This window comes from Planosporangium mesophilum (genome assembly GCF_016863255.1).
GTDB classification, from domain to species: Bacteria; Actinomycetota; Actinomycetes; order Mycobacteriales; family Micromonosporaceae; genus Planosporangium; species Planosporangium mesophilum.
In genome coordinates this window covers 1-92,170 of the sequence record NZ_BOON01000014.1, presented here as the reverse complement: position 1 = coordinate 92,170, position 92,170 = coordinate 1, and the positions used below count along the sequence as shown (strand labels likewise).

Genomic DNA, 92,170 nt, shown 5'->3' with positions numbered 1-92,170 from the left:
CGGTCTTGCGAGCCGGAGCGGCCGTCTTCCGAGCGGCAGCAGTGGTCGCGGTCTTGCGAGCCGGAGCCTTCTTGGCTGCGGTCGTCCGGGCAGTGGTGGCCGCGGTAGCCCGAGCCGGAGCGGCCGTCTTACGAGCGGCAGCAGTGGTCGCGGTCTTGCGAGCCGGAGCCGTCGTGGGCGCCTTCTTGGCTGCGGTCGTCCGGGCAGTGGTGGCCGCGGTGGCCCGAGCCCTCGTCGCGGTCGTCTTGGCCGGGGCCGTCTTCGCCGTCGTCTTGCGCGGCCCGGTCACCCGCGCCGCCGCCGTCTTCGCCGGAGCCGTCTTCGCCGTCGACCGCGCGGCGGCGGTCGTCTTCTTGGGAGCGGCCGTCTTCTTCGCCGCAGCGGTCGCCCGTGTCCCGGCGGTACCACGCGTCGAAGCGGCGGTCGCCGTCTTGCGGGCGGTACCCGTGGCGCTTCTGCTCGTGGCGGCCTTCTTCGCCGGAGCCGTCCTTGCGGTCGACTTCGTGGCGGGAGCCGTTTTCCGTGCGGTACCCGTGCCGCGCACGGCCGAGGCCGTCGTGGTCCGACGGGCGCCGGTGGCCTGCGCGGCCACCGGCCGCTTCGCGGCCGCGGCCTTCGCGGTACCGGCCGACTTCGCCGGCGCGGCGGTCTTCTTCGCGGCCGCGGCCTTCGCGGTACCGGCCGACTTCGCCGGCGCTGCGGTCTTCTTCGCGGCCGCCCCGGTCGCCTTCGCGCCGGCTGCCTTGGTGGTCGTCGTCTTCTTCGCGCGGGCCTTCGCGGCGGTCGGCGCGGCGGCGCTCTTGGCCGCTCCCTCCTTGCCGGCCGCGGCCCTGGTACCCGTGCTCTTGGTCGTACTGGCACCAGCCGCGCGTTTGGCAGCCGGTCGAGTGGTGGCCTTGGTTGCTACGGCCATCGTCTTTTCCCCCTTGTCGGAGACTGCCGCCGGTCGGTCGGCGAGAGCGCTGCTTCCGCGCGTCTACGCCTCATCTCCGCTCCAGCGGGCGTCCTCCGCATCCCAAGTCTCGTTTCGTTCTCGTACTCGATCGAGCGCACGTTCGGCTTCTCCCGCCGATCCATACGGCCCGAGTCGGTCGACCGCGGCGCAGGCGTTCTCCTCGGTCTCGACGCGGTGATGCAAAAGGCACCAGTAGTACTGCTTCGCACCGCTGCTGCTCATGTCATCACTGTGCACCGCATATCGGCCTCTCGCTACCGATTCCTATAAATTTACCCAAGAGAATCCACAGTAGACCCATCCGGGTGACACCGGGGCACCATGGTGATGCCCGGAATCCGGCTGACGAAACGCCCGCCTCGGGCGGCCGGGCAGGCCTCGATTTTTGCGGTACATCCGCTGTGATGGAGCCGGATCCCAAGGGCAATTACGCTCCGCGCGGCCGTCAGATCGAGTGCCCGACCTGCGCCTGCGGTGCTTGAGAGAACATCGCCGACTGCATCGCCGATAGGGTCACGGGCACGATTGCGAATGCGTCGCGGATAGCCGCTGAGCTGCGCACCGATCCGCGTGATCGATTCGGCTGGTGCGAAGGCGTACGGGCCGGGCGCCGCCGGTCCGCCGACTGCGGGAAAACTCCCGGAACTCGGGGGAACTACGGCCTGCGCAGGTACTCGGCCACCCGCTGATGCTTGCGGTCCCGTGCCTTCGCGGCCTTCTCCGCCGGAGTCTCCTCCGCGATTTCGGTCTTCGCCGAACGAAGAACCTCTTCCTTGTTGTGGTAGTCAACCGGCGGCATGCCGCGCAATGCCTTGAGCACGCCTTCCGGGGCACCCAGCTTCGCGGCCTCACGGACGATGTCGTCCCTGGTTGCCGGGAAATCCACGGTATTGAGGTATGGCAGCACCTCGTCGGTGGTCACCATGACGATCGCGCCTCTCGTCTGGTCGGCAAATTGGACGCATACCCTCAAGCGTCGAAGCGAACCACTGACATCGAGTAGGCGAGCAGGGGCGCGACGGACGAGTCGACCTGTACGCCGGGTCCTGTGACCCGCTTCCGCGGGCCGGCGGCCATCCATCTCGGCCTGCCGTCGCCGGCAGGCTCTAGCGGCCTACCCGCAGGCATCGGGCGGGCAGCCCTCGAACGCCTGCGCAGGTCGCCGCGGTGCGGCGACCCTCTTGGCCTTGCTCCGGGTGGGGTTTACCGAGCCACCCCGGTCACCCGGGGTGCTGGTGGGCTCTTACTCCACCGTTTCACCCTTACCTCGTGGCCCGTGGGCCGCGAGGCGGTCTGTTTTCTGTGGCACTTTCCCGCGGGTCGCCCCGGGTTGCCGTTAACAACCACCCTGCCCTGTGGAGCCCGGACGTTCCTCGGCAACGAAGCTGAAAGCTGCGTTGACGCGGCCGCCCGGTCGACTCGTCCGTCGCACGTCAATGGTACTAACGCCGCCGACGCGTTGTCGCTTCCCATGATCCCTTCCCCCGTGGGCCGGTTCATACCGCCACAAAGTGTTCAGGATCATGAATTGGGGCTAGCCTGGCGGCACCATGACTGCCGCACACATCGCGCTCCTGCTGATCGCCGGCCTCGCCGCCGGCACGGTCAACGCCATTGCCGGCGGCGGATCGCTCGTCACGTTCCCCGCGCTGGTGGCGACGGGCCTCCCGACGGTGGCGGCCAACGTGACCAACTCGATCGCCGTCTTCCCCGGCTACATCAGCAGCGTCGTCGGCAGCCGCCACGACCTCGCGGACCTCGCCGCCGAGGACAAGCAGCACGGCGGCCGTCGGCTCCTCGCCCTCGCGCCCACCGCGATCGTGGGTACGGCCGCCGGGTGCGCGCTGCTGCTGGCCACGCCGGCTCGCGCGTTCGACAAGGTGGTGCCGTTCCTGGTCCTCGGCGCGGGCGTGATCCTGGCTTTCCAGAACAGGCTCCGGAAGGTCGTCGGCCACCCGCACGAGATGCCGCCCGGGCGACGGCTCCTGACGCTGCACGGCATGGTGCTGCTCGGCTCGGTGTACGGCGGCTACTTCGGCGCAGCCCTGGGCGTCATGTTCGTCGCGGCGCTGGGGCTGGTGCTCGCGACCAGCCTGGCCCGGGTCAGCGCCCTGAAGAACGCCCTCTCGGCCCTGGTCGGCTTCGTCACGCTCGTGGTGTTCGCGCTGTTCGGTCCGGTCGACTGGGCCGACGTCGCGATCCTCGCCCCGGCGACCGTGACCGGCGGGTACGTCGGCGCCCGCCTCGCCCGCCGGCTGCCGGCGCCGGTGCTGCGCGCGATGATCGTCGCGTTCGCCGGCGTGATCGGCACGTACCTGCTCCTCCGTGCGTACTAACGCGGGTCGGGGCGACGAAGCCGTGCCGGTGCGACACCGACCACAGGTGCCTAGCTTCCCGCGCTGAAGCGACGGGTGTGCCACTGCCCGTCGGCGTCCAGCCACGCCTGGCTGTCCGGCTCCATGGCCACGAACCGGGCGAGCCACGGCTGCGCCTGGTACAGCTTCCCGAAGTGCACCCAGCCGGCGGCTTCGTCGGCGTACCCGCGCTCGTCGAGGAAGTCCCATCCGCCGTCGGCGTCGTGGGTGACCGCCACTATCGGCAGCGTGCCGGCCACCACCTCCGCCGAGGCCATCACGGTGCTGTCCGGCTCCAGGTACTCAAACGGCCAGTCCGCCGACAACTCCCCCATCAGCCGCCAGGCACCTTCCGGGTGCTCCGCCAGCGGTACCCACGCCGACGGCTGGCGCTCCCGACAGGTCAGGGTCGCCGCCGGGTCCCACGGCCAGCGCCCGTCGCGGTCCGGCCACACCAGCTGCCGTACCGGCACCTCGAAGGTGCCGTAGTAGCCGCCGATCGTGGGGAACAGCGACCGGTACCACGACGGGTGGATCGAGCGGGTCTGCACCGGGAACCGGTCGAGAACACCGGTGAAGGGCTCGCCGTCGGCCACCGGCTCCCGGCAGCGCAGCAGGCGGACGCAGTTGTTGAGCCAGGTCTGCATGTCCTGCTCACGCAGCCCGAACATGCCCAGTTCCGGCAGCTCGTACGAGTGCCAGACGCCGATCGTGAAGGCGTACGGCGTCTCGCCGCTGACCGACACGACCGCCCAGCCCACCTCGGCGACCGTGTCGCGGATCCAGCGGTCCCACGAACCCCGGTCACGACCCGACGCGCAGCAGTCGAGGCCGGCGTGGCTGGGCATGGTCACACCTTTCGCGTCAGGTGATCCCGCGCAGATGGGCGGTCTCGTTCACGGATCGTACGGCGATCCCCCCGTCCGGCCAGTAGTCCACACTAGACAAACCGGCGGGCTCGAGGTAGCAGCGGTGCAGGAAAGCCGGGCCGGCGGCGAGCGCGTCCCGCAGGATCAGTTTGATCGGTGACACGTGGCTGACGACGGCGACACGCTCACCGGGGTATTCGGCGCGTAGCCGCTCCACCGCCCGGTTCACCCGCAGCGCGACCTCGTCGAAGGACTCACCGTCCGGCGGCGCGACCGCCGGGGACGCCAGCCACGCCCGCATCTGGTCCGGCCAGCCCTCCTGCACCTGCGCGAAGCTGAGCCCCTCCCAGGCGCCGAAGTCGCACTCGACCAGGTCGGGCTCGACGCGTACCGGTACGCCACCGGCCGCCTCGGCGATCAGCGCGGCGGTACGGGAGCACCGGCTCAGCGGCGAGGTGACGACGGCGGCCACCGGCCCCACCCGCTCGGCCGCCGCCCGCGCCTGCGCGAGACCACGCTGGGTCAGCGCCGCCTCGCCCCGACCGGAGTACAGCTTGCGCGCGGTGTACTCGGTCTCGCCGTGCCGGACCAGGACCAGTCGCGTGGCCGGGGCCGTCGGTGGCACCCAGGACGAGACCGGGGCCGTCACCTCGGTACGGGTGGACGCCGAGGCGGCGGCCGCGCGTGCCGCGGCGCGTCCGGGCGAGTCGGGCCCGGCGACCTTGCGCGGTGGCGTGGCCGGGGCGGGCTCCTCGGGCGCGGACTTGCCGTCCATCGCCCTGTTGGCGAGGGCGTCGGCCCGCTTGTTGCGCTCCCGCGGTATCCAGGTGAACTTCACGGACTTGAACCGGCGTACCAGATTGGCCGCCTGCGCGGCGAGCGGCCGCAGGCCCGGGTGCTTGATCTGCCAACGGCCCGACATCTGCTCCACGACGAGCTTGGAGTCCATCCGGGCCTCGACCTCGTCGGCGCCCAGCTCGGCGGCGGCGGTCAGACCGGCGATCAGGCCCTGGTACTCCGCGACGTTGTTGGTCGCGATGCCCAGGGCGCCCATCCGCTCCGCCAGAAGCTCGCCGGTCTCGGCGTCCAGTACGACCGCTCCGTACCCGGCCGTACCCGGGTTGCCCCGCGAGCCACCGTCGGCTTCGACGATCACCTTCACAGACCGGACTCCTCGGTACGAACCATGATCCGGCCGCACTCCTCGCAGCGGACCACCTCGTCGGCGGGCGCGGCCCTCAGCCGGGCCCGCTCGCTTCCGGACAGGTCGAGCCGGCACCCACCGCACCGGCCGCCGCGCAGCAGCGCGGCGCCCAGGCCGGTCTGTTCGCGGATCCGCTCGTACAGCTGGATCAGGTCGGACGGCAGGTCCCCCGCCAGCGGAGCCCGTCCCGAACGGCGGAACTCCTCCTCCCGGCCGATCTCCGACAGCGTCTCGTCACGGCGCCGCTGCACCTCGTCGCGCTGCTCGCGCAGCGCCGTCAGCCGCTGCGCGACCTCGTCGAGCACGCCCTGCGCCGACTCGCGCTGCTCCATCAGCTCCAGCTCGGCGTCCTCCAGCTCACCCTGCCGGCGGGCCAGGGTCTCCAGCTCGTGCTGGAGCGCCTGAAGTTCCCGGGCCGGGCCGGTACCGACGTCCAGCCGCGACTGGTCCTTGGCTGCGCGGACGCGCACCTGCTCGACGTCCTTCTCCATCCGCGCGATGTCGCGGTCGAGGTCGTCGACGCCCACCTGTACCCGTACCCGCTCGTCCTCCAGCGCGGACAGCTCACGGGCCATCCGGTCCAGCTCCGCGTGCTCCGGCAGGGTCTTGCGCTTGTGTGCCAGCTGCGCCAGCGACGTGTCGATGGCCTGCAGGTCGAGCAGGCGTCGCTGGGCTTGCGGATCGGCCTTCATCGGCTGTGCTCCTCGGTATCGTCGGCTCGCGGCGTCGGCTCGCGCTGCGCGGTGGTCGAGCGGGCGTGGATCGTCCAGGGGTCGGTGTCGAGGTCGGACACGAGCGTCTCCACACCCAGCGCGCCGCACAGGTGGGTGGCGAGGTCGTCGAGCCAGGGTCGCTCGGTGGCCCAGTGGGCCGCGTCCAGCAACGCCGGACCGCCCTCGGCCACGTACTCGCTGGCGGGGTGGTGGCGCAGGTCCGCGGTCAGGTACGCGTCGACACCGGCGGCCACGGCATCGCCGAGGAAGCCGTCTCCCGCACCGCCGCACACCGCCACGGTCGTAACCTTCCGCCCCGGCGTCCCCGCGGCTCGCACCCCCCACGCGGTCGGCGGCAGTGCCCGCGCGGCCAGCTCGGTCAGCTCGGCCAGCGTGACGGGGTGGGGCAGCCGGCCGACGCGGCCGGTGCCGCGACCGGAGCCGGCGGCGAGGCCGGTCGCGGGCCGCAGCGGCCGCAGGTCCACGAGGCCCAGGCGGGTGGCGAGCGCGTCGGAGACGCCGGGGTTGGCGACGTCGGCGTTGGTGTGCGCGGTGTACAGCGCGATCCCGGCCCGGATGAGCCGGTGGATCAGCCGACCCTTGTACGTGGTGGGCGCGATCGACGACACACCGCGCAGCAGCAGCGGATGGTGCGCCACGATCATCTGCGCGTCGACGGCGACGGCCTCCTCGACCGTCTCCGGTACGCAGTCCACGACGCACAGGATCCGCCGGACCGGTGCCTCCGGCTCACCGAGGACGAGGCCGACCCGGTCCCACTCCTCCGCCCAGGCCGGTGGGTAGTGCTCCTCGAGGACGGCCACGACATCGGTCACGGTGGGCGATTGGGCGACGGTCACGGCGGCGAGGCTACCCCAATCGACGGTGGCGGTCAGCGCAGCGCGACGAAGACCGGCGACGTGCGTCGCCGGCCCGGCGCGACAGAGCCGGAAGCGGTGCGGTCACGCCGGCAGCGCCTCGACGGCGAGGTGCCACGGGAACGTATTCCGGCGGGCCGTGCCGGTACCCGGCTGGTGCGGCGGGATGACGTCGTCACCGTACAGCAGGGTGACGCCCCACGAGCGCAGCTTGGCGACGCTCTCGCCGAACGCGGGGTGGGCTGCCATGGCCGCGTTCGTGTAGGGCACGGCGACGATCGGCAGCCCGCGCCCGATCGCCTCGACCATCAGCCCGAGGGCGAGGGTGTCGGCGATGCCGGCGGCGAGCTTGTTGATGGTGTTGACGGTGGCCGGCGCGGCGACGATGGCCGACGGGGGCGGCAGCACGTCCGGGTCGCCCGGGTTCTTGAAGTGCGCGCGCACCGGGTACCCGGTCTGCTCGGCCAGCCTGGGCACGTCGACGAATTTCAGCGCGTCCGGGGTACAGACGACGCAGACCTCCCAGCCCCGCCCCTGGACCAGCTCGACCAGCCGGCCGACGTCACCGGCCGGCGGGGATCCGCAGACGATGGCGTAGAGGAGACGGGGCCGTACGACATCGCTCACGCGAGCATCATGCCCGGAGACTGTGTCGGCTTCCATCAATGGCACGGACGTTACGCCGCGACGCCCATGTTCTCGGCCAGCTCGGCGATCGGCGTGGGCGGGGTTCCCCGGGTACGGCGCAGTACGTCGGTCAGGACCTCGCGGGCGACGGGGCGGCAGCGGATCTCCGACGGCGCCAGCCGGTCGCCCTCCAGCAGCATCTCGCTGGCGCCCTCGACGTCGCCGGCCTGGGCGTACCCGCGGGCGAGGTCGAGGAAGTGGTGGGCGCGCCGCTCGGGCAGCAGGGCGCCGAAGCCGTACGGGTCGATCTGGTGGTGCGTCTCCACCGCGAGTTTGCCCTCGCCCAGCTCGACGGCGGCGGCCGCCCGGTGCAGCTGCACATTGGTGGGGCCGAACGAGGTCCAGTAGTGGTTGTGGTCGCCACCGAGCGCGCGGGCCGCCTCGTCGGCACCGGCGAGCAGGTCCCGTACCGAGGCGGTGTCGCCGATCCGCGCCGCCGCGATGGCTCCCTGGAGCAGCAGCATCCCGTACACCGAGAGCCGTTCCGGGGTGGTGGGCTTGCCGTCGGTGCCGGGAGCCAGCCGGTTGGCGACGTTGACGTTGACCTCGAGCGCGGGGCGGGCCCGGCCGAGTGCCAGCAGGGAGAGCGCGACCCGGTACGTGGCGACGCCGGCGAGCAGCGGGTCGCCGGAGCGCTGCGCCGCGGCGATGGCGCGGTCGGCGGCGAGCCACGACAGCTCGTTCTCCCCCAGCTTCCGCAGCGTCGAGGAGGCGAGCTGGTAGACCTGCGCCAACAGGTGCGCGGCGGTAGGGGACCGTTCGGTACCGGCGTACGCGGTGTCCGCGGCCTGGGCGTCCCGGAGCAGCTTGGGCAGCACCCGCGTGAGCATGCCGCACTTGGCGTGCTGGTAGGTCAGCCAGGCGTGGTTGACGGCCTTGTGCAGCTGCTCCAGCAGCGGCGGCTCGGGCGGGGCGTGGAAGAACGCGCTGATCTGGTCGTACCGCTCCAGCGCTGCCCGGATCTCCTCGACCTCGACCTGGTCGGGGACGCCGGTGCCGTCCGCTCGCCGCTCCGGCTCCTTGCCCAGCAGGAACTGCACGTCGACCTGGAGGACGTCGGCGATCTCATAGACCACGGAGAACTTGTCGAGCCGGCGGACCCCCCGTTCCACCTTGTCGACCCAGCTCTTCGACTTCCCGAGCCGGTCAGCGAACACCTGCTGCGACATCTTGCGCCGGCCGCGCCAGTACGCGACGCGGCGCCCGATCGGCAGCTCGTCCATCATCGTCCGCTCCGTCCCCTGCCCGGCCACGCTGCCGGATCGCGGTCGGGTTCGCGCCACGCCCCCGTTGGTGGTCATTTCCGGCTGGCTCGACGGGTCCGGCTCCACCCGTTCGAGCGAGGTTGCGCACCGTCAACAACGGCGCCCGACCACGGACGCCTGCGCGTTCGATGTATACGTTGCAGCAAGATCGTCGCTTCAGCGGAAGAAACGATCTATATACGCCCCTGGTAACGCCCGTTTCACCGAACGTCACCGTCGCCCGCGCCCACTCTAAACCGGCGATCATGTCGGCGGACCGACGGTGTGAGACACCGCGCATTCGCGCGCGTTCGGGCGCCTCCGAACGGACTACGTCGGCTGCCGGCCCGACCGGCCACCTCGCTACGAACGGTGGATGGCCACCGTCGATCGCGCGGCCGGCTTCGGGGTCACGCCGGTCGCCCATCGCATGCGGGGCCGTCTCGTCCATCCGGAAGACAACCTAGCGTCGCCCACCTGCGCAGGTGAACCCCCAATTGAGGCGGGGGGTCTCATTCAGGGTGTACGAGGGGCCGCGCGCCCCGGCCGGGCGGCCACCTGCGGCGCCGGGGACGGCCCGGCCGGCTCGGGAGACTCCGCACCCGGCGGCTCCGCGCCTGCCGGAGGTGTACGCCGTGCCCGCCGCTCCCGCCACACGTCCCGTACGACGATCTGGATCATCGCGGCGACCGGGATCGCCAGCAGGGCGCCCAGGAGGCCGGCCAGCTCGGTGGCGATCAGGATGCTGACCACTACCGTCAGCGGGTCGAGCTGCACCGTGCGGGACAGGATCACCGGCTGCAGCAGGTGGTTCTCCAACTGCTGGTACACGATGAAGAACACGATGACGACGATGCCGGCCGTCAGCGATTGGAAGAACGCCGCGAGCGTCGCGACGACCGCGCCGAGCGTCGCGCCGACGAGGGGGATCAGATCGGCGATCGCCACGAAGAGCGCGATGAGCCCCGCGAACGGCACCCCCATCACCAGCAGCACCACGTAGGTCAACGCCCCACAGATCACGCTGATCAGCAGGTTCCCGGTGAGGTAGCCGGTGATCGTACGGGCGCACTCGCGGCCGACGCGCTGGATGCGCTCGGCGCGCGACGGTTCGAACAGCGAGAGGAACCCGTCGACCAGCCGCGGGGCCTGGAGCACCATCAGGTACGACAGCACGAAGATGGTGAGGATTCCGGCGACGGTGGTGGCCGCGCCGCGCAGGAAGGCCAGCGTGGGCGTGCCGAGCCCGCTGAGATAGTCACGGATCTGCTCGCTGTGCTGCTCGGCGTACTCGCGCAGATGGAACCGGTTGAGCAGCCCGCCCAGCGGGCCGCGGCCGGCACGGGTGTCGCGGATGATGGCCGGAAGCTGGTCGACGAAGTGGCTCGCCTCCCTGATCAGCGGCGCCACGAACAACGCCGCCAGCCCGGCCAGGACGAGGAACACCGCCAGGAAGACCAGCAGGGTGGACAGCCATCGCCGCATCCAGGTGACCCGGCGCTCGAACCGGGTCACCGCCGGGTGCAGTGCCGTGGCGAAGAACGCGGCGATGACGATCCAGGTCAGGACCCGGCGCGTCTCGTACACGAGAAACAGGCCGAGCAGGGTGATCAGCACCAGCCCGATGACGGTGAGGGTGATGCGGGCAGGGGTACGCGCGCTCTGCGTCGTCACCCGACGGATACTCCCCCGGGGTGACATTCACCAAACCTCATTGACGGACGCGTACCGCCGGCGCGAAGGCGCAGATGGCGGCGGCCAGCACGAAGAGTACGAGCAGCGCCCGCCCGATGCCCACGTGGTCGGCGAGGATGCCGATGACCGGCGGCCCGGTGAGGATCCCCGCGTACCCGACGGCGGAGACCGCGGCGATTGCGTCGGTCGGGCGCCCGGGCGACTCCCCGGCGGCGCTCATCGCGGCGGGGAAGATCAGGCAGACGCCGAGCGCCCAGAGCACGGTGCCGAGGTACGCCAGCGGCAGCCCCGGACCGAACACCGTCACGGCCACGCCGGCAGCGATCACCAGCCCGCCGGCGCGCACGGCGCCGTGGCGGCCCAGCCGTTCCATGATCGGGGTACCGACGAACCGCCCGGCGGCCATCGCGAACGCGAAGACCGCGTAGCCGACGGCGCCCAGAGCCTCGCCGCTGCGCCGCTCGTCGACGAGGTACAGCGCGAGCCAGTCCGCCGCCGCGCCCTCGACCGTCACGCCGCACAGGGTGATGAGGCCGATCGCGACGACCCGCCGGGTCAGGACCGTCGACCACGCTCCCCGCTTGCCGGATTCCGCCGGCGGCCCGGTCTCGCGGTCCGGGATGTAGAACCGGAGAGCGCCGGCCACCAGCACCACACCGACGCCCGCGGCCAGGGCGAAGTGCAGCGGTACGGGTACCGCCGCCCGCGCGGCCAGGCCGCCCGCCGCGGCGCCCGCGATGCCGCCGGCGCTCCAGGAGGCGTGGTAGCGCGGCATCCAGGCCCGGCCGGCCCGCTGCTCGACCGCGCTGCCCTGTACGTTCATCGACACGTCCCAGGCGCCGAAGAGCATGCCCCACACGAAAAGCGCGACGGCGAGCGTGGCCAGCGACGGCACCACCGACATGCCGAAGACGGCCACGCAGCAGGGCAGGGCGAAGGCGGCCACCGTGGCACGGCTGCCGAAGCGCCGGCACAGCCACCCGGTCGACGGCATGGAGACCAGCGAACCCACCCCGGGCGCGAGCAGGGCCAGGCCCAGCTCCGCGGGGCTGGCGTGCAGGCGGTCACGGGTCGCCGGCAGCCGGGACACCCAGGTCCCGAGGAGCGCGCCGCTCACGGCGAAGACCACCGCCGTACCCAGCGCCGCGCGGGCCAGCCGACGGTACGTCAGCTCGAGTTGGGCCACCGGCATCGAGGAATCCTACCGGTGACCGCCGCTTACCGGCTGCCGCCGCGCTGCCGGTCGGCTAGCAGGCGCTGACCGGGGGCGGACACCACAACGGCGCGAGTCATGCGCGCATGCATCGTGGTGTCATGCGCGCATGAATGGCAGTGCCTAGCCGGTTGACCAGCGGTTCCGTACCCGAGGTCTGACGGTCGAGCCGGACAAGCCATTCGGCCCCTGCGGCACCGGACCTTCGCCCTTCACCGCGCCAGCCGGGACCGGCGACGGTCGGGGTGAAGGTGGCAGGCGATGAGTGAGGAACGCCGGTCCGAACTGATCGTCGTCGGCCTCACCGGCGACGGCGACGACGACTGGACCGTACTCGCCGAGGGGTTGCGCGAGGCGTCCCGCCGGGCGCTCCCGCTCTGTGTCGTGCACGCGCTCGGGACGTCCGACTACACCCCCGGACCCGCGTTCGAGGCCGCCATCGGCCAGACGGCCGCCACCCAGGCGGCGCGCGAATCCGCGGTCAGACGGGACCTGCAACAGCACATCGACCGCCTGGTCGCCGACGTCGCGCCGGCTGTGGTCACCGATTGCAAGGTCGTGTACGGCGACCCCGCCACGGTCATCCTCGAAGCGGCGCGCGGCCCCGGCCTGATCGTCATCGGCGCCGGCCAACCCGGTAGGGGGTCACCGCTGCTGCTCGGCCGGGTCTGTCAGGACGTGACCGTACACGCGCGCTGTCCGGTACTGGTCGTGCCGCCGACCGAGCGGGCACCGATACCGGAAGCCGCTGCGGCCGCGGCGGAGCAGCCTGGCGTCTGCCGGTGAACCGGCCGTCGCCGCGCCTATCCAGCCCGGTTGTCACGCCGTTTGAACCGGCGCCACACCGCCCTGCCGGCGCCGACCCCCATGCCGACGAGGATGCCGGCCACCACGGAAAGCAGGAGGACCTGCCAGGTACCCATGCGGGCAGCATAGATCGTCGCATCGTGGAGCGCGGTGACGTCGGGCAGCACCTTGGCCAGCAGTGGCTCGCCGCGATGGACCACGTACCTGCCCCGGAAACCCACGCCGTGGCTACCCCAAGGACAACACCCTTCCGATCACGCCGGACCCGACGACGATGAGCCCACCGATGAGCATGAACACCGCGGGCACGATCCAGTGCCCGAGCCGCTCGACCACCTCGATGACCTTCTTGTGCGAGCCCAGCCACGAGCCGGCCAGGCACCACACCGCCACCAGCACCGCGAACACCGCGACCGTACCGCCGGTCGCGCCCGGCCCGGCGGTACGGAAGATCGGCGTGTAGACCGATACGTTGTCCGAACCGTTGGCGATCGTCACGCCCGCGATCGAGAGCAGGCCGGTGGCGACCGCCGGGTTCGACTGCTCGCCGTCGCCGTGCGCGCGGATCGCCTTGACCAGACCCCGTACGCCCAGGCCGAGTGGCATGAGACCGAGCAGACCGACCCACCGATCGGGAACGATCGTCAGACCCAGCGCGGTCAGGACGGAGACGGCGACCAGTACGCCGATACCCGCGTACTGTCCCGCCCAGATCTGCCATCCCTTGGGTCTGCCGCTCGCCCTCGACGACAGGAACAACACGGTCAGCACGATGAGGTCGTCGACGTTGGTCCCGGCGAACACGCCGACCGCCGTCCCGACCGTCCCGAGCAGGTGATCCACGGCGAGCAGGCTACCGGCGGGCAAAGGCCGGAGCGCGCCCCCTGTTGACCTTCATGATCGTGCGCTGCGACTGGAGGGACGCGCCGAGATCCGGCAGCACTTCACCTGGGCAGGGCAGGCCCCGTTCAACCGGGGGGGTTGCACAAAAGCGGGATGGCCCGGGCGGATACCCGGGCCATCATCGGTGGGCGCGGCTGGGTTCGAACCAGCGACCCCTCGCTTGTAAGGCGAGTGCTCTTCCACTGAGCTACGCACCCAAACGGCGGTTAGCTTACCTTGCCGCGCGAGAATACCTCCTGCGCGGCACACCACTCCACCATGATCACCGAGACTTTGCGGCGCCATGACGCCCACAACTCTCGGTGATCATGGGGGAAGCGGTGATCATGGGGAGAGCGGTGATCCTGGTGGAGGTGCCCAGGTCACGCCAGTTCGGCCAGCGCCTTCCGCCAGGCCTGCTGGTCACGGGGCTCTCCCGGCTCGTTCATCTCGGCGTGACGGACGATCCCGTCCCGGTCGATCACGAACGTACCGCGGTTGGCGAAGCCCTTGTCGCGGTTGAACACCCCGTACGCGTGGGCGACCTCGCCGTGCGGCCAGAAGTCCGACAGCAGCGGGAACTCGAAGCCCTCCCGCTCGGCCCAGACCTTGTGGGCGAAGACCGAGTCCACGCTGATCGCCAGCACCTGGACGCTGTCGCTCTGGAAATCACCGATGTTGTCGCGCACCTGACACAGCTCGCCCTGGCAGATACCAGTGAACGCGAGCGGGTAGAACACCAGGAGCACGTTCTTCTCACCCCGGAAATCCGCGAGCCGGACGTCCTGGTTGTTCTGGTCCTTGAGGACGAAGTCGGGCGCCTGCGCACCTACCTCGATCGGCATGCCTTCTCCTACGGTCGCAGGAACAGTCGACCAACGTGGTCGGACATCAAACAGTCGCACCGAGGATACGGGCACGCCAAGACCGGCCGCCGGCCGCGTACGGGCCGGCGGTCCTCCAGACGGGCGAACTCAGCGCTGCTTGACCCGGGCACCCCTCGGGACGACCAGACGGGCGGCCGTCCAGTCCTTGCCGGCGTTGACGGTGGACGTCTGCTGCAGGCCGGCGGTCGGCGCCGACTCGTTGATCTCGCTGGGCTCGACGTGCCCGTCGCGCCCAGCCTTGGGCGTGAGCAGCCACACCACGCCGTTGTCTGTCAGCGGTCCGAGCGCGTCGATCAGCGTCTCGACCAGGTCACCGTCACCGTCACGCCACCACAGCAGTACGGCGTCGACCACCTCGTCGGTGTCCTCGTCCACCAGTTCGCCACACCGGTCAATCAGCGCGTCGCGGAGATCTTCGTCGACGTCATCGTCGTACCCCATCTCCATAACGACCATGCCCGGCTCGATCCCGAACCGGTCCGCCAGGCTCTTCACGTCGGCCTGGCCCGCGGTCGCGTTCACTGTCTGGTGCCTCCCTGTCTTGTCACGTCTACGCAGCAGTATCCACTTCCCGGGCGCGGTCGTGGACGCTGTTAGCGCGTAGTCCACACAGTTGAGGCTCCCGGCGCAAGTGGCTCGCCGAACGAACTCGCCGAACGAGCAGGAAAATCAGCGCGCCAGCAACGACCTCGCCGCCTGGACGATCTGGTCCTCGGACACCAGGACGTGCGCCGCGGCCGGACCTAGCGGAATGAACGAGTCTACTGCGGCAACCCTCCGCGCGACCCCCACGTATCCCGTGTCGACCAGGACCGCGAGCACGCCCTCGCCGACGCCGCCGCTGCGCCGGGTCTCGTCCACGACGAGGACCCGCCCCGTGGACGAGGACTCCCGGATGATGTCCGCGACCGGCAGCGGCGACAGCCAACGCAGGTCGACCACCTTGCAGCCGATCCCCTCGGCGGCCAGCCGCGCGGCGGCCCGTAGCGACAGCCGGACGCCGTTGCCGAAGGTGATGATCGTCAGGTCCTGGGACAGATCGTGGTCGTACACCCGGGCCCGGCCGATCGGGACGTGGGAACCCGGCCAGCGCCCGGGCGGCAGGTACTCCCCCAGCCACTGGCCGTCGCCGTCGGCGTGCAGGTCACGGGTGTGGTAGAGCGCAATCGGCTCCACGAACGCGGAGACCGTACCGTCGACCACCGCGGCCGCCAGGCAGGTCCGCAGCATCGGACCGGCGTCCTCGGCCCGCGACGGTACGGCGACGACCAGGCCGGGGATGTCGCGCAGCACCGCGACCGAGTTGTCGTTGTGGAAGTGGCCGCCGAAGCCGGACTGGTAGGCCAGGCCGGCGACCCGTACCACCATCGGGTTGCGGTAGCTCCCCTTGGCGAAGAACTGCATGGTGGCGGCCTCGCCGCGCAACTGGTCCTCGGCGTTGTGCAGATACGCCAGGTACTGGATCTCGGGTACGGGCAGCATCCCGCCCAGCCCGGCGCCGAGCCCCAATCCGAGGATCGACGTCTCGTCCAGCAGCGTGTCGAAGACGCGGCCCGGACCGAACCGGTCGCGCAGCCCCTTCGTCACCCCGTACACGCCGCCCTTGGCCGCGACGTCCTCACCGAAGACGACCATCTGCGGGTACGCGAGGAGCGCGTCCGTCAGCGTCGCGTTGATCGTCTGGGCGAGGGTGAGCCCGCCGGCCTCCTCCGGGAGCCGGCCGCCGAAGGCGCCGATGCGGGCGGCGCTGCTGGGCACCCCGATGCCGCCGAGCGCCCGGGCGACGGCGGTGCCCGTTGCGGCGGGCTGGGGCTCTTCCTCGTCCGGCGGCAGGTCGGCGACCTCGACCGCCGGGGCGGCCAGCCGCGTCGCGGCGTCGGAGATGGCGCGGGCGACGCGTGCCGGCCGGCGCGGCGCAAGCACGCTGGTCACCTCCCCGGCCGTGGCGAGCTTGGGCTCGGCGAGGGTCTCCTCCGCGACCCGGCGCACCTCCCAGCCGACCTCGTCGTACCGGGTGAGCAGCTCGGCGGGGGTGGCGAGGCCGGCCTGGACCAGCAGCGAGGCGGTGGCCACCAGTGGATCGCGCTCCAGGTCGGCGGCGATCTCGGCGCGGCTGCGGTACCCCAGTTCGGCGTCGGCGCCGGCGTGGCCCATCAGCCGCACCATCGACAGGTGCAGGACGGCGGGGCGCCGCGTCCGGCGCACCCAGGCCGCCGCCTCCGCGCAGGTGTCGTACGCGGCGGCCGGGTCGCAGCCGTCGGCGGCGAAGTACCGCAGGCCCGGCCGGCCCCGTAACGACTGCTCGATCCAGCCCTCGGGCGACCGCACGCTGATGCCGATGCCGTTGTCCTCGCAGACGAACAGCAGCGGCAGCCGCAGCCCGATGTGTGCCGACCAGCCGGCGGTGTTGAGGCCGGCCAGGGCGCTGGCGTGGTTGACCGAGGCGTCGCCGAAGGAGCAGAGCACCAGCGCGTCGCCGGGCCAGCCCGTGGCCTGCGCGCCCAGCCGGGACACCCGCCGGCCGCGCTCGATCGCGTACGCGACGCCGACGGCCCGGGGCAGGTGGGAGCCGATGGTCGAGGTGGTCGGGATGACGTTCAGGTCGGCGTTGCCGAAGACCTTGTGGCGCCCACCGGCGATCGGCTCCTTCACGGAGGCGACGATGCCGCGCAGGACGTCGCGGATCGGATCACTGTCGGGCACCTGGGCGGCCCGGGCGCAGTAGAACCCGCCCGACCGGTAGTGCAGCAGCGCCGGGTCCGTCGGCCGCAGCGCGGCGGCCACCGCCGCGTTCCCCTCGTGGCCGGCCGAGCCGATGGTGTAGTACCCCTCGCCGAAGCTGCGCAGCCAGCGGGCGGCGAGGTCCAGGTGGCGGCTGGCGAGCTGCGCCTCGAACAGCTCGCGGGTCTGCGCGCCGGTCAGCGTCGTGCCCTGACGTACCGGATCGCCCGGGTCGCGCTTCTCCTCCGCCGGACTCATCCCGCCGAGGACCGCCCGGAAACGCTCGTCGAGATCCTGAGGCGTGGTCACGACGGACAGCATGTCCGAAACCTCGCCGCCCGTGCCAGTGCGGGCATCGATGTCCCGATCCACGGTCACCCCCCTTCCCCATCCACCTCGATCGTGGACCCGTCAGGCTTGATCGTGGAGCCCTCGGGCGGCCGGGAACCGCAAGCTCACCCTGTCGGGACGCTCATCCCGCCAGGAACGAGAAGCGCACCTGCCGCGTCGGGTTGTCGCCGTTCGGGTCGACCAGGCAGATGGACTGCCAGGTACCGAGAGCGATCTTGCCGCCGACGACCGGGAGCGTCGCGTACGGCGCGACGAACGCCGGCAGGACGTGGTCGCGACCGTGCCCGGGCGAGCCGTGGCGGTGCCGCCACCGGTCGTCGGCGGGCAGCGCGGCGTCGAGGGCGAGCAGGAGATCCTCGTCACTACCGGCACCGGTCTCGATGATCGCAATTCCGGCGGTGGCGTGCGGTACGAATACATGGAGCAATCCGTCACCGTGCCCCGAAACGAACTCGGCTGCCTCACCGGTGATGTCCCGAACTGTGGGCATGGAGCCCGTCCGAACCGTTATTACTGATGAGTACATTTGGCAATCGTCCTATTTTGTCTGCGGGCCCGCGTGACGGCACCCCGTAAACCATGCAGGATGGTCGGAGAGCCTTACCAGACACAAACCTAAGGAACGCCTGTGTCCACCGAACGCAAGCGCCCGGTTATCAGCGACGGCCTACCCAGCCAGTTGCCTGACATCGACCCGGACGAGACCAATGAATGGGTCGAGTCCCTGGACGGCGTCGTCGACGAGCGGGGAGCCAAGCGCGCGCGGTACGTCATGCTGCGACTGCTCGAGCGCGCCCGGGAGCGTCAGGTCGGGGTCCCTCCCCTGACCACGACCGATTACATAAACACGATCCCGCCGGAGCGCGAACCGTGGTTCCCCGGCGACGAGTTCGTGGAGCGGCGCATCCGGGCCTACATCCGGTGGAACGCCGCGATGCTGGTGCACCGCGCGCAGCGCCCGGAGATCGGTGTCGGCGGTCACATCTCGACGTTCGCGTCCGCCGCGAGCCTCTACGAGGTCGGATTCAACCACTTCTTCCGTGGCAAGGAGCACCCCGGCGGCGGCGACCAGATCTACTTCCAGGGCCACGCCTCCCCCGGCATCTACGCGAGGGCCTTCATGGAGGGGCGCCTGACCGACCACCAGCTCGACGGGTTCCGCCAGGAGCTGTCGCACGCGGGCGGCGGCCTGCCGTCGTACCCGCACCCGCGGCTGATGCCCGACTTCTGGGAGTTCCCGACGGTCTCCATGGGCCTGGGCCCCCTGAACGCGATCTACCAGGCCCGGTTCAACCGGTACCTGCACCACCGCGGCATCAAGGACACCAGCCAGCAGCACGTCTGGGCGTTCCTCGGCGACGGCGAGATGGACGAGGTCGACTCGCTCGGCGCGATCGGCGTGGCCGCCCGCGAGGAGCTCGACAACCTCACCTTCGTGATCAACTGCAACCTGCAGCGGCTGGACGGCCCGGTCCGGGGCAACGGCAAGGTCATGCAGGAGCTGGAGGCGTTCTTCCGGGGCGCCGGCTGGAACGTCATCAAGGTCGTCTGGGGCCGCGAGTGGGACCCGCTGCTCGCCGCGGACGCCGACGGCGCACTGGTCAACCTGATGAACGTCACCCCGGACGGTGACTACCAGACGTACAAGGCCGAGTCCGGCGCGTACGTCCGCGAGCACTTCTTCGGCCGCGACCCGCGGACCAGGAAGATGGTCGAGAACCTGTCCGACGACGAGATCTGGAACCTCAAGCGCGGCGGCCACGACTACCGCAAGCTGTACGCGGCGTACAAGTCCGCCATGGAGCACACCGGGCAGCCGACGGTCATCCTGGCCAAGACGATCAAGGGCTGGACGCTCGGTTCGCACTTCGAGGGCCGCAACGCCACCCACCAGATGAAGAAGCTGACCCTCGACGACATCAAGCTCTTCCGCGACCGGCTCTACCTGGAGATCCCGGACAAGCAGCTCGAGGAGAACCCGTACCTGCCGCCGTACTACAAGCCGGCGGAGGACTCCGACGAGATGGAGTACATGCGGGAGCGTCGCCGCCAGCTCGGCGGTGGGGTCCCGTCGCGGCGTACCACCACGATCCCGCTCGCGCTGCCGGGCAAGGACGCGTACGACTCGATCAAGAAGGGCTCGGGCAAGCAGAAGGTCGCCACCACGATGGCCTTCGTCAGGCTCCTGAAGGACCTGATGAAGGACAAGAACATCGGCAAGCGCTGGGTGCCGATCATCCCGGACGAGGCGCGGACCTTCGGCATGGACGCGATGTTCCCGACCGCGAAGATCTACTCGCCGTTCGGGCAGAACTACACGCCGGTCGACCGGGAGCTGTTCCTGTCCTACCGCGAGTCCGAGACCGGGCAGATCCTGCACGAGGGCATCAACGAGGCCGGCTCGGTGGCGTCGTTCACGGCCGCGGGTACGTCGTACGCGACGCACAACGAGACGATGATCCCGGTCTACGTCTTCTACTCGATGTTCGGCTTCCAGCGCACCGGCGACGGGCTGTGGGCGGCGGCCGACCAGATGGCCAGGGGCTTCCTGCTCGGCGCGACCGCCGGCCGGACCACGCTCAACGGCGAGGGCCTTCAGCACGAGGACGGGCACTCGCTGCTGCTCGCGGCGACCAACCCGGCCGTGGTGACCTACGACCCGGCGTTCGGGTTCGAGGTCGCGCACATCGTCGAGGACGCGCTGCGGCGGATGTACGGCGAGGACCCGGAGAACATCTTCTACTACCTCACCGTCTACAACGAGCCGATCTCCCAGCCGGCTGAGCCGGAGAACGTCGATGTCGAGGGCATGCTGCGCGGCCTGTACCGCTACAGCACCGCCGGAGCGACGGAAGGCCCGCGGGCGCAGATCCTGGCCTCCGGGGTCGCGATGCAGTGGGCGCTGAAGGCGCAGCAGCTGCTGGCGGAGGACTGGGGCGTGGCCGCCGACGTGTGGTCGGCGACCTCCTGGACCGAGCTGCGGCGCGACGCCGTGGCCGCCGAGGAGCACAACCTGCTGCACCCCGGCGATGACGAGCGGGTGCCGTACGTGGCCCAGCGGCTGTCCGAGTCCAGCGGCGGCCCGGTCGTCGCGGTCAGCGACTTCATGCGGGCCGTACCGGACCTGATCTCCCGCTGGGTGCCGGGCGACTACACCTCGCTGGGCACCGACGGGTTCGGCATGTCCGACACCCGGCACGCGCTGCGCCGTCACTTCCACGTCGACGCCGAGTCGATCGTGGTGGCGACGCTTCGCCAGCTCGCCCGCCGCGGCGAGGTCCGGGCGTCGGCTCCGGCCGAGGCGGCCAAGAAGTACGCGATCGACGACGTGAACGCCGCCCCGGTCGGCGAGACCGGCGGCGATTCCTGACCGATCTTGGGCACTTGGCGGGCCTACCCGCCCGCCAAGTGCCCAAGATCGCGGAACCGTCAACGAAGCGGGACGTCGAACCACGACGGGCCGGCCACCTTGATCGCCATGCCGGCCGGGTTGCCGTCGAAGTACAGCGGATCCTTCGTGTCCAGTACCAGGGCGAGCCGGTGGCCGGCCGGCACGTTGTACGCGGTGGCCTGCATCTGCAGGTCGAGGGTGGACGGGGCGCTCAGCCACGTGATCGGTTCGTGTGTGACGAGCCGGCCGACGCCCAGGGCGTCGACGTCGTACAGGTAGGCCACCAGCGTTCCCGTGGGCACCAGTGACGTGATCGTGAGGTGCAGCCGCGGGCGGCCCCGGATCGCGCCGCCGGCGGCGAACGGGTCGGACAGCCACACCCCGCCGTAGCGCCGGCTGACCGTGCCCAGAGCGACGGTCTGCTGCACCCCGGTCAGTGCGGTGAGGCCGTTGCTGAGCATCACCACCCCGGCGTCCGCGGTGGTGTCGTAGCCGGTCCAGATCTGCTGCGACCAGTCGCCCGGCGCGGCCGGCGCCAGCGGGCCGGTCGGGATCAGCCCGCTCGGCCCGCCCAGGTACCAGCGCCGGGCGGGAGCGCTCGCCCGCGCCCAGTCCGGGTACTGCTCGACGGCCGTACTGTTCAGGCGGCGCAGTACGACCGGCGGCTCGGTGTCGATGCCGTTGGGCCGGCCCGCCAGGTACCGGTCGAACCACCTGGCGGTGCTGTCCCACACGTGGTTGGGCAGTCCGAGCAGGCCCGTCGCCTCGGCCACGGCGTGGTCGCCGGGCGCCAGTTCCAGCCGCTTGGGCCCGCTCAGCCGGCCGAAGAAGTCGACGAGCTGGTTGGGCGGGAAGAGGCTGTCACCGTACGAGTTGGCCATCAGGATCGCCGGGCGGTTGCGGTTGATCGCGTCGACGTACGTGGCCGCCGACCGTACCTTGCCCCAGGCGATGAGCCGGTCGATCTTCTCGTTGGCGAAGTACGAGTCCATGATCTGGGTCAGCTCGGGGCTCGGCCGGCCGGTCAGCTGGGCGGCGGCCTTGAGCAGGTACACGGCCTGCGGGCGGCGGGTCTCGTTGCCGTACAGCGAGGCGACCAGGTCGGTCCAGCCGCTCAGCGAGACGACCGACTTGATCCGGGGCTCGAACGCGGCGGCGATCAGGCTGATGCCGGCCCCGTACGAGACGCCGGCCGAGCCGATGCGGGCCGGGTCGGCCGTCGTGTTGGCGATCAGCCAGTCGATCGCGGACCGCACGTCGGCGATGTCCTTGGGCCCGGCGGTCTCGATCTGCCCACCGGAGCCGTAGAAACCGCGGGCGGTGTACGAGAGGACGACGTACCCGCGGCGAGCGAACGCGGACGCCTGCGCCAGGTACTCGCCGTCGTTGAGACCCCAGCTGCTGATGAACACGATCGCCGGGTGGCGGCCCGGCGTCGCGGGCTCGACGACGTTGGCCTTGAGCACCACCCCGTCGGCCGCTGTGATGTCGACGTAGCGGAAGCCGGTGATCGGAGCGGGCGTGACGGCGCCGGCCGGCGCCGCGCCGGCGACCAGCGTGGCCGGGGCGGTGACGGTGCCGGCGAGGAGGACAGCGAGGGCGACGGAGCGCAGCGCCATGGAGGCCTCCGGGGAGCGATTAAGTTACCGGACGGTAACGCGGTTACCGCAGAGTAACTTGATCGTGAGCCAGCCCACAATAGCGAGAGCCGTGAATTGCTAAAACCGGTTGCGTGAGGAGAGGGCACATGGACCAGTTCCCCGCCGACTTCCGCTGGGGCGTGTCGACCTCGTCGTACCAGATCGAGGGTGCGGTGACCGAGGACGGTCGCGGTGCGTCCATCTGGGACACGTTCAGCCACCAGCCCGACCGCATCGGCGACGCCACCACCGGCGACGTGGCCTGCGACCACTACCACCGGTACGCCGAGGATGTGGCGCTGATGGCCGACCTCGGCGTCCGGGCGTACCGGTTCTCGATCGCCTGGCCGCGGGTGCAGCCCACCGGGTCCGGCCCGGCCAACCCCGCCGGCCTCGCCTTCTACGACCGGCTCGTCGACTCGCTGCTGGAACGGGGCATCGAGCCGGCCGCCACGCTGTTCCACTGGGACCTGCCGCAGGCGCTCCAGGACGCCGGCGGCTGGACCAACCGCGACACCGCCGCCCGGTTCGGCGAGTACGCCGACCTGGCCGCGCGGGCGCTGGGCGACCGGGTCAGGCTGTGGCTGACGCTCAACGAACCGATCATCCACTTCACCCTCGGGCACCTGCTCGGCCTGCACGCACCGGGCGTACAACTGCTCGACAACCCGTTCCCCGTGGTCCACCACCAGTTGCTCGGCCACGGGCTCGCGGCCGCGGCGATCCGCCAGCACGGTACCGGCGCGGTGTCGATCGCCAACAACTACAGCCCGGCCTGGCCGGTCGGCGCGGACGGCACCCGGGCAGGAGCCGACGACTCCGACCGGGCCGCGGCCGCCGTCTACGACGCATTCCACAACCGGCTGTTCACCGACCCGCTGCTGCACGGGCGGTACCCGGACGGGGTCGAGCGGCTGCCCGGCGCCGACCTCGACTCGATCGTTCTGGACGGCGACCTGGAGGTCATCTCCGCCCCGCTGGACGCCCTCGGCGTCAACTACTACAACCCGACCGGCGTCCGCGCGCCCGGCCACGACGGCCCGCTGCCGTTCGAGCTGACCCAGCTGTCCGGGTACCCGACGACCGCCTTCGGGTGGCCGGTGGTGCCGGAGGGGCTGACCGAGATCCTGGTGACCCTCAAGCAACGGTACGGCGACCGGCTGCCGCCGATCTGGATCACCGAGAACGGGTGCTGCTACGACGACGGGCCGGGCCCGGACGGGTCCATCGTGGACACCGACCGGATCACGTACCTGGACGGCCACGTACGCGCACTCCGCGCCGCCATGGACGCGGGCGTCCGGGTCGACGGGTACTGCCTGTGGTCGCTGATGGACAACTGGGAGTGGGCGGAGGGCTTCACCAAGCGGTTCGGGCTGGTCCACGTCGACTTCGACACGCAGGGGCGCACGCCGAAGGCCTCCTACGCCTGGTACCGCGACCTCATCGCGCGGTCGAGCTGACCCGCACTACAGCGCACTGCCCTTGGTCCAGTCGGCCCAGCTCAGGGTCCAGGCGCCGATGCCGTTGGTCGGGGCGAGCTTGATCGGGCTGTTCTTCACGTCGACCACGTCCCCCGGCACGAAGTTGTCATAGATCCACTGCGCGTTGGCCGGGCCGATGTTGATGCAGCCGTGTGACGTGTTCGTACGCCCGTGGGCCGGGACGTTCCAGTCGGCGAGGTGCAGGTACTCGCCGGAGGCGGAGATCTTCACGGTGAGCTTGATCTGCTCGTCGTAGAAGTTCGGGTCCTTGGGGTCCTTGACCCCGTAGCTCGCCGAGCTCATGCGGGTCACCGGCGCCTTCTCGAGCACCACGTGCGGCCCGCCGTTGGTCCAGTAGTTGATGGTCTCGCCGTTGGCGGTCTTGTTGTAGCCGCCCTTGCCCAGGCTGACCGGCATCTGGCGGACCATCTGGCCGTTGACGAACACCTTCATCTGCTTGCTGTCGTTGTCGGCGATCGCGATCCGCGAGTCGCCGATCTTGAAGGAGTCGTTCACGTCGGCCTGGCCGTAGAGGCCCTGGCCGAGATCCTTGCCGTAGAGGTTGGCCTTCACGGTGACCTCGGTGCCCGGCTTCCAGTACTCCTTGGGGCGCCACTCGACCCGCTGCGAGCCGAACCAGTGCCACGCGCCCTCGGTCTGCGGGCTGGTGTTGACCTCCAGCAACCGCTGTGCCGCGGCCTTGTCGGGGACCTTCTCGTCGAACCAGACCTGGATCGTCTGGCCGACCCCGTAGGTGGAGCGCTCCTTGAGCAGGTGCATGTCGCTGGCCCGCAGGTACGGCATCGTCTGGTTCTTGGGCTTGACCGTGTTGAACGTGCTGGTCTGCTCGATCGGCTGCCCGCCGCCGCCGGTGCCCTTCACGGCGACCGTGTACTGCTTGCCGTACCCGAAATGCTCCGTGCTGCGCCAGGACTTGCGGGCGGCGTCGAACTCACCGGCCACCGGCTTGCCGTCGGGGTTGGTGACCGTGACGGTCTCCAGCGTCCCGCTCTCCGCCGTCACCGTGACGGGGTCGAGCACGGAGACCTGGCTCGTGTTGGCCACTGGTACGATCTTGAACTCACCCGCGGCCTTCCCGGCGCCGCCCCCCTCGGCGGAGGAGCCGGCCGTACCGGCCCGTCGCCAGGTCGCACCGCCCTGCGAACACCCTGCGGCGGCCAGCGCCAGCACGACGGCGACCGCCCCCAACCGGATGGACGCCCGACGAGGCGACTTGTGCATGAGCTTCCTCCCCGAAACCACACGCTCGTCCGCCCCGCAAATCTACTGATGCGGGTCCACGACCGCGACCCGCTACAGTAACCCGCTTGGCGGCATCGGTGGGTACCGCCATAAGGTAGGAACCGTGACCGTACGCGTACGCTTTGCGCCATCTCCCACCGGTATGTTCCACGTCGGCGGTGCCCGCTCGGCACTCCAGAACTGGATCTATGCCAAGCAGCACGACGGGGTGTTCGTACTGCGTATCGAGGATACGGACGCCGCCCGTAACCGGCCGGAGTGGACCGACGGCATCCTCAACGCGCTCGACTGGATCGGCATCGAACGCGGCACGTACGAGGGGCCGTATTTCCAGTCGTCGTACGCCCGGGCGCATCGGGAAGCAGCCGAACGGCTACGCGAATCCGGCCGGGCGTACTACTGCGAATGCACCCGCGACGAGGTTCAGGCCCGCACCGGCAACCAGTACACCGGTTACGACGGATACTGCCGCGATCGGGGCCTTCCGCCGGGGCCGGGTCGGGCGCTGCGGTTCCGTACCCCGGACGAGGGCCAGACCGTCGTCATGGACCTGGTCCGTGGCTCGGTCGTCACGGAGAACGCCAACATCGAGGACTTCGTCATCGCCCGCGCGGACGGATCGCCGGTGTTCCTGCTCGCCAACGTCGTCGACGACGCGACGATGGGGATCACCCACGTCATGCGCGCCGAGGAGCACCTGCCCAACACGCCCAAGCAGCAGTTGCTGTGGGAGGCCCTGGGCCACCGGCCGCCGATCTGGGCGCACGTGCCGATCGTGGTCAACGAGAAGCGCCAGAAGCTGTCGAAGCGCCGCGACAAGGTGGCCCTCGAGTCCTACCGTGACGAGGGTTACCTCGCCGACGCGATGCGCAACTACCTGATGCTGCTGGGCTGGGCGCCGTCGGGTAACCGGGAGATCGTCCCGTGGTCGGTCATCGAGGAGGAGTTCCGCCTGGAGGACGTCAACCCGTCCCCGGCCTTCTTCGACGAGAAGAAGCTGCGCGCCTTCAACGGCGAGTACATCCGGGCGATGAGTGTGGAGGAGTTCACCGAGGCCTGCCAGCCGTGGCTGACCGGCACCCCGGCGGCCCCCGGCGGCGCACCGGTGCCCGCTCCCCCGTGGGACCCGGGCGACTTCGACCCGAAGGTGTTCGCCGCCGTCGCCCCGCTGGCGCAGACCCGGGTGGCGGTCCTGTCCGAGATCGTGCCCAACGTCGACTTCCTGTTCCTGCCCGAGCCCGCGATCGACGAGGCGGCCTGGGCGAAGGCGATGAAGGAGGGCTCCGCCGACCTGCTCGGCGCCGCGGTGGCCGCGTTCGAGAACGCGCCGTGGGACGCCGAGTCGCTCAAGACCGCGCTGGAGGCGGTGGGCGCCGAGCGGGGGCTCAAGCTGGGCAAGGCACAGGCGCCGGTACGCGTCGCCGTGACCGGCCGGTCGGTGGGGCTGCCGCTGTTCGAGTCACTGGAGGTCCTGGGCCGCGAGCGGACGCTGGCCCGGCTGCGGGCGGCACTGTCCAAGCTGGCCGCCTGAGGATTGTTCCTCAAGATCCGCGCAAGGTGGCACCCTTGCCGCCATCCCCCACGGGGAGGCCGCACAGGGTCCCGCCTTGCGAGATCTCAGTTCTTCTCGGGCTTCTTCGACACCGAATTCTTCGGCTCGGGCTTCTTGAAGTCCGACTTCTTCGGCTCGGGCTTCTTGAACTCCGACTTCGCGGGCTTGGGCGCCGGCTTCGGCTCGGCCTTGTGCGACTGCTTGGACCTTTCCGACGCGTTGTCGGACGAGTGCCACTCGCAGTCGTCCTTGCCCGAGTGGCAGTCGGGCTTGCCGGACTTCTCCGACTCCGATGGCTCCGGCTCCGGTGACTTCGACTCCCCGGCCTCCGGGCTGGTGCTAGGCGACGTCGACGGCAGGCTCGTTGGGCCGCTCGGTTCGACGGACGGCTTCGGCTCGGGGCTCTCCGACGGCTCCGGGCTCGCGGACTCCCCGGGCTCCGGTACGCCGGCGGCGCCGGCAATCTGGTAGGCCACCTGCTGGATCGGCTGCGGCAGCGCGCCGACCTCTGCGGCGACGGCGGTCGCGCCCACCGACGCACCGGCGATGCCGAGTGCGATCTTCGCGGCCAGCGACTTCGCGAGCAGTGACGAGAACAGCATGCAACCTCCCGGGTGCGGTGTCGTGCCGCCAGTGCAACCCGCGCCCGTTGCCGGCACGGTGCCGGCCGGGCGCGGACCGGTTGCGACCGCACCTATTCAGGCAGGCCGATCGAGGTGCGGGACCGCTGCGGGCTTCGTAAGGTACGCGCATGAGGGCCGCGGTGTACCTGCGGATCAGTGACGACCCCGAAGGCCGCGAACTCGGCGCCGGATTCCAGCGCGCGGCCTGCCTGACGCTGGCCGGGCGGCTCGGCGTCGACGTGGTCGAGGTCTACCAGGACGACACGCAGTGGTACGGGCGGGGCCGACCGGCGTACCACCGGATGATCGCCGACGCGGGCGCCCGGCGCTTCGGCACCGTCATCGCCTACAACTCCGCCCGGCTCGCGGAGCACCGGGGCGAGTACGAGGACCTGATCGAGGTGGCGCGCCGGCACGGCGTCAGGTTCGCGTACGTGGCGTCGACCGCCTCCGAGGCCACCGTCGTACCCGCCGTGTCTGCGCTGGTCCCGATCGTCGCGGCGGTCAACACGCTGCGCCGGCTCGCCCCCGACCTCAGAGGGCTGCTCGCCGACGCGGCTCCGGCCGCCGAACCCCTGGCCGAGGGCGTGGCCGGCTTCGTCCGCAACGCCACACCGGGCCTGCGCGACCTGGTCCGGCAGTCCGCCCCGTACGTGGGCCGGCTGAGCCGGTCGCTGCCGCCGCTGGGCCACGCGGTGGGCACACTGCTGAGCAGTGTCGCGCCGACGGCGCCGCGCGCCACGACCGTCGTCGCCGACGTGATCGATCTCGCGGCCGGTCAGGCCCTCTTCTGCGCGGCCATGGTCCGCCGGCTGTCCCGGTCGTACGTCACGGCGCGGGCCTCCGTCACCGGCGCCGGAGTGGCGTTGAACCGGTACCGACGGGGCTGACGACGGAATCGAACCGGGACGCGCCGATCTGCCGGACGTGCGCTTCGCTCTCGACGAGGGGCCCTGGCGTCCGATCCTGGTGCGGGAGGCGGGGCTGCACCCGCCTCCCGCACCCCGGGATCAGTGACCGAACGTGAACCAGTTGACGTTGACGAAGTCAGCCGGCTGGCCGCTGGTGAACGTCAGGTACACCGTGTGGGTACCGGTGACCGCGGAGGTGTTGGCCGGCACGGTGCGCCAACTCTGCCAGCCGCCGGTGTTCGCGACCGAGAAGCTGCCGATCGGGGCGTTCGACCGGCTGTCCAGGCGTACCTCGACCAGGCCGCTGACGCCGCCGGCCGCGCCGGACGCGACCCGCGCGCTGAACTGGTGTGCCGCGTTCGAGCCGAAGTTGACGTTGTTGAACTGCAGCCAGTCACCGTTGGCGATGAACGCGACGTCCTGGCCGCCGCCGCTGTCGGAGCAGGCCTCGGTCTGCGTGCCGCCCTGGGCGTTGAAACTCTCCGCCTGGATGGTCGAGTACGCGTCGGAGCCACCACCCGACGGCGGGGGCGGCGGGGGCGGGGTCGTGCCGCCGCCACCGCCGCCACTGGTGTACACGGCGACGTAGTCGACGAGCATCGGTACGCCCGACTGGGTGGCGGCCGTGGGCCCGCCGCCGAACGCGCCCGGGAACCCGCCGCCCATGGCCACGTTCAGGATGATGAAGAATCCGTGGTGCGTCGCGTTGTTCCAGGTGGTGGCGTCGACGCGGTTCGAGTCGACGGTGAAGAAGTTGTTGCCGTCGAGGTACCAGCGGATCTGCTCGGGCGACACACTGCGGTCGTACTCCATGGCGTACGTGTGGAAGCCGGTCTGACAGCCACCGCAGGCCCGCTCACCGCTGCCGATGCCGGTGGTCTCGTTGCACGGACCGCCCGAGGCGGTTCCACAGTGGAGAGTAGAGAACTCGGAGCTGCGCCCGTTGATGTCCTCCATGATGTCGATCTCGCCGATGCTCGGCCAGTTGGTGGCGCCCACCGGCCGTGCGGCGGCACCGAGCATCCAGAAGGCGGGCCAGTAGCCGGCCGCCGCCGCGCCACTGACGTTGGGCTGCTGCAGCGACGCCTCGACCCGCAGCTTGCCGCCGGCCGGCGCGGCGAAGTCGGTGCGCTGGGTCTCGATCCGACCCGACGTCCAGTTGCCGGCGCCGTCGCGGATCGGCTTGATGGCGAGATGACCGGCGCCGTCCTGGTACACGTTGGCGGTGCTGTCGGTCATGTTCTCGATCTCGCCGGTGCCCCAGTTACCCGCGCCGCCGGGGTAACCGTGGCCGAGGTCGTAGAGCCAGTTGGACCGGTTGACCCCGGTGTTGGCCGCACCGCTGAAGTCGTCGCTGAACGCGAGGCTCCAGCCGGGCGGGGCGGGTGGCGCCGCGGCGGCGCTGACCCTGGTGGTCAGCCAGCTCGCCACGACGACCAGGAGGGCCGCCGCGACGGTGAGGAGCCGGAAGGCGCGCCCGCGTGATCGGGGGAGCGCGTGCGTGGGTGGGCTCATGGGGACGCCTTTCGACAGGGCCGTTTTCGGCGGTCAAGCGCGCGAGAGAGCGCTCTCACGCTCGTTTTAGCAGCAGCGCCCAAATATGTCAACGGTCATCAATATATGCCGGTGGGGATGCACCGCCTCCCCGCCTCGTGCCGGCTCATGACAAGCTCAGGGCCATGACCAGGCAGGCAGGTACCCCGGCCGGGACCGACGGCACGAGCGGCGCCACGGGTGACGCCACGCCCCTGGCGGCCAGCATCCGCGCCATCGAGCGGGCCGCCGGCTCCCTCGCCACCGCGAGCGTCGCACGGATGGACGAGGTCCTGCCGTGGTTCCGGGAGCTCCCCGCCGACCAGCGCGCCTGGGTGATGCTGGTCGCGCAGGCCGGCGTCCGGTCGCTGGTGGAGTGGCTGCGCCGACGCGAGAGTGACGGCGGCGGCCCCCAGGAGGTCTCCGACGAGGTGTTCGACGCCGCGCCCCGGGCCCTCGCGCGCTCGATCAACCTTCAGCAGACGGTCCAGCTCATCAGGATCACCATCGAGGTCGCCGAGCAGCAGGTGCCCCACCTCGCCGCCGAGGGCGAGGAGCTGGCCATCCAGGAGGCGATCCTGCGCTTCAGCCGGGAGATCGCCTTCGCCGCCGCCCGGGTGTACGCCCGGGCCGCCGAGACCCGCGGCTCGTGGGACGCCCGGCTGCAGGCCCTGCTGGTCGACGCGCTGCTGCGCGGTGACTCCTCCGACGTACTGGCGAGCCGGGCCGCGGCCCTCGGGTGGGGCGACGCCCCGCCGGTCGCCGTCGCGGTCGGCCGCTCACCCGGCGGCGAAGTGGCGATGGTGCTGCACACCGTGTACCGGGTGGCGCGCCGCATCGGCGTGGAGATCCTCGGCGGGGTGCACGGCGACCGGCTCGTGGTCGTACTCGGCGGCGCGGCCGACCCCCTCGACGCCACCCACAAGCTGCTGGTCGGGTTCGGCGACGGCCCGGTGGTCGTCGGCCCGGCCGTGCCGAGCCTGGACGAGGCGACCGAGTCGGCCCGGGCCGCGCTCGCCGGGTTCCGCGCGGCTCCGGCCTGGCCCGCGGCGCCCCGGCCGGTGGCCGCCGCCGACCTCCTCCCGGAACGGGCCCTGGCCGGCGACGCGGAGGCGCGCCGGATCCTGCGCCAGGACGTGTACGGGGCGCTGCTGCGCGCCGGCGGCGAACTACTGGACACTCTGGACGCGTTCTTCGCCGCCGGCGGGGTACTGGAGAGCGCGGCACGCACCCTGTACGTACATCCGAATACCGTTCGGTACCGCCTGCGGCGCATCGGCGAGGTGACCGGTTTCACGCCGCTCACGACGCGCGACGCGTTCGCGCTCCGCATCGCACTGACGGTTGGCCGGCTTGATCCGTCGGCAACACCCCCGACCTCGGTTAACTCCACATGACACGGCAAAACAGCGGGTGTTGCCGAGGGGAACCGGACGACATCCTTTGGAGGAACCCTCCAAAAGAAGTCGTCGAGTTTCGTGCCTAGCGGTACCCGCGTGGTGGGCGCATATCCGGAACAGTCATAGAGGTGCTCGCCGTACTCGCCCCCGGACAGGGGTCACAGAAACCCGGCTTCCTCGCCCCCTGGCTCGACCTCCCCGGCGCCGAGGCGCGCCTGCGATGGTGGTCGGCCCTCGCCGGGCTCGACCTCGTACACCTGGGCACCGACGCCGACGCCGACGAGATCAAGGACACCGCTCGTACCCAGCCGCTGCTGGTCGCCGCCGCGCTGCTGGCCGCCGAGCACCTGCCGATGTACGACGTGGGCGTGGTCGCCGGGCACAGCATCGGCGAGGTCGGCGCCGCCGCCCTCGCCGCGGTGCTCACGCCCGAGGCCGCCATCACGTTCGCCGCGGTACGCGGCCGGGAGATGGCGGCGGCGTGTGCACTCGAGCCGACCGGCATGAGCGCCGTGCTCGGTGGCGACGCCGACGAGGTCATCGCCGCGATCGAGGCCGCCGGGCTCTACCCGGCCAACCGCAACGGCGCCGGCCAGATCGTCGCCGCCGGCGCGCTGTCCAGTCTGGAGAAGCTCGCCGCTGAGCCGCCCGCCCGGGTGCGCGTGATCCCGCTGTCGGTCGCCGGCGCCTTCCACACCCCGTACATGGCCCCCGCCGAGCAGGCCCTCGCCGCGATGTCCGGCGGCATCACCACCGGCACGCCCGGCCGCCTGCTGCTGTCCAACCGCGACGGTTCCGCCGTCGACCACGGACCGACGATGCTCCAGCGGCTGGTCCGCCAGGTCACCGCGCCGGTCCGCTGGGACCTCTGCATGCGGACGCTGGCCGAGATCGGCGTCACGGCGATCATCGAGCTGCCGCCGGCCGGTACCCTCGCGGGCCTCGCCAAGCGGGAGCTGAAGGGCATCGAGATCGTCACCGTGAACACGCCCGACGACCTCGCCGCGGCGCGGGACGCGATCGCCCGCCACGGCACCGCGCCGAGCTTCGAGCCGACGCCGCAGTTCCGGGTCGTGGTGGCGACCGCCGCCGGCACCTTCACCCCCGCCGAACAGCTGGTCGAGGGCATCGAGGTGCGCACGGGCCAGGTCATCGGCCATGTGGTCACGCGCCAGGGACCGGTGGAGGTGGCCGCGCACGCGGGCATCCTCGCCGAGTGGCTGGTCCACCCCGACGACCCGGTGGCGCCCGGCCATCCCGTCGCCCGTATCGAGCGCCTGCTATGACCGACCCGGGCACGCCGAGCGAGCGAGTTGATCAGAAAGGTACCGCAGTGACCCAAACCGTTGCCGGCTCCCGGATCCTGTCCATGGGCCACTACCAGCCCGCCCGCGTACTCACCAACGACGACCTGGCGCAGATGGTCGACACCAACGACCAGTGGATCAGGGACCGGGTCGGCATCGCCACCCGCCGCATCGCCGACAACGAGACCGTCGCCGACATGGCCGCCGCCGCGGCGGAGAAGGCGCTCGCGGGCTCCGGCCTCAACGCCGACGACATCGACCTGGTCGTCGTCGCCACCTGCAGCTCGGTCGACCGCTCCCCCAACGTGGCCTGCCGGGTGGCGGCGAAGCTGGGCATCGGCGCGCCGGCCGCGTACGACATCAACACCGCCTGCTCCGGTTTCTCGTACGCCCTGGCCACCGCCGACCACGCCATCCGCGCCGGTTCGGCCCGCAACGTCATCGTGATCGGCGCCGAGAAGCTGTCCGACTTCACCGACTGGACCGACCGCTCGACCTGCATCCTGTTCGGCGACGCGGCCGGCGCGGCCGTGGTCACCGCCGTGGCCGAGGGCGAGGAGCCCGGCATCGGCCCGGTGCTGTGGGGCTCGGTACCCGAGCGCAGCGACGCGGTGCGTATCGAGGGCTGGCGGCCCTACATCCAGCAGGAGGGCCAGCAGGTCTTCCGCTGGGCCACAACCGCGCTCGCCCCGCTGGCGCTGGACGCCGTCAAGCGGTCCGGGTACGAGCCGGGCGACATCAAGGCGCTCGTGTGCCACCAGGCCAACCTGCGCATCATCGAAGGCATCGCCAAGCGGCTGAACCTGCCCGACGCCGTCGTCGCCAAGGACATCGTCGAGTCGGGCAACACCTCCGCGGCCAGCATGCCGCTGGCGCTGTCGAAGTTGGTCGAGCGAGGCGAGGTGCCCTCGGGCGCCCCGGTCCTCCTCTTCGGCTTCGGCGGCGGTCTCACCTACGCCGGACAGGTCGTCCGCTGCCCCTAAGCCCCCGCAAGAGTTCCACATCAGGAAGGAAAACAACCCAATGACCCGTGACGAGATCGTTGCCGGACTTGCCGAGATCCTCGAAGAGGTCGCCGGGGTCAACCCCGACGACGTCACCGAGGAGAAGTCGTTCACCGAGGACCTCGACGTCGACTCGCTGTCGATGGTGGAGGTCGTGGTGGCGGCCGAGGAGAAGTTCGGCGTGAAGATCCCGGACGACGAGGTGCAGAACCTCAAGACGGTGGGCGACGCCGTGTCGTACATCTCCAAGGCACAGGCGTGACTGTTGACGTCGTAGTCACCGGACTCGGCGCGACGACCCCGCTCGGCGGGGACGTCGCGTCGACCTGGGACGCCATGCTCGCCGGCCGCTCCGGGATCAGCGCCCTGACCGAGGAGTGGGCGGCGCAACTTCCGGTGCGCATCGCCGGTCACCTCGCCGTCGAGCCGACCATCGACCGGGTGCAGGCCCGGCGGATGGACCGTTCGGAGCAGGTCGCCGTGGTCGCCGCCCGCCAGGCGTGGGCCGACGCGGGCCTCGCCGACGCGGGGCTGGACCCGGAGCGCCTCGGCGTGATCGTCGGTTCGGGCATCGGTGGCGCGACCACGCTGCTCAACCAGGACGACGTCCTCGAAGCGAGCGGCCCCCGCCGGGTGTCGCCGCACACCATCCCCATGCTCATGCCCAACGGGCCGGCGGCGTGGATCGGCCTGGAACTGAAGGCCAAGGCAGGGGTACACGCCCCGACGAGCGCCTGCGCGACCGGCGCCGAGTCGATCGCCTGGGCGCTCGACATGATCCGGTCCGGCCGGGCCGACGTGGTCGTCGCCGGCGGTACCGAGTCCGTCATCCACCCGCTGCCGATCGCCGCCTTCGCCTCGATGCGCGCCATGTCGACCCGTAACGACGAGCCCGAGAAGGCCTCCCGCCCGTTCGACAAGGGCCGCGACGGCTTCGTCCTCGGCGAGGGCGCCGGGGTGATCGTGCTCGAGCGTGCCGACTCGGCCCGGGCCCGCGGGGCCAAGGTGTACGCGCGGCTCGCGGGTGCCGGCATGACCTCCGACGGCTTCGACATCGTCCAGCCGGACCCGGAGGGCAACGGCGCGACCCGCGCCATCAGCCTGGCCCTCAAGGACTCCGGTATCGCCAGGTCCGACGTGGTACACGTCAACGCGCACGCCACCTCCACGCCGGTCGGCGACATGGCGGAGATCGTGTCGCTGCACAAGGCGCTGGGTGACCACCCGGTGGTGACGTCGACCAAGTCGATGACCGGGCACCTGCTCGGCGCCGCGGGCGCGATCGAGTCGATCGCCACGATCCTCGCCGTCCACCACGGCGTGGTACCGCCCACCATCAACCTGGACGACCCGGACGAGCGGGTCGACCTGGACGTGGCCGCCCACAAGGCGCGCCACATGGAGATCCCCGCTGCTCTGAACAACTCGTTCGGCTTTGGTGGCCACAACGCGGCGTTGGTCTTCGCCCGCGCCTGATCCTCGGAGGACGCATGACGTTGACATCGAGTTCCCCTGATACCCAGGCGATCGATCTCCGCGACCCGGAGCTACGTCTCCGGGCGCTGTTCGACCAGGGAACGCTGCGACTGCTCGCACCGCGCGACGACTCCGGCGTACTGGCTGCGCGCGGTGAGGTCGACGGCACCCCGGTGGTCGCGTACGCCACGGACGCGACCCGGATGGGCGGCGCCATGGGTACCGAGGGCTGCCGCCACATCGTCGACTCCATCGACACGGCGGTGCGCGAGCGGATGCCGGTGATCGGGCTGTGGCACTGCGGCGGCGCGCGACTGCAGGAGGGCGTGGTCGCCCTCGACGCGGTCGGCCAGGTCTTCGCCGCCATGGTGCGCGCCTCCGGACGGGTGCCGCAGATCTCGGTCGTCCTGGGCCCCGCCGCGGGTGGCGCCGCGTACGGGCCCGCGCTCACCGACATCGTGGTGATGTCCGACACCGGCCGGATCTTCGTCACCGGGCCGGAGGTGGTCCGCAGCGTCACCGGCGAACAGGTCGACATGGCGCGCCTGGGCGGCCCGGAGCCGCACGGGCGGCGCTCCGGCGTGGTGCACGTGACCACGAAGGACGACGAGTCCGCGCTGGCCACGGCCCGCGAACTGGCCTCGCTGCTGGGCCGCCAGGGCCGGGTGGAGCCGGCGGACGTGTCCGGCGAGGTCGACCTGGCCAGCCTGCTGCCCGAGCAGACCAACCGCGCCTACGACGTCAAGCCGCTGGTCAGCGCGGTGCTGGACAAGCCCGGCGTGGAGTTGCACGCCAAGTGGGCGCCCAACATCGTGACCACGCTGGGCCGCTTCGCCGGCCGTACCGTCGGGGTCATCGCCAACAACCCGCTGCGCCTCGGCGGCTGCCTGGACTCGACCAGCGCCGAGAAGGCGGCCCGCTTCGTGCGGATGTGCGACTCGCTGGGCGTACCGCTGATCGTGCTGGTCGACGTGCCCGGCTACCTGCCGGGCGTGGGCCAGGAGTGGGACGGCGTGGTACGTCGGGGCGCCAAGCTGCTGCACGCCTTCGCGGAGGCCGTCGTACCGCGCGTCACGCTGGTGACCCGCAAGGCGTACGGCGGCGCGTACATCGCCATGAACTCCCGCTCGCTGGGGGCCACCGCGGTGTTCGCCTGGCCCAACGCCGAGGTCGCCGTGATGGGCGCCTCGGCCGCCGTGAACATCCTGTACCGCAAGAAGCTCGCCGCGGCACCGGCCGAGGGCCGGGAGGCGCTGCGCGCCGAACTGATCGAGGAGCAGACCCGGGTCGCCGGCGGGGTCAACCGGGCGCTGGAGATCGGCGTCGTCGACGACGTGGTGAAGCCGACCGAGACCCGGCGGCGCATCGCGGAGGCGCTCGCGGCGGCACCCGCCGCGCGTGGCGCGCACGGCAACATCCCGCTGTAACGGGGGGTACCGCGCGGATCTTGGACACCTGTGCGAGCTATCGGTCGCACAGGTGTCCAAGATCGTTCAAGGGCTAGCGCACGCAGCCCGACCGCGGCAGGCCGGGGACGTCCAGCGGGGACCGGCCGGGCGCCGGTGCCGCGCCGGCGATGACCGCCGCGAGTGAGGTCATGGCCGCCTGGCTCGAGGAGTAGGTGGCCAGCAGGACCGGCGACTTCGAGCCTGCGAGGATGAGCGGCTCATCCATCGCGACCGTCACCGCGGCGCCGGAGCTCAGGTCGGTCTTCTCGTCGCCGTAGCCGACCAGCCGCACCTCGGGCCCGCTCTGGCCCACCGCGTACCCCTGCGCCCGCAGCGCCTCGCTCAGCCACCGGGTCTGCTGGTCACGCCCGCTGGACGCGGTCACCCGGACCGGCCCCCGCGGTACCAGGGGGCCCTGGCAACCGCCGCGCAGGAGGGTCACGGCCGCGGCCGTCACCTTGGCGGCAGCCGCCTGGCGCGGGGCGCCGGCGACGCTCGCCAGGTCGGGCTGCCGGTACCCGGCCAGGCGCAGTCGCAGCGTCAGTACCCTCGTCGCGGCCTCGACCAGGCGCTGCTTCGGCAACTGGCCGCTCCGCAACCCGTCGAGCAGGCCGCGCTGGGCGGCGGTCAGGTCCGGCGGCATGAGCAGCAGGTCGTTGCCGGCGACGAGGGCCCGTACGGCCGCCTCGCCCGGCGGGTACTTCTGCGCCGGCGCCATGTTCAGCGCGTCGCTGACCACCACGCCCCTGAAGCCGAGCTGACCGCGGAGCAGGTCGATCAGGACCTTTGAGGAGAACGACGCCGGTACGCCGGGGTCGATCGCGCGCACGTCCAGGTGCCCGGACATGACCAGGTCGACGCCGGCGCCGATGCCGGCCGAGAACGGCGGCAGGTCGCCGGCGGCCAGTTGGTCGCGGCTCTGGCCCAGGACCGGGAGCTGGGTGTGGCTGTCGCCGTTGGTGTGGCCGTGCCCGGGGAAGTGCTTGAGCGTGGCGGCGAGCCCCGCGTCCCGCAGGCCCTGCACCGCGGCGCGCACCTGGCCGGACACCGCGGCCGGGTCGGAGCCGTACGAGCGCGAGCCGATGACCCCACCGCCCTGCTCCACCACGTCGGCGATGGGCGCGAAGTCGACGTTGATCCCGACGGCACGCAGATCGGACCCGGCGGCGGCCCAGGCGGCCCTGGTCAGGGCCGGGTCACCGGCGGCCCCGAACGCCATCGCACTCGGCAGTTGGGTCACCCCGTCGCGCAGCCGGTTGACCACGCCGTACTCCTGGTCCGTGGCGACCAGTAGCGGCGCCCGGGACGGCAGCGTCGCCGCGACGCGCTGCAGCCCGTCGGTGAGGGTGCGCACCTGGGCCGGGGACGTGATGTTGCTGGTCTTGTTCGTGCTGGCGGTCGGGTCACCCGCCGCCCGGTTCATCAGGATGAGGCCGCCCAGCCGGTACTTCTCGACCATCTGCGCCGCGGTGTCCACCCCGGCGTACCCGCGGTTGGCGGTGGCCGCCTGCGAACTGGCCTTCGTCGCGTCCTCGCCGTAGGCGAAGGGCATCAGCACCTGCCCCACCAGGTCCTCGTCGCTGAACCCGGCGACGAGGGCGGATGCGCGGGCGGCCGGGTCGGTCGCCGATCCCGTCGCGCTCGGGCCGCGCCAGGTGGCCGGCCCGGCGCTCGCCCCGCTCGGCCCCGGGCCGCACCCGGCGAGCAGCGTCATGGCGGTGAGGGCAGCGATTCCGGCAAGCGCACGCACGCGCCCCACTCAACCAGAAGAGTGCCCGGTTCAGCCGACCCGGGTGAGAAGCGTCATCGGACTGCCTTCCCCGGCCTGCCGGTACGGCTCCAACTCGATGTCCCACGGATTGCCGAGCGCCTTGTCCAGCGCGTGGGTGAGCGCCTCGTACCCGACCGCGGAGGCCATGAGCGCCCGTAGCCGGTCCTCGGAGAGCTGGATGTCGCCGTTGGCGCTGGTGGTCGCGCGGAACAGGCCCCGGTCCGGTACGTGCATGTAACGCTCGCCGTCCACCCCCGGGCTCGGCTCCTCGGTGACCTCGAAACGGATCATGGGCCACTGTCGCAGCGCCGCGGCGAGCTCCCCACCGGTACCGGGCTGGCCGGTCCACCCGCACTCGGCCCGCCGAGCGCCGGGCTCGACGCGCTGAGCGGTCCATTCCAGGCGCACCGGCGCCGAAAGGACGCGAGCGATCGCCCACTCGACGTGTGGACACACGGCGAGCGGGGTCGAGTGGACGTATACAACGCCACGTGTTGGCACGATCAACCTCCCGGAGCCGAGGTGCGTCTTCCCCTACGACCTCGATCCCGAAAGGACCGTGTTCATGATGACGGTTGTAGCCAGGAGCGCGCCAGTGAACGTTAAGGCAGGCTCGTGACGAAATATCTAACGCCTGGCACCTGTTCAGGTAACTAGTGACCGGTCCGTAACGCAAGGCGAGACGGTCGGTAGGCACTGTCGAGGATGAGATCACCAGGTGTGGTCGTGTAAAGTTTCCTCGGCGCCCTGTGCCGCTTCTCTATTACCCGCTTGATTGTGCAAGGAGTCCCGCCGTGGCGAGCAACACCTCGAAGACCGCGCGCGCCTCTGTCCGCGCCGGCCAGGCCGGCGCGGCTGGTGGCGCCCTGAGCGTGCTGGGTGAGTTCAAGTACGTCATCCCGCTGAACAACGGTCGGAACGCCTACGTGCGTAACCTGACCAACGGCAAGACCCTCCACCTGCGCACCGACTCCGAGGCCTTCATCGAGGAGATCCGGGTGCTGGCCACGGCCGGGCACGCCGCCAAGATCCGCGCCGAGCTGGGCGCCCTGAACGAGGCCAACCCCGACCACGGTTGGGACGCCACCGAGAAGCGCCTGGTCGAGGCCGGCGTCTTCGGCGAGTGACCTCGTCATAACCAACGTTTGAGCGCCCCACGGATGTCCGTGGGGCGCTCTTCGTGTCTGAGAGTCCTACCGGCCGATCGTGTCTGAGGTGCCCTACCGGCCGAGGACCCTGACCTGCCCGGTCTCCACCTGGTAGCGGGCGCCGACGACCTCCAGCGCGCCGGCCGCGACGCGCTCGGCGACCAGCCGCAGTTCCGACACCTTCGCCACGGTACGGGCGACGTGCCGGTCGATCGCCTCCTCCACGCGCTCCGCCGGATCCGCGTCGCCGCTCCGGTCGACCGCCGGCGCGATCTCGTCCACCAGCCGGTCGGTCAGGCCACCCGGCCGCACGCCGCTGTCCAGAGCCCGGACGGTGGCGGTGACCGCGCCGCAGTACTGGTGGCCGAGGACCACGACGAGCGGCACGCCGAAGGCGGAGACGCAGAACTCGACCGAGCCGAGCCCCGCGTCGTCGAGCACGTGCCCACCGGTACGGACCACCACGATGTCGCCGAAGTCCTGGTCGAAGACGGCCTCCGGCGGCACCCGCGAGTCCAGGCAGCCGATCACCAGGGCCCACGGCCGGTGCTCGGCGGTACGCGCCCGGGGCGCGTTGACGTCGTGCCCGTACCGCGGCCGCCCGGCGGCGAACCGCTGGTTGCCGGCGAGCAGCCGGGCCAGCGGCGTGCTCGCCTCGAGCGAGGACCGCTCGCCGGCGTCCCGGCCGGCCCCGGTGGTCAACGGTTCGTCGAACGGCGGGAGCCCCATCATCTCTCAAGGATCACCCGCGAGGTCGGCTACGAACAGCCGAACCGGCAGAAGTGCGACAGTGATCACGTCCGAGGGACTCGGATATTTACCTTGTTACCTATGAGTACGTCACGGGTATCAGAAGGCATGCCCTCGGTATCCACCGTCAGCCTCCCCGACGGGGTACGCCTGCACGTCGAGGAACACGGCGACCCCTCGAGTCCGCTGACCGTCGTTCTGCTCCACGGCTGGACGCTCGACGCCCGGCTGTGGCGGCGCCAGGTCGCCGACCTGCCGGCCCTGATGGGTGCCCCGCTCCGCATCCTCGCCTTCGACCTGCGCGGACACGGTCACTCGACGGCCTGTCCGCGTACCACCACGACCCTGGCCCAGCTCGCCGACGATCTCCATGCGGTCCTGCGCGAACGGGTACCGGAGGGCAAGGTCGTCCTCGCCGGCCACTCGATGGGCGGCATGACGATCATGGAGTACGCGCACCGCCACGCGACCGAGTTCACCGAGCGGGTGGCCGGGGTGGCGCTCATGTGCACGACGGCCGAGGGCACCACGCACACCACGTACGGGCTGGCTCCCGGGGTCGCGCGGATCGTGCGCACGCTCGAACTCACCGGGGCGGCGCTGCTGGCCCGGTCCGGCCCGTGGCGGCTGCACCGCCCGATGATGCCCGTCCTCTCCCCCGGCATCCGGTTCTTCGGCTTCGGCCGTACCGCCGATCCGGCGGCGGTACGCCTGACGCTCGGCATGATCAGCAAGGCCCGGCTCGCCACGATCGGCGGCTTCCGGCCCTGGTTCGAGGAGCAGCACCGGGTCGACGCGCTGGTGCACATGGCGAAGCTGCCGTCGGCCGTCCTGGTCGGCGGCCAGGACCGGCTGACCCCCAGCAACTGCGCGGACACGATCGTCGGCGCACTGCCCGGGGCCGAGCACGTGATCTGCCCGGACGCCGGACACATGCTGCCGCTGGAGTGCCCCGACGAGGTCACCGGCGCGATCGCGCGGGTCTGCCAGCGGGCCAGCGGGGTGCCGACGATCCCGCCCCGTACCGGGCAGCGACTGCGGCGCCGGACCCGGGGCGAGGCGACGGCCGAAGCCGCCTGAGAGGGTTCCGCTTCTCGGGGTAAGGCCCCCACGTTTGCCCCCGCCTGCAGCGGTGGCGCCTCCTCCGTGGCCGTACCCGCGTAAACTCCCCATGGCAGCCGGTGCCGGCCATGGGAGGAACACCGTGCATTTCATCGAGGCATGGATGGGTAGCCTCCCGCCGTTCGCGATCTACGCGCTGGTGTGCCTGGTCATCGGCCTCGAGAGCATGGGCATCCCGCTGCCCGGCGAGATCACCCTGGTGGGCGCGTCGCTGTTGGCCTCCACCGGGCTGACCAGCCCGTGGCTCGTGGGGCTGGCCGCCTCGATCGGCGCCGTCGTCGGGGACTCGGTGGGGTACGCGGTGGGCCGGCGCGGCGGGCGCGCCGTCCTGGAGCGGTTCGGCCGTCGGTTCCCCAAGCACTTCGGTCCGGCGCACCTGGCCCACGCCGAGCGCCTTTTCCAGCGGTACGGCGTGTGGGCGGTGTTCTTCGGCCGGTTCGTGGCGCTGCTGCGCATCCTCGCGGGTCCGCTGGCGGGCGCGCTCCGGGTGCCGTACCCGAAGTTCCTGCTGGCCAACGCCGCCGGCGGCATCGTGTGGGCGTACGGCACCGCCTTCGCGATCTTCTACCTCGGCCGGGCCGCCGAGCACTGGCTCAAGCAGTTCTCCTGGGTGGCTCTGGTCGTCGCCGTGGTCGCCGGCCTGGCCACGACGATCTTCCTCAAGCACAGGGCCGCCCGACACCTGCACGAGGAGGCGAAGACCGCGCCGGCCGAAGAGAAGACGACGGCCGTCGGCTGACGGTAGGACGCCCGCGGTCGTCGTCACCGACCGCAGGCACGCGCGACACTGTCCCGACGACCGATCCTTCGCGTCGACACACTGCGTAAGCTCGCCATGGCCCGTTCCCGACCGCTGGAGTCACGCTTGTCCGCACCTGTACACGACTCCGACCCCATCCGTCAGGTCGAGATCGACAACGAGCAACGGTACGTGGACCGGGTGTACACCCGGCTGGGTGAACTGCGCCGCACCGTCGCCGAGGCGGAGAAGGCCGGCTACGGCATGTCCCGGGTGGGCACGCACGGCTCACTGGTCGAGCGCGACGCGATGGTGTTCCACGCCGCGCGCCGCCGGCACGCCCTGGACGCCGAGTACGAGGGCCTGGTCTTCGGCCGACTCGACCTGGCTCCGGAGGCCCGGCGCAGCGACGAGTACTCCAGCCCCGTGGAGCCGGCGGTACCGGGCGGCGAGGCCCGGTACATCGGGCGTCTCGGCCTGCGCGACGAGGAGCACGAGTCGCTCGTGGTCGACTGGCGGGCACCGGCCGCCGCGCCCTTCTACCGCGCCACCCCCACCGACCGGATGGGTGTGGTACGCCGCCGGACCCTGCGCAGCTCCGGGGAGACCGTCCTCGACGTCGAGGACGACCTGCTCGACCCGGCCGCGGCGCCACAGGACATGCCGGTCGTCGGCGACGGCGCGCTGCTCGCCACGCTCAGCCGGGCCACCGGCCACGGCATGCGCGACATCGTGGCGACGATCCAGCGCGAACAGGACGACGCGATCCGCTCCCCCGCCCTCGGCGTGACGCTCGTACGCGGCGGTCCCGGCACCGGGAAGACCGCCGTGGCCCTGCACCGGGCGGCGTACCTGCTCTACGCCGACCGCAACCGGTTCGAGAGCGGCGGCGTACTGGTCGTCGGCCCGTCGGAGGTGTTCGTCAACTACGTCAGCCGGGTGCTGCCCTCGCTCGGCGAGGAGACCGTGACCCTGCGCTCGCTGGCCCAGGTCGTGGAGGACGTCACCGCCACCCGGCACGACCCGAACGAGATCGCCGCCGTCAAAGGGTCGCTGCGGATGGCGCGGGTCCTGGCCCGCGCCGTCCGGGACGCGGTGCCCGGCACACCCGACCGGTTCCGGGTGCTCTACCGCGGCCAGCTCCTCCAACTCGACCGACGGGCGCTCGACGAGATCCGTCGAGACCTGCTGGCTCCGGGCCCCCGGCGCAACGCGGTCCGGGCGAAGGCCGCCGGGCACGTGCTGGACGCACTCTGGCGGCAGAGCCTGCAGCTGCTGCCGGCTCACCGGCAGCAGACCCGCGAGGAGTTCGCCTCGGAGATCGCCTCGAACCGCGAGTTCATCCAGTTCATGGGCGCTTGGTGGCCGCTGCTGACCCCGCAGACCGTCCTGGGCTGGCTGACCGACCCGAAGCGGCTGCGCCGGTCGTGCGACGGCATCCTGTCGCGGGTCGAGATCGACCGGCTGGCGGGGGCGTTCAATCCGGACGGGTACACGGTCGCCGACGTGGCCCTGCTCGACGAGCTGGACGACCTGCTCGGCAAGCCGCCGGTACGTAAGCGGGCCCGCCGCGACCCGTATCACGTCGCCGACGGGATCCGGGAGCTCACCACGTACGCGGACCGGATGGCCGCGGCCCGCGCGGCCGCCACCGAGCGCCCCGAGGACTACCGCGACTACGCGCACGTCGTGGTGGACGAGGCGCAGGACGTCTCGCCGATGCAGTGGCGGATGATCGGGCGGCGCGGTCCGCACGCGAGCTGGACGATCGTGGGCGACCCGGCGCAGGCCGCCTGGACCGACGCGGCCGAGGCCGCCCGGGCGATGGAGGCGGCGATCGGGACACGGCGCCGCAGCGAGTACACGCTCACCACCAACTACCGCAACGCCGCCGAGATCTTCGACCTGGCCGCCGCGGTGATCCGCCGCGCCGAGCCGCAGCTTGAGCTGCCCACCGCGGTGCGCTCGTCGGGCATGCTCCCGGTCCACCACACCGTGGCCCCGTCCGACCTGCGCGACCTGACGGTGCGGGCGGCGTCGCAGGTCCTGGCCGAGGTGGCCGGCACGGTGGGTGTGATCACGCCGATGGAAATGCGGGCCGAGGTGGCCGGCTGGTTCACCGGCGCGGGCGACGAGCGCCTGCAGGTGGTGGGCAGCCTGGAGGCGAAGGGCATGGAGTACGACGGCGTGATCGTCGTCGAGCCGTCGGCGATCCGGGACGAGGGGCGCTCCGGCGTGCGTACGCTCTACGTCGCCCTGTCGCGGGCCACCCAACGCCTGACCACCGTCGGCACGGACGCGTCCTGGCTCCCCCCGTCCCCCTCATGAGGGGAAGGGGGTGGGTGGCGGCACGTCGGTCAGGAGGCGTCTCGTCGTCTCCAGACCCCAGTCGTCGAGCGCGGCGATCCGGTCCGACGAGGCCCGCAGTCCGCCGTACCGGGCCACCACGCCGGCCCACTCCTCGCGCCGCTCGATCTCCGGCCGGGCCACCACGCAGTCCGGGTCGTTGACCCAGAACCGGCCGTGCTGCCAGGCCCGGGCCACCGTCGAGATCGTCGCGCCCACCTGGGAGGGCTGTGACGGGTCTCCGTCGGCCGGCTCGTACGCCGGGGCCACATCGGCCGAGACCCGCACCGCGTCGACCAGGCCGACGCTGGGCAGGATCGGCGCGCCGCAGCCCAGCAGGTACGACTCGTCCCCGATCGCCTCGCGGATCAGGTTGACCCCGGACCGGTACGCGTCCAGCGGGCGGGAGTCGTCGTGGCGCACGCCGTCCAGGGCGCCGGCGTAGATGAAATCAATCTTGAAATAGTCGATACCGTACGAGCGGAGCCGGCCGAACGCCTCGGTGAGGTAGCCGCGCACCCCCGGGTGGGTGGTGTCCAGTGCGTACAGCGGCGCGCCCCAGTTGAACCCGGCGTCGACCGGGTCGCCCTCGGCGTCGCGCAGCAGCCAGTCGGGGTGTTCCCGGGCCGTCTCGCTGCGCCGGCTGACCAGGAACGGAGCCACCCAGATGCCGGTACGCCTACCGGCGTCCCGAACACGGGCCACCAGGCCGGGCAGGGAGGCGAACCGGTCGGAGAGGGTCAGCCAGTCCCCGATCTCGGACTGCCAGCCGTCATCGACCTGTACCACGTCCACCGGCAGGTCGTGGCCGCCCAGGGCGGCCAGGTTCTCGTCGATGTCGGCCTCGGTGACCTCGGTGAAGTAGTGGTACCACGAGCACCAGACCGTCGGCGCCGGCCGCGGCGGCACCACCCCGACCGCGCTGGCGAACGCGTCGCCCCACGCGGCGAGCCCACCCTCCATCGATTCGTGGGTCAGGGTGACGACCGGTCCGTCGCTGCTGACCCGTACCCGTCCCTCCACGAAGGACGCCCGGATCGACGCCACCTCGGCCAGACCGTCGGTGGTGGCGTACAGCCGCACCGCGCCGCCGTCGCCGGGGTCGACCGCGAGCAGGCCCTCGCCCTGGAAGCCGCGCTCCGGACCCGGCTTGCCCGGCCGGTAGGCCATGACCTGGGTGGCCGGCCGCACCGGGCGCCACGACGTCGCGGTGACCGGGTACGTCGTGGTCGGGCTCCAACTCTGCCAGCCGTGCTCGTACACCCGCGCCCGGTCCGGGTCGACCGGCAGCTCCTCCAGGATGTGGAAGGTCACCCAGGATCACCCCTTGCTCGAGCCGAGCGTGAGCCCGGCGATGAACTGTCGCTGCAGCGCGAAGAACACGACCATGGTGGGCAGCGCGACGATGACGGCGCCCGCTGCGAGCAGGTTGTAGTCGGTGAAGAACTGGCCGCGCAGGTTGTTGAGCGCACTGGTGACCGGCATCTTGTCCCCCGTGGACATCAGTACCAGGGCCCAGAGGAAGTCGTTGTACATCCAGGTGAACTCGAGGGTGCCGAGCGCGGCCAGGGCCGGCCGGCACAGCGGCAGGATCACGCGCCAGTACTGGAGCCACACCCCGGCGCCGTCGACCCTGGCCGCCTCGGTGATCTCGTACGGGACGGTCCTCATGTAGTTGGCCAGCACGAACACGCAGAATCCGGTCTGGAACGCCACGTGGATGGCGATGACTCCCCAGTACGAGTCGTAGAGCGTCAGCGAGTCCGACATGGACGCCGGCAGCGGTACCCGCTTGAACAGCTCGTACAGCGGCACCACGATGATCTGCGGCGGCAGCAGGTTGCCCGCGGTGAACAGCACCAGCAGCGGTACGCCGAAGCGCAGCCGCACCCGGGTGATGGCGAACGCCACGAACGAGGCCAGGAACAGCGTCAGGACGACGCCCGGTACCGCGATCAGCAGGCTGTTGAGGAAGTACTTCGTGAGCTCCGCGTCGCGCCACGCCGAGGCGTAGTAGTGCAGTGTGAGCGTGCGCGGCAGGGAGAAGTATCCGTCCTCCGCCGTCTCGTGGTACGGCCGCAGCGACGCGTACACCGCCAGCGCCAGCGGCGCGAGCCAGCCCAGCGACACGAGCGCCAGGAAGGCGTGCAGCAGCAGACGGGCGGGGCGCGGTGCCTGCCGCCGGAACCCTTCCACGCTCGTGGCCACGGCCGTCACTGATCCTCCTGACGGAGGATGCGTGACAGGTACACGACGATGAAGCCGAGGCAGATCACGAAGAGGATCACCGCCAGCGCCGAGCCGAACCCGATCCGGCTCGCCTCGCCCACAATGTTGTCGAAGACCAGGACCGACAGCAGTTCCAGACCGTTGCGGCCGGAGTTGACGACGTACACGATGTCGAAGGCGCGCAGGGCCTCGATCACCGTGATGACGAGGACGATGATGTTGACCGGCCGCAGCGTCGGGAACGTGACCCGGAAGAAGGTCTGCACCTCGTTGGCGCCGTCGATCGCGGCCGACTCCTTCAGCGACTGGTCGACGGCCTTCAGGCCGGCCAGGTAGAGGATCATCACGTACCCGACATGCCGCCAGCTGGCGGCGACCATCATCACCCAAATGTTGAGGTGTGGGTCGCCCAGCCAGTCGACCGGGTGCGCGCCGCGGCCCAGCACGCTGTTGAGCGCGCCGTAGTCGCGGGAGAACACCAGCTGGGAGATGAAGCCGACGATCGCCAGCGACAGCACGACCGGCAGGAACAGCGCGCTCTGGTAGAAGCGGGTGAACCGGATCTGCTTGTCCAGCAGTACGGCCAGCAACAGCCCCAGCGGGGTGGCGACCAGCCCGAGGAACGCCAGCCACAGCAGGTTGTGGCGCGCCGCGGGCCAGAACAGCGGGTAGGTCTCGAAGATCGCGTGGTAGTTCCTCGTACCGATGGGCTTGATCGGGCTCAGCCCGTCCCAGGAGGTGAACGACAGCAGCACCGACGCGAGCGTCGGCCCCCAGATCAGCGCGACGTCGAGGAAGACCGCGACGCCGAGCAGCACGCTCAGCGTGATGACGTCGCGGGAGGTCAACCGCCGGATCCGGCGTCGCGGGCGCCGCCGCCCTGTCGGGGGTGGCGTCGCCCGTGGCCCGGACGGCCCGGCCTGTGTCGCGGGGAGCGTCACGACGGCCCTTTCGCTCGGACGGTCATTCCGGACGGTCACTCGGCAGCGAAGATGGTCTTCTTCTGCGCCTCGATGCTCCTGAGGATGTTGTCGACGTCATTGGGGTTGCCGAGGAACTGCTGGATCGCCGGGATCATCACGGTCTGCGCGAAGTCCGGCCGGGTGTCGCGGTCCATGAATTGCGAGATGTGCTTGGCGCCGCTGACCAGCTCGACCGCCTTCTTCTGCAGCGCGTTGTAGGAGGCGGTATCGGCCTTGGCGTGGCAGGCGACGTTGCTGGGGAAGACCTTCAGGAAGGCGTCCTCGGCCTGTGGGCCCGCCAGGAACTTCATCAGGTCCTTGGCCCCGGCCAGGTTCTTGGCCTTCTTGGAGACCATGAAACCGTCGATGGGCGCCTCGACCGCGTCCTGCCCGTTCGCCGGGTCGATCACCGGGTACGGGAAGTAGTCGAGGTCGTCGAGCTCCTCGGGCTTGAACTGCTGGCCGACGAACATCCCGAGCGTGTGCATGCCCGCCTGCTTGTTCACCAGCGTGTTGGCGGCCTCCTGCCAGGTGCGGCCGTTGGGCGCCTCCTGGGTGTAGGCGAGGATCGACTTCCACGTGTCGAAGACGCCCTTGACCTTCGGGCCGGTCCAGTCCTCCTTGCCCGCCATCAGGCTGATGTGGAAGTCGTACCCGTTGAGCCGCATGTCGATGTAGTCGAAGGTGCCCATCGCCGGCCAGCCGTCCTTGTCGCCGAGCGAGATCGGGATCAGGCCGTCGCTTTTCATCCTGGCGGCGAGGGCCCTGTATTCATCCCACGTCTTCGGGGCCTGGTAGCCGCGCTGCTGCCACACGCTTTTGCGGTAGAAGACCGCCCACGGGTAGTAGTAGAACGGCACGAAGTACTGCTTGTTGTCCTCGCCGGTGGACGCGGCCTTCAGCGCGGGCGTGAACCCGTCGAAGCCCTGCCAGATGTCGGAGATGTCGGCGGCGAGGCCCTTCTTGGCGAAGAACTGCATGCGGTTGCCGGCGAACCAGGAGAACACGTCGTCCGGGTTGCCCTGCAGGTACCGGCTGATGTTGGTCTGGAAGTCGTTGTGCGAGACCGTGTTGATCTTGACGGTCTTGCCGGACTTGGCTTCGTAGGCCTTGAGCGAGGCTTCCATCGCCGCCTTGTCGACCGGGTCGGAATGGTTGGAACCGAAGGACACCGTCTTGTCGCCGGCATCTCCGCCCGCACCGCCCCCACAGGCGGCCAGCAGGCCGGGCAGGGTGACGGCGCCGGCCGCGAGCGTCGAGCCACGGAGCACGGCCCGGCGCGACGGGTGGCCGACGGTGCTTGGCGCCGGTGACTGGCCGGCTGGGTACTGGGCCATGGCCCCTCCTGATCCACGCCGAAGTACACGGGGAAACACAGAAACAAACGTGAACCTTCAGAAGACGCACATTGAATCTCCCGCTCAGCAAAGTCAATGGCCGTCGACGCATCAACGTTACTCTATGTCCATATTGATGGTCTTTTGTAAGTAAAGTTTTCCGGTCCTGCGTGCGTAACGATTGGGTGAACACATCCGATGTATTACGCGACCGGGTGAGCGAGGCCCGGAGCGGAGGTGAGGTACTGTTCGGATTTGTTGACTTCTGGCCGCCGCGGTGTGTCCGGCGCCGACGGGAAGGGGGTCCGTGATGCTCGCCCAGCAGCGGCAGTCGGCGATCCTCGACCTGGTACGGCGTCAGGGCGGCGTGCGGGTCAGCCAGCTGGTACGGCAGTTCGGCGTCTCGGACATGACCATCCGCCGCGACCTGGAGGCGCTCTCCGAGCGGGGCCTGGTCGACAAGGTGCACGGCGGCGCCACCGTCGCCGGCCCGGGATCGACCGAGGAACCGGGCTTCGACGCGAAGTCGGTCCGGCAACGTACCGAGAAGGCCGAGATCGCCGCCCGGGCCGCGCGGCTGGTCGAGCCCGGTACGGCGGTCGCGCTGTCGGCGGGTACGACCACGGCGGCGCTCGCCGCACTCCTCCTGGACGTGCCCGGCCTGACCGTGGTGACCAACTCGATCCCGGTCGCCGACGCGCTCTACCGCTCCGGCCGCTCCGACCAGACGGTGGTGCTCACCGGCGGCATCCGCACCCCGTCGGACGCGCTCGCCGGCCCGGTCGCGGAGGCCGCGATCGCCTCGCTGAACGTCGACGTGCTCTTCCTCGGCGTACACGGGATGAGCCCGCGCACCGGGTTCACCACCCCGAACCTGATGGAGGCCGGGACCAACCGGCTGCTGGTGGCGGCGGCCCGCCGGCTGGTCGTCCTGGCCGATCACACCAAGTGGGAGACGGTGGGCATCGCCACCATCGCACCACTGGAGGACGCCGACGTCCTCATCACCGACTCGGGCCTGCCCGAGGAGGCGCGGATACAACTGAACGAACGCGTCGGCGACCTGATCGTCGCCGACGTAACGGGAGATCAAGAGTGAAACGCACCGTAACGCACCTGGCCGACGGCCGGGAGCTGATCTATTTCGACGACAACGACGCGGTGGTGCGCGACCAGCAGGACCGCCGGCACCTGCCACCGCCACCCGCGGCGTCGGAGATCCGCTACGACCCGATCCTGGACGAGTGGGTCGCGATCGCGGCCCACCGGCAGACCCGTACCTTCCTGCCGCCGTCCGACCAGTGCCCCCTCTGCCCGTCCACGCCGACCCGGTCGAGCGAGATCCCCGCGTACGACTACGACGTGGCGGTGTTCGAGAACCGGTTCCCGTCGTTCTCCCACCGCGAGGGCGAGGTCGACCCACCGCACCTGCCCGGGCTGACCGACACCCGGATCGGGTACGGCCGCTGCGAGGTGGTCTGCTTCACCTCCGACCACGACGCGTCGTTCGCGTCGCTGACCCCGTCGCGGGTCCGCCTGGTCATGGAGGCGTGGGCCGACCGCACCGCCGAACTGAACACGCTCCCCGGCGTCGAGCAGGTGTTCTGCTTCGAGAACCGGGGCGAGGCGATCGGCGTGACGCTGCACCACCCGCACGGACAGATCTACGCGTACCCGTTCGTCACGCCCCGGAGCCGGCGGATGCTCGACTCGGCGCGCCGGTACTCGGGCGGGAACCTGTTCGCCGACGTGCTCGCCGCCGAGCGTTCCTCGGGCGAGCGGGTGATCGTACAGAACGAGCACTGGACGGCGTTCGTGCCGGCGACCGCGCGCTGGCCGTACGAGATCCACCTGTACCCGAACCGCCGGGTGCCCGATCTTCCCGCCCTGTCGGCCGAGGAGCGCGACGCGTTCGGGCCGGCGTACCTGGAGGTGCTGCGCCGCCTCGACGGGCTGTTCGGGTTCCCGATGCCCTACATCTCCGCCTGGCACCAGGCGCCGGTACGCGTCGACCGCGACCTGTCCTACCTGCACCTTCAGGTGTTCAGCAGCCAGCGGGCGCCCGGCAAGCTGAAGTACCTCGCCGGTTCGGAGTCGGGGATGGGCGTGTTCATCAACGACGTACGCCCGGAGCAGGCCGCGCAGCGGCTGCGGGAGGTGGAGCTGTGACGTCCCCGTCCGAACGGGCGGCTCGGCTGTCCGGGGCCGAGCCGGCCGCCGTCTGGGTGGCACCCGGCCGGGTCAACCTGATCGGCGAGCACACCGACTACAACGACGGGTACGTGCTGCCCTTCGCGCTCCCCCAGGTCACCGCCGCGGCGGTGCTGCCCGCGGACGCTGGCTGGACGGTCTGTTCCGAGGGGCACGACGGTGCGGTCTCGTTCGGCGAGGACGACCTGAAGCCCGGCGGGGTGACCGACTGGGCCGCCTACGTGGCCGGGGTCGTGTGGGCGCTGCGGGAGGCCGGCGTCGACGTGCCGGCGGCCCGGATCACGATCGCCAGCGACGTACCCGTCGGCGCCGGCCTCTCGTCGTCGGCCGCGATCGAGTGTGCCGTCATGGCGGCACTGGTCGACCTCGCCGGCGCGTCGGTCCCCGACCAGAAGCTGGTCCGGCTCGCGCAGCGCGCCGAGAACGAGTACGTCGGCGCGCCGACCGGGATCATGGACCAGTCGGCGTCGACGCTGTCACGGGCCGGCCACGCGCTCTTCCTCGACTGCCGCACCCTCGACGTCGAGCACATCCCGTTCGACGTCGCCGCGGCCGGGCTGGCGGTACTGGTCGTCAACACCAACGCGCCGCACCGGCACGTCGACGGCGAGTACGCGAATCGGCGCGCGGCGTGTGAGGCGGCCGCGCGGGTTCTGGGCGTGGCCGCCCTGCGGGATGTCTCCGCGGCTGCCCTGCCCGGCGCGCTGGCGCGCCTGGACGAGGTCTCCGCACGCCGGGTCCGCCACGTCGTGACCGAGAACCAGCGGGTACTCGACACCGTCGACCTGCTGCGCGCCGGCGACATCGCCGGCATCGGCCCGCTGATGACCGCGTCCCACGAGTCGATGCGCGACGACTTCGAGATCACCGTGCCGGAGGTCGACACCGCGGTCTCGGCGGCCCTGGAGGCCGGCGCGTACGGGGCGCGCATGACCGGTGGCGGCTTCGGTGGCTGCGTGCTCGCCCTGGTGGACGCTTCCCGTGCGGAGGCGGTCTCGTCGGCCGTCGCGTCGGCCTTCGCGTCGGCCGGCTTCACCGCCCCGGACTCGTTCGTCGTGACCCCGGGCGAAGGGGTCCGGCGGACGTGATCCGCATTGCGCAATTGTTCGTCCGTGTTGACACGGTGCGGGCGAGCATGGGTGAATTCGTGTAGGCCGCTGTGGGGGTGAGCCAGCACTGCCCGTCCGGGACGATTCGTCGCCCCGGGCGGGCAGATTGCTTTCCGGCGCGCGCCCACCCCCCGCTTCGAGATCGGTCAGAGAATCGCGGCGATGGCGTCTACCGCCAGGTCCACCTCTTCGGGCGTGACCACCAGCGGCGGCGCGAGGCGGATCGTCGAGCCGTGGGTGTCCTTGGCCAGGATGCCGTGCTCGGCCGCGAGCCGCTCACACGCCTCCCGCCCCGTCATCAGCGCCGGGTCGATGTCCAGCCCGGCCCACAGGCCCCGGCCCCGTACCGCCGTCAGTCCCTGGCCCACCAGCTTCCCGAGCCCCTCGTGCAGCCGCGAACCCAGCTCACGGGCGCGCTCCTGGTACTCCCCGCTCTGGAGCAGCCCCACCACGGCGCGCCCCACCGCGCAGGCGAGGGGGTTGCCGCCGAAGGTGGAGCCGTGCTCCCCCGGCCGCAGCACGCCGAGAACCTCGCGGGAGGAGGCGACGGCGGACACCGGCACGACGCCGCCGCCGAGGGCCTTGCCCAGCACGTACATGTCGGGCTTGACGCCCTCGTGCTCGCAGGCGAACGTCGCCCCGGTGCGGCCCAGCCCGGACTGCACCTCGTCGGCGATGAACAGCACGTTCCGCTCGGAGCAGAGAGCACGGATCCCGGGCAGGTAGTCCGGCGGCGGCACGAGGACACCGGCCTCGCCCTGGATCGGCTCGATCAGGACCGCGACCGTCGTGTCGTCGACGGCCGCCGAGAGAGCGGCCAGGTCGCCGTACGGGACGATCCGGAACCCGGGCGTGAACGGCCCGTAGTCACGGTAGGCGTCCGGGTCGGTGGAGAAGCTGACAATCGTGGTCGTACGCCCGTGGAAGTTGTTCTCGGCGACCACGATGGTGGCCTTCCCGTCAGGTACACCCTTGACGCGGTACCCCCACTTGCGGGCGACCTTGATCGCGGTCTCGACCGCCTCGGCGCCGGTGTTCATGGGCAGGACCAGGTCCATGTCGCACAGCTCCGCCAGCTCCCGGCAGAACGGGCCGAACTGGTCGTGCAGGAACGCGCGGCTGGTCAGGGTCACCCGGTCCAGCTGCTCCCGGGCCGCCGAGATCAGCACCGGGTGCCGGTGGCCGAAGTTGAGGGCGGAGTAGCCGGCCAGGCAGTCGAGGTACCGCCTGCCGTCGACATCGGTGACCCACGCGCCGGAGGCGTCGGCGACGACCACCGGCAACGGGTGGTAGTTGTGGGCGGTCCAGTGCTCGGCCTCGGCGACCGCGGGGGTCGTCAGGTCGGGGAAGACGGCGGTCATCGGCGTACCTCCTGCTGCGTCCAGCGCTCGGCCCAGCTTCGCGCAGTCGTCGAAATTCTATGTGAAAGGGATTTTTCGTCCATGACGTCGGTCCGAGCGGCCCTGCCGGCCGGCCGCTCGGTGACATTCCGTCGAATGTAAGGGTGCCCGGCCGGGCGAGCCATTGCTTCGCCTTGCGCGGTACCGGCGGTTTGTTGCGTAGATCAGGATCTGACGCAACGTTGTTGCACGGGGGAACCCGGAGGCTGTCCACGCCCCTCGCCCCGGCGCCGTAGCATGTGCTGGCGCGCCGTACGGGCAGGCAGGGGCGCTGCCACAGGCACGGACACCGGCGGTGAACATACATGGAGGATTCGGCGCCCACCCGGGTGGCTGCGCGCGAGCCGGCAGGTCCCGGGCAGCGGGCCGGTACCACGGCGGCGTGGCGCTGGCTGCCGGCCGGAGCAGGCGTCGGCGCGCTGGCCGGCGTCCTGCTGGCGACCGGCACCCCGGCGCCGGACCTGCTCCGGTACGCCGCCTACGTGCTCTTCGCAGTCGCGCTCCCCGGCACGCTGGTCTACCGGTGGCTGCGCCCGACCCCGCGTACCTTCGTCGAGGACGTCGCGATGGGCATCGCGGTCGGGCTCGCGCTGGAGCTGGCCGCGTGGGCCACCTTCTCCGCGCTCGACCTGCGGTCGTGGCTGGCGCTGTGGCCGGCCGTGATCGTGGCGCTGTTCGCGGCGGTACCGCGCCTGCGCCGGCACTGGCGGGTGCACGGCTACACCCCGACCCCGCTGGGCTGGTCGTGGTCGGTGGCCGGGGCGACGACCTTCTTCACCCTGTACCTGTCGCAGGTGTTCCTCGCGCGCAACCCGATCCTGCCGACGTCCGAGGACACCCGGCAGTACCTCGATCTCGCGTACCAGTTGTCGCTCGCCGGCAACGCCAAGCACCAGTTCCCGCCGCAACTGCCGCAGGTGGCGGGCGAGCCGCTGTACTACCACTGGTTCGGCTACGCCCACATGGCGAGCGTCAGCCTGATCGGCCACATCGACCTGCCGGTGGTCGCGCTGCGGCTGGCGATCCCCGGCCTGTGCGCCGCCGCCGTCCTGCTCACGGCCGTGGTGGGATGGCGGATCAGCGGGCGGCCGTACGCCGGCGCCGCGGCGGCCGCCCTGTTCTGGGTCGTCGGCGAGTTCAACTTCACCGACCCGGTGACGGCGCCGTTCGGTACCCAGGCGACGTTCGTCGTCTGGCACGGCATGTCGATGATCTACAGCTGGGTGCTGCTGCTCGCGCTCATCGCGGCGATCACATGCGTGCTCGAGAAGGCCGGCTCGTACCTGCTCGTGGCGCTGCTCGCGGTCGCCTCCTCCGGCGCCAAGGCCAGCTCGCTCCCGGTGGTCCTGGTCGCGCTGGGCGTCACCGGCGTGACCCTGCTGGCGGCGCGGCGCCGGGTGCCGTGGCTGGTGGTCGCGGTCGGTGCGATCGTCGCCGCCGCGCAGGTCTTCGCCACCGCCGCGCTGTTCCACTTCCAGACGTACGGGCTGGTCGTCGACCCGCTGGCGCAGATCCGGGGGTACTGGGCGGCGCCGCCGGAGTGGCCGGCCTGGATCCTCGTACCGGCGGTGTGGATCGCCGTCCTGCTCAACCTGCAGGCGCGCACCGCCGGCATCGTCGCGGTCCTCCGGTACGAGCGGCTGCGGCCGGCCCACGTCTTCCTGCTCGCCGGGGCGGTCGCCGGGCCGGCGCTGTGGCTGACGTTCGGCAGCATCAACAGCCAGTACTTCACCCGGGCCGGCTTCACCTTCGGCGTGCTGCTCTCCGGCGCGGGGTACGCGGCGCTCGTGGAGCGGGCGCGACTGTCGCGCGAGGGGAAGGCCGCCCTGGCCGCCGGTACCGTCGTCCTCGCGGCGGCCCTGGTGGTGGTGGAGATCGGGTACGCCGGCCGGCCACAGCCCTTCCCCTCGCTCGACGGCTGGCCGGCCGCCGCGCTGGTACCCATCTGGCAGCTCGCCGCCGGGCTCGGCGCGATCGGGCTGGTGGCCGCCCTGCTGTGGCGACCGGCCAGCCGGGTGCTCCCGGGCCTGCGCGGCCGGGGTCCGCTCGTCGCGCTCACCGTCGTCCTGGCCGCGGGCGCGCCCGGCCTGGTCATGGACGTGGTCAAGTCGGTACGGGTACCGAACGGCGGCCCGTACACCGCGATCGGCCTGCCGCGCTCCCGGGTGGAGGCGGCGCGCTGGGTACGCGACCACAGCCGGCCCGACGACGTACTCGCCACCAACGTGCACTGCCTGTCCGGCTCGGCCACCGCCGACCCGCCCGACTGCGACGCCCGGTCGTTCTGGCTCAGCGCGTACTCGGAACGCTCGGTCCTGGTCGAGGGGTGGGGCTTCGCTCCGCGCAACAACGGCGGGACGGTCCCCGCCTTCTGGGACGCGCCGCGACTGCTCCTGAACGACTCCGCGATCAGCGCGCCGACCGCCGACCTTTTCGGTGAGCTGCGCCGCCGGTACCGGGTGCGCTACCTGGTGGTCGACCGTCAGGTGTCGCCCGGGTCCGGCGACCTGGCCACGCTCGCCGCGCTCCGGTACGACAACGGGCGGCTGGCCGTCTACGAGCTCCGCTAGTCTGCGCGTGGGCTGCGCAGCAGGGTGTACCCGTCTCGCTCGTCGACGACCCGGTAGCCCCGGCGCTTCAGCTCCTCGACCCGGGCCTTCAGACCGTCCACGGTGTTCGGGAACGGGTCGCTGGTGTCGGTGACCACCCAGGTCGGCCACTCCACGATCCCGCGCGGGTACTGCACCACCCGGCACCGGTCGCTGAGGTGCGGTGCCAGCCGGTTGGCCGCCTCGACCGTGACGCCGTCGGGGATGCGCGCCATCAGCTCGTACCCGGTGCGCGCCCGCTGGTCGAGCGTGAGCGCCCGGCCGGGGTGGATCAGCGCGCGCTGGAACGGGTAGAACTGGGCCGTCACGACCGCCACCCCGGCGATCACCGCGGCCGAGCGCAGCGTGTACGCGCGCAGCAGCCGCCACCGGCTCGCCAGCAGCCTCGGGTACGCGTCGAGGTAGGCGACGAACGCGACCGGCATCAGCACGAGGTTGTAGTGCAGCAGCCCCGGCCCCCAGAACGGCTCGTAATCGGTGAGGTACCGCATCGCCAGGTTGGGCACGGCGACCAGCGCGACCGGTGAGCGCAGCGCCAGGAAGCCGGTCAGCGCGCCGAGCAGCGCGAGGTTCTCCACCTTCACCAGCGGGGTGAACAGCAGCAGCGGCGCCTTGAGCAGCCGGAGCGCGACCCGCTCGGCCAGGCCGCCCGAGCCGACGGGCTGCCCGTTGCTGTCGCTGGTGAACTTGACCGTGTACGGGTTGACGTGGTCCGGGTTGAAGTGCGGGATCACGAGGCCGACCACCACGGCGAACGCCGCCAGCCCCACCACGATCAGGCCGGCCCCGGCGCGGCGGCGCCCCCGGAGCAGCAGCACGACCCCGATCATCGCGAGGTAGAGCCCGAACTCCTCCTTGACCAGCAGCAGCGGCAGCGTCCAGAGCACGGTCGCCCGCCACCGCCCCTCGGCCAGCGCGACCAGGCCGAAGGCCAGCAGCGGTACCGCGAAGCAGACCTCGTGGAAGTCGAAGGCGAGCGCCGCCTGGATGCCCCAGGACAGCCCGTACGCCGCCGCGACGGCGTTGCCGCCGAGCCGTCCGACGCGACCGATCGCCAGTCGGGCGATCGGGATCACCGAGACCGCCAGCAGCGCGGCCTGCGCCAGCAGCAGCGTCGCCGGGCCGGCGTGGATCCAGTACAGCGGGGCGAGCGTCGCCAGGATGGGGTGGAAGTGGTCCCCGTACAGGTTGAAGCCGATGCCGCGGATGTCGGAGGTCGGCGCCTGGAACCGGGAGTAGGCGAGCACGGCCTGGTCGAAAATGCCCAGGTCATACCCGTAGGTCTCCAGCCGCCAGTGCTTCAGCAGCGAGAACGGCGCGTAGAGCGCGAAGCAGACGACGGCCCACAGGTACGGGTCCCGGACCCGCCGCGACGCCTCGGGGCTCGGCGCCCGTGCCGCCACCGGAGCGTCGGTCGCCGCCGCGACGTCTTCAGTTCCGATGGTCATCGAGCACCCTTCGACCGTCCCGGCTGTCGACCGACAGGCATCGTACGATCTCCGGTCCGGCCATCGGCCGCCACGGGTATCAAACGAGGTCGAACCCGCTGCCCCGTATCGTTTCCGCCGTGACGGCGACCGTTGGCCTCCCCCGGCCTGCCGGCCCGGCGCCATCAGCCGCCGCGCCGGGCCGTTCCCGGCGTGCCCGCCCGGCCGACCTGCTCGCCGTGCTCGGGTACCTCGCCGCCGGGCTGTGGGTGACCGCGCGGCTGTGGCCCGACCCGGCCGGGCGCGCCGCGAGCGCCAACGCCGGCGACACCGCGCTGTTCGAGTGGAACCTCGCGTACGCGGCCCGCGTGGTGACCCACCTCGACGACCCGTTCTTCACTCCGCTGATGAACGCGCCGTTCGGGGTGAACGTCATGGCGAACACGACGGTGCTGCTGCCGGGTGTCGTGCTCAGCCCGGTCACCCTCGTCGCCGGCCCCGCCGTCTCGCTGGTGCTGCTGATCGCGTTGAGCCTGGCCGGTACCGCCGCCGCCTGGTACCACGTGCTGTCCCGGCACGTCGTGGCGTCCCGGGCGGCCGCGTTCGTCGGGGCCGCGTTCTGCGGCTTCGCGCCGGTGATGCTCGGGCACAGCAACGCCCACCCGCACCTGACCGGCCAGTACCTCGTGCCGTTCATCGTCCGGGGGGTCCTGGCGATGCGCCGCGAGCACCGGTGGCGTGACGGCGCGGTCCTGGGTCTCCTGCTGGCCGCCCAGGCGTTCGTCGGCCTGGAGATCCTTTTCCTGACCGCCGTCGGCTGCGTGGTGTTCCTGGCCGCCCATGCCGCGACGTCGCACCGGGAGGCGTGCCGGCGGAGCGTCGAGGCGCTGCCGGGCTGGCTGACCGGTGCCGGGGTGGCGTTCGTTCTCCTGGCCTATCCGTTGTGGACGTTCTTCTTCGGCCCGCAGAGCTACCGGGGCATCCGGTGGGACCTCGCCCGCTACAGCACCGACGCCTCGGCGTTCCTGGTACCCGGTCCGACGGCGATCGGCGGGCACCTGCTTCCGCTGGACTGGACCGGCTACGACCTGACCGAGACCGGGGCGTTCTTCGGCGTGCCGCTGCTGGCCCTGGTCGGGTATGCGCTCGTCGCCGGCCGCGGGCTGCCGCGCGTCCTGGCCGCGAGCACGCTGCCGATGATCGCGCTGACCCTCGGGCCGTCGCCGCACGCGCAGGGCCACCCGCTGCCGATCCCGGCGCCGTACCGTCTGGTCGCACACCTGCCGATCTTCGACGCCACCCTGCCGACCCGCTTCAACCTCCCGCTCGCGACCCTGATCGGGGTCCTGCTGGCGGTGCTCTGGCAGCGCACCGCCGACCTCGGAGCGGGCGGCCGGCCGGCACTGGCCCGGGTCGCCCTGGCCGGGGCGCTGGTCCCGCTGCTACCGGTACCGCTGCCGGCGGCCGACCGGCCGCCGATCCCCCGGTTCGTCACCTCCGGCCACTGGAGGTCCTGCCTTCCGGCGGGCCGCACCCTGATGCCGGTACCGCTGCCCGACTACTACCACCCCGACGGCATGCGCTGGGCCGCAACCGCCGGCCTCGAATTCCCCATCCCCCAGGGCATCGGCGTGGTACCCGGCGAGGACGGCCACGGCGAGCTGATCCGCCCGACGGCGAGCGGCGTCTGGACGATGCCGGCCGGCGAGGTCGGCGGGAAGGAACGTCTACAGGCCAGGCGCGACCTGGCCAGGCTGGACGTAGGCTGCGTCGTCGTCGAGGCCCACCGGGGCGACCTGGCCGCCACGGTGACGAACCTGCTGGGGCCGGGCCGCCGGGTCGACGACGTCTGGGTCTGGGACGGGGCCGGCTAGCTCATCTCGCGCCAGTGTGGACTGTCGGACAGCAGGCCGCGCACGCACTCCATCGCGGCGTCCTCGTCGCCGTACTCGTACCACCGGCTGCATCCGTCGGCGCCGCCCTCCCGCGACTCCACCGTCCACCGGCCGCCGTCCTCGTACAGGTACACGTCGTGCCGGGCCAGCCGGCCCCAGGTGCCGTTCCACCAGTGCTTTCGTCGTTCCACGACACTGATTCGAACACACGTACGACAGCGTGTGCAGGGATCGTTCGGCCGAAGTAGATCATCCGGGTGAACCGAACCGGTCACCCGGGCACGAAATGATCAACGAGCGCGGAGCCAGCCGCGCAGCCACTGCGCCATCGCGTACGGGGGGATCAGCGCGCTGGTCGCCACCATCCGGCTCACCTCATCACGAGTGCGCGGCCCCGGCGCGATCCGGGCCGCCGCGAACTCGGCGGTGCCGGCGAGCCAGGCCGCGCCGGCGAGCGCCCCGACGACCCGGGCGGCGCGCCGCGGACGCGACGACATCAGGGAGAAACCGAGCGAGCCGACGGCCACCAGGCCGGCGAGCGTGACGGCGGCGTGCCGTGAGCGCCGGCCGGGCGGTAGCTCCAGCACCTCCCGCCAGCGCGGCCCGTACAGCGTGCGCAGCAGCGCGTCGTCGGCGTTGCCGGCCTGGGTGCGCAGGCTGACCCAGGGGCTCTCCGGGCGTACCGGATGGGTCACCCGCCGGCGCCCGACGGTGAGCGCGCCGCCCGCGCGTCGCACCCGGTACGCGATGTCGGTGTCCTCCCGGAAGGCGCGCGGGAAGCGCTCGTCGAAGCCGCCCACGGCAGCGAGGGCGTCCCGGCGGTACGCCATGTCCGCCGTGATCCACCGGGCGCCGGCCAGGCCGCCGGTGACCCGTTCCCAGTCGGTCGGCGGCCGGTCGTCCGGCAGCGGCACCTCGACGATCCCCTGCACCCCGGCGACCGACTCGTCCACGTCCAGGTCGTCCTCGAGCGCGGCCAGCCAGTCCGGCGACGGCACCACGTCGTCGTCGAGGAAGGCGATCCACGGGTACGCGGCCGCACGCCAGCCGGCGTTGCGGGCGGCGGCCGGGCCGGCGGCGCCGCCGCCGGGCACGATCCGGGTGACGGGCGCGAAGGCGGGCGGGATCTCCACCAGCGCAGCCGGCCGGTCCCGCCGGTCGTCGACGAGGATCAGTTCCAGCGGCATCGGCAGTACGCCGTCGGCGGGTGCGAGCGCGTCCAGCAGCGTCGCCAGGCTGGGCCGGCCGACCGTCGGTACGACGATGGAGACTCCGGTACCCATCTCAGCGCCAACTCTCGGCGCGCCGGACCGCGAAGGGTCCGATCGCCAGCGCGTCGATGGGGGCCGAGCCGAAGAGTTCGAGGACGTCGAACGGCGAGTCGACCATCGGCCGGCCGGCCGTGTTGAGCGAGGTGTTGACGACGACCGGTACGCCGGTGCGGCGCTCGAAGGCCCGCAGCAGCTCCGCGACCAGGGGCTCGCGCGCGTCGCTGACGGACTGGATGCGCGCGGTGCCGTCGACGTGGGTGACGGCCGGGATCTTCTCCCGCCACTCCGGCTTCACCTGCTGCACGAAGAGCATGTACGGGCTGTCCAGGAGTCCGTCGAAGACCTCGCCGGCGCGCTCGGCGAGCACCATCGGCGCAACCGGCCGGAACTGCTCGCGCCCCTTGACCAGGTTGAGCCGCTCGGTGTTGTCCGGGTCGGTCGGGTTGGCCAGCAGCGAGCGGTGCCCGAGCGCGCGCGGGCCGTACTCGCTGCGCCCCTGGAACCAGGCCACGATGCCGTTGGCGGCGAGCACCTCGGCGGCCTCCTCGGCGATCGACGCCGGCCGGGTGAACGGCAGCCGGGCGCGGCGCAGCTCGGCCTCGATCTCGTCGTCGGTGAAGCCGCGGCCGAGGTCGGCGCCGGGCATCGGGGCGGTGCGGTCACCGAGACCGCGGGCCACGTGCAGGGCGGCCCCGAGCGCGGTACCGGAGTCGCCGGCGGCCGGCTGCACCCAGACCGTCTCGAACGGCCCCTCCGCGGCGAGCCGGGCGTTGGCCACGCAGTTGAGCGCGGTACCGCCGGCCAGGGCGATGTGCTTCTGCCCGCCGGTCGCGTCGTACAGCCAGCGGGCCAGGTCGAGGATCACCTCCTCCAGCCGGGTCTGCACGCTGCAGGCCAGGTCCGCCTGGTCGGTGCCGAGTGAAGCGCCCGGCGCGACCGGCTTGGTCAGCGTCGCCCAATCGATCTTGGCGACCTCGAAGCCGCCGTCGCCGGTCGCCCGTACCAGCTCCCGCAGCTCCGGCAGGAACCGCGGCGTGCCGTAGCTGGCCAGCGCCATCACCTTGTACTCGTCGGACGAGCGCAGGAAGCCGAGGTGGGCGGTCAGGTCCTCGTACATCAGGCCGAGCGAGTGCGGCAGCGACTGCGCGTACAGCGGGTTGAGCACGCCGTCGCGGTACTGGCCGGCCAGGTGGCTGGCGACCTCGCCGCGGCCGTCGAGTACCAGCACCGCGCAGTCGCCGTGGCCGGCCTCGGCCGGCGCGGCCAAGGCGGCCGAGGCGGCGTGTGCGGCGTGGTGGGCGACGAACCGTACCTGGGACGGGTCCAGCCCGGGCAGCGCCGCGGCGAGGAATCCGGGGGCGCGCTTCGCGTACTCCTGGCGCAGCCAGTCCCACGGGTCGTCCAGGCCGAGCGAGTCGGCGGGGCGGCACAGCGCCGGGTCGAACGAGTACGCGACCGCGTCCACCTGCGTGGCGTCGAGGCCCGCGCTCTCCAGGCACCAGGCCGCCGCCCGCTCGGGCAGCTCCCAGGCGGAGAAGGGCACCGGTCGCTTGCCGTGCTTGCGCCGGCTGAACCGCTCCTCCTCGGCCGCCGCCACGACCCGCCCGTCGACCACGAGCGCCGCCGAGGGATCGTGGAAGACGGCATTGATGCCCAGGACCCGCATGGGCGCGTCGTACCCCTCGCCAAGGTGATCAAACAGCGGAGATATCTACCTGGTCAGCGGCTAACTGCGGCACCGATGCGTGTGAGACCGTGAGCCTGCGGGTATCTGCACGAGGGTCCCGGTCGGCCCCGAATGAGCGGCCGACCTGACCACTAGGAGCCTGCGATGCCTCTAGCTGAGGATCAACAGCCGCTCATCCAGACGTTGAAGCGGGTGGCGTACCACCTCAAGCAGATGGGCGTCCCGTTCGCACTGGCAGGTAGCTTCGCCGTGTATGCCCGCGGCGGAGGCGGTTGCGACCATGACGTGGACTTCCTGATCAAGGAGGAGGACGCGGACCGGATACTCACGGGGCTGGTCGAAGTCGGCTTCCGCGCCGAAATACCCCCCGAGGGTTGGCTGGTCAAGGTCTACGACGAGGACCGCCTCGTTGATCTGATCTTCTCCCCGGTGCAGCGCCCGGTCACCGACGAGACGCTCGCCGACACCGACGTGCTGTCGGTCAACGCCTGCCATATGCCCGTCCTCTCGGCCACCGAACTCATGATCCACAAGCTGCTCTCGATGGGACCGCACTACTGCGACCTGTCGAAGGCGCTACCCGTGGCCCAGTCCATGCGCGAGCAGATCGACTGGGCACGGGTCGAGCGCGAGACGGCGCACTCCCCGTACGCCCAGGCGTTCATGGTGCTGCTGGACCGCCTCAACGTGGTCTCGCTGGCGGGGATCAGCTCCGCCACCGAGCGCCGGGCACAGCTCAAGGAGGTGTCCGGATGAACCCGGACCAGTACAAGGAGAGCGAACTGCAGCGCGTGCTCACCGAGGACGAGCGCGTGTCGGAGCAGGGGATCCGGGTGAGCCACCTGGAGGAGCGCACGTTCGCACTGTCCGGCGAGGTGGAGAGCCAGAAGCGCAAGGAGCGCATCGAGCAGGTGGTGGCCGAGCGGTTCCCCGACCTGACGGTGAAGTCCGACATCGGCGTCACCCGGGTACACGAACCGGAAGAGGTGGAGGAAGTGTGAGCACGGCCCAAAATTCCAACCGGCCGCCCAACTGTGTTCGGGTGGCAGCGGTCGGCGATGTGCACATCGACGAGGACGTGCTGGGTCGGTACCGACCGGCGCTGGAGCGCATCGGCGAAAAGGCCGACGTGCTGCTGCTCGCCGGCGATCTGACCCGGCACGGTACCGGCGACGAGGCGCGCTGTGTCGCGACCGAGTTCGGCGGGCTCCCCGTACCCGTGGTCGCGGTGCTCGGCAACCACGACTACCACTCCGACGCCCAGGAGGAGGTCACCAAGATCCTCGACGATGCCGGCATCATCGTCCTGGAACGCACCGGCGTGGTCCTCGACTGCTTCGGGATCCGGCTGGGGATCGCGGGCGCGAAGGGCTTCGGCGGCGGGTTCGCCGGCCGGTGCGCCAGCGAGTTCGGCGAGCCGGAGATGAAGGCGTTCATCCGGCACACCCGCGTCGTCTCCCAGGAGTTCGGCGCCGCGCTGGCCGGGTTGGACTGCGACATGCGGATCGCGCTGACGCACTACGCGCCGACGCCGGACACGCTGCTGGGCGAGCCGCTGGAGATCTACCCCTTCCTGGGCTCGTACCTGCTGGGCGAGGCGATCGACGCGGTGTGCCCGGCGCTCGCCGTACACGGGCACGCGCACGCCGGTACCGAGCGCGGGATGACCCCGGGCGGGGTGCACGTCCGGAACGTCGCGCACCCGGTGATCAAGCAGGCGTACAGCGTGTACCAGGTCGCGGTGCCCGCCAGGGCCGAGGAGACGGAGAAGGCCGGGGAACCTGCCGGCGTCTAGGAGAGCAGGCCCCGGCGCAGTACGCCGAGCGCGTGGGAGAGCAGCCGGGACACGTGCATCTGCGAGATGCCGAGATCGGCGGCGATCTGCGACTGGGTCATGTTGCCGAAGAACCGCAGCGCGATGATCCGCTGCTCCCGCTGCGGCAGCCGGGCGATCAGCGGGCGGAGCGCCTCCCGGTCCTCGACCTGCTCCAGGTGGCGGTCGACCGTACCCATCAGGTCGGCCAGTTCGGTGCTCGACTCGTCGCCGGGGACCGGCGACTGCAACGACAGCGCGCGGTACGCGTGGGCGGACTCGAGCCCCTCGACGATGTCCTCCTCGCGTACGCCGAGGTGCTCGGCCAGGTCAGCCACTGTCGGCGCGCGGCCGAGCCGCTGCGCCAGGTCGCCGGTCGCCCGGATGATCTCCAAGCGGAGTTCCTGGATCCGCCGGGGTACCCGGATGTCCCAGCCCTTGTCCCGGAAGTGCCGCTTGAGCTCGCCGAGGATCATCGGAATCGCGTAGCTGGAGAACGCGGTCCCGTGACCGGCGTCGTAGCCGTCGACCGACTTGATCAGGCCGAGGTTGGCCACCTGGACCAGGTCGTCCAGCTGCTCGCCGCGGTTGCGGAAGCGCCGGGCCAGGTACGTGGCCAGCGGCAGGTAGTGCTCGATGATCCGGTCCCGCACACGCCCGTGGTCGGGGCTGTCGGCCGGTAGGTCGGCCAGCAGCGCCAGCAGCGACTGAGCCACGGACTCGGCTTCGCTGCCGGGACGGGTCGCGCCGTCGGTACCGGCGGACACCGTCGCGACAGCGACAGCATCCGACACCGTCGCGACAGCGAGATCCTCGGAGAGCGTGTCGTGCCCACGGAGGTCGGGGGTGGTGGTCGTGGTCATGGTCGTCCCCTGTCCGGCGAGGTCGAAGCGGTGGGAACCGATCCGCGGATCCGCGGCGCAGCCGTCCGCCCACAGGCGGACAGGCCCTTCGACCAGAGTTGTGAACCGTTACGACAGGGGCCCGTTGCTTGAACCCATCACCGTCGGTGGACATCACGTCCCGCTGGCCGCCGCCGCCCTCTTCTGGACGACGATTGGTCAGCTTGCCATCGTCACAGGGTGACCAGAAGTCGCCCGTTCGGATGATATGAGCCTGCGTCGACGTTACCTCCCGGGCACGGCCCGTGGAAGGGTTTCGTAGCGGAGCGTCAGTCGGAACCATCGCCCAGCAGCGCCAGTACGGCCTGCTCAGCCTGGCGGCGAACGGCGAAGTCACCGGCGTCGTCGGCGTCGTCGGACTCAGCCCGCAGTGCGGGCGCGATGGTCTCGCCGGCGTGGTACAGATCGACGACGCGCGGGTTGACGTACGACGCCTTCGCCACCGCCGGTGTGTTGCCCAGGTACCCGGCCACCTCCCGGTACGCCCGGCTCACCACTTTCCTGCGCGCGGTCGCCGAGTTCACGGAGACGGCCTCCGGCTGGGCCAACGCCACGGCCGCGAGGACGGTGGCGTGCCAGGTCCGGAAGTCCTTGGCGCTGATCTCGCAGTCGGTCGCCTCCTTGAGGTAATCGTTGATGTCGGCGCTGCGGACGTCGCGCCACGACCCGCGCCGGCCGACCCGGTAGCCCAGCAGTTCCGGGTTGGGGTCCGGCCGCTTGAGCAGCGCCCGTACCACCGGCGCCACCTCGGCGTCGACGAGGCGCTGGGCCCGCTCGATGCCGCCCTTGGCGGTGTACCGGAACGCCATCACGGCCCCACGCAGGCTCACGTGGTCGCGCTGCAGTGTGGCCAGCCCGTACGTGGGCTCGCCGGAGGAGCTGTCGGCGGTCGCGTACGCCTCGCCGCCGATGCGGAACACCCCCTGGTCGAGCAGCCGGACCGCGACCGCGAGCACCCGCTCCCGCCCCAGCCCCCGGCCCGCCAGGTCGTCACTGACCCGTTTACGAAGCTGCGGCAGGTGCTCGCCGACGACGAGGATGCGCTCGAACTTCTCGGCGTCGCGCTTGGCCCGCCACACGTCGTGGTAGCGGTACTGTCGCCGGCCCGCCTGGTCGACGCCGGTGGCCTGGATGTGCCCGCACGGATCAGGGCAGATCCAGACGTCCTCCCACGCCGGCGGGATGACCAGGGCCCGGATGCGCGCCACCTCGTCCGGGTCGCGCACCGGCCGCCCGGCCGCGTCGAGGTAGCGGAACCCCTTGCCACTGCGGCGACGGGTGAGGCCCGGCCCGTTCGGGTCAGCGCGTCGCAGCCGCATGGGATACCCCACCCCGCTCGGTGGCGTCCGCGTCGAGCTGGCGGCGGGCCGCCGCGTACACCTCATCCACGCCGATCCTGGCGAGCCCGCGCGGGCCGCGCCACAGCACGGTGTGCCGGCCGGTGACCGGCGGGCCCCACAGTCGCGGCGATACCGGCCCGAACAGCACCACCGAGCGGGTGCCGTACCCGGTCGCCAGGTGCGCGACCCCGGTGTCGCCGCAGATCAGCAGCCGGGCGTGCGCGATGAGCGCGGAGAGTTCGCCCAGGTCGGTGCGGCCGGCCAGGACCGCGTCCGGCGGCAGCCCGGCCGCCGTGGCGAGCGCGTGCGCGGCCGCGGCCTCACCGGGCGAGCCGGAGACCAGGACCCGGTGGCCCGCGGCCGCGAGCCGGCCGGCCACGGCGGCGAACCGGTCGACCGGCCAGCGCCGCTCCGGCCCGCTCGCCCCGGGGTGCACGACGACCGCGCCGGCCCGGCCCGGTACCGGTGGCGGCGCCGCGATACCCAGATCCTCGTCGTCGGCGGGGATACCGTGCCAGTGCAGCAGCCGGCACCAGCGGGTCCGCTCGTGCTCCTCGCCGACCCACTCCGGACCGTCCGGCCAGCCGGCCGCCGGCTGGGCGTACCCGATGAACCGGACCGGATCGGTGGCCAGCAGCGCGCGGTGGCTCTCCGGCCCCCGGCCGTGCAGGTTGACCGCGATGTCCGGCCGCGGCCCCGACCAGCACAGGGAGTCGATCGGCTCGCGGACGAAGGAGCCGGTACCGAAGACCCGGTCGACCGCGCCGGTGGCCGTGATCAGGGGGGTGAGGCCGGTCGGGGCGGCGAGGACCAGCTCGTGGCGCGGGAACGCGCGCCGCAGGGCCCGCAGGGCGGGTACGGCGGTGGCCAGGTCGCCGATGCCCAGCGCCCGCAGAGCCAACAGAACGGGTCTCACGGGTACGACGACTCCACCTCGGAACAGACGATCATTTCCCGTACCGCGCTGCCGGGGGGCTGGGACAGCGCGAACATGACCGCGGCGGCCGTGTTGGCCGGGTCGTTGAGCGGCGCGTCCGGCCCCGGCTTGTACTTGGCGTCGCGGGCGTCGAAGAAGTTGGTCTTCATGCCGCCCGGGATGAGCAGCGTGACCCCGACCTCGCCGGCCAGCTCGGCGGCGAGGGCCCGGGTGAACCCGACCACGCCGAACTTCGACGCGCAGTACGCGGTGGCGTCGCCGACGGCCTTGATGCCCAGCGTGGAGGCGACCGTGACGATCGTGCCGTGGCTGACGCGCAGCGCGGGTACGGCGGCCCGTACCACCGCCGCGGTGCCGAAGAGGTTGATCGCGACGATCCGCTCCCAGTCCTCTCCCGAAATACCGGTCAGCGGCGCCGGGATGTCCATGCCGGCCGCGGTGACGACGCCCTTGATCGTGCCGGCCCGCTCGATCAACTCCCGGGTGGCCCGCTCGGCGGCCCGCGTGTCGGACAGGTCGACCGCCACGTAGGGCACGTCAACGGTGGGGGGTTTCAGGTCCAGCACGTACGGGGTGCCGCCGGCCTCGCGTACCGCGGAGACCACCGCGGCACCGAGTCCGCTCGCACCACCCGTGACGATGACCGCACCGGGCATTGACTCCTCCTCAAGATCAAATGATCACTACCGACGCGGGGTCGTCGGCGCGCTCGTGCAGCTCCGGACACAGGGACAGCGCTCCCCCGGCGGCGACGTACGCGGTCGCCGCGGTCACGGCGGTCGTCACCGCCTCCAGAATCGACGAGCCCTCGGACAGCGAGGCCAGCGCGGCGCTGGCGAACCGGTCGCCCGCACCGCAACTGTCGCCCCGCGCGCTGAACGGGGTGGGTACCAGCAGCGGCGGGTTCACGCCGTCGGACATCACCGCGCCGCGGTCGTCGAGCGTGACGACGACCGCGCTGGCTCCCCAGTACCGGCGCAGCCGCACCGCCATGCCGGCCGCCTGCGCCAGGTCGGCGGTGGCGGCGTCGGCGTGCGCGGTCGCGTGGCCATTGCTGCTCGTCGTCGCGTCGCCCTTGGCGGCGCCGCCGTTGCCGGCCACCCGGCCGTTGCCGTTCCCGACGGCGCCGGTGGGGACGGCGTGGTTGGGAGTGACGCGGTTGTTCGCCGCCCGGCCGTTGCCGTTCCCGGCGGCGCCGGCACCGTTGCTCGCGCTCGCGCCGTTGCTCGCGCCGTGCCCGTTGCCGCCCACGTGCACGGCGACCCCGTCAGCCGGGTGCAGCGCCGCGGTCAGCGGCCACTCCCCGCTGCGCGGGCCGCCCAGGTTCGACGACACGAAGCCGCTGGCCTCCGCCCGGTTGGGGGTCACGAGCCGGGTGGCGGGCACCGGGTGACCGCCGCGCGGGTGCGGGTCCCAGACCAGCGGTACGCACTGGGCGCGCTCGGTCAGCGCGGCCCGCAACTGCGGATGTGCGCAGATGCCGCGCCCGTAGTCGCTGACCAGGATCGCGCCGGCCGCGCGGATCGCCTCGATCGCGGCGGCGGGTGCGGCGGCGATCTCGGCCGGGCCGCTGCCCCGGTCCAGCCGCATCAGCAGGTGGCCGCCGGCGCGCAGCCGGATCTTCTCCGGGGTCGGCCCGAGCAGCGGCACCTCGACCAGGCGTACCGCCGCGCGGGCCAACAGTTCCCGGATCCGGTCGCCGGCCGTGTCGGCGCTGACCGCGGCGACGAGCACCACCTCGCGGGGAGGGCGGCCGGGACGGGTACGACCGGGCGGTCCACTCGCCGCCGCCGAGGCGGTGAAGAGCGCGGCGAGCCCGGCGCCGCCGGGCCGGTCGAGGACCTCCGACTCGTCGAACACCGGTACCGGCGCCTCCGGGCACAGCCGCTCGACCCGGCCCAGCACCTCCCGGTCCAGCAGTACGTCACCGACGACCACCAGGGGCGCCCGGCTCACCGCCGCACTCCCCTGCCGACCCGCCGTCCGGCGCGTATCTCAGCAGCGGGCAGCGCGGCCTCGACCTGTTCGCACAGCACGTGGACCGCGACCAGGTGCAGTTCCTGCGCGGTCTGCGGGTCGCACTGGATGGCCAGCACGTCGTCGCTGCACGTTCCGAGGGGGTTGGGCAGGGGACCGGTCATCGCCCAGGAGGTGACGCCCAGGTCGCGCGCTGTCTCGGCGGCGGCGATGAGGTTCCGGCTCCGGCCGCTGCTGGAGATCAGTACGAGGACGTCGCCCTCCCGGCCGTGGGCCTGCACCTGCCGGGCGAAGACCCGCTCGTACCCGTAGTCGTTGCTGATCGCGGTGAGGCTGGAGGTCTCGGCGTTCAGCGCGATCGCCGAGTAGGCCGGCCGGTCGTCGTGCAGCTTGCCGACCAGCTCCGCGCTCAGGTGCTGCGCCTCGGCGGCGCTGCCCCCGTTGCCGGCCACCAGCAGCCGCCCACCGGAGACCAGTACCTCGGCCAGGTGCTGGCCCCACCGGGCCAGTCGCGGCGCCTCGGCCCGGAACAGCTCCAGCGCGTCGGCCAACCGATCCAGCTTCGCGTCCACGCTGGACCGGCGCCACACCAAGTCGAGCCGCCGCTCGACGAACGGATCAAGACCGGGTAGTCCCGATGTGCCGTCGTTGGCCTCGGCGTCGTCGGTGCGGTCGCTGCGCGACTCGCGTCCGGACAGCAAGGTCATCGCGACACCTCACACGGCCCGTCGGTCTCGCTTCGCTGGAGCACGCTGAGCTCCCGGTCGATCTCGCTCCGCTCGGTCATGACGAAACCTCCGTGAGCGCTCCACCGGCGATGATGGGTTCACCGGTGACCGACGCGTACACCCGCTCGACGTCGGCGGCCGTGCGTTCCCAGGTGTACCGGGACCGCACCCGGTCGACGGCGGCGCTGGCGTAGCTCATCCGCCGCACGTCGTCGCTGAGCACCGAGCGCAGCGCGGCCGCCAGCCGCCGGATGTCGCGGCCCGGCACCAGGACGCCGGTCACGCCGTCGATGACGCTCTCGGCCAGCCCGCCGACCGCGTACGCGACGACGGGGACCCCGCACGCCATCGCCTCCAGCGGGGTCAGCCCGAACGGCTCGTACCAGGGTGCGCAGGCGACCACGTCGGCCGACCGGTACCAGGCGGGCATGTCCTCCTTCGGTACGCAGCCGACGATGCGCACCCGGTCGGCGACGCCGCGCTTGTCCGCCAGGCGGCGCAGTTGGCCGACCATCGGCTCGCGGTCCAGCTCGTCGGGTGGCGGCCCGCCGAGCAGGACGAGCTCCGCCTCGGGTACGAGGTAGAGCGCCTGGATCAGATCGCCGAAACCCTTGCGCTCCACCATCCGGCCCACGCTCAGGATCCGGGGCCGCCCGCCCGGCGAGCGCTCGGCCCGGGGCCCGCTCGGGGCGAACCGGTCGGTGTTGACGCCGCTGGGCACGACATGGATAGATCCGCGCGGGATCCCCATCTTGCCCAGCTCCTCGACCTCCTCGGCGCACTGGGCGATCACCCGGTCGGCGAGGTGGCCGAGCTCCCGCTCCAGGCCCAGCCGGGTGTACGGGCTGGTGTCCTTCGAACCCTGGTAACGGCGCTTGATCGAGCCCAGCGCGTGGTAGGTGACCACCACCGGGATGCGGCTGGACGACGTCGCGGTGAGCGCCGCGAGGCCGCTCATCCAGAAGTGCGCGTGGACGACGTCGGGGGCGAACTCCGACGATGCCCAGCGCCCGGCCATCCATCGCCCGAACTCACCCATGAACGGCAGCAGATCGTCCTTGGGTACGAACTCCGGCGGACCGGCCGGCACGTGCTCGACCTGGACCCCGTCGGCGAACGGCACCACGTCGGGCAGGTCGGGGTCGTCACGGCGGGTGTATACGCGTACCTCGTGGCCACGGTGGGCGAGGGCGACCGCCAACTCGGCTACGTGGGTGTTCTGCCCACCCGAGTCGACGCCTCCGATCGAAGCCAGCGGACTGGCGTGTTCGGAGACCATCGCAATCCGCAGTCGCGTCACGAAGTTACCTCCTTCATCAGCGCGTCCCAGTCGGCAAGGAACCGACCCAGTCCGTACCTGGTCCGTGCGGCGCGACGGGCCGCCTCACCGCAGCAGCGGGCGGCCTCGGCGTCGGACGCGAGCCACCGGGCCCCTTCCACCAGCTCGTCCACGTTCGTCGACAGCACGCCCGCGCCCGGCGGGACGGCCATCACCGACTCGGTCGTAGCCAGGACGACCACCGGCACGCCGCAGCTCATGGCCTCCAGCAGGGACAGCCCCAGCGAGGTCCACCGGTGCGGGTGCAGGTACACCCGGCGCCGGGCGATCGCGGCGTGCATCCGCGCCTGCGGCGGATCCTCGAAGACCTCCATCCGCTCGCCGGGAAGGCCGAGCTTGTCTGCCAGACCGGTCACCTTCATGCCGTACACGTCGACCGGCGCGACCGCGGTGAACCGCGGCAGCAGGTCGGTACCGGTCACGCGCCACCGGCGGATCGGCTCGTTGATCGCGGTCGCGATGCGCCGCAGGTCGCCGGTGTAGATCGGGCCGGGGTCGGGGATGCCGTGCTCCACGACCTCGGTGCGGGTGCCCCCGCTGTCCCAGATCAGCCGGTTGTAGTGGGTGACGTGGACGAGTGTCACGTCGTCGCGGTCGGCCATCGGGTGCCGGCTGTTCGGCACGTCGCCCTGCTTGGGCGTGTTGTGCTCGACGAAGACGGCCGGCACGTCGACCCCCAGCCGGCGGCCGAGCCAGCCCTCGGCCAGCTCCCACTCCTCGGGGCGCTGGAGCAGTACCAGGTCGACGTCGGTGTCCGGCAGTGCCTCCGGCGCGACCTCGCGGACGCTGTCCGGCCACGGATAGGTGCGGGCCCGACCGAGCCCGTACGGCCCCCGGTCCGGCGTGGTGGGCACCAGGTACTCGTGTCCCCCCTGGACGAATGCCGTGGTCCAGGCCCCGTGCACGTGCCAGAGCAGGATCCTCAAACTCCACCGCCGTTTCGGGTGGTCAGGGCCGCCACCGCGCCGACGACGTCAGCGGCGGTCACAGTGGACAGGCATGGGTGTTCGGGTACCGGGCAGACCGCGGCGCGGGTGTCGCGGCAGGGCGCGTCGGGATCGCCCAGCCGAACGACCGGTACGCCGTACGGCCGCCACCGCTGGAACGGCACGGTCGGCGCGAACAGGCTCACCACCGGGGTGCCGACCGCCGCGGCCAGGTGGGCCGGGCCGGTGTTGGCGACCACCGCGCAACGGGCACCGCCCAGGACCGCCGCCAGCTGCGCCATCGTGGTCCGCCCGCCCAGATCGACCGCCTCGTCGGCGGCCACGTACCGGGTCAGCTCGCGCTCGCTCTCCGCGCCGGTGACCACGACCGGGTGCCCTGCCCCGACCAGCCCGGCCACGAACTCCCGGCACCGCCGGGGCGGGCAGGCCCGCGCCGCCACGCTGGCACCGGGGTGCACGACGACGTACCCGTCCGGCAGCCCTGCGACGACGGCGTCGGCCGAAGATCTGTCGCCGGCCGGCAACGGCAGGCGTACCCGCAGCCGCCCGTCGTCGCCGGCCGGCAGCGGGAAGCCCGCCGCGGCGGTCAGCGACAGCGCCCGCTCGACCTCCGAGATGTCCTCGTCGACGCCCCGGTGCCGGACGTCGAGCAGCGATCCCGGGTAGTCCTCGGAGATCGCCGCGATGTACGGGACGCCGGCCAGCCGCAGCAGCAGCGCGAGTGGCAGCGGGGACTGGTGGAACGAGGTGAAGATGATGGCCTTGTCGAACTGCCGCGCCTCGAGGTCTTTGACCAGGGCGTCGATCTCGGAACCGTCGACCGGCGGCGGCTGCGGGTCGATCCACGGCACCCGCCACTCGATCAGCTCGTCGACGCCGGGAAGCAAACGGGCCGCGTCATGTCCGCGCGGCCCGCACAACAGAGTGGTATGCGCTGCTCCGGCAGCCACGGCTCGGATGGCGGGGCCGGTGAGGAGGACGTCGCCGGCGGAGTCGGTGCGGGCGACGAGAACTCTGGGGCGCTGCGGCGGTGTCCCGAGGATCCAGTCCGCGGCGGCGGCGAGATCAGCGGCCACGACCGGAGCCGCGGCGACCTCCTCGGCCCGGGTGACCTGCGTGGGTACCAGTACCGCGGCGGCACCGGCGGCCAGCCCGGCCGCCACGTCGGCGCCGATGTCGCCGATCATCACGCAGCGCTCCACCGGTACGCCGAGCGCCCGGGCCGCGCCGAGTACCATGCCCGCAGCCGGCTTGCGGCAGTCGCAGGCGTCGTCGGGGCCGTGGGGACAGTAGTGCCAGGTGTCGAACGGACCGAGCAGCTCCTCGACGCGCTCGTTGACGCGTCGTACCTGCTCGTGCGTCAGCAGGCCCCGGGCCACGCCGGACTGGTTGCTGACCACCGCCAGCCGCAGCCCGGCCCCACGCAGCCGGTCGAGCGCGGCACGGGCGCCGGGTACCGGCCGGACCAGGTCCGGATTACCGTTGTAGGGCACGTCCTCCACGAGCGTGCCGTCCCGGTCGAGGAGCGCTGCCGCGAACCGTTGGCCCTGCAACACCCGACCCCCGCTCCCCACCCCGGTGCACACTTACGGCTAGCGCGACCCGTTGGGCCGCGCCGACGCCGACTGCCTGTGCCGATGCACTACCCGGCCCCATGCCCGGCAAACATCAATTTGCGCTGCACCAGGTACGCTGAGCGGTTGCTGATCGACACGGCCGTATGCGACCCAGGTCACCGGGGATCCGCCCACCGATGAGGCACGATGGTGGGCCGGCAGGGCCTGCGGCGCTGCTCGCCCTTTCGAGGCGGCGGCGATACTCGAATACGATGTGACCGGCGAATGTAAGGAGCGGGAGCGGATGCGGGAGCGGCCGGGTGATCTTCGGCGCGACGGGGCCGGGCGGCAGCCTGCGCCCGGTGCGGCCGACACGCCGGAGCCGACCGAGGCGCTCGCCGCGCTGGTGGCCAAGCTGCGGACGGAACTGACCGGGGTACGCGCGGCGATGCGCAACCGGGCGGTGATCGAGCAGGCCAAGGGCGTCCTCGTGGAACGCCTGGGCGTCACTCCCGACGAGGGCTTCGACCACCTGGTGAAGCTGTCCCAGCGGGCCAACATCAAACTCATCGAGGTCGCCGCGTCGATCGTCGGCGGTACCGCCGCCGACCCGCAGGTCACGCCGGTCACCGAACTCTCCGACGGCGGACGGCCGGCCCCGGCGCGGGGCACGACCCCCGCCCCGGCCCGACGGGCGACGCCGGTCCGGCGCGCGACCCCGACCCCGGCAACAGGCAGGCGGCCGGCGGGCGGGGCGGCTGCGACCGGCCGGTCGGCGCGGGCGCCGGAGCACGAGGCACTGCAGGCCCAGCACCAGCTCATCAGCTCGCGGGTGGCCGCCTCGACGACCTTCGACGAGGTTGCCGAGGTGATCGGTACCGCGGTCACCAGCTGGCCCGCGCCGGCGACCGTGGTCATCACCCTGCTCGAGCCGGCCGGGGCGCACCGCCTCGTCGGCGCCCACGGGATGAGCGCCGGCGAGCGCGGCGCCTGGAGGCGGGTACCGCCGCAGTTCGACGTCCCGATCGTGACGGCCGCCCAGGACCGCGCCGCGCTGCTGATCACCGACCCGAAGGTGCTCGCCGAGCGGTTCCCGGCCATGGCGGAGCTCCCGTACGCGGCCGAGGCGGTCTTCGCCGCGCCGCTGCTGGACGGCGACCGGGTGATCGGTTCGCTCGGCCTGTCCTGGGACGAGCCGATCGACCTCGACGACACCTCCCGTCGCTACCTGTCCGCGCTGGCTCCGCCGGTCGCCCGCGCGGCCGCCCAGGTGGCCGACCGGGCACCGTCACCGGCCTCCGGCGGCCCCGACCTCACCGCCGGCCCGGACTCCGATCCGGCGTCCTGGCTGGCCATCGTGCTGGAGACCGTGCCCGAGCCGGCCGCGGTGCTCGCGCCGGTGACGGAGGACGGGCGGATCGTCGACTTCCGGATCTGGCACGCCAACGCCGCCGCGGCCGAGCTGATCTCCCCGGCCCGCGCCGGCGAGGACGCCACGCTGCTGCTGGCGTACCCCCGGGTCGGCAGCGAACGGCTGCTGCCCCGCCTCGCCGACCTGCTGCACAACGGCGGGGCCGTGCGACTGGGCCCGACCCGGGTGGACCCGGCGAGCACCCGGCTGATCACCGCGCAGGCCGGTCGCCTCTGGGACCGGGTGCTCCTGGTGTGGCGGGAGCACTCCGAGCACGAACTGATCCACCCGCAGCTGCTGGACGCGGAGCGGATCGCCCGGATCGGCTCGTTCCACTGGGACCTGGCCGACCCCGAGCCACGCTGCTCGCCGCAGCTCTACCGCATGTACCGGGGCGACGAGCGGCCCGGCCGGATCAGCGCGGAGGGGCTGGCCGGCTGCGTACACGAGGACGACCTGCCGGCCGTCCAGGACGCCATCCACCGCACCCTGACCGGTGGCGAGCAGCTGAGCTGGGAGTTCCGGGGTGCGGGCCGGCTGGCCGGGCGCCAGCTTCGCATCGTCGCCGCGCCGGTGGTCGACGCCGGCGGTACGGTCACCACGGTCCGCGGCACCGTGCAGGACGTCACCGAGGAGCGCGCGCTGCAGGGCCGGCTGCGACTGGCCGAGGAGGCCCTGACCGCGCAGCGCCGCCGGGTGGACGCGGAGCTGCGGGCGGCGCAGTCGCTGCAGCGGGCGCTGCTGCCCAGCGAGCCGGAGCTGGGGACCACCGAGGGGCTGTGGGTCACCGGCCGCAGCCGTACCTCGAACTCCACCGGGCAGGTCAACGGCGACTGGCACGACGCGTGCGCGCTGCCCGACGGCGCCAGCCTGCTGGTCGTGGGCGACGTGGCCGGCAGCGGGCTGGCGGCGATGGCGGCGGCGGCGCGGCTGCGGTACGCGGTGCGCTCCTACGCCGCGCTGAACATGTCACCGGGCGAGATCCTGGCGGCGGTCAACACGATGCTGTGCGCCCTGGAGCCGGAGCGGACGGCGACCCTGGTCGTAGCCCGGTACGACTCCCGGGAACACCGGCTGTGCTGGGCGTCGGCCGGGCAGGCGGTGCCGGTGCGGTACCGCGGCGATGGCGGGGCGGAGCTGCTGCCGGGGCCGCTGGGCCTGCCGGTGGGCGTGGTGGCCCAGGTGACGTACGAGGACTCGACGCTCGAGGTGGCGCCGGGCGACCGGCTGCTGCTGTACACCGACAGTCTCGTCGGCGCCCGCGGCACCGACCTGGTCGGCGCGCTCGATCCCCTGCTCGGCGCGGGTACGCACGCCGGCCGCGACGACCTGGAAGCGGTCGTGTCCCATGTGGTCGGTGCGTTGCACGGCGGGGCGGATGCCGACATGGCGGCGATGCTGGTGCGCGTCAACGGCTGAAGATCGACGCCCCGGAGCCCGGCGCCCCAGGACCCCGACCTAGCGCCCCAGGACGAGGACCAGCGCGAGCCCGGCCATGGTCAGCATCGCCAGCAGGAACGCCAGCAGCAGTTGGCGCGACTGCGACGCCGGCTCGGCCGGCAGGTCGCTGGTGACCCGCGCGAGGTCGTGGCGGGTCGCCGCGGCGAGCGCCCGGCCGACCCGGTCGGAGAACTCGTCGAGGCTGAGCCGGCCGGCGGCGGTGTGCCGCTCGAGGGCGGCCACGACCCGCATCCGATCGGCGTCCGAGACCCGAAGACCGTCCACAGCGCACACCCCCTCGCCGGACAGGCTATCGCCCCGACCGGCGGTCACATCGACCGTGGCACATGCGTGACCGCATCATCGCCGCAGCGTAAGGGGGCAGCGCGGATGCGCCGGCGCCGGTACTCTCCGGCTGTCGTCCACGCGACATCCACCCCGGAGCCAGTCGGAGGGCATGTGGAGCAGCAGCAATCGGGTCTTCTGGTCATCGAGCGGATTCTGCGAGACCGGGACGGGCTCTGGCGACAGATCATCGACGAGCAGGGGCTGCGCCAACTGACCGGCCAGATGCTCGGTACCTCCGCGGTGAGCCTGGCGATCTACGGTGCGGTCCTCGGCGCCAACTACGGCTGGCTACAGGCGCTCTCCTCGGCCGTGAAGCTACCGCTGCTGTTCCTCGCCACGCTGGCCATCTGCCTCCCCACGCTGTACCTGTTCAACCTGGTCTTCGGCGCCCGCCTGTCGGTGCTCCAGACGGTGACGCTGATCATGGTGGCCGTCACCGTCACCTCGGTGCTGACGCTCGCGTTCGCCCCGATCAGCCTGTTCTTCCTGATCAGCGCGCACAGCTACTCGTTCTTCAAGCTGCTCAACGTGTGCATCCTGGTGCTCACGGCGTTCGTCGGCCTCCGGTTCCTGACGGCCGGGATGCGCATGCTCAACGACCATCAGGAGCACCTGGCCGCCGTCGAGGCCGAGGCCAGGCGCGCGGTCGCCGCGCCGGCCGAGGTGAAAGAGCCCGAGAAGGTGCTGGCGGCAGCGGCCGGCGACGGCGCGACGGTCGACGGGACCGTGGCGGTCGCCCAGCACCTGCCGACGGCGCCCCCGGTCCGGGTGCAGTTCCCGGCCGACCGCCCGCGGCCGGTGCAGCCGCAGCCGCCCGCCGGCCAGCGGCCGACGAGCATGACGCTGCTGTACATCTGGATCCTGCTGTTCGGCTTCGTCGGCACCCAGCTCGGCTGGACGCTGCGGCCGTTCTTCGGCAGCCCGGGCGAGAAGTTCGAGCTTTTCCGCAACCTCGACGGGACGTTCTACGGCGACCTCGTTACCACGATCGGCCGACTGCTGTCCGGCTGAGCGGGGGACGTGTCGGGTGCAAGGTGGCGGCTAACCGGTTGCGGCTGGCCGCCACTTCTTGTTCCGTACGCATCGATGACTATTTTCTGAACCCATGGAGCAGAAGATCCCCGCGGTCACCCTGGACCGCGTCTCGTTGTCGCCGTATCAGGCGCAGGTCGCGCAGCGCCTGCAGTACGTCGTCGCCCAGGTGGTGACCAGCCACGCCGGCTCGCCGGAGCAGGAGGTCGCCAAGATACTCACCGAGCGGCTGCGCGGGCTCGGGGTGAACCCTAACCCGCGTGAGGTGCACCAGATCGCCGAGTCGATCGCGAAGATGCCGCAGTGGCCGAAAGAGAAATAACGCCACCGTCGACGACCGCGCTCAGCTCGTTCAGGTTCGCCACGTGCAGCGTCACGGCCGACGGCACCACCTCGGCGCCGACGCCCACGCAGCGCATGCCCGCCGCGAGCGCCGCCCGTACCCCGGACATGGCGTCCTCGATGACGACGCAGCGTTCCGCCGCGACGCCGAGCAGCCGCGCCCCGCGCAGGTAAGGCTCCGGATCGGGCTTGCCCCGCCGGACGTCCTCGGCCGCGACCAGGTGCGCCGGCTCGGGTAGCCGGGCGGCCCCCATCCGGGCCCGCGCCACGGCCCGGGCGCCCGAGGTCACGACCGCCCACCGCCCCGGCGGCACCGCGGCGAGCAGGTCGAGCGCACCGGGCATCGCCGTGATCCCGTCGACCGCGCGCTCCTCGCGATCCACGATCCACGCGACCTCGGCCGCCACGTCCAGGTCCGGCGCCAGCAACGCGATCAGGTCGACGTCGCGCCGGCCGTGCGACAGCGCCACCGCGTGATCACCGTCGACCCCGTGCTCCGCCGCCCAGTCGCGCAGGATGCGCTCGGCCACGCCGAGCGAGTCGACCAGGACACCGTCCAGGTCGAACAGTACGGCCTCGCACTCCAGGTCCACGATCACGCCAGTAGCGTATGTCCGTGCGTGAACTGGTCGTCCTCGGTACCGGCAGCCAGGTGCCGAGCCGGTACCGCAACCACAACGGCTACCTCCTGCGCTGGGACCGCGAGGGGCTGCTGTTCGACCCGGGTGAGGGCACCCAGCGGCAGATGCTGTTCGCCGGGGTCTCCACCAGCGCGGTCACCCGGATCTGCGTGAGCCACTTCCACGGTGACCACTGCCTGGGGGTGCCGGGGGTGGTGCAGCGACTGTCCCTGGACCGGGTGCCGCACCCCGTCCACGCCCACTACCCGGCCTCCGGTCGGGAGTACTTCGCCCGGCTGCGCCGCGCCAGCGCCTTCCACGAGACGGCCGACCTGCGCGAGGAGCCGGTGTCCGGGGCCGAGACGGTCGTCGCGGTCGGCGACTTCGGGCGGCTGGAGGCGCGCCGGCTCGACCACCCGGTCGAGGCGTACGGGTACCGCCTGGTCGAGCCGGACGGCCGGCGGATGCTCCCGGACCGGCTCGCGGCGGCCGGCATCTCCGGGCCGCGCATCGGTGAGCTGCAACGGCAAGGTTGGATCGCCGGCGCCGGCAGTGTCGGCGCCGCCGACCGTGTCGACATTGCCGACGTCAGCGAGCCCCGGCCCGGGCAGCGGTTCGCGTTCGTCATGGACACCCGGCTCTGCGACGCCGTCTACGCCCTGGCCGAGGGCGTCGACCTGCTCGTCATCGAGTCGACCTTCCTGCACGCCGACTCAGGCCTGGCGCGCGAGTACGGTCACCTCACCGCGAAGCAGGCCGCGCGGGTGGCGGCCGAGTCGGGCGTACGCCGCCTGGTGCTCACCCACTTCTCGCAGCGCTACACCGATCCGACCGCGTTCGGGGCGGAGGCGGCCGAGGAGTTCTCCGGCGACATCGTGGTCGCCTCGGACCTCGACCGGATCCCGGTGCCGCCCCGCCGGTAGCGGGTATCCGCTAGCCGACGTGCAGCGCGGCCTCCTCGAACGTCGTGTACCAGGGCCCGTCGGTGAAGTCGCTGCCGGTCTCCTCGCCGATGTACACGTCGGTCTTGCGCCGGCCGCCCAGGCCGGGGGTGAACTCGTCGACGACGGTCCAGCGCGCGGCCCGCAGTTTCGCGCAGATCTCCGCCGGCAGCGTCCTGCCGTCGTCGGCGCGGCCGCAGTCCGAGATCGTGAACCGGGTGGCGGCCGCCAGGACGTCCCGGTCGGCGACGGCCGACTCGAACGGGCGCAGCCGCCGGCCGGAGCCGTCGCGCGGCGCGTCGTCCAGCCAGTACCCGACGTCGTACGACCAGTTGAGGTACCGGCCGGAGGCGGTGCGGCCGGTGCCCTGGTCGTGGACGGCGGCGACGAAGTCGGCCGGGTACGTGCCGAGGTCGTCGCCGCCGTACTCGCAGTCGATGCTGCGGCAGCCCGTGACCTTGGCCGGGAAGCCCGAGTGGTGCGCCTGCACGGCGGTGTAGAAGATCGTCACGGTCCAGCCCGCACTGTCGCCGCGCTTGAGCGGACGGTCACCGCACGCCGAGACGGCGATCAGCACCGCGGTGGACACCGCGCACCATGCCCTGGCCAGCACCGTTCGATGATGGCATCGACCCGGTGCCGGCGCTCAGCAGGTCATCGGAGCGTTTCGACGTACTTTTCGGGATCCTTGTCCCTGATCTTCAGGCCCTTGCCGCAGGGGTGCTCTCCGTAGAAGACGAGCCACTTCCTGGCGAGCTCGGCGCGCAGGTCCACGCTCGCGTGCTTGCGGAAGTCCGGCAGCGCCTGGTCCTCCTCCTCGGCCAGGTGCTCGCTGTTCTCGGTACGGGCCTTCCAGACCCCCGCCCACCACTCGTCGGACCCGACCGGATGCCGGTTGGCCTCGACGACGGCGTCGCGGATGTTGTTGTGGTCGCGGATGGCGTCCTCGGTCTCCTCCTCCGCGGCGCCCGGCTCGCCGCGCCTGAGCAGGTGCGGGTAGAGGATCTCCTCCTCCGCCTCGGCGTGGATCTCCAGGTGGGTGGCGAGCTGGCTCCACACCGCCGCCAGTTCCCGCCGGTCCGTGGTGTCGTCGAGCCGGGCGAAGCCGCGGCGGAAGGCGTGATGATCGTCGAGGATGAGTGCGGTGATGTCGTCCATGCCCGGTACCTACCCCTTCCACGGGTCGAAGTCGACGTCGAGGGCCTCCTGAGGTGGTCGCTCCGCCTCCGGTACGTGGCGCAGGTTGAGCCGGATCCGGGTCCACGTGCTGCTGCGACCGCGCATCGAGTCGACCAGCACGTCGGAGGGTTCGAGGTAGGTCCAGACCTTCGGGTACCGGGCCTTCCAGCGCTCCAGGCCGGCCATGGCCTCGTCCCGGCCGGCCGCCCGCGCGATCTCGATGAGCGGCATGGTGGACCGGCGGCGGCCGCCCTTGGCCGTACCGGCCCGTTCCGGCGGCGCCTCGTCGAGGCCGGCCTCCTTGTGCTCCTGCGCCAGTCGCAGCAGGGGCTCCAGGGAGCCGGCCGCGTCGTCGATGCCGGCCCACGGATCACCCACCTGCGCGTACCGGGCCGGCACGGTGGCAAGAGTGAACGTCGCCGGGTCGCAGCCGGGTACCTCGTCCCAGGTCAGCGGCGTCGAGACCCGCCCGTGCGGTGTGGGCCGCACGGAGTACGCGCTCGCGGTGGTGCGATCCTTCGCGTTCTGGTTGAAGTCCACGAAGACGCCGTGCCGCTCCTCCTTCCACCACCGGCTCGTCGCCTCGTCCGGTACCCGGTGCTCGATCTCGCGCGCCAGCGCGACCGCGGCGCGGCGGACCTCGGGGAACGTCCAGCGCCGCTCGATCCGCGCGTACACGTGCATGCCCCGCGAGCCGGAGGTCTTCGGCCAGCCGGTCAGCCCGAAGTCGGCGAGGACCTCGCGGGCCACCAGGGCCACCCGCCGCACCTGGTCCCAGGACACCCCCGGTACCGGGTCGAGGTCCACCCGCAGCTCGTCGGGGTGCTCCAGATCGTCGGCCCGGACGGGATGGGCGTGCAGGTCGACGCAGCCGAGATTGATCACCCAGGCGAGCTGGGCGGCGTCGCGGACCACGATCTCCTCGGCGGTGCGCCCGGACGGGAACCGCAGCTCGACCGTGGAGATCCAGTCGGGACGCGACTGCGGCGCCCGCTTCTGGTAGAACGCCTCCCCCTCGACGCCGTTGACGTACCGCTTGAGCGCCATCGGCCGGCCGCCCACGCCGCGCAGCGCCCCGTCGGCCACCGCCAGGTAGTACCGGACGAGGTCCAGCTTGGTGTGTCCGGTCTGCGGGAAGAAGACCTTGTCGGGATTGGTGATCGTCACCTCCCGGCCGGCGATGTCGAGGATCTCGGTACGGGCTGCCATACCGGGACGATACCCAGAATCGACCCTGGTGATCAGGCTGCTGAGGGGACCAGGTCGAGCGCCTGGTCGACGATCAGCCCGATCGGCGCGGCCCGACCGGTCGTCCACGCCGACGTGAACTGCGGCGCGCCGAGCCTGGCCCGTACCGCGTCGAGGGTGGCCTCCCCGTCGCCGGCAGCCGGCGCCGGCAGCCGGTGCCGGTCCCGTACCCCGTCGGCCGCGCCGAGCAGGTGCGCCGCCAGGGTCGGGTCGCGGTCGACCACCAGGCCGGCGACGCTGTCCAGCGAAGCGGCGAGGTCCTCGCGGTCGCCGACCTCGTGGCGGCGGACCAGCGCGCCGGTGAACAGGCGCAGCGCCTCGTCGGCGTCGCCCTCGGCCCGGGCGACGGTACCGAGCAGATGGAGCACGGTCGCCTCGCCGAACAGGTCGCCGAGGGTACGGCTGAGGCTCAGGCTCTCCTCCAGGGCGGTACGCGCACCGCGCACGTCGCCCTTGGCGAGCATGATCTCGCCGAGGCACCCGAGGCCCAGCACGATGCCCCGGGTGTTGCCCGCGGCCCGCTCCAGCTCCAGGCACTCGTGGGCGTACCGGTCCGCCGCGTCGATGTCACCCAGCCGCAGCGAGGCCTTGGTCAGGTTGCCCAGTGCGATCGCCATTCCGGGAGCGGCGTCCAGGGCGCGCCAGATCGCCAGGCTCTCCCGCAGGTGCTCGGTGGCCATGGCGTACCGCCCCGAGCCGATGGCGGCCAGGCCGAGCGCGTTACGCGCCTGGGCGATGGCCCGTGGGTCGGCCGCCGTCTCGGCCCGGCGCAGCCCGTCGGTACCGAGCAGGTACGCCTCCTCGTGGTCGTCCTGGCAGGCGGCGAGCACCGCGGCGGCGTACAGCAGCTTGGCGGCGGCAGCGTCGGTCAGCGTGTCGGTACGGGCCAGCACCTGGGCCAGCCAGCCGCGCCCCTCCCCGATCCGGCTGCCGCCCATCCAGTACCGCCACAGCCCCAGGCACAGCCGGACGGCGATGTCCGGGTCCCCGGTCGCGAAGGCGGCCCGCAGGTTCTGGTACTCGCAGTCCAGCAGGCTCGCCCAGGCGGCCTGCTCCGGCCCGGTCAGCCCGACCGCGGAGCGCTCGGCCAGGTCGGCGTAGTAGACGGCGTGCCGGGCCCGGACGGCGCCGGCGGACGGGCAGGAGGCCAGCTTGGCGACCACGTACGCGCGGATCGTCTCCAGCATCCGGTACCGGCCGTCGGGTTCTCCGACGATCAGGCTCTTGTCGGCGAGCGCGGCCAGCCGCGCGGCGAGGTCGCCGGCCGGGGCAAGGTCCACATCGGAGGACTCGGCGACGGCGAAGACGTCGGCGGCCGCCTCAACGGTCCACCCGCCGGCGAACACCCCGAGCCGGGTGAACAGGCGCTGGTCCGCCTCATCGAGCAGGGCGAAGCTCCAGTCGATGGTGCCCCGCAGGGTCTGCTGGCGCTCCGGCAGGTCGCGGGGGCCTCCGCCGAGCGCGTCCAGGTGCTGGGCGAGGGCGACCAGCAGCTCCTCCGGGGTGAGCCGGTCGATCCGGGCGGCCGCCAGCTCGATCGCCAGCGGCAGCCCGTCGAGGCGCCGGCACAGCGCCGCGACGACCGGCAGCGTCGCCGGCGTGAGCGCGAAGTCGACGTCGGCGGCCCGGGCCCGCTGCTCGAACAGGGCCAGCGCCGGGGAGTCGGCGAGCGCCTGTTCGACGCCGGTGAGGGTACGGGGATCGGGCAGGGGCAGCGGGGGTACCGGGTAGACCTGCTCGCCGTAGAGCGACAGCCGCTGCCGGCTGGTGACCAGGACGGTGACCCCGGGGGCGGCGGCGAGCAGCTCGCTCACCACCCCGGCCGCCTCCATGACCTGCTCGAAGTTGTCCAGCAGGAGCAGCAGGCGCGCCTCGGCGAGGTGTTCGGTGACGCTGTCGAGCAGCGGCTGGCCGGGCGCCTCGGCGACCTCCAGAGCCCGCGCGATCGCGGCCACGACGAGGTCGGCGCGGGTGGTCTCGGCAAGCGAGACGAAGACCGCACCGTCGTCATAGGACTCGGCGACGTCACCGGCCACGGCCAGCGACAGCCGGGTCTTGCCGATCCCGCCCGGGCCGACGAGGGTGACCAGCCGGCCGCCCGCCAGCAGCTCGGCCACCCGGATCCGTTCCCGTTGCCGCCCCACCAGCTTGGTCATGGGTACGGGCAACCGTCCGCGCCGGCGCGGACGGCCCAGCATCGACGGGGACAGCGTCCAGCCGCCGCTGGCCGTGGCGACCAGGCCGCCGCGTGCCCGCAGCCGCTCCAGCTCGCCCACCGCCCGGGCCGGCAGGCCGCCGCTGTGCCCGGCCAGCCAGTTCACCAGCGTCCGGGTGGGTTCGCCCTGCAACCGGTGGCGCAGGAAGATCCGCAGCGCGGCCGGTGACCACGGCGCCAGCTCGGCGCCGGCCAGCAGCGGAAGGCCGACCGACGCCGGTTCGGCGTCGGTGCTCGCGTACACCAGACCGAGCGACTCCGGTGGGTCCTCGCCTGCCAGCAGCCGGCCGACCGCCTCGGCGGCCCGCTGATCGTCACCGAGGTCGCTGACCAGCAGCACCGGAGCGCCCTCGGCGGCATCCGGTCGCGCGTCGCCGCCGGGCGAGACCGGTACGACGGCGAAGCCGCGCAGGCGGGCCACGGTGGCGACCTCGGACAGGAACCGGGTGTACCCGGCGCCCGGCTCGCCGGTCACCCGCAGCGCACCGCGCCGCGCGGTCAGCAGCCGGGTCAGGAACTCCTGGGCCGCGGCCATCGGGGCGTCCCGCTCCCACAGCCGGGAGATCGCGGTGCCGGTGTCGGTGTCGGCGTCGTCGGCGACCGCGCCGCCCCGACCCCGCCGCTTGGCCAGGTAGTTGCGCCGGTCGGCGCAGGAGATCAGGGAGACGGTGTCGTCGGCGTCCTCGGGGTAGGTGGCGACCCCCAGGCTGATCGACAGGTGCAGCGGCGGCTGCCCGGCGAAGTCGGTGGCCCGGATCTCCTCGGTCAGGCGCAGTGCCAGGCCGATCGCCTCGGCCCGGTCGGTGCCGGGCAGGACCAGCACGAACTCGTCGCCGCCGTACCGGAAGAGGGCGTCCCCGCCGCGTACGACCGCCTTCACCCGCTCGGAGAGCTGCCGCAGCACCTCGTCACCGCGCAGGTGCCCGTACGCGTCGTTCACCGTCTTGAAGAAGTCCACGTCGAACAGGAACACCGAGCAGGAGCCGCCCACCCGGTCGGCCCGGGCCAGCTCCTCGTCCAGTCGTGGCTGCAGCAGGGCACGCGGGTACGCCCCGGTCACCGGATCGGTGACGGGCTGGGCGGGGCCGTGCGCCGGGCCGGACGTCACGACACCGTCCCTGCTGGCCGTGGAGTCATGACCTCGTGGTCGGCAGCGGCGCACCACACCTGAGCCTGTTTGCCGACCGGTCCGTCGGTGTCGGCCCGTCGTCGTACACCGCCCCGGTGTTTGCGGTCGCGTTCCGGACGATTTCGGTTGCAGGCCGGTGACATTCAGTGATCAGAGCCGGATCGTTGAGAAGCCGACCCCAGGGTTCCGGACCCACGGAAGGAGATCCGGTGTCACGAGATGGAACGAGGGCAGCCCGACGGGGCCGCTGGCTCGCCACGATCGGCGCACTCGCCGTCGTGGCCGCGCCCGCGGTACCGGGCGGGCTGCCGGCACCGCCGGCCGCGCTCGCCGGCGCGGTACAGACGGCGCATCCGCCGTCAGCCCGTCCGCCCTTCGACGGCGGCGGATGGCAGTCGACCGACTGGTCCAGCACCGCCACCGCGACGAAGGTCAGCGACATCGCGGCGATGATCGGCGCCCCGAGCGGCTCCGACGGCAGTGGTGTCGGCGTCGCGCTGATCGACACCGGAGTCGTCCAGGTGCCGGGCCTGCCGGCGGCTCAGGTGGTCAACGGGCCCGACCTGTCCTTCGAGTCCCAGGGCGACACCGTGCGCTACCTGGACACGTTCGGCCACGGTACGCACATGGCCGGGATCATCATCGGCGACGATCCGGCCAGCGGGTTCAGGGGCCTCGCCCCGAAGGCCAAGCTGACCTCGGTCAAGGTCGGCACGGCGCACGGCGCGGTCGACGTGTCGCAGATGATCGCGGCGGTGGACTGGGTGGTCGCGCACCGCAACGACGACCCGGCCAACCCGATCAGGGTGATCAACCTCGCGTACGGGTCGAACAGCAGCCAGCCGGCCCTGGTGGATCCGCTGACCTACGCGGTCGAGAACGCCTGGCGCAACGGGATCGTGGTGGTCGTCGCGGGCGGCAACGGCAGCACCAGGTCGTCCAACCTGTCGAACCCGGCGTACGACCCGTTCGTCCTGTCGGTGGGCTCGGCGTCGACCAAGGGCACCCGGGACTACGCCGACGACGAACTGTCGCTGTTCAGCTCGGTCTCCAACCTGCGCAACGTGGACCTGCTCGCCCCGGGCGAGTCGATCGTCTCGCTGCGTGACCCGGGCTCGTCGATCGACACCGCGTTCCCGATCGCCCGGGTCGGCGACCGGCTGTTCAAGGGCACCGGCTCGTCCCAGGCGACCGCGGTCGTGTCCGGGGCGGTGGCGCTGCTGCTGCAGAACCGGCCGGACCTCACCCCCGACCAGGTCAAGGCGCTGCTCAAGGCGTCGGCCACGCCGCTGACGAAGGGCAAGGCCGCCACCATGCGGCTGGGCGAGCTCAACCTGGCGGCGGCGCTGTCCAGGTCGACCCCGTCGGGCACGCAGGCGGCGATGCGGTCGATGGGCCTGGGCTCGCTCGAGATGAGCCGGGGCAGCCTGCACGTCTCCCGCAACGGCCTGCCGCTGGTGGGCGAAGTCTCGCTGTTCGGCCCGTTCAACGTGGCCGACTGGACGTACCGCAGCGCCGCGCGCACCGCGTGGAACGGCGGCGTCTGGATGGGGTACCGGATGGCCGGCGACGGCTGGACGGGAAGTTCCTGGGCGTCCCGTACCTGGGCGTCGGCCGCCTGGCCGGGCCGCCCGTGGGCCGGTGCGTCCGCGTGGGCCGACGACGACTGGTCCAAGCACTACTGGACCGGCACGTACTGGGCCGGGACCTACTGGGCCGGCACGTACTGGGCCGGCGACAAGTGGTCCAGCAAGCACTGGAAGTAAGGGAAGGAGCGACGGGCCGGCTGATCAGCCGGCCCGTCACGCTGTGGTAGGGCCAACCGGCTCCAGCCGCACCACCAGCAGCGGCGAGGGGCACAGCGCGCGGCGCCGCGGCAGACCCTCCGGCTCCACCAACTCCGCCGCCGCCACCTGCACCGGCACATCGTCCACCCGGGAGGACACGAACCGCAGGACGTCGGCGCTCGCCTCGTCGACCCACTGGAGATCGTCGACGACCACGAGCAGCGGCCGTGACCGGGCCAGCGCCCGGAACAGGCTCAGCACGGAGAGCCGCACCGCGTCGGGAGCGACCAGCGCCAGCTCGCCCCGGGCCGCCGCGGCGAGCACCTGGCGGCGCGGCCCGGTGACCGCGTCCAGCTCGGCCGGGCTGACCGCGCCCAGCAGCCCGACGAGGAACGCGAACCGCCGGTCCGCGTCCCGCACGGTCGGCGCCCAGCGCAGTACCCGCGACTGGATCGCGGTCGCGGTGACCATGTCGAGCGCGGCGGACTTGCCGACCCCGACCGGCCCGTACAGGAGCGCGCACCCGCCGGCGAGCAGCCACTCCCGCGCCGTGTAGAGCCGTTGCCGACGGCCGTCCAGCCACCGGTCGTGGTACACGTCGGGAGAAGTCGCGCCAGGTAGGTGCTCGGTCACCGGTACAGTCTCGTCGCAGTCGGTAACGATCAGCACGACAGAGCCCCCGAAAGCGTTACACGTCGCAGTACGGAGGCGTGGATCACCACGGGTCGCGGTGACGCCCACCTATTCGTAGGCTGGGAGAGCGTTCGGCACGGCGCGTGCCGGCGCGCCACCGCTCGCAAGAGGTGATCCGTTGACGATCAGCCCGGCCCGGAGTTTGCCGATCACGGTGCTCGCCACCCTCGGCTTCGCGGTCAACTCTGCGGCCTGGATGCTGGTCAGCGCGCTCGAGCCGTATCTGGTGCAGCAGTACAGCCCGGGGCGGGTGGCCCGGGCCGCCGTGGTCGCGGCACCGCTCGTGGTCGGGGCGCTGGCGTGCATACCGGTGGGTGCGCTCACCGACCGCTACGGTGCGCGGTGGACGTTCCCGCTGGTCAGTCTCGTCTCGGCGGGCGCGCTGGCGGCCCTCGCGGTGGTCCGGACCGTCCCGGCCCTGATCCTGGCCTGCTGCGCCCTGGGCACCGGCGGCACCGCGTTCACGGTGGGCGCGGGCCTGGTGGCGCGCTGGGACGGGCCGGGCCGGCGCGGGCTCCGGCTGAGCGCCTTCGGGGCCGGTATCGGCGGCGCCGCGATCGGCGCCACCGTGGTCCGGCCGCTGATCGGCCCGCTCGGGGCCGGTACCGCCCTGCTCGCGACGGCCGCGGTACCGGCCGGGTACGCCGTCGTCGCCGCCGTCCTGGTCCGGGACGCCCCGGCCCGCCGCGCCGACCGGTCGACGCTCCGGGACATCGCCGCCATGCTGGGACTGAGCGCGATGCGGTACTGGGTCGCGCTCTACGCCGTCGCCGCCGGCGGCCTGCTGGCGATGATCGTGTACCTGCCGACCTACCTGAACCGTGTGTACCGAATGGACTGGGCCGGCGCGGCGGTGCTGATGGCGCTGTCGGTCGCCGCGGCGGCGCTGTCGCGGCCGTTCGGTGGCTGGCTCGCCGGGCGGCGGGACGCCGTCGCGGTCCTGACGTGCTGCTTCGCCGGGGTCGGCGCCCTCGGCGTCGTGCTGGCGTTCCAGCCCCCGCTGCCGGTGACGGTCGTCGGGTTCCTGGGCGTCGCCGTCGGCCTCGGTACGGTGGGCGGCGTCGTCTGCGACCTCGTCGGCCGGACCATCCCGCGCGGCCGGGCCGGCCTGGTGGCCGGCGTGCTCGGCGCCACCGGGTGCCTGGCCGCCCTGCTGCCGCCGCTGGTCCTGTCCGTGGTCGAGCGGTTGGACGGCTCGTACGAGATCGGCCTGATGCTGCTCGCCAACGTGGCGCTGGCGACGGCGCTGCACCTGCGCATGCGGCGCGAACTGGTGGACGGCGCGCTGGCCTACCCCCTGACACCGACGCTCCCCGCCGACCTGGACGCGACCGCCACCACCGTCGTCGCGGTGGCCGCGGCGGACGCCGCCAGGTCACCGGCCGAGACCGCGGCCACCCTGGCCGACCTGGCCGCCCACCACGAACTGGTGATCACGTACGGCCACGACGAGTCCGCCGCGTTCGGCCCGACGGCCCTGGTCGAGGCGCTCCGCGCCCGCCTGCCCCGGTTCCGGGTCACCGCGGTGTTCCTCGACGCGTACCCGCACCTCGGCGAGCCGGAGTGCGCCCTGCTGGCCGAGCTGCTCGACGAGGGCGCGCTGGCCGTGGCCGTCGTACCCACCACGGATCCGGGGCCGACCGCCCGGGCGCTCGCGGTACGGCTGGCCGCGGACACGACGCTGCGGCTCGGATACGACCCGATGGACGGTACGTATCTGCGTACCCTCGCGGAGCCTGCCTCCTCGGTCCCGGGCTGACCCCCGTTGCCCCTTTATGCACTCATCGACTGACAGCAACTGACAATCGTCGATACGGGGTAAGTTGTGCGTCCGTGGTCCGTTCACGGTGGCCGGACCGGGGAGGACGGTCCACCATGCCCGCAGCAGTCACGGCGCTCCTACTCTCGGGGTTCGTCGCGCTCCTCGCGGCCGGCGGCGTCTGGGCCCTGACGCGCGAACAGATCCGCCGGGACCTGGTCGGGGCCGCCGGCTCGACCCGCGCCCTCGAACTGCACCGGACCCGGCTGGCGTCCTACCCCGCCGCCTTCAGCGCGATGGCGCCCCTGTCGTCGCTGCGCCGCACCGACCTGACCGCGGAGGTGGCCGCCGCGGTGGCCGAGGAGCTGAACGCATGGCTGTACTCCGCCGGCGGGATGTGCGCGGACGCGGCGACGCGCGGCGCGATACTGGGGCTGCGGGACAGTTGCGACCGGTGGGCGCGCAACGGTGGGCCGCGGCCGCCGCAACTGTACGAGTTCCGCAACCTCGCCGTCGCGTTCCTTCGCCGGGACCTGGACCTGGCCGGGCTGGAGCCGTTCGACGTCCGGCGGGCGGTCACCCACCTCGCGAAGTTGCGCGACGACCTGGACGATGCGACCACCACCCCGTGATCACCAAGAGTTCCAGGCGTCACGGGGTCAGCACAGCAGGGGCTGCGAGACGATCGGAACGGCGGGCAGCGCTTCGCGACGGCTCGTTCCTCGCCTCCGGCAGCCAGCTTGTCGGACTCCGGTCAATACGTGACAGGCGTTCATGTGGTCGGTGCAACCACTCGACGAGGCGTCAACGAGGATGGGTCGGGCGTCGAAGTCGCACCCATTCCCGTGTCCTCGGGACGCACCGACCGGCATCGCCTGCACCGCGGCGGGGACCGGCTGGCCAACAACGCCCTGTGGCGCATCGCTTTGGTCCGCATGCACTGCCACCAACCCACCAAGGACTACGTCGCCCGCCGCATCAGCGAAGGCAAGACCAAGCCCGAGATCCTGCGCTGCCTCAAGCGCGACATAGCCTGCGAGACCTATCCTTACCTGGCAGAAACGACGATCACCCGTAGACCAGGACCTGCTCGTGCCCAGTGACCGACAGCAATTCCATGCCCGCCACGTGGCGGCGCTCGATCTCGTCGAGGCATGGATGCACGACGAGGACGCCGACATCTCCAACATCGCCGACGACCTCGCCCGAGAGCCGCAAGCGGCCTGCTACGCGTTGGCGCGGATCACGGATGTTGCCCTGCAACTATGGGCCAATGCCGCGGACATCGACCGGGACCAGGCGTTCGCAGCGCTACGAGCCAAGGTCGAAGGCGACCTGGCGGACAGTCCGCACGGCGGTTGGTGAAACCAGCGTCAAGCCGCTTGCGTGAAATAGGAGCGTCATTTATCGATTGGCAGCCAGCGGTGTGCCGCCACCCAGTGCTATTGCGCAGGTGATGGCCACTGACGAGCACCTGGTGGGCCAGTATGGCTGCATGCCTGAATCGGTCCTGACCAACATCCGGGTGTTGAAGCCCTCCCGGCGACGCCTTACACCCGGTGACATCTTCGTTGTGGGTCTTCCAGACGAGACGTACATCTTCGGGCGGGTGATCCGTGTTGACATCCCGGAAGAGTGCGCACCGACACCGCGCTCGAACCTGATCTATATCTACCGCCACCGCTGCCGGTCCAAGGTGCCCGAGCTCGCCCAGCTCACACCCGACCGCCTGCTGGTACCGCCCCTGTTTACCAACCGCCTCGGCTGGTCGCGCGGCTACTTCGAGACCGTCGCCAGCCAGCCGCTGACACCGGCCGATCTCCTGCCGGTCCATTGCTTCCGCACCTGGACCGGGGCCTTCGTAGACGATGCTGGGAATCGGCTGCCGGCTGAACGTCAGCCGTGCGGAGACTTCGCTCTCTGGAGCTTCCGTGGGGTCGATGACCAGATCAGCAAGGCGCTCGGAATCCCGCTCGTGCCGG

Annotated in this window: 83 protein-coding genes, 1 tRNA gene and 1 other RNA gene; 34 read left to right on the top strand and 51 right to left on the bottom strand. The window is 71.9% G+C overall.

The features are described 5' to 3' along the window. From Pme01_RS07580 to rnpB, 4 genes are all read right to left on the bottom strand, one after another. Window positions 1-913: hypothetical protein (locus Pme01_RS07580; protein WP_203935485.1), on the bottom strand; the 913-nt coding region annotated here is incomplete at its 3' end. 63 nt (window positions 914-976) lie between these two features. After that, complete coding sequence (locus Pme01_RS07575) at window positions 977-1,177, bottom strand: hypothetical protein (protein ID WP_168117316.1); 201 nt, start codon at window positions 1,175-1,177, stop codon at window positions 977-979. Window positions 1,178-1,610: 433 nt separating this feature from the next. Further along, window positions 1,611-1,880 (bottom strand): DUF2795 domain-containing protein, encoded by a 270-nt coding sequence (locus tag Pme01_RS07570; protein WP_168117315.1) that lies wholly within the window; start codon window positions 1,878-1,880, stop codon window positions 1,611-1,613. A 94-nt stretch (window positions 1,881-1,974) separates the two neighbouring features. Beyond that, window positions 1,975-2,377: RNase P RNA component class A (rnpB, locus tag Pme01_RS07565), an RNA gene on the bottom strand. A 128-nt stretch (window positions 2,378-2,505) separates the two neighbouring features. Here rnpB and Pme01_RS07560 point away from each other — a divergent pair. After that, window positions 2,506-3,291, top strand: a complete 786-nt coding sequence (locus tag Pme01_RS07560; RefSeq protein WP_168117314.1) for a sulfite exporter TauE/SafE family protein — start codon at window positions 2,506-2,508, stop codon at window positions 3,289-3,291. A gap of 50 nt (window positions 3,292-3,341) precedes the next feature. Here Pme01_RS07560 and Pme01_RS07555 read toward each other — a convergent pair whose 3' ends face one another. The 8 genes from Pme01_RS07555 to Pme01_RS07520 form a co-directional block, all read right to left on the bottom strand. Continuing rightward, window positions 3,342-4,157: a DUF4262 domain-containing protein gene (locus Pme01_RS07555; RefSeq protein WP_168117313.1), complete on the bottom strand. Its 816-nt coding sequence runs from the start codon at window positions 4,155-4,157 to the stop codon at window positions 3,342-3,344. Between the two features lie 16 nt (window positions 4,158-4,173). Beyond that, window positions 4,174-5,340, bottom strand: coding sequence for a bifunctional RNase H/acid phosphatase (locus tag Pme01_RS07550; protein ID WP_373315467.1), 1,167 nt, complete (start codon window positions 5,338-5,340; stop codon window positions 4,174-4,176). Next, window positions 5,337-6,074: a zinc ribbon domain-containing protein gene (locus Pme01_RS07545; protein ID WP_168117312.1), complete on the bottom strand. Its 738-nt coding sequence runs from the start codon at window positions 6,072-6,074 to the stop codon at window positions 5,337-5,339. The genes Pme01_RS07550 and Pme01_RS07545 overlap by 4 nt, the downstream gene beginning before the upstream one ends. Further along, window positions 6,071-6,955 carry a Nif3-like dinuclear metal center hexameric protein gene (locus Pme01_RS07540; RefSeq protein ID WP_168117311.1) on the bottom strand — a complete coding sequence of 295 codons (885 nt, stop codon included), beginning with the start codon at window positions 6,953-6,955 and terminating at the stop codon, window positions 6,071-6,073. The genes Pme01_RS07545 and Pme01_RS07540 overlap by 4 nt, the downstream gene beginning before the upstream one ends. Window positions 6,956-7,057: 102 nt before the next feature. Beyond that, window positions 7,058-7,636, bottom strand: coding sequence for a flavoprotein (locus Pme01_RS07535; RefSeq protein ID WP_168117310.1), 579 nt, complete (start codon window positions 7,634-7,636; stop codon window positions 7,058-7,060). Between the two features lie 14 nt (window positions 7,637-7,650). Next, window positions 7,651-8,883: a helix-turn-helix domain-containing protein gene (locus Pme01_RS07530; protein WP_168117326.1), complete on the bottom strand. Its 1,233-nt coding sequence runs from the start codon at window positions 8,881-8,883 to the stop codon at window positions 7,651-7,653. 537 nt (window positions 8,884-9,420) lie between these two features. Then, window positions 9,421-10,578, bottom strand: a complete 1,158-nt coding sequence (locus Pme01_RS07525; RefSeq protein WP_239088071.1) for an AI-2E family transporter — start codon at window positions 10,576-10,578, stop codon at window positions 9,421-9,423. A 37-nt stretch (window positions 10,579-10,615) separates the two neighbouring features. After that, window positions 10,616-11,791, bottom strand: coding sequence for an MFS transporter (locus Pme01_RS07520; RefSeq protein ID WP_168117308.1), 1,176 nt, complete (start codon window positions 11,789-11,791; stop codon window positions 10,616-10,618). A 282-nt stretch (window positions 11,792-12,073) separates the two neighbouring features. Between Pme01_RS07520 and Pme01_RS07515 the strand changes: the two genes are divergently transcribed. Further along, window positions 12,074-12,598, top strand: coding sequence for a universal stress protein (locus Pme01_RS07515; protein ID WP_168117307.1), 525 nt, complete (start codon window positions 12,074-12,076; stop codon window positions 12,596-12,598). Between the two features lie 17 nt (window positions 12,599-12,615). On the opposite strand, the gene Pme01_RS07510 is transcribed toward Pme01_RS07515, so the two are convergent. The 7 genes from Pme01_RS07510 to Pme01_RS07480 form a co-directional block, all read right to left on the bottom strand. Continuing rightward, the gene (locus Pme01_RS07510; RefSeq protein ID WP_168117306.1) at window positions 12,616-12,840 is read right to left on the bottom strand and encodes a hypothetical protein; all 225 of its coding nucleotides are present in this window, start codon (window positions 12,838-12,840) and stop codon (window positions 12,616-12,618) included. Window positions 12,841-12,847: 7 nt separating this feature from the next. Beyond that, the gene (locus tag Pme01_RS07505) at window positions 12,848-13,462 is read right to left on the bottom strand and encodes a cadmium resistance transporter (RefSeq protein ID WP_203935484.1); all 615 of its coding nucleotides are present in this window, start codon (window positions 13,460-13,462) and stop codon (window positions 12,848-12,850) included. A 185-nt stretch (window positions 13,463-13,647) separates the two neighbouring features. Then, window positions 13,648-13,719 (bottom strand) — tRNA-Val (locus tag Pme01_RS07500). A 165-nt stretch (window positions 13,720-13,884) separates the two neighbouring features. Beyond that, window positions 13,885-14,346, bottom strand: coding sequence for a peroxiredoxin (locus Pme01_RS07495; RefSeq protein ID WP_168117305.1), 462 nt, complete (start codon window positions 14,344-14,346; stop codon window positions 13,885-13,887). A gap of 129 nt (window positions 14,347-14,475) precedes the next feature. Continuing rightward, window positions 14,476-14,910, bottom strand: a complete 435-nt coding sequence (locus Pme01_RS07490) for a DUF3052 domain-containing protein (protein ID WP_168117304.1) — start codon at window positions 14,908-14,910, stop codon at window positions 14,476-14,478. A gap of 147 nt (window positions 14,911-15,057) precedes the next feature. Continuing rightward, a complete protein-coding gene (locus tag Pme01_RS07485; protein WP_168117303.1) occupies window positions 15,058-17,430 on the bottom strand; it encodes a thiamine pyrophosphate-dependent enzyme in 2,373 nt (790 codons plus the stop codon). A gap of 151 nt (window positions 17,431-17,581) precedes the next feature. Then, window positions 17,582-17,986, bottom strand: coding sequence for a YjbQ family protein (locus Pme01_RS07480; RefSeq protein ID WP_168117302.1), 405 nt, complete (start codon window positions 17,984-17,986; stop codon window positions 17,582-17,584). Between the two features lie 102 nt (window positions 17,987-18,088). Between Pme01_RS07480 and aceE the strand changes: the two genes are divergently transcribed. After that, window positions 18,089-20,830, top strand: coding sequence for a pyruvate dehydrogenase (acetyl-transferring), homodimeric type (gene aceE, locus Pme01_RS07475; RefSeq protein WP_168117301.1), 2,742 nt, complete (start codon window positions 18,089-18,091; stop codon window positions 20,828-20,830). A gap of 59 nt (window positions 20,831-20,889) precedes the next feature. Here the strand turns inward: aceE and Pme01_RS07470 are convergent, their stop codons facing one another. Continuing rightward, a complete protein-coding gene (locus Pme01_RS07470; RefSeq protein WP_168117300.1) occupies window positions 20,890-22,470 on the bottom strand; it encodes a CocE/NonD family hydrolase in 1,581 nt (526 codons plus the stop codon). Between the two features lie 128 nt (window positions 22,471-22,598). Between Pme01_RS07470 and Pme01_RS07465 the strand changes: the two genes are divergently transcribed. Beyond that, window positions 22,599-23,954 (top strand): GH1 family beta-glucosidase, encoded by a 1,356-nt coding sequence (locus Pme01_RS07465; RefSeq protein ID WP_168117299.1) that lies wholly within the window; start codon window positions 22,599-22,601, stop codon window positions 23,952-23,954. A 6-nt stretch (window positions 23,955-23,960) separates the two neighbouring features. On the opposite strand, the gene Pme01_RS07460 is transcribed toward Pme01_RS07465, so the two are convergent. Further along, window positions 23,961-25,217, bottom strand: a complete 1,257-nt coding sequence (locus tag Pme01_RS07460; protein WP_168117298.1) for a L,D-transpeptidase family protein — start codon at window positions 25,215-25,217, stop codon at window positions 23,961-23,963. A gap of 124 nt (window positions 25,218-25,341) precedes the next feature. Here Pme01_RS07460 and gltX point away from each other — a divergent pair, with 124 nt between their 5' ends. Beyond that, window positions 25,342-26,769, top strand: coding sequence for a glutamate--tRNA ligase (gltX, locus tag Pme01_RS07455; protein WP_168117297.1), 1,428 nt, complete (start codon window positions 25,342-25,344; stop codon window positions 26,767-26,769). Window positions 26,770-26,855: 86 nt separating this feature from the next. Here gltX and Pme01_RS07450 read toward each other — a convergent pair whose 3' ends face one another. Further along, window positions 26,856-27,392: a hypothetical protein gene (locus Pme01_RS07450; protein WP_168117296.1), complete on the bottom strand. Its 537-nt coding sequence runs from the start codon at window positions 27,390-27,392 to the stop codon at window positions 26,856-26,858. A gap of 149 nt (window positions 27,393-27,541) precedes the next feature. Between Pme01_RS07450 and Pme01_RS07445 the strand changes: the two genes are divergently transcribed. Beyond that, a complete protein-coding gene (locus tag Pme01_RS07445) occupies window positions 27,542-28,303 on the top strand; it encodes a recombinase family protein (RefSeq protein ID WP_168117295.1) in 762 nt (253 codons plus the stop codon). Between the two features lie 120 nt (window positions 28,304-28,423). Here the strand turns inward: Pme01_RS07445 and Pme01_RS07440 are convergent, their stop codons facing one another. Further along, window positions 28,424-29,839 (bottom strand): glycoside hydrolase family 16 protein, encoded by a 1,416-nt coding sequence (locus Pme01_RS07440; RefSeq protein ID WP_168117294.1) that lies wholly within the window; start codon window positions 29,837-29,839, stop codon window positions 28,424-28,426. 164 nt (window positions 29,840-30,003) lie between these two features. On the opposite strand from Pme01_RS07440, the gene Pme01_RS07435 reads away from it, so the two are divergent. The 6 genes from Pme01_RS07435 to Pme01_RS07410 all read left to right on the top strand — a co-directional run bounded on the left by Pme01_RS07435 (window position 30,004) and on the right by Pme01_RS07410 (window position 36,471). Continuing rightward, window positions 30,004-31,254 carry a PucR family transcriptional regulator gene (locus Pme01_RS07435; protein ID WP_168117293.1) on the top strand — a complete coding sequence of 417 codons (1,251 nt, stop codon included), beginning with the start codon at window positions 30,004-30,006 and terminating at the stop codon, window positions 31,252-31,254. A 131-nt stretch (window positions 31,255-31,385) separates the two neighbouring features. Beyond that, window positions 31,386-32,543, top strand: a complete 1,158-nt coding sequence (locus tag Pme01_RS07430; RefSeq protein ID WP_168117292.1) for an acyltransferase domain-containing protein — start codon at window positions 31,386-31,388, stop codon at window positions 32,541-32,543. A gap of 47 nt (window positions 32,544-32,590) precedes the next feature. Beyond that, a complete protein-coding gene (locus Pme01_RS07425; RefSeq protein ID WP_275408504.1) occupies window positions 32,591-33,547 on the top strand; it encodes a beta-ketoacyl-ACP synthase III in 957 nt (318 codons plus the stop codon). 40 nt (window positions 33,548-33,587) lie between these two features. Next, entirely contained in the window at window positions 33,588-33,830 is a 243-nt protein-coding gene (locus Pme01_RS07420; protein WP_167925897.1) for an acyl carrier protein, read from the top strand. Then, window positions 33,827-35,044, top strand: coding sequence for a beta-ketoacyl-ACP synthase II (fabF, locus tag Pme01_RS07415; RefSeq protein WP_168117290.1), 1,218 nt, complete (start codon window positions 33,827-33,829; stop codon window positions 35,042-35,044). The genes Pme01_RS07420 and fabF overlap by 4 nt, the downstream gene beginning before the upstream one ends. A gap of 14 nt (window positions 35,045-35,058) precedes the next feature. After that, the gene (locus Pme01_RS07410; protein ID WP_168117289.1) at window positions 35,059-36,471 is read left to right on the top strand and encodes an acyl-CoA carboxylase subunit beta; all 1,413 of its coding nucleotides are present in this window, start codon (window positions 35,059-35,061) and stop codon (window positions 36,469-36,471) included. 73 nt (window positions 36,472-36,544) lie between these two features. On the opposite strand, the gene Pme01_RS07405 is transcribed toward Pme01_RS07410, so the two are convergent. Both Pme01_RS07405 and Pme01_RS07400 read right to left on the bottom strand, forming a co-directional pair. Next, window positions 36,545-38,206 (bottom strand): glycoside hydrolase family 3 protein, encoded by a 1,662-nt coding sequence (locus Pme01_RS07405; RefSeq protein ID WP_168117324.1) that lies wholly within the window; start codon window positions 38,204-38,206, stop codon window positions 36,545-36,547. Window positions 38,207-38,272: 66 nt separating this feature from the next. Continuing rightward, window positions 38,273-38,764, bottom strand: a complete 492-nt coding sequence (locus Pme01_RS07400) for a DUF3145 domain-containing protein (protein WP_168117288.1) — start codon at window positions 38,762-38,764, stop codon at window positions 38,273-38,275. Window positions 38,765-39,057: 293 nt separating this feature from the next. Between Pme01_RS07400 and Pme01_RS07395 the strand changes: the two genes are divergently transcribed. Beyond that, on the top strand, window positions 39,058-39,390 hold the full coding sequence (locus Pme01_RS07395) for a hypothetical protein (protein WP_168117287.1): 333 nt from the start codon (window positions 39,058-39,060) through the stop codon (window positions 39,388-39,390). Window positions 39,391-39,483: 93 nt separating this feature from the next. Here Pme01_RS07395 and Pme01_RS07390 read toward each other — a convergent pair whose 3' ends face one another. Then, window positions 39,484-40,143, bottom strand: a complete 660-nt coding sequence (locus Pme01_RS07390) for a carbonic anhydrase (RefSeq protein WP_308441035.1) — start codon at window positions 40,141-40,143, stop codon at window positions 39,484-39,486. A gap of 126 nt (window positions 40,144-40,269) precedes the next feature. Here Pme01_RS07390 and Pme01_RS07385 point away from each other — a divergent pair, with 126 nt between their 5' ends. From Pme01_RS07385 to Pme01_RS07375, 3 genes are all read left to right on the top strand, one after another. Beyond that, window positions 40,270-41,241, top strand: a complete 972-nt coding sequence (locus Pme01_RS07385; RefSeq protein ID WP_168117286.1) for an alpha/beta fold hydrolase — start codon at window positions 40,270-40,272, stop codon at window positions 41,239-41,241. Between the two features lie 145 nt (window positions 41,242-41,386). Then, on the top strand, window positions 41,387-42,022 hold the full coding sequence (locus Pme01_RS07380) for a DedA family protein (protein ID WP_239088070.1): 636 nt from the start codon (window positions 41,387-41,389) through the stop codon (window positions 42,020-42,022). 126 nt (window positions 42,023-42,148) lie between these two features. Continuing rightward, window positions 42,149-44,350, top strand: a complete 2,202-nt coding sequence (locus Pme01_RS07375) for a HelD family protein (RefSeq protein ID WP_239088069.1) — start codon at window positions 42,149-42,151, stop codon at window positions 44,348-44,350. Here the strand turns inward: Pme01_RS07375 and Pme01_RS07370 are convergent. From Pme01_RS07370 to Pme01_RS07355, 4 genes are all read right to left on the bottom strand, one after another. Then, complete coding sequence (locus tag Pme01_RS07370) at window positions 44,345-45,682, bottom strand: glycoside hydrolase family 36 protein (RefSeq protein WP_203935483.1); 1,338 nt, start codon at window positions 45,680-45,682, stop codon at window positions 44,345-44,347. The two genes, Pme01_RS07375 and Pme01_RS07370, sit on opposite strands and share 6 nt — an antisense overlap. A 6-nt stretch (window positions 45,683-45,688) precedes the next feature. Beyond that, complete coding sequence (locus Pme01_RS07365) at window positions 45,689-46,585, bottom strand: carbohydrate ABC transporter permease (protein WP_168117283.1); 897 nt, start codon at window positions 46,583-46,585, stop codon at window positions 45,689-45,691. Beyond that, window positions 46,582-47,445 (bottom strand): carbohydrate ABC transporter permease, encoded by an 864-nt coding sequence (locus Pme01_RS07360; protein WP_205864346.1) that lies wholly within the window; start codon window positions 47,443-47,445, stop codon window positions 46,582-46,584. Before Pme01_RS07360 ends, Pme01_RS07365 begins: the two co-directional genes overlap by 4 nt. A gap of 128 nt (window positions 47,446-47,573) precedes the next feature. Then, window positions 47,574-48,896 (bottom strand): ABC transporter substrate-binding protein, encoded by a 1,323-nt coding sequence (locus tag Pme01_RS07355; protein WP_168117281.1) that lies wholly within the window; start codon window positions 48,894-48,896, stop codon window positions 47,574-47,576. Between the two features lie 310 nt (window positions 48,897-49,206). Between Pme01_RS07355 and Pme01_RS07350 the strand changes: the two genes are divergently transcribed. The 3 genes from Pme01_RS07350 to galK are packed head-to-tail and all read left to right on the top strand — an operon-like array spanning window position 49,207 to window position 52,195. After that, window positions 49,207-49,995 (top strand): DeoR/GlpR family DNA-binding transcription regulator, encoded by a 789-nt coding sequence (locus Pme01_RS07350; RefSeq protein ID WP_168117280.1) that lies wholly within the window; start codon window positions 49,207-49,209, stop codon window positions 49,993-49,995. Next, complete coding sequence (gene galT / locus Pme01_RS07345; protein ID WP_168117279.1) at window positions 49,992-51,065, top strand: galactose-1-phosphate uridylyltransferase; 1,074 nt, start codon at window positions 49,992-49,994, stop codon at window positions 51,063-51,065. Before Pme01_RS07350 ends, galT begins: the two co-directional genes overlap by 4 nt. Further along, window positions 51,062-52,195: a galactokinase gene (galK, locus tag Pme01_RS07340; RefSeq protein ID WP_168117249.1), complete on the top strand. Its 1,134-nt coding sequence runs from the start codon at window positions 51,062-51,064 to the stop codon at window positions 52,193-52,195. Before galT ends, galK begins: the two co-directional genes overlap by 4 nt. A gap of 167 nt (window positions 52,196-52,362) precedes the next feature. On the opposite strand, the gene rocD is transcribed toward galK, so the two are convergent. Then, window positions 52,363-53,577 carry an ornithine--oxo-acid transaminase gene (gene rocD / locus Pme01_RS07335; protein ID WP_168117278.1) on the bottom strand — a complete coding sequence of 405 codons (1,215 nt, stop codon included), beginning with the start codon at window positions 53,575-53,577 and terminating at the stop codon, window positions 52,363-52,365. Between the two features lie 344 nt (window positions 53,578-53,921). Here rocD and Pme01_RS07330 point away from each other — a divergent pair, with 344 nt between their 5' ends. Then, window positions 53,922-56,186: a hypothetical protein gene (locus Pme01_RS07330; protein WP_168117277.1), complete on the top strand. Its 2,265-nt coding sequence runs from the start codon at window positions 53,922-53,924 to the stop codon at window positions 56,184-56,186. Here Pme01_RS07330 and Pme01_RS07325 read toward each other — a convergent pair. Continuing rightward, window positions 56,183-57,673 carry a DUF2079 domain-containing protein gene (locus Pme01_RS07325; protein WP_168117276.1) on the bottom strand — a complete coding sequence of 497 codons (1,491 nt, stop codon included), beginning with the start codon at window positions 57,671-57,673 and terminating at the stop codon, window positions 56,183-56,185. The two genes, Pme01_RS07330 and Pme01_RS07325, sit on opposite strands and share 4 nt — an antisense overlap. 119 nt (window positions 57,674-57,792) lie before the next feature. Here Pme01_RS07325 and Pme01_RS07320 point away from each other — a divergent pair, with 119 nt between their 5' ends. After that, on the top strand, window positions 57,793-59,526 hold the full coding sequence (locus Pme01_RS07320) for a hypothetical protein (RefSeq protein WP_168117275.1): 1,734 nt from the start codon (window positions 57,793-57,795) through the stop codon (window positions 59,524-59,526). Here the strand turns inward: Pme01_RS07320 and Pme01_RS07315 are convergent. The 3 genes from Pme01_RS07315 to Pme01_RS07305 all read right to left on the bottom strand — a co-directional run bounded on the left by Pme01_RS07315 (window position 59,523) and on the right by Pme01_RS07305 (window position 62,484). Beyond that, the gene (locus Pme01_RS07315) at window positions 59,523-59,738 is read right to left on the bottom strand and encodes a hypothetical protein (RefSeq protein WP_168117274.1); all 216 of its coding nucleotides are present in this window, start codon (window positions 59,736-59,738) and stop codon (window positions 59,523-59,525) included. The two genes, Pme01_RS07320 and Pme01_RS07315, sit on opposite strands and share 4 nt — an antisense overlap. A 99-nt stretch (window positions 59,739-59,837) precedes the next feature. Further along, a complete protein-coding gene (locus Pme01_RS07310; RefSeq protein ID WP_168117273.1) occupies window positions 59,838-60,830 on the bottom strand; it encodes a glycosyltransferase family 2 protein in 993 nt (330 codons plus the stop codon). A 1-nt stretch (window position 60,831) separates the two neighbouring features. Continuing rightward, window positions 60,832-62,484, bottom strand: coding sequence for a carbamoyltransferase family protein (locus Pme01_RS07305; protein ID WP_168117272.1), 1,653 nt, complete (start codon window positions 62,482-62,484; stop codon window positions 60,832-60,834). A 165-nt stretch (window positions 62,485-62,649) separates the two neighbouring features. On the opposite strand from Pme01_RS07305, the gene Pme01_RS07300 reads away from it, so the two are divergent. Genes Pme01_RS07300 through Pme01_RS07290 form a run of 3 tightly spaced genes read left to right on the top strand, consistent with a single transcriptional unit; the run spans window position 62,650 to window position 64,300 of the window. Then, window positions 62,650-63,261, top strand: a complete 612-nt coding sequence (locus Pme01_RS07300; protein WP_168117271.1) for a nucleotidyltransferase family protein — start codon at window positions 62,650-62,652, stop codon at window positions 63,259-63,261. Further along, a complete protein-coding gene (locus Pme01_RS07295; protein ID WP_168117270.1) occupies window positions 63,258-63,506 on the top strand; it encodes a hypothetical protein in 249 nt (82 codons plus the stop codon). Before Pme01_RS07300 ends, Pme01_RS07295 begins: the two co-directional genes overlap by 4 nt. Beyond that, entirely contained in the window at window positions 63,503-64,300 is a 798-nt protein-coding gene (locus Pme01_RS07290; protein ID WP_168117269.1) for a metallophosphoesterase family protein, read from the top strand. Before Pme01_RS07295 ends, Pme01_RS07290 begins: the two co-directional genes overlap by 4 nt. Here Pme01_RS07290 and Pme01_RS07285 read toward each other — a convergent pair. From Pme01_RS07285 to Pme01_RS07245, 9 genes are all read right to left on the bottom strand, one after another. Next, window positions 64,297-65,181 (bottom strand): RNA polymerase sigma factor SigF, encoded by an 885-nt coding sequence (locus tag Pme01_RS07285; RefSeq protein ID WP_203935482.1) that lies wholly within the window; start codon window positions 65,179-65,181, stop codon window positions 64,297-64,299. The two genes, Pme01_RS07290 and Pme01_RS07285, sit on opposite strands and share 4 nt — an antisense overlap. 308 nt (window positions 65,182-65,489) lie before the next feature. After that, window positions 65,490-66,539: a DNA topoisomerase IB gene (locus Pme01_RS07280; RefSeq protein WP_168117268.1), complete on the bottom strand. Its 1,050-nt coding sequence runs from the start codon at window positions 66,537-66,539 to the stop codon at window positions 65,490-65,492. Beyond that, window positions 66,520-67,476, bottom strand: a complete 957-nt coding sequence (locus Pme01_RS07275) for a glycosyltransferase family 9 protein (RefSeq protein ID WP_203935481.1) — start codon at window positions 67,474-67,476, stop codon at window positions 66,520-66,522. The genes Pme01_RS07280 and Pme01_RS07275 overlap by 20 nt, the downstream gene beginning before the upstream one ends. After that, window positions 67,473-68,153 (bottom strand): SDR family oxidoreductase, encoded by a 681-nt coding sequence (locus Pme01_RS07270; protein ID WP_168117267.1) that lies wholly within the window; start codon window positions 68,151-68,153, stop codon window positions 67,473-67,475. The genes Pme01_RS07275 and Pme01_RS07270 overlap by 4 nt, the downstream gene beginning before the upstream one ends. A gap of 16 nt (window positions 68,154-68,169) precedes the next feature. Further along, window positions 68,170-69,453, bottom strand: a complete 1,284-nt coding sequence (locus Pme01_RS07265) for a PfkB family carbohydrate kinase (protein ID WP_168117266.1) — start codon at window positions 69,451-69,453, stop codon at window positions 68,170-68,172. Next, window positions 69,450-70,181, bottom strand: coding sequence for a D-sedoheptulose-7-phosphate isomerase (locus Pme01_RS07260; protein WP_373315466.1), 732 nt, complete (start codon window positions 70,179-70,181; stop codon window positions 69,450-69,452). The genes Pme01_RS07265 and Pme01_RS07260 overlap by 4 nt, the downstream gene beginning before the upstream one ends. Before the next feature lie 76 nt (window positions 70,182-70,257). Beyond that, complete coding sequence (locus Pme01_RS07255) at window positions 70,258-71,493, bottom strand: glycosyltransferase (protein ID WP_168117319.1); 1,236 nt, start codon at window positions 71,491-71,493, stop codon at window positions 70,258-70,260. Between the two features lie 5 nt (window positions 71,494-71,498). Further along, entirely contained in the window at window positions 71,499-72,467 is a 969-nt protein-coding gene (locus tag Pme01_RS07250) for a glycosyltransferase (RefSeq protein ID WP_168117265.1), read from the bottom strand. Further along, window positions 72,464-74,044, bottom strand: coding sequence for an HAD-IIIA family hydrolase (locus tag Pme01_RS07245; RefSeq protein WP_239088068.1), 1,581 nt, complete (start codon window positions 74,042-74,044; stop codon window positions 72,464-72,466). Before Pme01_RS07245 ends, Pme01_RS07250 begins: the two co-directional genes overlap by 4 nt. A gap of 304 nt (window positions 74,045-74,348) precedes the next feature. On the opposite strand from Pme01_RS07245, the gene Pme01_RS07240 reads away from it, so the two are divergent. After that, complete coding sequence (locus tag Pme01_RS07240; RefSeq protein WP_203935480.1) at window positions 74,349-76,874, top strand: SpoIIE family protein phosphatase; 2,526 nt, start codon at window positions 74,349-74,351, stop codon at window positions 76,872-76,874. 39 nt (window positions 76,875-76,913) lie between these two features. Here the strand turns inward: Pme01_RS07240 and Pme01_RS07235 are convergent, their stop codons facing one another. Further along, a complete protein-coding gene (locus Pme01_RS07235) occupies window positions 76,914-77,180 on the bottom strand; it encodes a DUF1707 SHOCT-like domain-containing protein (RefSeq protein WP_168117262.1) in 267 nt (88 codons plus the stop codon). 174 nt (window positions 77,181-77,354) lie between these two features. On the opposite strand from Pme01_RS07235, the gene Pme01_RS07230 reads away from it, so the two are divergent. Together Pme01_RS07230 and Pme01_RS07225 are read left to right on the top strand one after the other, a co-directional pair. After that, window positions 77,355-78,254 carry a hypothetical protein gene (locus tag Pme01_RS07230; protein WP_168117261.1) on the top strand — a complete coding sequence of 300 codons (900 nt, stop codon included), beginning with the start codon at window positions 77,355-77,357 and terminating at the stop codon, window positions 78,252-78,254. 94 nt (window positions 78,255-78,348) lie between these two features. Beyond that, window positions 78,349-78,597, top strand: a complete 249-nt coding sequence (locus Pme01_RS07225; RefSeq protein ID WP_168117260.1) for a hypothetical protein — start codon at window positions 78,349-78,351, stop codon at window positions 78,595-78,597. Here the strand turns inward: Pme01_RS07225 and Pme01_RS07220 are convergent. Next, a complete protein-coding gene (locus tag Pme01_RS07220; RefSeq protein ID WP_168117259.1) occupies window positions 78,527-79,216 on the bottom strand; it encodes an HAD-IA family hydrolase in 690 nt (229 codons plus the stop codon). The two genes, Pme01_RS07225 and Pme01_RS07220, sit on opposite strands and share 71 nt — an antisense overlap. An 11-nt stretch (window positions 79,217-79,227) precedes the next feature. Between Pme01_RS07220 and Pme01_RS07215 the strand changes: the two genes are divergently transcribed. After that, entirely contained in the window at window positions 79,228-80,160 is a 933-nt protein-coding gene (locus Pme01_RS07215) for a ribonuclease Z (RefSeq protein ID WP_168117258.1), read from the top strand. A 10-nt stretch (window positions 80,161-80,170) separates the two neighbouring features. On the opposite strand, the gene Pme01_RS07210 is transcribed toward Pme01_RS07215, so the two are convergent. The 4 genes from Pme01_RS07210 to Pme01_RS07195 are packed head-to-tail and all read right to left on the bottom strand — an operon-like array spanning window position 80,171 to window position 85,928. Further along, complete coding sequence (locus tag Pme01_RS07210; protein ID WP_203935479.1) at window positions 80,171-80,791, bottom strand: hypothetical protein; 621 nt, start codon at window positions 80,789-80,791, stop codon at window positions 80,171-80,173. Window positions 80,792-80,832: 41 nt separating this feature from the next. Then, the gene (locus Pme01_RS07205; protein WP_168117257.1) at window positions 80,833-81,336 is read right to left on the bottom strand and encodes a hemerythrin domain-containing protein; all 504 of its coding nucleotides are present in this window, start codon (window positions 81,334-81,336) and stop codon (window positions 80,833-80,835) included. Between the two features lie 9 nt (window positions 81,337-81,345). After that, window positions 81,346-82,566 (bottom strand): non-homologous end-joining DNA ligase, encoded by a 1,221-nt coding sequence (ligD, locus tag Pme01_RS07200; RefSeq protein WP_168117256.1) that lies wholly within the window; start codon window positions 82,564-82,566, stop codon window positions 81,346-81,348. A 32-nt stretch (window positions 82,567-82,598) separates the two neighbouring features. Continuing rightward, the gene (locus Pme01_RS07195; protein WP_168117255.1) at window positions 82,599-85,928 is read right to left on the bottom strand and encodes a diguanylate cyclase; all 3,330 of its coding nucleotides are present in this window, start codon (window positions 85,926-85,928) and stop codon (window positions 82,599-82,601) included. Between the two features lie 230 nt (window positions 85,929-86,158). Here Pme01_RS07195 and Pme01_RS31410 point away from each other — a divergent pair, with 230 nt between their 5' ends. After that, window positions 86,159-87,715: a S8 family serine peptidase gene (locus tag Pme01_RS31410; protein WP_168117254.1), complete on the top strand. Its 1,557-nt coding sequence runs from the start codon at window positions 86,159-86,161 to the stop codon at window positions 87,713-87,715. 36 nt (window positions 87,716-87,751) lie between these two features. Here Pme01_RS31410 and Pme01_RS07185 read toward each other — a convergent pair whose 3' ends face one another. Next, window positions 87,752-88,369 (bottom strand): ATP-binding protein, encoded by a 618-nt coding sequence (locus Pme01_RS07185; protein ID WP_168117253.1) that lies wholly within the window; start codon window positions 88,367-88,369, stop codon window positions 87,752-87,754. Window positions 88,370-88,547: 178 nt separating this feature from the next. Between Pme01_RS07185 and Pme01_RS07180 the strand changes: the two genes are divergently transcribed. The 5 genes from Pme01_RS07180 to Pme01_RS07160 all read left to right on the top strand — a co-directional run. Continuing rightward, complete coding sequence (locus Pme01_RS07180) at window positions 88,548-90,188, top strand: MFS transporter (RefSeq protein ID WP_168117252.1); 1,641 nt, start codon at window positions 88,548-88,550, stop codon at window positions 90,186-90,188. 116 nt (window positions 90,189-90,304) lie between these two features. Further along, entirely contained in the window at window positions 90,305-90,820 is a 516-nt protein-coding gene (locus Pme01_RS07175) for a hypothetical protein (protein ID WP_168117251.1), read from the top strand. Between the two features lie 129 nt (window positions 90,821-90,949). After that, window positions 90,950-91,291 carry a transposase gene (locus Pme01_RS07170; protein ID WP_203935478.1) on the top strand — a complete coding sequence of 114 codons (342 nt, stop codon included), beginning with the start codon at window positions 90,950-90,952 and terminating at the stop codon, window positions 91,289-91,291. 25 nt (window positions 91,292-91,316) lie between these two features. Then, a complete protein-coding gene (locus Pme01_RS07165; RefSeq protein WP_168117250.1) occupies window positions 91,317-91,553 on the top strand; it encodes a hypothetical protein in 237 nt (78 codons plus the stop codon). Window positions 91,554-91,644: 91 nt separating this feature from the next. Beyond that, window positions 91,645-92,170 (top strand): immunity 26/phosphotriesterase HocA family protein (locus tag Pme01_RS07160; RefSeq protein WP_203935477.1); only part of this gene is annotated, 526 nt, incomplete at its 3' end.

Excerpts from the sequence above, each read along its gene's own strand:
- Pme01_RS07575 (WP_168117316.1), bottom strand. The coding sequence starts at position 1,177 with ATGAGCAGCAGCGGTGCGAAGCAGTACTACTGGTGCCTTTTGCATCAC.
- Pme01_RS07570 (WP_168117315.1), bottom strand. The coding sequence starts at position 1,880 with ATGGTGACCACCGACGAGGTGCTGCCATACCTCAATACCGTGGATTTC.
- Pme01_RS07560 (WP_168117314.1), top strand. The coding sequence starts at position 2,506 with ATGACTGCCGCACACATCGCGCTCCTGCTGATCGCCGGCCTCGCCGCC.
- Pme01_RS07555 (WP_168117313.1), bottom strand. The coding sequence starts at position 4,157 with ATGCCCAGCCACGCCGGCCTCGACTGCTGCGCGTCGGGTCGTGACCGG.
- Pme01_RS07545 (WP_168117312.1), bottom strand. The coding sequence starts at position 6,074 with ATGAAGGCCGATCCGCAAGCCCAGCGACGCCTGCTCGACCTGCAGGCC.
- Pme01_RS07535 (WP_168117310.1), bottom strand. The coding sequence starts at position 7,636 with ATGGAAGCCGACACAGTCTCCGGGCATGATGCTCGCGTGAGCGATGTC.
- Pme01_RS07530 (WP_168117326.1), bottom strand. The coding sequence starts at position 8,883 with ATGGACGAGCTGCCGATCGGGCGCCGCGTCGCGTACTGGCGCGGCCGG.
- Pme01_RS07520 (WP_168117308.1), bottom strand. The coding sequence starts at position 11,791 with ATGCCGGTGGCCCAACTCGAGCTGACGTACCGTCGGCTGGCCCGCGCG.
- Pme01_RS07515 (WP_168117307.1), top strand. The coding sequence starts at position 12,074 with ATGAGTGAGGAACGCCGGTCCGAACTGATCGTCGTCGGCCTCACCGGC.
- Pme01_RS07495 (WP_168117305.1), bottom strand. The coding sequence starts at position 14,346 with ATGCCGATCGAGGTAGGTGCGCAGGCGCCCGACTTCGTCCTCAAGGAC.
- Pme01_RS07485 (WP_168117303.1), bottom strand. The coding sequence starts at position 17,430 with ATGCTGTCCGTCGTGACCACGCCTCAGGATCTCGACGAGCGTTTCCGG.
- Pme01_RS07480 (WP_168117302.1), bottom strand. The coding sequence starts at position 17,986 with ATGTACTCATCAGTAATAACGGTTCGGACGGGCTCCATGCCCACAGTT.
- Pme01_RS07470 (WP_168117300.1), bottom strand. The coding sequence starts at position 22,470 with ATGGCGCTGCGCTCCGTCGCCCTCGCTGTCCTCCTCGCCGGCACCGTC.
- Pme01_RS07465 (WP_168117299.1), top strand. The coding sequence starts at position 22,599 with ATGGACCAGTTCCCCGCCGACTTCCGCTGGGGCGTGTCGACCTCGTCG.
- Pme01_RS07460 (WP_168117298.1), bottom strand. The coding sequence starts at position 25,217 with ATGCACAAGTCGCCTCGTCGGGCGTCCATCCGGTTGGGGGCGGTCGCC.
- Pme01_RS07450 (WP_168117296.1), bottom strand. The coding sequence starts at position 27,392 with ATGCTGTTCTCGTCACTGCTCGCGAAGTCGCTGGCCGCGAAGATCGCA.
- Pme01_RS07445 (WP_168117295.1), top strand. The coding sequence starts at position 27,542 with ATGAGGGCCGCGGTGTACCTGCGGATCAGTGACGACCCCGAAGGCCGC.
- Pme01_RS07440 (WP_168117294.1), bottom strand. The coding sequence starts at position 29,839 with ATGAGCCCACCCACGCACGCGCTCCCCCGATCACGCGGGCGCGCCTTC.
- Pme01_RS07435 (WP_168117293.1), top strand. The coding sequence starts at position 30,004 with ATGACCAGGCAGGCAGGTACCCCGGCCGGGACCGACGGCACGAGCGGC.
- Pme01_RS07420 (WP_167925897.1), top strand. The coding sequence starts at position 33,588 with ATGACCCGTGACGAGATCGTTGCCGGACTTGCCGAGATCCTCGAAGAG.
- Pme01_RS07410 (WP_168117289.1), top strand. The coding sequence starts at position 35,059 with ATGACGTTGACATCGAGTTCCCCTGATACCCAGGCGATCGATCTCCGC.
- Pme01_RS07405 (WP_168117324.1), bottom strand. The coding sequence starts at position 38,206 with ATGACGCTGCTCGCCGGGTGCGGCCCGGGGCCGAGCGGGGCGAGCGCC.
- Pme01_RS07390 (WP_308441035.1), bottom strand. The coding sequence starts at position 40,143 with ATGATGGGGCTCCCGCCGTTCGACGAACCGTTGACCACCGGGGCCGGC.
- Pme01_RS07385 (WP_168117286.1), top strand. The coding sequence starts at position 40,270 with ATGCCCTCGGTATCCACCGTCAGCCTCCCCGACGGGGTACGCCTGCAC.
- Pme01_RS07380 (WP_239088070.1), top strand. The coding sequence starts at position 41,387 with ATGGGTAGCCTCCCGCCGTTCGCGATCTACGCGCTGGTGTGCCTGGTC.
- Pme01_RS07355 (WP_168117281.1), bottom strand. The coding sequence starts at position 48,896 with ATGGCCCAGTACCCAGCCGGCCAGTCACCGGCGCCAAGCACCGTCGGC.
- Pme01_RS07350 (WP_168117280.1), top strand. The coding sequence starts at position 49,207 with ATGCTCGCCCAGCAGCGGCAGTCGGCGATCCTCGACCTGGTACGGCGT.
- rocD (WP_168117278.1), bottom strand. The coding sequence starts at position 53,577 with ATGACCGCCGTCTTCCCCGACCTGACGACCCCCGCGGTCGCCGAGGCC.
- Pme01_RS07330 (WP_168117277.1), top strand. The coding sequence starts at position 53,922 with ATGGAGGATTCGGCGCCCACCCGGGTGGCTGCGCGCGAGCCGGCAGGT.
- Pme01_RS07325 (WP_168117276.1), bottom strand. The coding sequence starts at position 57,673 with ATGACCATCGGAACTGAAGACGTCGCGGCGGCGACCGACGCTCCGGTG.
- Pme01_RS07310 (WP_168117273.1), bottom strand. The coding sequence starts at position 60,830 with ATGGGTACCGGAGTCTCCATCGTCGTACCGACGGTCGGCCGGCCCAGC.
- Pme01_RS07305 (WP_168117272.1), bottom strand. The coding sequence starts at position 62,484 with ATGCGGGTCCTGGGCATCAATGCCGTCTTCCACGATCCCTCGGCGGCG.
- Pme01_RS07300 (WP_168117271.1), top strand. The coding sequence starts at position 62,650 with ATGCCTCTAGCTGAGGATCAACAGCCGCTCATCCAGACGTTGAAGCGG.
- Pme01_RS07295 (WP_168117270.1), top strand. The coding sequence starts at position 63,258 with ATGAACCCGGACCAGTACAAGGAGAGCGAACTGCAGCGCGTGCTCACC.
- Pme01_RS07285 (WP_203935482.1), bottom strand. The coding sequence starts at position 65,181 with ATGACCACGACCACCACCCCCGACCTCCGTGGGCACGACACGCTCTCC.
- Pme01_RS07280 (WP_168117268.1), bottom strand. The coding sequence starts at position 66,539 with ATGCGGCTGCGACGCGCTGACCCGAACGGGCCGGGCCTCACCCGTCGC.
- Pme01_RS07270 (WP_168117267.1), bottom strand. The coding sequence starts at position 68,153 with ATGCCCGGTGCGGTCATCGTCACGGGTGGTGCGAGCGGACTCGGTGCC.
- Pme01_RS07260 (WP_373315466.1), bottom strand. The coding sequence starts at position 70,181 with ATGACCTTGCTGTCCGGACGCGAGTCGCGCAGCGACCGCACCGACGAC.
- Pme01_RS07240 (WP_203935480.1), top strand. The coding sequence starts at position 74,349 with ATGCGGGAGCGGCCGGGTGATCTTCGGCGCGACGGGGCCGGGCGGCAG.
- Pme01_RS07225 (WP_168117260.1), top strand. The coding sequence starts at position 78,349 with ATGGAGCAGAAGATCCCCGCGGTCACCCTGGACCGCGTCTCGTTGTCG.
- Pme01_RS07215 (WP_168117258.1), top strand. The coding sequence starts at position 79,228 with ATGTCCGTGCGTGAACTGGTCGTCCTCGGTACCGGCAGCCAGGTGCCG.
- Pme01_RS07205 (WP_168117257.1), bottom strand. The coding sequence starts at position 81,336 with ATGGACGACATCACCGCACTCATCCTCGACGATCATCACGCCTTCCGC.
- ligD (WP_168117256.1), bottom strand. The coding sequence starts at position 82,566 with ATGGCAGCCCGTACCGAGATCCTCGACATCGCCGGCCGGGAGGTGACG.
- Pme01_RS07175 (WP_168117251.1), top strand. The coding sequence starts at position 90,305 with ATGCCCGCAGCAGTCACGGCGCTCCTACTCTCGGGGTTCGTCGCGCTC.